Origin of the sequence: Aquitalea sp. LB_tupeE (genome assembly GCF_013391415.1) — a bacterium.
GTDB lineage: Bacteria > Pseudomonadota > Gammaproteobacteria > Burkholderiales > Chromobacteriaceae > Aquitalea.
Window position 1 is genome coordinate 173,014 of sequence record NZ_JACAXB010000018.1, and the last position, 114,686, is coordinate 287,699.

Here is a 114,686-nt window from a genome sequence, read left to right on the forward strand (position 1 = left end):
GGATTAAACCTGGTTTTCCTGCTGAATGTGTAGGCAGTTTGCAACGCCTGTATCATGCCAATATTGTAATTTAGCTACAGCAATCATGTGAAACTGGCTTGATAACCGTCAACAAAATGGCGGGCGGGTTCAACCGCAATGCCACACCCGGGATGGCAAAGTCCGGTGGCGTGATACAGCAATGCGTTCAGCATAGCGGGATGTTGCACAGGAGCAAGGGTGCGCCGCAGCTTAGAACAGCAAAAACGCGGCCCCGTTTCCGGCAGGCCGCGTGTTGTGGATGGCGTGAAGCTTATTGCTGCTGGCGGGCAGGTTGATCACCCAGAAAGAACAGAGCCAGCGAGCTGGTGATCAGGAAGGCCGAATATTCCCAGCCGCCACCCTGATTGGTGAACATCCAGCCATTGGCGCCATGCACCAGTACGATGGTTCCGGCCAGCAGCGGCACCAGTGACAGCGCAACCCAGCGTGCTTTCAGTCCCAGGATCAGCAGCAGGCCACCACCGATTTCAGCGGCCATCGACAGATAGCCGACAAAGCCGGGCAGGCCGAGGCTGGAAAAGAACTGGGCGGTACCGGCCGGGCCGAAGACAAACAGCTTGGTAGCACCATGTGCCAGATACATCAGGCCCAGGGATACGCGCAGAATCAGGGCGGAAAGTGAGGGAGAGGTGGTGTTCATGGCAAGACTCCTGTAGCGGTTAAGGCCCGGTTGTGAGTGGGCGGTGGCAGTGGGTGTATTTGACCATGCACTTATTGCTAGATAAATATGCTATAAATGAAGAAATTGTTTACCAATTGGAAATTATATGGACCGATTCTCGGAAATTCGTGCCTTTGTGACTGTGGCAGAGCAGGGCAGTTTTGCCGCCGCGGCCGACAGGCTGGACCTGTCGCGTGCCATGGTGACCAAGCTGGTGTCGGCACTGGAAACCCGGCTGGGGGTGCGGCTGATGCATCGTACTACCCGGCGCCTGTCGCTGACCGAGGCGGGAGAAACCTATCTGGCGCAAGGCGGTGCCCTGCTGGCCGAACTGGAGGACCTGGACGCGCTGCTGTCGCAAGGGGCCAGCAAGGCCAGCGGGCGTTTGCGGGTGACGGCGCCGGTTTCTTTCGGCATGCGCTTTCTGGGACGGGCGATTGCCGGTTTTCAGCGTCTGCACCCGCAGGTGGAGGTGGAGTTGTCGCTGAACGACCGCAAGGTAGATCTGGTAGATGAAGGTTTTGATCTGGCAATCCGGGTGTCCAATCTGGACGACTCCAGCCTGATTGCCCGGCCGCTGGCCAAGGTGCGGGACCGCTTGTGCGCATCGCCGGACTATCTGTTACGCCATGGTTTGCCACAACACCCGGATGAGCTGGCCCAGCATGACTGCCTGATCTACACCCTTATCAATCAGCCTAATGTGTGGGAATACCAGGCACCGGATGGTGCGGTGGGCAGGGTGCGTATCAAGGGCAGCCTGCGCGCCAATAACGGCGATATTCTTACCGATGCCGCAGTGCATGGCATGGGAATTATCCGTCAGCCGGAATTCCTGTTACAGCAGGCGCTGGCTGCTGGACAACTGCAAACCATTCTGGACGACTACCGCTGGTCCTGCCTGGATGTGTCCGCCGTGTACCCGGTGCGTCGCCATGTGCCGGGCAAGGTCCGGGTGTTTGTTGATTATCTGGTCGATTTTTTTGCCCAGCAAAAAAACAGCCCGTCGTATGACGGGCCATAAGCTGACTGAAAGGTCGAACGAGGTACAATATTAATCAGTGTTTGGCGGGTGCTGCATCCGGCTCTGGCAGCACTTCACCATTCAGCACGCGCTGCATGCGGTCGGTATCCAGCGCCTTTTCCCACTTGGCTACCACCACGGTGGCCACGCCATTGCCGATCAGGTTGGTGATGGCGCGCGCTTCGGACATGAAACGGTCCACACCAATCAGCAGCGCCAGGCCTTCTACCGGCAGCTTGCCGCCCAGCGTGGCCAGCGTGGCGGCCAGGGTGATGAAACCGCCGCCAGTCACCGCTGCCGCACCCTTGGAGGTAAGCAGCAATACGCCGATGATGCCCAGCTCTTCACCCAGGCTCAGCTGTACATTGGTGGCTTGGGCAATGAAGATGGCTGCCATGGTCAGGTAGATGGAAGTACCGTCCAGATTAAAAGAGTAACCCGTCGGAATCACCATGCCCACTACCGGTTTGGCGCAGCCCAGGTGTTCCATCTTCTTCATCATGCCAGGCAAGGCAGATTCGGACGAAGACGTACCCAGTACCAGCACGATTTCCTCCTTGATGAAGGCCAGGAATTTTAAAATGCTGAAACCGTTGAAGCGGGCGATGGCCCCCAGCACGATGAAGACGAAGGCAAAGCAGGTGAGATAAACGCAGGCCATCAAAAAGCCCAGTTGCTTGAGCGAACCCACACCGTATTTGCCGATGGTGAAGGCCATGGCACCAAACGCGCCAATCGGAGCCAGCTTCATCAGCATGTTGATCACGCCGAACAGGGCATGGGAAAACTCGTCCAGCATGGAAATGACGGTTTTGCCGCTGCTGCCCATGCGAGTGAGTGCCAGGCCCAGCAATACCGAGAACAGCAGTACCTGCAGGATTTCACCGGTAGCAAATGCGCCCACCACGGTATCCGGGATGATGTGCAGCATGAAGTCCACGGTGTTCATGTCCTTGGCACCGGCAGCAAATTTGGCCACCGATTTGGCATCCAGCGTGTGTGGGTCCACATTCAGGCCGGCACCCGGCTGCAGCAGGTTCACCACCACCAGGCCAATCACCAGTGCCAGCGTGGTCACGACTTCAAAGTAAAACAGCGCCTTGATGCCAACACGACCCACTTCCTTCATGTCGCCCATCTTGGCAATGCCCACCACCACGGTGGAGAAAATGATGGGGGCGATCATCATCTTGATCAGCTTGATGAAGGCGTCTCCCAGCGGTTTCATCTTGGCGGCGGCTTCCGGATAGAAAGCCCCCATCAGTACGCCGATGGAGATGGCAACCAGCACCTGGAAATACAGGCGCGAGTAGAGCGGAGTTTTGGCTTGCATGTCTGGTCTCTTGTTCTCGGATATTCAGAGGTTGAGCGTTGTTCCGGATCCTGATGGATCCTGTTGTTGCACACATCCTAGCAAGCGATCGGTTTTTGGCTAATTGCTGTTATCCCTAAGCCCGGCCAGAAAATACCGATTTGACGCGGAGGTATTTGAACTTTCAGAAAATTCTTGGCCATTTATTGGTCTTTTACCGTCCTTTGTACCAGCTTTATCCCATTGTGCATTTCCCTGGCTGAGCAAAAAATTTCACCTTTACTCAGCATCTGCTCGCCGATGTGCGGGTGGTACAGCATGCCTCCTCAGGTGCAAGCAGCTTGGTGCTGATGTTTTCGGTGGACGATCAAGTCCGCAGACCGTTAAAGGATGATTTCATGGTAAAGGCCGACACGATTCCTGCCGAAGTGCGCGAGCGTATCCATCGCGTTGCCTCCGAGTTACACGCCAAAACTGGATATCAGTCATTGCCCGCGCTGGACGAAGTCCGCAAATGCGCCAATGTCGATATGAATGTGGCCAGTCTGGTGCTCAAGGAGTGGCGCAAGATTCAGCCGGTCAGCCCCGCTCCACTCGGGAGCAAGTTGCCTGCCCCGGTCGAAGAAGCTGGCCTGACTGCGATAGATGCTGTCTGGCAGCATGCCCAGCAATTTGCCAATCAGCATTTACGCGCTGCCCAGGCTGGTTGGCAAACCGAGCGTGAAGAGCTGGATGCGCTGCGTGCCGAGCTGGCCGAGGCTTTCGAACGGCAGGCTGCCGAACTGGAAGCCACCAGTCAGCAGCTGAGCATGGTGCTGGCACTCAATGCCCGCCAGCAACAGGAGCTGGAGCGTACGGCACCACGCCTGGATGAGTCCGCCAGTCGCTTGGGTGAAACAGAAACGCGCCTGGTGACTGTGGAGCGTGAACTGGGTGAAACCCATGAAAAGCTGGCGCAGTCCTACGACGATGTACGCGCGTTGCGCCAGCAGTGTGACGAGTTGCGCAGGGAGTGTGATGGCTTGCGCAAGCAACAGGCGGAATTACAAGAAGAGCTTAGGGTGCAGCGCTCGGACAAGGAGAGTGCCCATCGTGCCGTCGCCAGTCTGCGTCAGCAATTGCAAGCTGCAGGTGGTGGAAATCCGGCGGGTCCCGCCAGTGCGCCAGAAGCCATGCAGGACACCAAAGAGACCAGCGAACTCGAAGCGGCAGCCTACGGCCAGTCAGTGAGCAGTCGTCTGGCTACGTCTTCCCGTGCTGCTGATCTGATTGTCCGTTCGCGCTGATAACAAGACTGGTGCCTGGCTATGGCCCCCCTGTTTTGCTAGCACTCAATGAAGCTGGTCAATGAAACTGGCGGATGTAGGACGCCACGCCGCCCAGTAGCATTTCGATGGAAATAGCCGTCAGCACCAGGCCCATCAAGCGTTCAAGGGCAGTAATGGCCTGTTCCCCCAGCAGCTTTTGCAAGCGCCCTGAAAACAGGAACACCACGGTAGTCACTAGCATGCAGATGGTCAGCGCGCCTATCCATTCCAGCATGCGTGCCGGTTCGCGGGTGGACATCAGTAATACCGTGGCCATGGCTGAAGGGCCGGCAATCAACGGAATGGCAATCGGCACGATGAAGGGCTCGCCGTGCATCTTGTCGCTGCCAAACACACTGCCGCCTTCGCTGGGGAAAATCATTTTCAGCGCAATCAGGAACAGGATCACTCCGCCTGCCACCTGCATCGACTGATCAGTCAGGTGCATCACGTCCAGAAAATTCCGCCCGAAAAACATGAAAGTCAGCAGTACCAGAAAAGCGATCAGACATTCGCGGTACACCACTTTCTTGCGTCGCTCCGGTTTGACCTGCTTGAGCGCGGAAATGAACAGCGGAATATTGCCCAGCGGATCGGTAATCAGGATCAGCAAGACCGTGGCGGAAATAAAAGAAGTTTGCATGGTGGTGTCGACGTGTTGGTCAGTGGAGCAGTCTGTCGGTGGCAGATTTTATTTTAGTTGCTGCCTGCGAAGAGACACGGGCAGTAAAGCAAACAAGCCCGGCATGGCCGGGCTTGTGGTAAACGGCTGATGCAGCTTATTCGGTGTTTGCATCATCCGCGCGCTCGCCATCCACCGCCGGTTTCTCGCGACGGGCGCTGCCTGCAACCATCGGAATGGCAAACAGGCGGCAGGGCAGGGAGCCGTTGAACAGCGGGGTGCGGCGCTTGACCGACAGGTGGATCAGGTCGGACAGGCGCAGGTCGCCAGTAAAGAAGTGCGCGGTCCAGCCAGCAAAGTGGGCCTTCAGCCAGTCACCCAGCTGCGGGTACAGCTCGGCCAGCGCGTCTTGCTCGTCCATCCGTACGCCATAAGGCGGGTTGGTGACAATGAAGCCGCTATCGGCAAACGGGCGTGCTTCCAGCACGTCTTGCGCTTGCAGTTCGATGGCATCGGCCAGACCGGCGCGTTGCAGGTTGGCACGGGCTACCGGCAGCATGTTGCGCGCGCGGTCGCTGCCTTTGATCGCCAGATCGCGAACCGGCAGTTCGGCGGCACGGGCTTCGCTCAGCAGGGCTTCCCAGGACAGCGCGTCAAATTCGCGCAGGCGCTGGAAGCCAAAGCGGCGGTTGCGGCCCGGTGCGCGCTTGAGGGCGATGTCGGCGGCTTCCACCAGGAAGGTGCCACTGCCGCACATCGGGTCCAGCAAGGGCTGGCTGCCATCGTAACCGGCAATCAGCAGAATGCCGGCCGCCAGGTTTTCCCGTAGCGGAGCCTCGCCGGTTTCTTCGCGCCAGCCGCGCTTGAACAGCGGCTCGCCACTGGTATCCAGATAAATGGTGGCATGCTCGCGGGTGAGGAAGGTGTGAATGCGCATGTCCGGCGTGCGGGTGTCCACATTGGGACGACCGGCATTGGCCTGACGGAAGCGGTCGCACACGGCGTCTTTCACCTTGAGCGAGACAAAATCCAGGCTGCGCAGCTGTGCGCCGATGGCGTCGGTTTTTACCTTGATGCTGCGCGATACATCGAACCAGCGCGGCCAGTCGATCTGCATGGCCAGCTGGTAGATGTCGCTTTCCTGCTGATAACCGCCTTCGGCCAGCTTCAACAGCACGCGGCTGGCGGTGCGACTGTGCAGGTTGGCCTTCATCATGATATCGGCGTCGCCACGGAAGGCCACACCGCCATCCACCTTGCTGACATCGTTGGCACCCAGTGCGTTCAGCTCGGCCACCAGCGTCATTTCCAGTCCGCGCGGGCAGGGGGCGAACAAGGCCAGTTGCTTGTCGCGCAGGCCGGTCAGCGCATACACCGCTTGGGCAGCCAGCTTGTCGTTCCATGCCGGTTTGTCGGTACTTCTGGAAGGGCGGCTATCGTGCTGGCGCGGGTCGCGCTCCATGCGGTGTTTGTTGTCGAAGGGCTTGAGGCTGGCCGGGGAGTTGCCGCGCTCGCGCGGTTCCCAGCTGCGTTCATGACGGGCATCGCGACGTGGGCTGTCCTCGCGCTGGAAGCGCTCACGCGGCGCACTGTCTTCGCGGCGATCTGCCGGTTTGGAGAACAGCTTGCGCGGTGCGTTTTCCTGCGCGGGTTCGTCGCGACGGAAACGGTTCTCCCGTTCGACGGTCGGTGCCGGCAGGATTTCCGGGTCGTAATAGCTGGCTGCGTCATGGCGTTCGGCACGGCGGAAACGGTTATCACGCGGCGCGCTGTCTTCCCGGCGTTCGGCCGGTTTGGAGAACAGCTTGCGCGGTGCGTTTTCCTGCGCCGGCTCGTCGCGGCGGAAGCGGTTTTCCCGTTCAGTCGTCGGTGCCGGCAGGATTTCCGGATCGTAGTGACGGGCGGCATCATTGCGCTCGAAACGGCGCGGAGCCTGTTTGCGCGGCTGCTCGTCACGGCGGAAGTGCTTATCACGTGGCGCATGCTCTTCACGGCGCTCGGCCGGCTTGGAGAACAGCTTGCGCGGGCCTTGCTCTGCCGCCGGAATGGTCGGTGTGGCGGCAGGGGTGTCGCGTTCCACATGACGCGGTACATGGGGCTTGTGCTCGATCTTGCGATCCGGCTGGCTGTTCAGCGGTTTGCGGCCGGACGGGCCACGGTCGCGCTGATAGCTGCGCTCGCCATCCGGGCGGCGTGATTCATGCAGCTCGCCACGGCTATCGGCCGGATGCAGGCTGCGCGGAGCCGAGGCATCACGTTCACGCGGCGGGTAGGGCTTGCGTTCACGGTCGTCACGGTTGAACGGTTTGCGCTCGCCGTCACGCGCATCGAAACGGCGCGACTCGCCATCACGCGGCGGGTAGGGCTTGCGTTCGCGGTCGTCACGGTTGAACGGTTTGCGCTCACCATCACGCGCATCGAAGCGGCGCGGCTCGCCATCACGCGGCGGGTAGGGTTTGCGTTCACGGTCGTCACGGTTGAACGGTTTGCGCTCGCCGTCACGCGCATCGAAGCGGCGCGGCTCGCCATCGCGGGGTGGGTAGGGCTTGCGCTCGCGGTCGTCGCGATTGAACGGTTTGCGTTCGCCATCACGCGCATCGAAACGGCGCGGCTCGCCATCACGTGGCGGGTAGGGCTTGCGCTCGCGGTCGTCGCGGTTGAATGGCTTGCGCTCGCCGTCACGCGCATCGAAACGGCGCTGCTCTCCCTGGCGTGGCGGCTGGCCTGCTGCCGGACGGCGCGAGGAGTAAGGATCGCGCGGGCCGTCGGCCGACGGTGCTTTCTTCTGGATGATGGGACCCTTGGCCGTGCCATCGGCGGGTGCGGCGGCAGGCTGCGCGGGGGATGTGTCGCTGCTGCTGACATCGCGGCGCAGATTGGCGCGCTGGCGTGAACGGAAAGTGGCCATGGGTACATCCTTCAAATAAGCAAGCTTTAAGCAATCTTCCATTTTACCTTATTTAAAGGCGCACTGCTTGGTGCTGCTCCGCCTTTCAGGTAGCATGTCCGGTTCCCTTTTGTTTTAGCGCGGCTTTGCCATGTTGCAGGATTCATTTGCCACCCGTCTGGTGGCCTGGCAGGAACATCACGGCCGGCACGATCTGCCCTGGCAGGTGAGCGACCCGTACCGGGTATGGCTGTCCGAAATCATGTTGCAGCAAACGCAGGTGACTGCGGTGCTGGGTTATTACGCCCGCTTTTTGCAGCATTTTCCTGACGTGGCCAGCCTGGCGGCAGCGTCTGTGGATGAGGTGCTGGCCTTGTGGAGCGGCCTTGGCTATTACAGCCGGGCGCGCAATCTGCACAAGGCTGCCCGCATGGTGATGGATGAGTTTGGCGGGCAGTTTCCTGCGCAGCGCGAGGCCATTCAGCGCCTGCCTGGTGTCGGGCGCTCTACCGCCGCCGCGATCGCTGCCTTCGCCTTTGGCCAGCGCGAAACCATTCTGGACGGTAATGTCAAACGCGTGTTGACGCGTTGCTTTGGCATCAGCGGTTTTCCTGGCGAGAAGGCAGTGGAAAACCGGCTGTGGACGCTGGCAGAATCCTTGCTGCCAGCAGATGGCGCACAGATGACGGCCTACACCCAGGGTTTGATGGATCTGGGCGCTACCGTGTGCGGCCGCAAGCCGGCCTGCACCGTGTGCCCGATGGTGGATGGCTGCGTGGCGGCACAGCAGGGGCGTACTCATGAGCTGCCCACCCCCCGTCCCAAGAAAGCTGTGCCCACCCGTCACACCGTCATGTTGCTGGCGCAGCATGGCGACAAGGTGTGGCTGGAGCGCAGGCCGCCGACTGGCATCTGGGGTGGCTTGTTATCCCTGCCTGAATTTGCCGACTCCATGGAGGTGGAAAGCTGGTTGGCCGAGCAAGGCAGTGGTGATGTGCTGCCATCCTGGCCGGAGCTGGAGCATGTGTTTACCCATTTTCGCTTGATCATCACCCCGGTGCCGGTGCGGCTGGATACGCTGGCTGGCTCCCGGGTACAGGACTCCGCCGGCCAGTGGCTGCCATTGGCGCAGGCACTGGAGGCCGGACTGCCCGCCCCGGTCAAGCGCTTGTTGCAGCGGTTGACCGCCTGAGTGCGGCGTATTGGTTTTCATTTTTCGTGCAGTTTTGCTGCCCAGGTGTGAAATATGGTTTCCGTAGTGCGTTCGATGGCCGATACCCTGGCCGATGCAGCCGACCCGAAACGGTGGCTGGAACAGATGTCCGCAGCCCTGCCCGAGGCCGAAGCCAGCTTGCTGGCGCGTGCTTTTGACGCGGCGCGCGAGCTGTATCGCGGCAAGGGCCTGGTGAGTACCGGCGAGGATCTGTTCAGCCATGCGGTGTCCGCGGCGGCCATTGTGGCCGACCTTAACCTGCTGACTGACGCCATTGTCGCCACCCTGCTGTTTGCCGTGCCGGATCACAAGCCCGACTGGCAGGGCTGGATGACCGAGAATTTCGGCCAGACTGTCACCGTGCTGGTGGATGGCGTGGGCGGTGTGCGCCGCATTACCGAGCTGGCGCGCATCGACAAGCTGGAAACGCCGGAAGAACGTGCCCGCCAGGCGGAAACCATGCGCAAGATGCTGCTGGCCATGGTGGCGGATATCCGTGTGGTGCTGATCAAGCTGGCATGGCGCACCCAGACCATGCATTACCTACCCCATGTGCATGACGAAGCGGTACGGCGTGCCATTGCTACCGAAACGCTGGACCTGTTTGCGCCGCTGGCCAACCGCCTGGGCGTGTGGCAAATCAAGTGGGAGCTGGAAGACCTGGGCTTCCGCCACACCGAACCGGATAGCTACAAGAAAATTGCCAGGCTGCTGGACGAGCGCCGGCTGGAACGCATCGACTACATCGACCGGGTGCTGGACACTCTGCGCAGCGAGCTCAAGGCAGCCGGCGTCAAGGCCGAAGTAGCCGGGCGGCCCAAGCACATCTTCTCCATCTGGAAGAAGATGAAAAAGAAAAAGCTCGACTTTACCGAGCTGTACGACATCCGCGCCGTGCGCATCCTGGTAGAAAAACTGCCGGACTGCTACACCGCGCTGGGCATCATCCACGGCATGTGGCAGCCGATTCCCGGCGAATTCGACGACTACATTTCTCACCCCAAGGCCAATAATTACCGCAGCCTGCACACGGCGGTGATCGGCCCGGAGGACAAGGCGCTGGAAGTGCAGATCCGCACTTTTGAAATGCACGAGCATGCCGAGTTCGGCGTAGCCGCGCACTGGCGCTACAAAGAGGGTGGCAAGGGCGATGCGCAGTACGAAGAAAAGATTTCCTGGCTGCGCCAACTGCTGGACTGGCGCGAAGAAATGTCCGACCGCGAAGGGCTGGCCGAAGCCTTCAAGACCGAACTGTTCTCCGACACCATCTATGTACTGACCCCGCAGGGCCGGGTACTGGCGCTGCCGCATGGCGCCACGCCCATCGACTTTGCCTATGCCATTCATACCGGCTTGGGCAACCGTTGCCGGGGTGCCAAGGTGGAAGGGCAGATCGTGCCCTTGTCCACCCCGCTGCAAAACGGCCAGCGGGTGGAAGTGCTGACCGCCAAGGAGGGCGGGCCGTCGGTCAACTGGCTGCACGATGGCTGGGTCAAGAGCCACCGCGCCATCTCCAAGATTCGCCAGTACATCCGCATGCAGAATGCGGACACGGTGCGCGAAACCGGCAAACAATTGTTTGAGCGCGAGCTGGCCCGTCACCCGCATCAACAACCCAATCTCACCCTGCTGGCGGAAAAACTGGGTTACGCCAAACTGGAAGAGGTGTACGGCGCGATGGGCCATGGCGAGCTGAGCACCCGTTCGGTCGCCAATGCCATTGCCAGTTTTGCCCCGCCGCCGCCGCCGGATGTAGAGCCGGAAAGCATCATCCGCGCCAGCAAGGGCGGCCATGACGCGGGCGGCATCCTGATCGAAGGGGTGGACAACCTGATGACGGTGCTGGCCAAGTGCTGCAAACCGGCACCGCCGGATGCCGTGGTGGGCTTTGTCACCAAGGGGCGTGGTATTTCGATTCACCGCACCAATTGCCTCACGCTCAAGCGCCTGTCTGCCGATGTACCGGAACGGCTGATTGCCGCGGGCTGGGGCGATCAAAAAAGCAGCGTATTCCCGATTGATATCGAGGTGGTATCGCTGGATCGTGCTGGTTTGCTGCGCGATATTTCCGATGTGCTGTCCCGTGAAAAACTCAACCTGATTGCGGTGCATACGCTGTCGCGCGATATGCGTGCCAAGATGCGCTTCACCGTGGAAGTGCGCCAGGTGCAGGACATCAGCCGCGTGCTGGCGCGCATGATGGAACTGCCGGGCGTCACCGACGCGCGCCGGGTGTAAGCCCAGGCCATGCGCGAGCCGTTTTGCGGCGCCAAGGCTGCGCTGTTTTATCAGGACAGCCTGCTGGTGTATCTGCGGGATGACAAACCGGGGCTGCCCTTTGCCGCCTGCTGGGATTTTCCCGGCGGCGGGCGGGAAGGGCAGGAAAGCCGGTTTGCCTGCCTGCAACGCGAAACGCGGGAAGAATTCGGCATCCTGTTACAGCCTGCACAAATCGTCTGGCAGCGCAGCTATCCCAGCTGGCATCAGCCCGGCTCGCAAAGCGTGTTCATGGTGGGCAGGCTGGCAACCGCCCAGGCTGCGGCCATCCGCTTTGGCGACGAGGGCCAGTGCTGGCGCTGGATGAAACCCGGGGACTATCTGGCACAAAGCGCAGCGGTTCCTTACCTGCAACAACGCTTGCAGGACTATCTGGACGAACAACGGTCCTGAGGCAGCAGCCACACGACTGCCGCCGTTGGTGCCACACGTCGTCGCATTGCCGATTGCTTTCAGTTGAAGATATTTCCATAATCGCTCCTCTGAATCTGCCGGCCACAGCCAGGCATGCAGATGACAACCAAGCAGGAATCCCATGTCAGAACTCATTACTGCCGCGCGTCGCGCCCTGTCCATGATGGACCTCACCTCGCTTAACGATGATGATACCGAAGCACGTATCGTCGCCCTGTGCCAGCAAGCTGCCAGCAGTGCCGGTACGGTAGCGGCAGTGTGTGTCTACCCCCGTTTTGTTGCACTGGCGCGCCGTACCCTGGATGAGCTGGGCCTGCAACAAGTCAAGGTGGCTACTGTCAGCAACTTCCCGGCCGGTGGCGACGACATCGCGCTGGCTGTCGCCGAAACCGCAGCGGCCATCGCCGACGGTGCCGACGAAGTAGATGTGGTGTTTCCGTATCGTGCTTTGCTGGCAGGTAATGCCGACGTCGGTGCGGAACTGGTGGCCGCCTGCAAAGAAGCCTGCGGTGACAAGCTGCTCAAGGTCATCATCGAATCCGGTGAACTGAAGGAGGCGCGGCTGATCCGCGAGGCCAGCCTTATTGCCATCGAGGCAGGGGCTGACTTCATCAAGACTTCCACCGGCAAGGTAGCGGTGAATGCCACACTGGACGCCGCAGGCATCATGCTGGCGGCCATCCGTTCCACTGGCGCGCAGTGTGGCTTCAAGGCGGCGGGCGGTGTACGCACGGCTGCCGAAGCCGCCGAATATATCGACCTGGCCGAGCACCTGCTGGGCGAGCACTGGGTGAACCCGGAACATTTCCGCTTTGGTGCCTCCAGCCTGCTGGCCAATCTGCAGGCAGAAATCAGCGGCGGGGCAGCTACTGCCGGTGGCGCTTACTGAGCCACCCCACCGCAATCAGCTGCATGCAGGCCGAAGCCCGTCTTCGGCCTTGTCTATTGGCAGGGCGGTCGGCCTTGCCCACCCAGCAGGAGAAACCCATGTTTTTACCTCAGGAAGTCATCCGCAAGAAGCGCGACGGCCAGACACTGTCGGGCGAGGAAATCCGCCAGTTCGTGGCGGGCATCACCGATGACAGCGTAGCCGACAGCCAGATAGCCGCCCTCGCCATGGCCGTGTATTTCCAGGGGATGGAGCTGGCCGAGAACGTTGAACTGGCCATGGCCATGCGTGATTCGGGGCGCTGTTTGCGCTGGGACGACCTGCACCTGCCAGGACCGGTGCTGGACAAGCACTCCACCGGTGGGGTGGGCGATGTGGTGTCGTTGATGCTGGGGCCGTTGATTGCCGCCTGTGGCGGCTTTGTGCCGATGATTTCCGGCCGTGGCCTGGGCCATACCGGCGGCACGCTGGACAAGCTGTCGGCCATTCCCGGTTACAACCCGTTCCCCACGCCGGAACGCCTGCGTCAGGTGGTACGCGAGGTCGGCGTGGCCATCATCGGTCAAACCAGCGACCTGGCTCCGGCCGACCGGCGCTTTTACGCCACGCGTGACATCACCGCCACGGTGGAATCCATCGCGCTGATCACGGCATCCATCCTGTCCAAGAAACTGGCCGCCGGGCTGGATGTGCTGGTGATGGACGTCAAGGCCGGCAGCGGGGCCTTCATGCCCACCATGGCACAGTCCATCGCACTGGCTGAACGCATTGTCCATGTCGGTAATGGTGCCGGAGTACGCACCCGCGCTCTCATCACCGACATGAGCCAGCCGCTGGCCAGCACTGCCGGTAACAGCCTGGAAACCGTGGAAGCCATCCGCTACCTGCGTGGTGAGGCCGCCAACCCGCGCCTGCATGCCGTCACCATGGCGCTGTGTAGCGAAATGCTGCTGGCCAGCGGCCTGGCCAAGGATCTGACAGACGCCGGACAGCGGCTGCAAACCGCACTGGACTCCGGCCGTGCTGCCGAAATCTTCGGTCGCATGGTATCGGCACTGGGTGGCCCGGCCGACCTGCTGGAGCAGCCGGAACGCCATCTGGCCGCAGCACCCGTGCTACGCCCGGTCTATGCTGAGCATGGCGGTTTTGTCACGGCCATGGATACCCGCGCACTGGGCATGGCCGTTTGTGCCTTGGGTGGTGGTCGTCGCCAGGCCAGCGATCAGCTGGACTACCGTGTGGGCCTGAGTGATTTTGTCGAACTGGGTGCGGAACTGATGCCGGATACCCCCTTGTTGTTCATCCATGCAGCCGATGCCGACAGTGCCGACGAAGCGGAACGCCGCGTGCGCCAAGCCATGCATATCGCGCCACAAGCGCCCGCAGCACTGCCGCTGGTGTATAAGACCATCCGCCTGCCGGAACAGGAGCCATTGCAATGAAACGCGCCATCATTCTGATACTGGATTCGCTGGGCATAGGGGCGGCAGCCGATGCACCACTGTTCGGCGATGCAGGAAGCAACACCCTGGGCCATATCGCCATGGAAGCCGCTGCCGGCCGTGCCGACAAAGGACGCAGCGGCCCCTTGCAACTGCCCAACCTGTCCCGCATGGGACTGGGCCATGCCTGCCAGCTGTCCTCCGGTTATTTCCCGGAGGGCATGGAGCAGGCTGCGCCAATCGCTGCCTACGGTTACGGCCGCGAACTGTCCAGCGGCAAGGACACCCCGTCCGGTCATTGGGAAATCGCTGGTGTGCCGGTACTGTTCGACTGGGGTTATTTCACCGACAAGGACAACAGTTTTCCTGCTGCCTTGCTGGAGGAGATTGTCAGCAAGGCCGGTTTGCCGGGTTTTCTCGGCAATTGCCATGCGTCGGGCACGGAAATTCTCGACCGTCTGGGCGAGGAACACATGCGTACCGGCAAGCCCATTTTCTATACTTCGGCCGATTCGGTATTCCAGATCGCCTGCCATGAAGAAACCTTCGGGCTGGAGCGCTTGTACCAGCTGTGCCAGATCACCCGTGCAGCGCTGGAGCCTTACAATATCGGCCGCGTGATTGCCCGTCCGTTTCTGGGAGAGGGCAAGGGTGGCTTTGTCCGCACCGGCAACCGCAAGGACCTGGCACTGCCGCCGCCGGCAGCCACCGTGCTGCAAAAGCTGGCTGACGCTGGCGGGCAGGTGGTATCCATTGGCAAGATCGCCGATATCTACGCCCATGTCGGCATTACCGAACAGCACAAGGCCACCGGTTTCGACCAGATCTGGGATGCCACGCTGGCGGCCATGCGCAACACGCAACAGCGCGCCATCATCATGGCCAATTTCGTCGATTTCGACTCCAGCTACGGCCATCGGCGCGATATTGCCGGTTACGCCCGGGCGCTGGAGGAGTTTGACCGGCGCCTGCCCGAGGTGATGGCTGCCATGCAGCCGGACGACATCCTGATTTTATCGGCCGACCACGGCTGCGACCCCACCTGGTCCGGCACGGATCACACGCGCGAGCATATTCCGGTGCTGTGTTATGGCCATGGCGTGCCCGCCGGTTCCATTGGCGCGCGCGCTACCTTTGCCGACATCGGCCAGAGCGTGGCCAGCCATCTTGGCCTGCCTGCCATGGATTACGGGTCTTCCTTTCTGAACTGAGCACGCCACACAAGGAGAAGCACAATGGCTACCCCGCACATCAATGCCCAGAAGGGCGATTTTGCCGAAACCGTGCTGATGCCCGGCGACCCGCTGCGCGCCAGAATGATCGCCGAAACCTTTTTGCAGGATGCCCGCGAAGTTACCAGCGTGCGCAATATGCTGGGCTACACCGGCAGCTACCAGGGCAAGCGCCTGTCGGTGATGGCGCACGGCATGGGCATCCCCTCTGCCAGCATCTACACCACCGAGCTGATCCAGCACTACGGGGTGAAAAACATCATTCGCGTCGGCTCCTGCGGTGCGGTGACGGCCAAAACCCAGTTGCGCGAGTTGTACATCGCCATGGGCGCCTGTACCGACAGCAAGGTCAACCGCATGCGTTTCAACAATCATGACTTTGCCGCCATTGCCGATTACACCCTGCTGCGTACCGCCATGGACGCCGCCCAGCGCCTGGGGCGTAGCGTGAATGTGGGCAATGTCTTCTCTGCCGACCTGTTCTATGGCGTGGAACCCACCATGCTCGAGGTGCTGGAGCGGATGAATGTGCAAGTGATCGAAATGGAGCTGGCGGGTATTTACAGCGCGGCCGCGCAGTACGGTGCGCGTGCGCTGGGCATTCTGACAGTGTCCGACATCATCCCTACCGGCGAGGCCACCAGTGCTGAAGAGCGGCAAACCACCTTCCGCGAGATGATGGAGCTGGCACTGGAAACAGCAATCCGCTTATAGCCTGTGCTGCTATGCAGCAGTCTGTTTCCGCTAAAACGCACTCAGCTGTTGTTGACCCGTGACTGCAAAGCAGGTTTTCTGAATGCAAATCAGGATGGCAAGCTGGTTTTCTTCATTTTTTATTGTTTAATATCAGTGGTTTGTTTGTGTGTTGTACTTGCCGCACTTTTTTTAGTGCACTGCACAAAAAATACTTGCCAAACCTGGGGGTGGTCCTGATAATGAAACCTGCATCAGGACGTGGCATGCAATGTGTGCGTTTTGGTGTTGTCTCCTCCATCCTCCTTCTTTTAGGTGGAACTTGGCGCAATCAACATGGATTGCGCTTTTTTTTTGTCCCGGTCACAGCCCGTTCGCGAGAACAAGCATGTCTGGCCCGCGAGGACGATTTTTTGCTGCTTTGTGGCAAAAAAGACCGTATTCCAGCCCGGTTTCAGCATTGTCATTTGCTTTGTTACACAATGGTTTGACAGTGGGAAGGGCACTGCATTAGAATCCGTAACTTTCAAGAATTACGATGGAAGAGTTCCATGAAGACCTTTTCTGCCAAGCCGCATGAGGTTAAGCGCGAGTGGTTCGTGGTCGACGCCGAAGACAAGGTGCTGGGTCGCCTCGCCGCCGAAATCGCTCACCGCCTGCGTGGCAAGCACAAGCCGGAATACACTCCGCACGTTGATACCGGTGACTACATTGTTGTAGTCAACGTTGACAAACTGCGTGTTACTGGTACCAAAGCGCTGGACAAAAAGTACTACCGTCACTCCGGTTACCCGGGCGGTATCTACGAACGCAACTTCACCGAACTGCAAAGCCAGTTCCCGGAACGCGTTCTGGAAAAAGCCGTTAAAGGCATGCTGCCGAAGGGTCCGCTGGGCTACGCCATGATCAAGAAGCTCAAGGTGTACGCTGGTACCGAACATCCGCACACTGCCCAGCAGCCCAAAGTGCTGGAATTTCGTTTTTAAGGCATAGAGAATGAACGGTAAATACTACTACGGCACCGGCCGTCGCAAGAGCTCCGTAGCTCGCGTGTTCATGCAAAAGGGTAGCGGCCAGATCATCGTTAACGGCAAGCCGGTTGACGAATACTTCTCCCGCGAAACCGGTCGCATGGTTATCCGCCAGCCGCTGGTTCTGACCGAAAACCTCGAATCCTTCGACATTAAGGTTAATGTTGTTGGTGGTGGTGAAACTGGTCAGGCAGGTGCTATCCGTCACGGTATCACCCGCGCTCTGATCGACTTCGACGCAGTTCTGAAGCCGGCTCTGTCCGCTGCAGGCTACGTAACCCGCGATGCGCGTGAAGTTGAACGTAAAAAAGTCGGCCTGCGCAAAGCTCGCCGTGCCAAGCAGTTCTCCAAGCGTTAATCGCCTGGTCTGCTTATGCAAAAGCCGCCTTCGGGCGGCTTTTTCTTTTGCTCTTTGTCGTCTCTTCCGCCGCTTTGCTTCTTGCTTGTCGCTGCCATCTTGCTTACCCAAGTTGAAACAGTACCGCTGGTACTTGCTTGCGATTGCTATTTCTTTGCCTGAAATAATACCCTATTCATATTAATGTCTTTAAGCTGTCATTTAAATTGATTAGTTTACAAAGAAAATGGCAGCAAGTTTAACGGGTTTACCCTTGTGAATAGTCGGTGTATGGTGGCCCCCTTTTGTCCGTGAGCCCACACTGCTTGGTGGGCGGGTGGTCGCCAGCTCAGGTCGCCACCAAGAAGCAGATCAACAGGAAATCCAGATGTCTTTGAAGCAACGCCTGCTCGCCTTTGTCGCGCTACTGTTAGTAATTGTCATCACCCTTTTGGCAATACTGTCTTACCAACGCATGCGGGCAGAGATCATCGTCGGCGTGCAGCATGAGCTGGACGCCGCCATGCTGGGAAATCGCAGCGCCCTGGCCAACTGGCTTGGGCAGCGCAAGGACGCCGTAGAAGCCACCGCCACATCGCTGCTTGAGACCGGTGACATCCTCCCCCAATTGCAAGAAGGCAAGACAGCAGGCCGGTTCGACCAGGTTTTTGCCGGTTATGCCGACAAACGCATGATTTACCAGCTGGCTGGTAAGCACGCGCCGGAAGGTTACGACCCCACCTCCCGTCCTTGGTATAAGCAGGCAGCCAGTGCCGGTAGCAGCATCGTGACCGAGCCCTATGTGTTTGCCAGCACCAAAAAGCTGGGTGTCACCGTGGCCCATCCATTGTTGCGCAACCAACAACTGCAGGGCGTGGTGGGCGGCGATATTTCGCTGGAAGGCATCATCAGTCTGGTGCAGGGCATCAAGCTGCGTGGCGACGGTTACGCTTTCCTGGCTACGCGTAATGGCAAGATAGTGGCGCACCCGGCGGCCGACAGTACGCTCAAGCCGATCGCCGAGGTGATGCCTGGTCTGGATGCGACGCTGTTGCAGCAGGCCGATGCCGGCAGCAAGCTGGAAGAGCTGCAAATCGGTGGCCGCTCGGTTTATCTGCAACTGTCACCAGTCCCCGGTTCTGACTGGGTGCTGGGCAGTGTGGTGGACAAGGATGCCATCCTGGCACCGTTGCAGGGCTTGCTGATTACGCTGGTGGTGGCCGGTGTGTTGTGCGGTGTGCTTGCCATTGCCCTGGCACAGCTGGTACTCACCCGCCTGCTGCGCGGCCTGATGCGTTTGCGTGATGCCTTGCTGGAAATCTCCAGCGGCCATGCCGATCTCACCCACCAGCTACATGTCGGGCAGCAGGATGAAATCGGCCAGACCGCAGAAGCCTTCAACCGCTTTGTGGCCAGTCTGCGCCGCATGTTCATTGATGTGCGCGAGCATGCGATTGCGCTCAATGGCGAACTGGACAGTCTGCAACAGGTCACCCACACCGTGGCGCGCCAGTCGGAGCGGCAGTCCGAGGTGTCCAGCGCCGCCGCTGCCACTATCGAGCAGATCACGGTCAGTATCAATCACATCGCCGACAATGCAGCGATGGCGGAACAGGCTGCCAGTGAAACCGGTACCACCTCGGCCCATTCGGCCCAGGCCGTCAGTCGTCTGGCCGACGATATTGCCAGTATCGCCGAGGAAGTCGGCCAGTTGGGAACAGCACTCAATGCACTGGGTGAACGTTCCGGGCAGATGAATACCATTATTGGTGTAATCCGCGACATTGCCGACCAAACCAATTTGCTGGCACTCAATGCCGCCATCGAGGCGGCACGGGCGGGCGAGGCTGGCCGCGGCTTTGCCGTGGTGGCCGATGAAGTACGCAAGCTGGCCGAGCGTACCGCCAAGGCGACGGTGGAAATCGGCCAGCTGATTGACGCCACGCATGGCGACATTCATACCGCACTGGGCGACATGGCAGATACCCAGCGTTCGGTGGCCAGTGGTGTGGCGGCATCGCGCACGGTGGCCGAGGACATGTCCGGCATCCAGGGGCGGATTGCCGAGGTTGTGGCCGGCATTCACGACATTGCCGATTCAACGCGTGAGCAGTCGGTGGCCACCACGGAAATGGCACGCGCCTCCGAGCAGGCCAACCGGGCTACCATCGAAACCGATCAGGCAGTACAAGGTGCCATGCAAACCGTCAGCCAGCTGCACAAGCTGTCGGCTGATTTGCAAGCCATGGTGGCCCAGTTCCGGCTGTAAGCCAGCGGCCTGTGTGACGCAGGCCAGATCACGGTTGCATCGTATCGGCCTAGTCCTTAGACTGTCGCTTTTGCGACGTTTATTTACACAAGGAAGTACAGCATGATCAAGGTGGGCATCGTCGGCGGTACCGGTTACACCGGTGTCGAACTGTTGCGTCTTCTGGCCGGGCATCCCGGTGCCGAGGTGGTGGCCGTTACCTCGCGCAAGGAAGCAGGCATGAAAGTGGCCGAGATGTTCCCCAGCCTGCGCGGTCGCGTGGATGTGGCATTTTCGACGCCGGATGAAACCCCGCTGGAACAGTGCGATGTGGTGTTTTTTGCCACTCCGCACGGCGTGGCCATGGCCCAGGCGCGTGAACTGCTGGCTGCCGGTGTAAAGGTGATCGACCTGGCGGCGGACTTCCGTCTGAAAGACCCAGCCGTATTCCAGCAATGGTATGCCATGGAGCACAGCTGCACCGACCTGCTGGCCGAAGCGGTATACGGCTTGCCGGAAGTAAACCGCGATGCCATCCGCGCAGCGCGTCTGGTCGGCATGGCCGGTTGCTATCCCACTTCGGTCCAGTTGGGCCTGTTGCCGCTGCTGGAAGGTGGCAAACAGTTGATCGACACCCAGACGCTGATTGCCGACTGCAAATCCGGTGTGTCCGGTGCCGGTCGCAAGGCAGAAGTCGGCGCGCTGCTGGCCGAAGCCGGTGACAACTTCAAGGCCTATGCCGTGAAGGGCCATCGTCATTCGCCGGAAATCGAGCAGGGCTTGTCCGCCATTCATGGCGGCCCGGTCAAGCTGACCTTCGTGCCGCACCTGACCCCGATGATTCGCGGCATCCATTCCACCATCTATGCCCGCATCAAGCCCGAGGCGCTGGATACCGACTTCCAGGCCCTGTTCGAGCAGCGCTATGCCGGTGAATATTTCGTTGACGTGCTGCCAGCCGGAAGTCACCCGGAAACGCGCAGCGTGCGTGGTTCCAACACGGTGCGCATTGCCGTGCATCGCCCGGGTAACGGCGATCTGCTGATCATCCTGGTGGTGGAAGACAATCTGGTGAAAGGCGCGTCCGGTCAGGCGGTGCAAACCATGAACCTGATGTTCGGCCAGCCGGAAAACGCCGGTCTGGACATTGTTCCGCTGCTGCCGTGATGCAGGAATGATTGAATATTGGCCATTCGCCCTGATATCCGACTAAAATAGTAGGTGAATGGCCGTCAGGCCGAAATCGATTTGCGAGGTGAACCATGTCCGAGACTACCGAAATGCCGTCCCCGATCAACTTTACCGACAGCGCCTGCAACAAGGTGCTGGACCTGATCGCGGAAGAGGGCAATCCTGATCTGAAACTGCGCGTGTTCGTGACTGGTGGTGGCTGCTCTGGCTTCCAGTACGGTTTTACATTTGACGAAATCGCCAATGAGGACGATACCGCTATAGAGAGAGACGGTGTCACTTTCCTGGTTGACCCGATGAGCTATCAGTATCTGGTAGGCGCGGAAATCGACTATCAGGAAAGCCTGGAAGGCTCCCAGTTTGTCATTCGCAACCCGAATGCCACCACCACCTGCGGTTGTGGTTCTTCCTTCTCGGTGTAAACCGGCGGGACGACAAACAGGAGTAGAATGAAAACCCGGACTCAGTCCGGGTTTTTTTGTATCGGGGGAAACAAGATGAACAAACTGCCACCACTGGTATTGCCCAAGGTTGAATTCAACCGTGAATTCAGTTTCAGCGATGCTGATTTTGAACGCATCCGCAAGCTGATCTACAAGGAAGCGGGCATTTCGCTGAACCCGTCCAAGAAAGACATGGTGTACGGCCGTCTGGTACGGCGCATCCGCGAGCTGAAGCTGGCGACCTTTGCGGCTTATGTGGATTATCTGGAGTCGGTGTCCGGCAAACGGGAGTTCGAGCAGTTTGTCAACGCCCTCACCACCAACCTCACCTTCTTTTTCCGCGAAGAGCATCATTTCCCGATTCTGGCGGATCACCTGAAGCAAAGAGCGGCAGCGGGTGCCACAGAGCTGTCCATCTGGTGCGCGGCCTCCTCCACCGGTGAGGAGCCTTACTCGCTGGCCATTACCGCGCTGGAGGCTTTCCCCCTGTCCAGCAAGCCGTCCATCAGCATCATGGCGACCGATCTGGATACCAGCGTGCTGGAAACCGGGCGCAAGGGCATTTATCCGGAAGACAAAATTGCCCGCCTGCCTCCCGGTCATGCGCACAAGTATTTCGACAAATTGCCGGATGGTACCTATCAGGCCAAGGCGGTGTTGCGCAATATGATCACCTTCCAGCGCCTGAACCTGATCGAAAACAACTGGGCGCTGCGCAAGCAGTTTGATGCCATTTTCTGCCGCAACGTGATGATTTATTTCGATCGCGACACCCAGTTTGCCGTACTGAAAAAATTCGCCCCGCTGCTGAAACCGGATGGCCTGCTGTTTGTGGGCCACTCGGAAAACTTCTATTTTGCCTCGGACTACTTCCAGCTGCGTGGCAAGACGGTGTATCAGCACGCGCCGAAAAAGTAGCGTTTCCCCCATTGAGCCCTGCTGCGCTGCGGCGTAGTATCCGGGGTCTCAATCGGCTGAGCCGGACGGGCAAGCATGACTTGCCCGTTGTCACGTCTGCTGGAGTCAACATGAAGGTAGTTGTGCTGGGATCGGGTGTGGTGGGGGTGTCCACCGCCTGGTTTCTGGCCCGTGCAGGGCATGAAGTGGAGGTGCTGGACCGTGCCAGCGGTCCGGCGCGAGAAACCAGCTTTGCCAATGGCGGGCAAATCTCCGTCAGTCAGTCCGAACCGTGGGCCAATCCGTCTGCGCCCTGGCAAATCCTGCAGTGGCTATTGCGCGACGACGCACCGTTATTGTTCCGTCTGCGGCTGGACCCGGCCCAGTGGCGCTGGTGCTGGCAGTTTCTGCTGGAATGCCGTGGCAGCCGTGCCGAACGCAATATGCGCCAGATGCTGGCACTGGGCCGCTATAGCCGCGATACCCTGCAGCTGCTGCGTGCCGAGCTGAATCTGGATTACCAGCAGCAGACGCGCGGCATCGTGTCCCTGTTTCATACTCAGCGCCAGCTGGACGAAGCTGCCCACATCGCCGCGCAAATGCGTGAGCTGGGCATCGACAAGCACATCATCAGCCGTGAAGAATTGGCGCGCATCGAACCGGCACTGGCCGGGATCGCCCCCACACTGGCTGGAGCCAGCTACTGTCCGTCGGATGAATCGGGCGATGTGCATCTGTATACCTGCGCCATGGCCGAGCATGCGGCGCGTGCCGGGGTGGCGTTCCGCTTCAATACCCGCATCAATGCGCTGGAAGCCGAAGGCGGGCGTATCACTGGGGTGTCGGTCAATCTGCCGGAAGGCAATTACCGCCGCGTAACTGCCGATGCCTACGTGCTGGCGTTGGGCAGTTATTCCCCCTTGCTGGCCGCGCCACTGGGGCTGCGCCTGCCCATCTACCCGTGGAAGGGTTACTCCGCCACCTTGCCGCTGCGCGATCCTGCTACGGCTCCGCTGGCCAGCATTACCGATGAAGCCTACAAAGTGGTGATTTCCCGTCTGGGCAAGCGGCTGCGTATTGCCGGCACGGCGGAGCTGGCCGGTTATTCCAGCAGCCTGAATGCGGTGCGCTGTCAGGCCTTGATCAAGCGTGGTCAGGCCCTGATGCCGGAGGTGGCCGACTGGGACGCCGCCGAGTTCTGGAGCGGCCTGCGTCCGGCCACGCCGGGCAATGTGCCGCTGATTGGTCGCAGCCCGTATTCCAATCTTTACTTCAATACCGGACACGGCACGCTGGGCTGGACGGAAGGCGCTGGCAGCGGCAGGGCGCTGGCGGAAATCATCAGTGGCCGCACGCCGCCGATTGATTTTGCCTTTCAGGGCATTTGATCCGACGCAGCGAGCCTGCTGGCGGCAATGCTAAAATGCCGGACTGGATTATCTTATTCTCTAACTGGAGTCGGACCATGCGTATCGGAACCCCGCAAAGCGCCACTGCGCTGCGTGTCATGCTGCTGGGCAGTGGTGAACTGGGCAAGGAAGTTGTCATTGCATTGCAGCGCCTGGGGGTGGAAACCATCGCGGTGGACCGCTACGCCGGCGCTCCGGCCATGCAGGTGGCCCACAGCAGCCATGTCATCAATATGTCGGATGCCGCCGCGCTGCGTGCGCTGGTGGAGCAGGTGCGCCCGCATCTGATCGTGCCGGAAATCGAAGCCATTGCCACCGAAGAGCTGCTGCGCATCGAGGCGGACGGCCTGGCCGAGATCATTCCGACCGCCCGCGCCACTAACCTCACCATGAACCGCGAAGGCATTCGTTGCCTGGCGGCAGACGAACTGGGCCTGCCTACTTCGCCGTTTGCCTTTGCCTCATCACTGGATGAATTGCAACAAGCCATCGATGGCGGCATCGGCTACCCCTGCCTGGTCAAGCCGGTGATGTCGTCCAGCGGCAAAGGCCAGTCGCTGCTGCGTGGGCCGGCTGATGTGGCCAAAGCCTGGGAATATGCCGTCAGTGCCGGTCGCGTGGACAAGGGCCGGGTGATTGTCGAAGGTTTCATCGACTTCGATTACGAAATCACCCAGCTCACCGTGCGTGCCAGCGATGGCCAGGGCGGTATTGCCACTCATTTTTGCGATCCCATCGGCCATCTGCAAAAGAACGGCGACTACGTGGAGAGCTGGCAGCCGCAGCCGATGAGCGAACTGGCACTGCTGCGCGCCCGTGAAATGGCCAAGGCGGTGACCGATGCGCTGGGCGGGCGTGGCCTGTTCGGGGTGGAGCTGTTCGTCAAGGGCGATCAGGTATGGTTCTCCGAAGTCAGCCCGCGTCCGCACGATACCGGGCTGGTGACGCTGGCCACCCAGCGCTTCTCCGAGTTCGAACTGCACGCGCGCGCCATTCTCGGCTTGCCGGTGGATGCCAGCCTGCGCAGCGCCGGTGCCTCGGCCGTGATTTACGGTGACATGGAAGAGCAGGGCATTGCCTTTGAAGGCGTGGCCGAAGCACTGGCGGTGCCGGGGGCGGATCTACGCCTGTTTGGCAAGCCGGAAAGCTTTGTCCGCCGCCGCATGGGTGTGGCCGTGGCCCAGGCCGATGATGTGGCCACCGCGCGTGAGCGTGCCTTGCTGGCCGCCTCGCTGGTCAAGCCGGTAAAGGACTGAGCCATGCAGGAAATGACGCCATACGAGCTGATGGGTGGCGAAGGCGTGGTGCGCTGGCTCACCAACCGCTTCTACGACATCATGGACAGCGACCCTTCGGTCAAGGTGCTGCGCGAGATGCATCCGGCTGATTTGGCCGGTTCGCGCGAAAAGCTGTTCATGTTCCTGTCCGGCTGGCTGGGCGGGCCGGGCTTGTACATGGAAAAGTTTGGTCATCCGCGCCTGCGCATGCGCCACATGCCGTTTGCCGTGGATGGGGAAATGCGCGACCAGTGGATGCAGTGCATGACCCAGGCCGTGAACGAACTGCTGGTGGAAGACTGGCTCAAGGCCAAGCTGCTGGAAGCCTTCTATAACACCGCGGACTTCATGCGTAATCAGGAAGAATGATCGCAGTCTGATGTGCTGAAACCGGAAACCCTCTGCATGGTGCAAGCTGGCAGAGGGTTTTTGTTTATCTGCTTTCCGGTAAGGGCGGAATGGAATAAGTGCCGGTGACATGCGCTACCGGCTCATCGCTGCCAGCGGAGTACAGCAGCACTTCGCCCACGGCCAGGCGTTTTCCCAGCTTGAGGATGCGGCCTTCGGCAATCACATCTTCCTGCGGCGGCTTGCGCAGGAAATTGATATTCAGGCTGGTGGTCACTGCCAGTTCCACCTTGCCTATCATGCCCAGTACCACGGCGTAGAGCGTGGCATCGGCCAGTGCCATCAGGGCCGGGCCGGCAATGGTGCCACCGGGGCGGATCAGGTCGGGGTTGAAGTGCATGCGCATGCGGGCCGTGCCATGGGCCATGTCCTCGGTACGCATGCCGAACAGTTTGACCAGCGGCAGCTCGCTGTCGATCAAGGCCTGGAAGTCTGCAACGCTGATCTGGCTCATGAAGTTTCTCTGGAAAAAGGCAGAGACACATGCTGCATGACCGTTACGTTAACGTCAATTTGCTGACATCATCCATGACCTGATGGCGGCCAGGACAATCTGTGGTGCAGTTCTCAGCGCGGGCGGTGTCCGCGTTCGATCAGCACGCCAACGCGGCGCACGCCGGGCAAAATACCCAGCTTGGTGACGGAAACCTGTACCCAGGGCGCACCAAAGTCTTCACGAATTACCTTGGCAATATATTCGGCCAGTGCTTCGAGCAGCAGGAAGTGCTGTTCCGACAGCGCTTTGCGCAGCCGTTCCACCACCACGCCGTAGTGAATGGTGTCGCCGATATTGTCGGTGTGACAGGGCACTTCACTGGGAATGCCGATTTCCAGGTCGATTTCGATGGTTTGCGGATTTTTCCGCTCCCACTCATAAACACCGATAATGGTGTCGGCGCGTACTTCGCGCAGGAAAATGATGTCCATTGCTATGCCGGGAGTTGGGCTTTGTCGCCCGATACCGTAAAATCCGAAGCCTTCTATTCTAATGGATACACCATGACCACGACAGCATTTGCCTTCATTGTTGCGGCCTACCTGCTGGGCTCGCTGTCTTTTGCCGTGATCGTGAGCAAGGCCATGGGCATGGCCGACCCGCGCAGCTACGGCTCGGGCAACCCCGGTGCCACCAATGTATTGCGTACCGGCAAGAAGCTGGCCGCGGTACTGACCTTGCTGGGCGATGGCGCCAAGGGCTGGGTGGCGGTGGCACTGACGGCCTGGCTCGGCCCGCAATATGGGCTGGGTGAGCAGGCTATTGCCATGTCGGCATTGGCGGTGCTGATCGGCCACATGTGGCCGGTATTCTTCGGCTTCAAGGGCGGCAAGGGCGTGGCTACCGCAGTGGGCGTGCTGTTCGGTTTCAATATCTGGCTGGCACTGGCTGCCATTGCTACCTGGCTGTTCATGGCTTTTGTGGTGAAGATTTCCTCGCTGTCCGCCATCGTGGCCTGCGTGATGGTGCCAGTGTATGCCTATTTCATCACCGGCCCGTCTTCGCCTTATTTTGGCACTTGCATCATCATTGCCATCCTGGTGATTCATCGTCACAAGTCCAACCTGATCAAGCTGTTGACCGGGCAGGAAGGTAAGATTGGTGAAAAAGCTGGCAGCGGCGATAAATAGTCTTGAAGCTGACCGGTATTTGCCATGCAAAAAGCCCGCGCAAGCGGGCTTTTGCTTGTTGCGGATGATGGCAGGCTAGCCGTCCGACAGTACTTTCACATGGGCGGTGACGCTGCGTGCCAGCGAAGACAAATCATAGCCGCCTTCCAGTACCGACACGATGCGGCCATCAGCATACTGGTCGGCAATCTGCATCAGATGGCGAGTGACCCACTCGTAGTCGGCTTCCACCAGCCCCAGCGATCCCATGTCATCCTCGCGATGGGCATCAAAACCCGCAGAAATAAAGATCATCTGCGGTTTGAAGTCGTGCAGGCTGGGCAGCCAGACGTTTTCCACCACTTCGCGGAATTCCCGTCCGGTGCTGCCCGCCTTCAGCGGTACGTTCACCATATTCGCCCCAGCCGGGTTGTCACCACAGTAAGGGTAGAAGGGGTGCTGGAAGATGGACACCATCATCACGCGCGGGTCGTCACGGAAGATGTCTTCGGTGCCGTTGCCGTGATGCACGTCGAAGTCGATCACCGCAATCCGCTCGAACTTGTAGGTGGACAGCGCATGGGCAATGCCGACAGCGATATTGTTGAAGAAGCAGAAACCCATTGCCTTGTCGTGCTCGGCATGGTGGCCGGGTGGACGAATGGCACAGAAGGCATTGGGCGCCTTGTCCTCGCACACCAGTTCCACCGCCTTGATTACCGCACCTGCGGCGCGACGTGCGGCAGGCAGGGTACCCGGCGCCATGGCGGTGTCCGGGTCCATGCGGAAGGTGCCAACCGACGGCGCACAGGCTTCGATGTATTCCACATAGCGTGGTGGGTGCACCCGAGCCAGTTGCTGCTCGGTGACTTCCGGTGCTTCCACCTCATGCAGGCTGTCGTAAATCTGTGCGGCCATCAGTTGATCCTTGATGGCTATCAGGCGTTCCGGGCATTCCGGGTGGCCTACCCCCATATTGTGCTGCAGGCAGACAGAATGGGTGATATAGGCAGTGAGTCCGTTTCTCTGTAGACGGTTTTTTAGCCAAGTTAACACGAGCGTTTCCTTGTTGCGTACGATTGTTTGCGTACAATGGACGCGAGTTTTATCTTTATGTATTTTCGATAAATACTGCGCGCAACCGGGTCCAAATGCAATCACTCAGCCTTGCCTATCGTCAACTGAACACGCTTATCCTGGGGAAGTCTCGCGCCGTCCGGCTGGCGCTGACCTGCCTGATCGCCCGGGGCCATCTACTGATCGAGGATGTGCCCGGCGTGGGGAAAACCACGCTTGCCCATGGTCTGGCGGCGGTGTTGGGCCTGCATTATCAGCGGGTGCAATTCACCAGCGACTTGCTGCCTGCCGACATTCTCGGGGTCAATATCTACCAGCGAGATAGCGGCAGTTTCCGCTTTCATCAGGGGCCGGTGTTCAGTCAGCTGTTATTGGCCGATGAAATCAATCGCGCCTCGCCCAAGGTGCAATCCGCCTTGCTGGAAGCCATGGAAGAACGCCAGGTTTCGATTGATGGCGACAGTCACCCGCTGCCCCAACCGTTTTTTGTGATTGCCACCCAGAACCCGTCCGAGCAGCTGGGGACGTTCCCGCTGCCGGAATCGCAGCTGGACCGTTTCTTGATGCGGATTTCTCTTGGCTATCCCGCTGCCGATGCCGAGCGGGCGCTGTTGCTGGGACAAGACCGGCGTAGCCTGCTGGCAGACATGACGCCTTGCTTGCAGGGCGATGGCCTGCTGCAACTGCAAGAGAAGGCTGCCGCGCTGACCGTTACCCCCGATCTGGCTGATTATGTGCTGGCGTTGTTGCAGGCCACCCGGCAAGAAGGCAGTTTCCTGACTGGACTGAGCCCGCGTGCCGGTCTGGCCTTGCTATCGGCAGCCCGGGCATGGGCCATGCTGGAAGGCCGTGACCACGTATTGCCGGAAGATGTGAAAGCCATTTTCCCGGCCGTGGCTGGCCATCGTCTGGGTTTGGCCGGGGATGCCACGGCCAGCCTCACCGCCTTGCTCGACCATGTTGCCATTCCGTAAGCGCCTGCGTGGCTGGTGGTGGCGACGTCTGCCACCGGAGACGGTCTGCAAGCTGAGGCAGCGGCGCATCTATCTGCTACCCACCCGTTTTGGTGTGCTGTTATTACTGGTGGCCGCCGCAGTGTGGGTGGGCGCGCTTAATTACGCAGTCAGCCTGGCTTATGGACTGGCGTTCTGGATCATCAGCCTGGTATTGCTTGCCGTGTTGATGGCTTTCCGGCAACTGGCCGGTCTGCAATTGCAGGTAGAAGCCGGGGAAAATACTTTTCTCGGCCAGGTGGCCAACTGCCGTCTGTTGCTGATCAACCCAGCGGGTGTGGAACGACAGATCCATCTTCGGGCAGAAGAGGGTGATAGCACCGTACACTGCCAGCTGCCTGCTGGTGGCCAGCAGTCGGTCAGCATTCCGCTGCTGCTCAATCGCCGTGGACCGCATGCCTATCCGGTGATGCAAATATGGAGTACAGCACCTCTTGGCCTGATTCGAGCCTTTTCCTGGTGGCGTCCGGACGCCACTGTGCTGGCCTATCCACACCCCTTGCCCGACCGTGTCCGTCATGCCGATGGCTTGCAAGCAGGCAAAGGACGTAGCGGGGGAGAGGATGAGGAGGATTTCTCCCATCTGGCTGAATATCAGGTTGGGGATACGCCACGCCAAATTGCCTGGAGCTTGCTCGCGCGGCGCGATGTGCTGGCGAGCAAACGCTTTGTCAGCCAGCCGCGCGGTACTGCCGTGCACGAACTGGCCTGGCAGGATTATCCGGCGGCACTGGATGGGGAAACCCGGCTGTCGCGTTTGTGCTGGCGCTTGTTGCAGTGCGAGAAGGCTGGCCAGCGTTATCGGGTGCGTTTGCCCGATACGGTGATCGAACCGCAGGCAGGTCAACGGGAACGGGCGCTGGCCGCACTGGCCAACTGCTCACTGCCATCATGAAACATTCTTTGCTCCGTCCCGCAGAAATGGCGGTGCTACTGGCCGTAGCGCTGGTCATCGTCCCTTTGTTGTTCTATCTGCCGTTGTGGTTACCGGCCCTGGTCGAACTCATGCTGTTGCTGCGAGCATGCCTGCTGCTGCGCCAGTCCCGCCTGCCGGGTTTGGCTGTGCTTCTGCCCTTGCTGGCGTTGGCAGCGGCTGGTGTATGGCTGAATCTGAATACCTTGATTGGCCGGGAAGGTGGGGCAGCATTGTTGATCCTGCTATTGGGCTTCAAGGTTTTTGAGTCCCGCCAGCAGCGTGACTGGCAGGTCGTCCTGGCGCTGGGTTTCTTCCTGAGCGCCATGCCCTTGTTATTCGATCAGAGCCCCTGGTCGGCACTGTGGCTGGTCATCAGCTTGCTCGCCTTGACCTGGGCCATGTTGCGATTGGCCGGGGACATTCCATCAGGCAGTGCCCGCACAGCAGTTCAAGCCTTGTTGCTGTCCTTGCCGCTGATGCTGGTGTTGTTTGTGGTGATGCCACGCTTGCCAGGCCCCTTGTGGAGCATGCCACACGATACCCATACCGCGCAGACCGGGCTGTCCGACAGCATGGAGCCAGGCAGTATCAGCCAGTTGGTTCAACGCGAAGATGCTGCATTCTCCGTGGTGTTTTCCGGCCAGGCACCCTCTGTCAGCCAGATGTATTGGCGCATCATGATCCTGGACGATTTTGATGGCCGTCGCTGGCAGAACGTACATGGCTTGCAGCAAGAGACCGCACAATTGCAAGGTGGTCAGCTAATTCGTTACCGGCTCACCGGCAAGCCAACCCGCTCCCGCCTTCCCTTGCTGGAGTACCCTTTGCAAGCACCTGGAGGAAGTGGGCTGGAGCCGGGCCGCTTATTCCGCCTGGCTAGTGATAGCGATGATATGGTGCGGGTCGATGCTTCCAGTCTGCTCGGCAGTCATTACCGCCAGTCTCTGAGCTTGAGCGATCAGGATTTCTATCGACGCCTGCCTCCGGGCAATCCGGCCAGTCGGCAGTTGGCCATGCAGTGGCGCATGCAAAGTCAGGGCGATGCCGGTTTTGTGCGTGAGGCGCTGCTGCATTTCCGCCTGAACGGTTATCGCTATACCTTGACACCGCCCTTGCTGGAAGGGGACAACACGACAGATGCCTTTCTGTTTTCCACCCGCCAGGGGTTCTGCGAGCATTACGCCTCGGCCTTTGCATTCCTGGCGCGGGCCGCGGGCATCCCGGCCCGGGTCGTTACCGGTTATCAGGGGGCGCTGTACAACCCGCTTGGCCGGTTCTGGCAAGTCCGCTCCTCCGATGCCCATGCCTGGGTCGAAGTATGGTTGCAGGAAACGGGCGAATGGCTGCGGGTGGATCCGACAGCTGCTGTCGCGCCTCAGCGCGTCAGCGATGGTGTCAGTCAAACCATTCCTGCATTGCAGCCTGCCATGCCCTTGATGGGCAGCCGCATCCCCGGTTGGTTGCTGCCTCTGCAACAAAGCTGGCAGGCAGCCGGTTTTGCCTGGCAGCAGTGGGTGGTCGGTTATGATGCAGCCCGGCAGCTGAATCTGTACCGCTTGCTGGGACTTGGCGAGTCAGTGGATGCCGTCGCCGTTTTACGGGCATTGTTGCTGGGGGGAGGGCTGGCACTGTTGCCATTGCTATGGTGGTGGCGCAAGCGACCCGCGACGGCACCATTGCAAGCGGGCCGCAACTTGTTGGTCGCTGCATTGCAATGCCATGGCATCACCATTCAACCCAGTGACGGGCCGCTGGACATGCTGAACAAGGCTGCTCATCTGCCAAAGGACGTGCGCGTCCTGCTCAAGCAATTGCTCAAGGAGTATGCTGCCATGCGTTATCGGCATGCTGAATTACCGGCCAAGCAAGTGCAGGCCTGGCTTAGGCAAGTGCGCAGTTTTGCGCAGCAGGCTCGCAAGAAAAGGCAGCGCAGCTAAGTGGACCTGCCGGATTTCCGGGGGGCTGCGGCTGCGTTTACCGGATGACTCTTGTGATCTGTCTTGTCGCAGTCAAACAAAAACCCCGCCGTACCGAGCGGGGTCATGCTGCTGTTGGCAGGGTAGGTAAAGCGCGATGCTTACAGGACAAAATCGCGTGAAATACCTTTGCGGCGAAGAATGCGACGCAGTTGCTCCAGCCCTTCTATCTGAATCTGACGCACGCGTTCCCGGGTCAGGTTAAGCGCAGCAGCCAACTCTTCCAGTGTGCAGATTTCATGGCCGTTCAGGCCATAGCGACGCTCGATCACCATGCACTGCTTGTCATTGAGTTGCGCCAGCCATTCCTTGACGAAGAGTTCCAATTGATTGTTATGCAACTGGATTTCTGGCTCTTCATGTTGTTCATCAGGGATGGACTCACCAATGGACAGCATCGGGTCAATGTCGAGCGGGGCATCCAGAGAGGCCATGCGCTCGTTCAGGTTCATCACCTTGCGTACATCTTCCACCGGCTTGCCGACATGCTGGGCAATTTCTTCCAGAGTCGGCTCACGTCCCATCTGGCTTTCCAGCTGACGGGAAGCACGCAGGTAAACGTTGAGCTCCTTGATGACATGAACGGGCAGACGGATGGTTCGCGACTGGTTCATGATGGCCCGTTCAATGCTTTGACGGATCCACCAAGTTGCATAGGTTGAGAAACGGAAGCCGCGTTCCGGGTCAAACTTTTCCAGCGCATGCATCAGCCCGATATTGCCTTCCTCAATGAGGTCGAGCAGGGCAAGTCCGCGGTTGATGTAGTGTTTGGCAATATTGACCACCAGGCGCAGGTTGTGCTCAATCATTTTCTGACGGGCATCAAAATCGCCAGCAACCACACGGCGCGCCAGCTCCAGCTCCTGGGCAGGTGTCAGCAAGGCATTGTTTCCGATGTCATTAAGGTAAATCTGGGTGACATCGGCCACTTCCTCGGTCACGCTCTGACGCTCGGCGGCCTCTTCGGTTTCTGCTTCTGCAGCAACGTCTTCGGCAACTTCTTCTTCAAGAACTTCCTCTTCTTCGAGGATATCGCTGTCTTGGTTCATTATTTCCCCCCGCTACGGTGGATCCTGGCAGAGGGAAATACCTCTGTTCAGGATTTGTTGTCTAGGTACTGCATCGGATCAACCGGTTTCCCGAAACGGCGGATCTCAAAATGCAGTTTTACCTGATCGGCATCAGTATTACCCATTTCGGCAATTTTTTGCCCTTTCCTGACAGATTGGCCCTCCTTGACCATCAACTGACTGTTATGAGCGTATGCAGACAGAAAGGTCTTGTTGTGCTTGATGATGATGAGCTTTCCGTAGCCTCTCAAGCCATTTCCGCTATAAACGACCTTGCCATCGCCTGCTGCTATGACACTTTGACCTGCACGACCACTGATATCGACACCCTTATTGCTTTCGGAATAGCCGCGAATCACTTTTCCTTCGGTCGGCCAGCCCCAGGCGACATTATCTTCACTGATTGTTGCCTGAGATTTTTCTTCAATTTTGTTCTTATTTTCCGATATTGCAGCTGAACTACTACTGTCCTTTTTGTCGGATGGTCCGTTCGTGACCGTTGTTGCAGCTACTTTCGATGGCATTGTCTTTTTATTACCACTGCCTTCGCTCTGTTGCGCCAGTGTTTTGGCAGTTTCATCCGAGTACGGCAGTTTCAGTGCTTTCGGATAGTTTTTGCTGCCAGCCGCTGAGTTGCCACTTTCAATGGTGGCTTGTTCAGGTTTTTGTTGTTCTGCAGCCGCTACCGTCGTTTGTTGTTTTATGACGGCTTGGGGGGCGGCTTCATCGTTGGTCGGTGGCTTAAGGCGCAGCACCTGACCTACCTTGATATTGTTGTCTGGCAGGTTGTTCCATGCCGCAACATCTTTGTATTTCAAACCATTATTCAGCGAAATGCGAAACAGGTTCTCTCCGGCTTGAACAACATGTGTCTTTTCTGCCGAATCATTGTTCAACTTTCTGGCTGTCAGTCCGCCGCCACTCTTGTAGGGCGTTGCTACGGCAGTGTCTGCTGCAACCGGTGCCTGGGGCTTGCTGGCTGTGCTTGTTATCGCTGCCGCCACTGGTGCTGGGCGCGCCGACTCAACCGGTGCTGCCTGTTGCGCCATGCTGCTGCAACCTACCAGAACAACGGAGGTTAACGATGCGGTCAGCCAATGCTTTGAATGCTGTTTATGCATGCCTATGGATTTTATATGTCAGTTAATTGAGGTTTGTAAACATTTACACTTGGTATGTGTTGTGTTTTTGCAAGGGTTAGTTACGACCGGGCAAGAGTGGTACGAATTTGACCGGGTCCAGTCTGGTCTTTTGCAAACCTTGCGTAGTCTTTTCCAGCAGCCACAAATACTGTTCGGCTTCACCGACAGGCATGATCAGCCGGCCACCTTCTGCCATTTGCTCGACCAGTGCTTCCGGAATGTTACGGGCAGCCGCGGTCATGATGATACCTTCGAACGGGGCGGCTTCCGGCAGTCCGAAATGTCCATCACCATGCACCAGCCGGGCGTGAACCAGTTTAGCCGCACGCAGATTCTGTCTTGCTTTGTCCAGCAGGGCCGAGAGTCGTTCAATTGAATACACTTCAGCCCCGGTCTTGAGCAAGACTGCAGTTTGATAGCCGCAGCCGGTGCCGATTTCCAGTACTTTGCCAGGCTTGCGGCCAGCGAGTAGCACTTCAGTCATGCGTGCTACGGTAAGGGGCTGCGAAATGGTCTGGCCATGACCGATAGGGAGAGATACATCGTCATAGGCACGTGTGGCCAATGCCTGATCGACAAACAGGTGGCGCGGGACTTCAGCCATTGCGCTCAATACCCGTTCGTCCTGAATACCGGACTGTCGCAGGCGCTCAACCATGCGTTTGCGGGTTCGGTCAGATAGCATGCCATAGGCTTGGCTGTCTTGTGTCACGGATGAAGCCATGTATTGATTCCGTCCATTTGGCCAAATGCAGTTAGATCAAGCATCAGCGGGGTCAGCGAGGCATGCTTGCCTGCAATGGCCGCAAAGTCGGTGCCTGGTCCGGCATCTTGTGCTGCTCCCACCGGGCCTACCCAGTATATCGTTTCCCCACGGGGATTCTTGGCTTTGATAACAGGTTCTGCATGATGCCGACGTCCCAGGCGGGTGATTTGCAGCGCTTGCAGCTCGTCGGCGGGGATATCCGGGACATTTACATTCAGCAAGACCGGTTTGTTCAGTGGTTGTTGTCGATGGCGTTCCAGCAATTGTTCCACCACCAGCGCCGCGGTATCGAAGTGTTTGCCGCTGTAACCGGCCAGTGAAACGGCGATGGAGGGAATGCCCAGCAAGAAGCCCTCGCTCGCGGCCGCTACGGTGCCGGAGTAAATGGTGTCATCACCCATGTTCGGACCATGATTGATACCGCTGAAAATCATGTCCGGGCGGAAATCCAGCAGGCCGGTCACCGCCAGGTGAATGCAGTCAGTTGGGGTTCCATTGACATAATAAAAGCCGTTCGCGGCCTGTCGAACGGTCAGGGGGCGGTCCAGTGTGAGTGAATTGCTGGCACCGCTGCGGTCGCGTTCGGGGGCGACCACCACGACTTCGCCATGGCGTGCCAGCGTTTCCACCAGTACCCGGATGCCGGGTGAGAAATAACCGTCGTCATTGCTGATGAGGAACTTCATGCTCTGCTTCCGGATTGGACGCATGATTGTATCGCTGCGAAGGAGTGCTGGGAAACCATTGCAGTATATTCAGCCAAAGAAAAACCCGCCGAAGCGGGTTGGTTTGATCAGGCATAGTAGCGTTGGCTGAATTCCAGCATGCGTTCGATGGGAATGCGTGCTGCATCCATTTGTTCCGTCGTGAGGTAGTCAATGCGCAAGCCCTCTCCTTGTTGGGCGCGTTTGACTGCCTCGATGGTATTCATCTTCATGTAAGGACAGGAGTTGCACTGGCAACCTGCGTAGATGGGGGCTTGGCGCAAGTCAAGGTCGGGGCGGGCCAGACCCATGTTGTACAGGATACCGTCTTCGGTGGCGACAAAGATGACTGCTTTGCTATCGCCCTTGAAGGCTTTGACCCAGTTCAGCATGCCGGAGGTGGAGCCAACGTAATCGGCTTTTTTCAGGACCGGCAACGGGCTTTCCGGGTGAGCAATCAGGTATTTTTCACCCGTTGCGGCGGCAAACGCTTCATCCAGTGCGGCTTCGTTGAACTTGTCGTGTACTTCACATACTGCCGACCACAGCGGCATGTCGTAGCCGTATTGGTCGTTCAGGTAGCCGCCCATGTTGCGGTCCGGCGAGAAAATGACTTTTTTGCCTTCGGCATACAGGTGGGCAATGATGTCGTCCACATTGCGGCTGGTGACAATCCAGTCCGACAGTGCCTTGTGTTCTGCGCTGGAGTTGATGTAGGACACATGGACATGATCCGGGTGGCTTTCACGCCATGCCTTGAGTGCAGTGACATCGGTCTGGGTGACCAGCGAACAGGTGGAGCCTGCATCCGGCAGGATGACTTCGGCCTGCGGATTGAGGATTTTGGCGGTTTCTGCCATGAAACGGACACCGGCAAACACAATGATGTCGGCGTTGGCTTCCTTGGCATACAGCGACAGTTCCAGGCTATCGCCCACCTTGTCAGCCATTTGCTGGATTTCCGGCTGGGTGTAGTAGTGGGCAAGGGTGACGACGCGCTTCGTCATGATGGCTGACTCCTGCCCGCCCTGCTTCAGGAGACAGGCGAGCTGAATTGATATGTTGCGATGCAGTTCCCGTGGACTGCTGAACCGCCAAGGGTAGCAATATTGCAGTGCGATTACCACCGCCAGCTTGTGTGTGATGCGCGGATGGAGGTGGTCTTTGCTATAAAATTCATCTGAGGTGCGCTTGCCCGAGGTCAACATGAGCTGGCCAGGTCTGCGGCAGCATGTTGCTGTCATCAAGTTGGCTTGCACTGACGAATTTACCTTGTTGCTGTCTTGCGAGTGCTCGTTTGTCCTTATTGTGCGTTGCACAATACTATCGCAACATACAGGTATCAAGCTGGATTTGCCTGTTGCAAGTCCATGTATTCAAAAAGATCTGGCGAGGAAATTAGCTGCCACCTGGCAGCGCGTCGCGCTGGATGACTGCTGGCATTAACCCTACTGGAACCGCTTCCATGAAGCCTCACTACCTGACTCCGCTGTTTTCACCGCGCACTGTTGCTGTTGTTGGTGCCAGCGATACGCCTGGCTCTATTGGCCAGGCGGTGTTTGCCAATCTGTTGGCGGGCAATTTTCAAGGCAAGCTGTTTCCAGTCAATCTGAACCACAAGGTAGTGGGGGGCATTCCTGCGGTTCCCTCGGTGCGCCTGATCGAACCGGCGGTTGACATGGCCGTGATCTGTACGGCCATTCGCACTTTGCCGGCCATCATCAAGGATTGTGGCAAGAAGGGCATCAAGGCTGTGCTGCTGGCCAAAGAGTTTTCCGATAGTGAGCAACTGGAGCGGGAAATCCTGAATGAGTCGGTGTCCATTGCACGCCACTATGGCATCCGTGTGCTGGGGCCGAATGTTTTGGGTCTGATGCGGCCGGTAGCTGGTTTCAACGCCACCAACTACACCAGTAAGGTACGTCCGGGCAACATGGCGCTGGTGTCGCAGTCTTCGGCCTTGTGTACGGCCATGCTGGACTGGGCGGACAGCAAGGGAATCGGTTTTTCCAGCGTAATTTCCGTGGGCGAGGCGCTGGATGTCGATTTCGGCGAAATTCTGGATTACCTGGTGGCGGATAACTTCACCCAGGGTATTTTGTTGCATGTTCACCACATCCATCATGCGCGCCGCTTCATGAGTGCGCTGCGTGCGGCCGCACGTACCAAGCCGGTGGTGGTGATCAAGTCGGGCCGCTATCAGGACGATGTGACCGGTGTCACGCATTCCAGCAATCTGATTGAGAGCGGTGATGTTTTCGATGCCGCGCTGTCACGCGCCGGTGTGCTGCGGGTGTCTTCGATCGCCCAGCTGTTTACTGCGGCCAAGGTGCTGGCGGCCAACTTCCGTGTGGGTGGCAAACGTCTGGCCATTGTCACCAACGGCATCGGCCCTGGCGTGCTGGCGGCCGACAGTGCTTATACCAATGGTGTGGAGCTAGCCAAGCTGAGCGATACCACCATGGACCTGCTCAATAACGCCTTGCCGCGCAACTGGTCGCATGGCAACCCCATCGACTTGATCGGTGATGCCAGCCCTGTCCGTTTTCGTACTGCGGTCAAAGCCTGTATTGATGACCCTAATGTCGATGGCGTGCTGGTGGTGTTCACTCCGCAAGCCGGTACCGACCACCTGACCACGGCGCAGTTGATGATTGGCTTGCAGCGTGAATCCAGCAAGCCGATGTTCCTGTCCTGGCTGGGGGATGCCAAAGTATCGGAAAGCCGCGACCTGTTTTCCAAAGCCAAGTGCGCGCATTTCCGTGCGCCGGAATATGGCATTGAAGTCTTTCGTAACCTGGCTTCCTATCATTACAACCAGCAATTGCTGTTGCAGACCCCTGGTCCGCTGGAAGGCAAGCGCGAAGCGCCAGACCTGCTGCGTGCCCGTGCCGTGATTGCAGGTGCCATGGCCGAAGGCCGCACCATTTTGTCCGAGCGTGAATCCAAGGAAGTGCTGGCGGCTTTCCGTATCCCGGTCAACCCCACCTTGCTGGCGCGCAGCGAGGATGAGGCGGTGGTGCTGGCCGAGCAAATCCACTACCCGGTGGTGCTGAAGATTGACTCGCCGGACATCATCTACAAATCGGACGTGGGTGGTGTGGAGTTGAACATCAGTAATGAAGCCACCTTGCGTGCCGCCTTCCGCAGCATTCTGGAGCGTGCCCACCAGGCCATGCCGGAAGCACGGATTGATGGCATTTCGGTACAGCCCATGCGTAAACGCCGTTTTGCGCGCGAGGTGATGGTGGGCGTAACGCACGACAGTTCTTTCGGCCCGGTGATTACCTTTGGTGCTGGTGGCATTGCGGTAGAAGTGATGCATGACCGCGCACTGTCCTTGCCGCCGCTGAACCAGTACCTGGTGGGCAGCATGATACGCAAGACCCGTATCGGCCAGTTGCTGGGTGCCTTCAAGAACCTGCCGGCTGTGGACATGGACGAGCTGGTGGATGTGCTGCTGCACGTCTCCGAAATGGTGTGCGAGCTGCCGGAACTGCGCGAGATGGACATCAACCCCTTGGTGGCGGACGAGAAGGGCGTTATTGCGCTGGATGCACGCATCATCGTCGAGCCTTTGAAGCCGGATGTGAAGCGTTATGGCCACATGGCCATCATGCCTTACCCCACGCATATGGTGCGCAGTGCCACGCTGAACGATGGTATGAAGGTCACCATTCGCCCGGTAAGGCCTGAAGATGCCGAAATGCAGCAGGAGTTTGTCCGCACGCTGTCGGACGAAAGCCGCTACAACCGCTATATGTCCAGTATCAAGCAGCTGTCGCAAACCATGCTGGTGCGCTTTACCCAACTGGATTACGACCGCGAAATGGCACTGGCCATGACGTGCGAGACCGAGAACGGTGAAGAGCAGCAAGCCGTGGCCCGCTTCATTACCGATCCGGATAACGAAGGCTGCGAATTCGCGCTGGAAGTGGCCGACAAATGGCAGGGCAAGGGCATTGGCTACATCCTGATGAATGCCTTGTTCGATGCCGCCCGTGAGCAAGGGCTCACCGTGATGCGTGGTGAAGTGCTGGCCGGTAACAAGGGCATGCTCAAGCTGATGCACAAGCTGGGCTTTACCGTGGAAACCCATCCGGAAGACCGGGCGCTGACCATCGTCACCAAGATTCTGTAATGTGCCACACCGCCTGTTGTTGGCAAATTGCAGGTCGTTGTGTGGTTTTTTTCGTCAAAGCAGGGGGCTCAGGCTGACCGATATCGGGCAGCCGGGCTGGCAGGCGTATTAAGCGCTTGCAAGATAAGGGAAAAGTGCCATAGAATCGTGGGCTTTTCTACGATACCGTTTTTATCTAAGGACAATCGACAATGGTAGTGATTCGTCTGGCACGTGGCGGCGCCAAGAACCGTCCGTTCTACAACATCGTGGTGACCGATTCCCGTAACCGTCGTGACGGTCGCTTCATCGAGCGCGTTGGCTTCTACAACCCGGTAGCTAACGAGAAGGAAGAGCGCGTGCGCCTGACTTCCGATCGTCTGAACTACTGGATCGGCGTTGGTGCTCAGGTTACCGACGCTGTAGCCAAGCTGCTGAAAGAGCAGAAGGTTGCTGCCTAATCGTTCGTTGACTCAACTCGCGGACTAAGGCGCATGCGCAAGGAAGATCTCGTCTTGATGGGGTTTGTGCGTGGCGCCTTCGGTATCAAGGGCTGGATCAAGGTCCAGGCCGATACCGAATACGCTGACGGTCTGTTTGACTACCCGGTCTGGTGGCTGGGCAAGGATGACAGCTGGAAGCCGTACACATTTGAAAACGGGGCGGTGCAGCCCAAGGGCTTGTCCGTCAAGCTGCAGGGTATTGAAGATCGCGACGCGGCGGAAGCCCTGCGCGGCCTGCAAATAGCCGTTCCCCGTAGTGAATTGCCGGAAGCTGGTATGGATGAATATTACTGGTCCGATCTGATCGGCCTGTCTGTCATCAACCAGCAAGGTGTGGTGCTTGGCAAGGTGACCGAATTGATGGAAACCGGTGCCAACGATGTATTGGTGGTAGAAGGTGAATACGGCCAGCGGCTGATTCCCTTCGTTGGCCAGTTCGTACTGGATGTCAGTCTGGCCGAGGCCCGCATTTCAGTCGACTGGGGCCTGGATTACTGATGCATATCGATGCCATCACGCTGTTTCCGGAAATGTTCGATGCCATCGCCCGCTTTGGTGTAAGCCAGCGGGCGCTTGATCTGGGCATTTGGGATTTCCAGAAATGGAATCCACGCGATTTCACCCATGACAACTACCGCCGTGTGGACGATCGTCCTTATGGTGGAGGGCCTGGCATGCTGATGCTGATTGAACCGCTGGAGGCCGCCATCACGGCAGCCAAGGCGCGTCAGCAGGCAGCAGGTGTCGAAGAGAGCCATGTTATCTACCTGTCCCCGCAAGGGCGCGCTTTGACGCACGAAAAAGCGGTTGAGCTGTCCCGTCGTCCCGGTCTGATTGTGCTGTGCGGACGTTACGAAGGGGTGGACGAGCGCTTGATCGAGCGGCAGGTAGACGAGGAAGTTTCCATTGGCGACTACGTGTTGTCCGGTGGCGAGCTACCGGCCATGGTGCTGATGGATGCAGTCATCCGGCTGCTTCCTGGTGTTCTCAACGATGCCCAGTCTGCTTATGAAGACTCATTTGTGAACGGACTCCTTGATTGTCCGCACTATACCCGACCCGAAGACTATCAGGGCATGCGGGTGCCGGATGTACTCATGTCCGGAAATCATGCACTGATTGCTAAATGGCGGCTCAAGCAGGCGCTGGGAAGAACGTGGCAACGTCGACCAGAGCTGTTGCAGGGCCGCACTTTGACAAAACAGGAATCTCGGCTGCTGGCAGAGTACCAGCAGGAACAAGATATCCGTAAAAAACCGGAGTAACACATGGATCTGATCCAGAAACTCGAGCAAGAAGAAATCGCCCGCCTGGGCAAAACCATCCCGGAATTCGCTCCTGGCGATACCGTTGTGGTGAATGTCAAGGTAAAGGAAGGTAACCGCGAACGTCTGCAGGCCTACGAAGGCGTTGTTATCGCCAAGCGTAACCGTGGCCTGAACAGCTCTTTCATCGTGCGCAAGATGTCCGCCGGTGAAGGTGTTGAGCGTACTTTCCAGACCTACTCCCCGCTGGTGGCTTCCGTTGAAGTGAAGCGCCGTGGTGACGTACGTCGCGCCAAGCTGTACTACCTGCGTGGTCGTACCGGCAAGTCCGCACGTATCAAGGAAAAACTGCCGGCTCGCAAGCAAGGCTGATCCTGATACCGTCAGGTATGATGAAAGCGCAAGGTTTATACCTTGCGCTTTTTTTATGTCTTCGGCCAGGAAAGACATCATGAGCACGGAAAGCATAGACCGGTTTCTGGATCATCTGTGGCTGACGGATGGCTTGTCTGCCAATACCCTGGCAGCGTATCGTCGCGATCTGGCCAAGCTGCACAAGCAGCTGCAAAGCCAGGATGGCGCATTAGAATCGGCCAGCCATACCCAACTGCAGCAGGCCTTGTTGGCCGGCGTGGAGCGCGAGAAACCTGCAACGCGAGCCAGGCAGTTGTCTTGTCTGCGGCGTTATTATCAGTATCTGCTGACGACAGGCCAGCGGACTGACGACCCCAGCCTGCATCTTGATAATCCGAGGCTGGGGCAGCGCCTACCCAAAACGCTGTCAGAAGGGCAGGTCGAGCTATTGTTGCAGGCACCCGACGTCGAAACACCGCTTGGCATGCGCGACCGGACCATGTTCGAAGTGCTGTACGCAACCGGCTTGCGCGTGTCCGAACTGGTGGGGCTGACACTGCAGCAACTGGACATGGTGACGGGCCTGATCATCACTCGTGGCAAGGGTAACAAGGAGCGCATGGTGCCCTTGGGAGAAATTGCCCTGGAATGGCTGGAGCGCTACTTCAGGGAAGCCCGTGTGCTGCTGTTGGGTGGGGCACAGTGCGACGCCGTATTTGTCACCCAGCGCAAGGCTGGGATGAGCCGGCAGATGGCCTGGCATCTGATAGCCAGTTATGCCCGTGCGCAAGGTTTGCCTCCTGTGGGCCCGCATATGCTGCGCCACGCCTTTGCCACCCACCTGGTGAATCATGGAGCCGACCTGCGTGTTGTGCAGTTGTTACTGGGGCATTCAGACATATCCACCACACAAATCTATACCCATGTTGCCCGCGAACGACTCAAGCAGCTGCATGCCCAGCATCATCCACGTGGCTGAGTGATGATGTCCTTGTCCGGTACAAAAAAACGCCCGCAATAGCGGGCGGTTTTGTGAGGAGATTTGACTAGCATGCTCAGGCGGGCTCTGCGGCCAGTGCTTCGGTGTCGAATTGCAGCTCAACCACATCCTGATCGTTGATGTCCACCGTCACTTCCCCGCCATGGGCCAGGCGGCCAAACAGCAGCTCGTCTGCCAGTGCCTTGCGGATGGTGTCCTGAATCAGCCGTGCCATCGGACGCGCACCCATCAGCGGGTCGAAACCACGCTTGGCAAGGAAACTGCGCAAGGCATCGGTAAAGTGGATTTCCACTTTCTTATCGCCAAGCTGATGCTCAAGCTGCATCAGGAACTTGTCCACAACCTGCATGATGATCTGCTCATCCAGCATCTTGAAGGAAATGGTGGCATCCAGCCGGTTGCGGAATTCCGGGCTGAACAGGCGCTTGATGTCCGCCATTTCATCCCCTGTTTCCTTGGACTGGGTAAAGCCCAGCGTCGGCTTGGACATGGCCTCGGCTCCGGCATTGGTGGTCATGATGATCACCACATTGCGGAAGTCGGCTTTGCGCCCGTTGTTGTCCGTCAGGGTGCCATGATCCATCACCTGCAACAGTACGTTGTAGATGTCAGGATGCGCTTTCTCGATTTCGTCCAGCAGCAGCACTGCATAAGGATGCTTGTTGATGGCTTCGGTCATCTGGCCACCCTGTTCGAAACCGACATAGCCCGGAGGCGCGCCAATCAACCGGCTTACCGCATGACGTTCCATGTACTCCGACATGTCAAAGCGGATCAGCTCCACGCCCAGCACATAGGCTAGTTGTTTGGCTACTTCGGTCTTGCCCACGCCGGTGGGGCCGGAGAACAGGAACGAGCCGATGGGCTTGTGCGGATTGCCCAGTCCAGAGCGCGTCATCTTGATGGCGGTGGCCAGGCTTTCAATGGCCTTGTCCTGACCAAATACCACGTTCTTGAGGTCACGCTCCAGATTCTTCAGTACGTTCTTGTCGTCGCTGGAGACAGTCTTGGGCGGAATGCGGGCAATCTTGGCGACGATTTCTTCAATCTCGGCCTTGTTAATCACCTTCTTCTGCTTGGATTTGGGCAGAATCTTCTGTGCGGCACCTGCTTCGTCAATTACGTCGATTGCCTTGTCCGGCAGGTGACGGTCGTTGATATAGCGGGCAGACAATTCCGCAGCGGTAGACAGGGCGGACTGGGTATATTTCACGCCGTGATGTGCCTCGAAGCGCGATTTCAGTCCCTTGAGGATTTCAATGGTCTGCTCCACGGTGGGTTCAGCCACGTCAATCTTCTGGAAGCGCCGTGACAGGGCATTATCTTTCTCGAAAATGCCACGGTACTCGTTGTAGGTGGTGGCACCAATGCAACGCAGGCTGCCGTTGGACAAAGCAGGTTTGAGCAGGTTGGATGCATCCAGCGTGCCGCCAGAGGCAGCACCAGCACCAATCAACGTGTGAATTTCGTCAATGAACAGAATGGCGTGTTCATCTTCGGTCAGCTGCTTGATGACTGCCTTGAGGCGCTGTTCGAAGTCTCCGCGATACTTGGTGCCAGCCAGCAGTGCACCCATGTCCAGCGCGTAGACAGTAGCCTTGGAGAGCACGTCCGGCACTTCATTGTTGACGATGCGGCGCGCCAGGCCTTCCGCGATGGCTGTTTTGCCCACCCCTGCCTCGCCCACCAGCAAAGGGTTATTCTTACGGCGGCGGCACAGAATTTGCACGGTGCGTTCCAGCTCGTGCTCACGGCCAATCAACGGATCGATTTTGCCGTCGCGGGCCTGCTGGTTCAGGTTCAGCGTGTAGTTTTCCAGTGCGCCGCCCGGCCCATTGCTTTGCTCCTCACCATCGGATTCGTTGTGCTGTTCGCGCGATTCCGGCGGCTGTTGCGGAGAGCGTTGCTTGGTGATGCCATGCGAAATGAAGTTGACCACATCCAGGCGGGAGATACCTTGCTGATGCAGGTAATACACTGCATGCGAATCTTTTTCGCCGAAGATGGCCACCAGAATGTTGGCGCCGGTGACTTCCTTTTTGCCGGAAGACTGAACGTGCAGGATGGCGCGCTGGATAACGCGCTGGAACCCCAGTGTGGGCTGGGTTTCCACCTCGGTTTCCCCCGGAACGGTAGGGGTGTGTTCGTCAATGAAATCGCCCAGCTGCTTTTTCAGCTGGTCGAGATTGGCCCCGCAGGCCCTCAAGACATCGGCGGCGGAGGGGTTGTCGATCATGGCAAGCAGCAAGTGCTCCACGCTGATGAACTCGTGGCGCTTGCGCCTGGCGTCCATGAACGCCATATGCAGGCTTACTTCAAGCTCCTGGGCAATCATCAGTTTTCCTCCATAACGCACTGAAGCGGATGCTGGTGTGCTTTGGCAAATTGCAACACCTGTTCAACCTTGGTGGCAGCCACGTCTTTGGTATAAACGCCACACACGCCGTGACCTTGCGTATGGACTTGTAACATGACTTGGGTCGCTTTTTCCCGATTCATGTGGAACAACTGTTGCAACACTTCCACCACAAATTCCATTGGGGTGAAATCATCGTTCAATAACAATACCTTATACATGGGGGGAGGGGTGGTCCTCACCCGAGACGCCTCTTTTACGACGTCTTCGCTGAACTGCGTTGGCATGTCGACTTTCAGTTAAACCGCGGTTTACTTCAATTTTGGTTCCCCCTGGCTTTTTTTCAAGGGGAGCGTGCGAATTCCTTCAGGGGCTTGACGCTATCACAATGGTTGCGTAGAAATGCTGTCAGGTGCTTGGCTTAGCTGTTTGGCATTGGCGGATTGACCGGCAATGGGCAGCAAGCTTTAAGTTGTTCGGCCTCACCAGCCATCGTCAATCAAGGAAGTAACATGTCAATTGGTACCGTTAAGTGGTTCAACGACGCTAAAGGCTTTGGCTTTATTACCCCGGATGAGGGTGGTGAAGACCTGTTTGCCCATTTCTCCGCCATCAACATGCAAGGCTTCAAGACCCTGAAAGAGGGTCAACGTGTAAGCTTTGACATTGTTAGCGGCCCGAAAGGCAAGCAAGCGTCGAACATCCAGGCTGCCTGATCAGGCAGAGGATGCGCCAGGATTGCCAGGTACGCTGACCTGACCGGTCAACGTCCCGACAGCTTCAAACAAAACCCCGCCAATCGGCGGGTTTTGTTTTTCATGCCCTGGTGCGCGCGCAGGCGCTGTTGCTGGTGTCAGGTTGCCACTGTGCCCAGAGTGCCAGCAAGGTGATGCTGCCAACCAGAGACAGGCACAACCAGGGCAAGGCTGGCAGTTGCCACTGGCGTGATGCATCCAGTAGCCAGCCACCACCGATATAGCCCAGAGCGCCTCCCACCGCCAGGCCTAAGCGGCTGCAGCCCAGGTAGCTGGCACGGGCGTGTGGACGTGCGAGGCTGGCGACATAGGTTTCCCGTGCCGGTTCCATGATGATGGAGCCGATAAAAAACAGGCCCAGTACACAAAATGCGGCCAGTGGATGCGTCACATTGCTCATGATGGCCAGGCTCAGGCTCATCAGGCCAAGTCCGATCAGCATGCGCTGCTCCCGGCGCAGATGGCGCTCTCCCCAGCGTGCCAGCGGGTAGAGCAGGCTGAGGGACAGGCAGGTTTCCAGCGTATACATCCAGCCGACGGCCTGGTAGCTGCCGGTGAGCTGCTTGATGGTGACAGGAACCAGCAGCATGACTTGCACGGCCAGCATGTAATAGCCGCTCAAGCTCAGTACAAAGCGCATATAGCTGCGATCTTGCAGCACCACGCGCATGGACTGCCAGGGTGATGTCGCCCCGGTGGCCACACGGTAGGGCGGGAGCAGCAGAGCATTGACCAAGGCCGCCACAACAAAAATGGCGGTGCCCGCCAGTCCTACCCAGCGGAAATCAAACTGTAACAGCCAGCTGCCCAGCAAGGCTGCGGCAACTGCCCCTGCACTGTCCTGCATCATCAGCAGGGCATAGAAATGCGGGCGATGGCGGGCCAGTACCAGCTTGGCCACCAGTGCGGTGCGTGGTGGGTCGAACAGTGTGCCGCCCAGGCCGGAAAGCAGGCAGGACAGGTAAAGTAGCCAGGGAGCATGTGCGATGGCCATGCAGGCGAAGCCCGCAGCCCGCAGCAGCATGCCGGTGACGATCAGCGGCTTGGCGCCAAAGCGGTCGGCCAGCGAGCCGCCAAACAAGCCCAGACCCTGCTGCATGAACTGGCGCAATGCCAGCGCCAGCCCGACCGTGCCGGCACTCCAGCCTAACTGGTCGACAAAGTGCAGGCTGATCAGCGGGAATACCATGAAAAAACCGAATATCACCAGCAGGTTGTCCAGCAGGATGAATGCTTTGCCCAGTTGGCGAGCTCGTTGCGCGGATGCCATGTCATCTCCCATTCGAACAGCATTCTAGGGAGGCATCCTGCTATTATGTAAGTCTATTTCTACGCATATTTCATATTGGTTTTCATTATGTCTGTTGCTTTGTCTGACCTTGAGTTGCTACTGGATGTGGCAGAACTGGGCAGCTTCAGCCAAGCGGCGGCCAAACGGGGCTGGTCTCAGCCGCAGGTCAGCCAGCGCATTGGTTTGCTGGAGCAGCACTGGGGTGTCACCCTGTTTACCCGCCATCGGCGTGGTGCCGTGGCCACTAATGCCTGCGAGGCATTTCTGGAGTCTGCCCGTCAGTCACTGACGGTGTACCAGCAAGGTCTGGATGCCATGCAGGGTACGCCGGCGGTGCGACGTATCCGCTTGTCCTGTTTGCCATCGCTGACATCACCGGTGTTTGGTCCCTTGCTGATGAAACTGGCGGATGCACCGATGGAAATCCGCTGTAGTACCGATCATTCCCAGCAAATCATGCAGGACTTGCTGACCGGGCAGGTTGAAGTGGGTTTTGTGCTGAAATGCCCGGCCATGGCCGGCATCCAGATGGAGTTGCTGTGGCGCTCCCCCATTGTTCCGGTGGTGGCAGCCAGCCATCCATTGGCGGGTGGTGCCGGGCCGCTGGCACTGGCTGATATTGCCCGGCATCGCATTGCACCGCAGTTCTGGGGCGATGAGTGCGAGAGCCTGATCCAGCAGATTCGTATGTTGCGACAACTGCCCAGTCCGATTCACGCAGTACAACCGGCATCCGCCGCACGCGAGTTGGTACTGCGTCATGGTTTTGTGTCCTTTATGCCGGAGTTGTCGATCAAGGCTGATTTGCTGGATGGCACGCTGGTCCGCTTGTGTGTGCCTGAGCTGCCTGCCTGGCATTGGGAGGTGATGATGGCCTGGCGGGCTGGCAAGCGTGTGGATGCAGCCAAGGCTCAGGTGCTGGATGCGGCGCGTGCCCTGGTGGCCGGCTGAAACGCACAAGGCCCGCTGAAGCGGGCCTTGCCGGGGGATGAGGTGGCGAGGGTTTACATGCGCGCAATCATGGCATCACCGAATTGTGAGCAGGACACTTCGGTGGCGCCATCCATCAGGCGGGCAAAGTCGTAGGTGACCTGCTTGTCGGCAATGGCTGCTTCCATGGACCGGATCACTAGATCCGCCGCTTCCACCCAGCCCAGATGGCGCAGCATCATTTCCGCTGACAGAATCAGCGAGCCGGGGTTGACCTTGTCCAGCCCGGCATACTTGGGCGCGGTGCCGTGGGTGGCTTCAAAACAGGCGTAGTGGTCGGAAATATTGGCCCCCGGCGCAATGCCGATGCCGCCAACCTGAGCGGCCAGGGCATCCGAGATGTAGTCGCCGTTGAGATTGGTGGTGGCAATCACATCGTATTCGGCTGGACGCAGCAGGATTTGTTGCAGGAAGGCGTCGGCAATGGCGTCCTTGATGATGATTTCACGGCCGGTATTGGGGTTGTTGAATGTGCACCATGGGCCACCAGCAATCGGCTCGGCACCAAATTCTTTGCGGGCCAGTGCATAGGCGGTATCACGGAAGTTGCCTTCAGTAAATTTCATGATATTGCCCTTGTGGACAATGGTGAGGCTGCTGCGGTCATTGTCTATGGTGTATTGCAGCGCTGCGCGCACCAGGCGTTCCGTTCCTTCTACCGAAATCGGTTTGATGCCGATGCCGGAGCTGTCCGGGAAGCGGATTTTCTTCACGCCCATTTCGTTTTGCAAAAAGGCGATCACCTTTTTTACCGCATCCGAACCGGCCTGCCATTCAATCCCGGCATAAATGTCTTCGGTGTTTTCGCGGAAGATCACCATATTGACCAGTTCCGGGTGTTTTAGCGGGGATGGCACGCCCTGGAAATACTGTACTGGGCGCACGCACTGGTACAAGTCCAGTTCCTGGCGCAGGGCGACATTGAGAGAGCGGATGCCGCCGCCAACCGGCGTGGTCATCGGCCCTTTGATGGAGACCGAATATTCTTTCAGCGCATCGAAGGTTTCCTTGGGCAGCCATTCGTCCGGGCCATACAGGCGGGTGGATTTTTCCCCGGCATACACTTCCATCCAGTGAATCTTGCGCTTTTTGCCATATGCTTTGTCGACTGCGGCATCAATCACCTTGATCATCACCGGGGTAATATCCACGCCAATCCCATCACCTTCGATAAACGGAATGATGGGATTGGCCGGCACTGGCTGACCCGGAATGATTTTCTGTCCTTCAGGTGGAACCTTGATATGGGACACGTTCATTGTTGTTCTCTCCTTGTCACAGGGTAGGGACTGTCGGGTGCAGCAGCACTTTCCATTCACTCAGCCTAGACCTTGGCGCGGCTGTTGCTGAGAAAGATCAGACAAATTTATTGGCCGATTGTTGACGCATGGCGGCATGACAATAAAAAAGCGCCAGGAGGAATCCTGGCGCTGGTGTGGTGCTACCGACCGTGAAGGCCGGTAAACGGACTTAGGCGTGAACGCTCTTCAGTGCGGCGTTGAAGGTGCTGCTGGGGCACATCACGGCCTGGCACTTGGCAGCATCGGGCAGGTAGTAGCCGCCGATATCTGCCGGTTTGCCTTGTACGGCTTTCAGTTCGGCAATGATTTGCGCTTCTTGCTCGGCCAGTTGCTTGGCCAGCGGGGCAAACTGGGCTTGCAGCTCCAGGTCTTCGGTCTGGTTGGCCAGTGCTTCGGCCCAGTAGCTGGCCAGGTAGAACTGGCTGCCACGGTTGTCCAGTTCGCCAGTGCGGCGCGACGGCGACTTGTCGTTGTCCAGCAGCTTGCCGGTGGCGGCATCCAGCGTCTTGGCCAGGATCTTGGCCTTGTTGTTGCCGGTCTTGATGCCCAGTTCTTCCAGCGAAACGGCCAGGGCGAGGAACTCACCCAGCGAATCCCAGCGCAGGTGGTTTTCTTCCAGCAGCTGCTGTACGTGTTTCGGCGCCGAACCACCAGCACCGGTTTCGTACATGCCGCCACCAGCCATCAGCGGCACGATGGACAGCATCTTGGCCGAGGTGCCCAGTTCCATGATGGGGAACAGGTCGGTCAGGTAGTCGCGCAGGATGTTGCCGGTGACCGAGATGGTGTCCAGACCGCGTGCTACGCGTTCCAGGGTGAAACGCATGGCGCGGACTTGCGACATGATGTGGATTTCCAGACCACTGGTGTCGTAATCCTTCAGGTAGGTTTCTACCTTCTTGATCAGTTCCTTTTCGTGCGGACGGTACGGGTCCAGCCAGAACACTGCCGGCATGCCGGAGTTGCGGGCGCGGGTCACGGCCAGCTTCACCCAGTCGCGGATAGGCGCATCCTTCACCTGGCACATACGCCAGATGTCGCCGGCTTCCACGTTCTGGCTCAGCAGGACTTCGCCGGTGGCCAGGTCAACGATGTTGGCCACGCCGTCTTCAGCGATTTCAAAGGTCTTGTCGTGCGAACCGTATTCTTCTGCCTTTTGCGCCATCAGGCCCACGTTGGGCACGGTGCCCATGGTGCGCGGGTCGAAGTTGCCGTGCCATTTGCAGAAGTTGATCATCTCCTGATAGATACGGGCAAAGGTGGATTCCGGCATCACGGCCTTGCAGTCGGCCGGCTTGCCATCGGCACCCCACATTTTGCCACCGCCACGGATCATGGCCGGCATGGAGGCATCGACAATCACGTCGTTAGGCGAGTGGAAGTTGGTGATGCCCTTGGCGGAGTCCACCATGGCCAGACGCGGACGATGTTCCTGGCAGGCGTGCAGGTCGCGGATGATTTCTTCGCGCTTGGTGGCCGGCAGGGTCTCGATCTTTTCGTACAGATTGGCCATGCCGTTGTTCACGTTCACGCCCAGCTCTTCGAACAGCTTGCCGTGTTTCTCGAAGGCGTCCTTGTAGTAAATCTTGACGCAGTGACCGAACACGATGGGGTGGGACACCTTCATCATGGTGGCTTTCACGTGCAGCGAGAACAGGATGCCGGATTCACGGCAGTCTTCCATTTCGCGCTCGTAGAATTCGCACAGTGCCTTCTTGCTCATGAACATGGAGTCGATGATTTCACCGGCCTGCAGGGCAAGCTTGGGCTTGAGCACGATGGTCTTGCCGCTCTTGGTGGTCAGCTCCATCTTCACGTCACGGGCCTTGTCCAGGGTCATGGACTTTTCACCATGGTAGAAGTCGCCATGGTGCATGTGGGAAACATGGGTTTGCGACCACTGTTTCCACTCGCCCATGGAGTGCGGGTGCTTCTTGGCGTAATTCTTGACTGCCAGCGGGGCGCGGCGGTCGGAGTTGCCTTCACGCAGCACCGGGTTCACGGCCGAACCCAGACACTTGGCGTAGCGGGCCTTGAGCGCATGGTCGGCATCGGTGGTGGGGAGTTCCGGGTAGTCCGGCAGGGCATAGCCCTTGGATTGCAGTTCCTTGATGCAGGCAATCAGCTGCGAAACCGAAGCACTGATGTTCGGCAGCTTGATGATATTGGTGTCCGGGTTCTGGGTCAGCTTGCCCAGTTCGCTCAGCGTATCCGGTACTTTTTGCTCGTCGGTCAGGTATTCGGGGAATTCGGCCAGTACACGGGCGGCGACGGAGATGTCGGCAGTTTCAATATTGATGCCGGCGCTGCCGGTAAAGGTACGGATGACTGGCAGGAAGGCGCTGGTAGCCAGCGCAGGTGCTTCGTCGGTCAGGGTGTAGATGATGGTCGGCTGTTCCGAAGGCATTGCTCTATCTCCAATGATTATTTTGACGTCAGAACGACTGCGCGAGGCGGCTTTCGCACACCGGGGGATGTTCCGCTAGGCGCGTGTAAAGATACTGCATGAAGCAGCCGTGCTACCAGCTGGTCCTTGGGCGACCTGAGGGCGGCGGCATGGTCTTCAACTTGCGGCTGTCTTTTCGGAAGTGAATTATACCCCTCAAATGTTCGCACTGTTTGTAAGTATCCGAACTTTGCCCTTGCAACTGGGTAAACGCGTGTTCGAATGTGAATTTTACGCACCGGTGCTGTGAGTTGCAGTCCACAGCATAGTTCCATGTTCCGGTTTTTGCTGTCTTGCTTTGTCGCCATGACTGGGCTAAGGACGGCAGAAGGATGGTGAGCTGAACACTGGCATGACCAGCGCTGGCGCTACTTGGTATCATCCTGGCCTTATCTTCACTTTTTGCATGGTCCAGCCACAATGCCTGCACTTTTTCTGTTCAACAAACCATACGGTGTCATTTGTCAGTTTTCCCGGCACGAATTGCATCCGACGCTGAAGGATCATATTTCCACGCCGGGCATTTACCCGGCTGGCCGTCTGGATACCGATAGTGAAGGCTTGCTGTTGCTGACAGGAGAGGGCGCTTTGCAACATCGCATCAGCGACCCGCGCTGGAAACTGCCCAAAACCTACTGGGTGCAAGTGGAAGGCCGGGCCAGCGAAGAACAGCTGGCCGCGCTGCGCGCCGGGGTGGATCTGGGCGATTTTGTAACCCGTCCGGCCCAAGTGCGCCAGATCGACCCGCCAGCCCTGTGGGAGCGCAAGCCGCCGGTGCGTTTTCGCAAGACCGTACCGGACTGCTGGTTGGAGATCATCATCAGTGAAGGCAAGAACCGTCAGGTGCGCCGCATGACGGCCAAGGTGGGGCTGCCTACCTTGCGACTGGTGCGCGCGGCCATCGGCCCATGGCAGCTGGGTGACATGCAGCCGGGCGAGTTACGCAGCATCGAGGTGAATCTTGAAGATTTGCCCGCACTGTCCCATGCTGAGCGTCTGAGCAAGCCGACGCCCTTGGCCCAGGGGAAGGCGGGGTCGGGTGCCGGGCAGACCCGAGCGCAACCATCCTTCCGTTTTGCCCGCAAGAACAAGTCCTGATCGTTGTCGTTGGGGCGGCGGGCTGGATGCGCGACAGCGATGAGGCCCCATCATGCAGATTCCCGAGTACTACAACCCGGTTGCCCGCGATATCGCCCAGGCCCTTGTCGCCGGCTTCAACAAGCACTACCGCTTGTTTCGCGCCTGCAGCAAGCAGGCCAAGTTGTTATTCGAGCGCGCGGATTGGCAGGGGGTGCAGCAGGCCATTCGCGACCGCATCCAGTTTTACGATGAACGGGTGGATGAAACGGTTGGCCGGCTGCATCACGAGTTTCATGCCGATTTGCTGGATGATGAAATCTGGCAGCAGGCCAAGCTGTACTTTATCGGCCTGCTGACCAATCACAAGCAGCCAGAACTGGCCGAGACCTTTTTCAACTCGGTGTTCACCCGCATGCTGCACCGGGATTACTTCAACAACGATTTCATTTTTATCCGACCGGCCATTTCCACTGAATATATCGAGTCTGATCCGCCTTGCTATCGGAGCTACTATCCGGCGGCAGATGGTTTACGCCAGGTGCTGCGGCAGATGGTGCGTGATTTTGCCTGGCAGTTGCCGTTTGCTTGCTTGAGCCGGGATCTGGCCCGTGTGCTGGGGGCGGTCAAGCGTCACTTTTCTGCCCTGTGGCCGGTGCCTGAAGCCAATCTGCAAATCCAGGTATTGTCCTCGGCCTTTTATCGCAACAAGGCGGCTTATATTTTCGGCAAGGTGATCAATGGTGGCGTGAGTTATCCGTTTGCCGTGCCGGTTTTGCGTGATGAAAACAGCAAACTGTATCTGGACACCGTGCTGCTGGAGCCCTGGCGCATTGGTGTGCTGTTTTCTTTCAGCCGGGCCTATTTCCTGGTGGATATGGAAGTGCCGTCGGCCTATGTGCAGTTTCTGCGCAGCATGCTGCCCAGCAAGACCAAGGCCGAGCTTTACACCATGCTGGGCTTGCAAAAACAGGGTAAGAACACCTTTTATCGCGATTTCATGCAGCATCTGCAGCACTCCAACGACCAGTTTGTGATTGCACCGGGAATTCGTGGCCTGGTGATGCTGGTGTTTACCCTGCCGTCCTACCCTTATGTGTTCAAACTGATCAAAGATGTTTTTGGCGGCCCGAAGGAGATGGACCGCGATACGGTCAAGCGCAAATACCGACTGGTGAAGCGGCATGACCGGGTAGGGCGCATGGCTGATACGCTGGAGTTTTCCAATGTGGCTTTTCCACGCAGCCGTTTTACGGTGGAATTATTGAACGAGCTGCGCAGTCAGGCAGCATCAATGATGGAAGAAACCGGTGATAGCATTGTCATTCGTCATCTGTATATCGAGCGGCGCATGAAGCCGTTGAATATCTATCTGATGCAATGCGACGAGGTGGAAAAGGAAAGGGTGATTCGCGACTATGGCATGGCTATCCGGGAGTTGGCATCGGCGAATATTTTCCCCGGAGACATGTTGTTCAAGAATTTTGGGGTGACCCGTTACGGGCGGGTGATTTTTTATGATTACGATGAAATCGAATACATGACGGACTGCCATTTCCGCCGCATACCGCCCGCGCCCAACCCGGAAATGGAATTGTCCGGTGAGGTGTGGTACCCGGTTGGTCGCCATGATGTGTTTCCAGAGGAGTTTGCCACCTTTTTGCTGGGCGATCTGCAGATTCGCAAGACTTTCCTCAAGTATCACCGTGACCTGCTGGACCCGCTGTTCTGGCAGCAGTGTCAGCAGCGTATTAATGAGGGAGTGATCGAGGACTTCTTTCCATACCCGGTGGAAATGCGTTTCGGCCATCTGCCAAGTGATGCGTGAGGCCTTGATCAGCAAGGGGAAGCCTGAGGCTTCCCCTTTTTTGTGATGACACTGCTTGGCGGAGGAGCGCGAACTGTCGTTTGAGTGATTTAGTGCGAGAAATAGGCAAGCGGGCCAGCCGAGGTGAGACCGATACAGAAGGACATGCCTGGTACATAACCTTTGGAGGGTGTGCAGGCATTGAGCAATTCAAACAATGCCCGAGTTTCATGGAATTGCTGCCGCAAGTCATGGCTGTTATTGAGCCACAGGCGTATTGCCCTGGCTTGCGGGTGCTGGCTGTGTAGTGCGATTGTCCCGTCTGGATTGTTGGTCAGGCAGATTGCGGGTGGCAGATTGATGCTGCGGTCTTTCATTTCCTGCATGGCTTGCTGGCCAAAAATGCCCAGTAAGGTTTTGGCTTGTAGCAGGAGATTCTCGGCCAGGTCCGGGCTGTGCGACGGGAAAGCAGGCCGTTCTGGCCGGATGGCTGGGCATATGGTTTCGGTAAGTGGCATGGGATCGCTCCGGTAAAAGTGTGTACCTTGATGGTAGAAGTACTTGAGCGCCTGGGAGTCTGATGATCTCCTAGGAAAATTCACTTTTACGGGCTGTCAGTTCCATGCCGCTTGCCCGGTGCTGGGTCAGGCCCAAAAACAAACAGGGAGACTTTGGTCTCCCTGTTTGCTGTTCAGGCACCAGGCCTGGCGGTTTACTGTTGGCTGCACACGTGATCTTCAAAATAAGCAATCGGACCCGCACTGGTCAGGCCGATATGGAAGCAGGATGATTCGGGGAAGGTTTCACCTGCGTATTCAGTAGCGCGGACAATTTCAAACAGAACTTCCACTTCTTTGAACAGGCTGGAAACTTTGGCATTGCCGTCAAGCCAGGTGAGGATGTCGTCGGCCTGTGGGTGATTGTTTTCCAGTGTGAGACTGCAACCTGGACAGCTGACCAGGCTGATGGCCGGGGGCATGCTGATCTGGCGTGCAGCCAGTTCTTCTTCTGCCAGCGTGGCAAAACGTGTCAACTGCTTGGAGGCTCTATCGCGAATGGCTTGTAGGGAAATGCTGCCATCTTCTCCGGCGTGACCAAACAGATGAATCAATCCCGGATTACTGGCAGTGCTCTGCGACGACATGATTAATGCTCCTGTTCTCTGGTTGTCATGATTTTTTCATCATAGAAGACGGCAAGAAATTTGCTGAATCATTTCAGCACTTTTTTCACTTTATAGAGAAAGTCGAGTGCCTGGCGCGGTGTCAGTTCGTCAGGATCGAGTTCTTCCAGCATTTCCAGTGCAGGATTCGGCACGGCTTCCGCTTCGATCTGCGTGGCTGGCGGGGCGGAGAACAGGTCGGGTTGCACGCGTGCGGCAGACTGGTTTTCCAGTTCGGCCAGATAGCGTCTGGCCTCGCGAATCACCTTGGGTGGCACCCCAGCCAACTGGGCCACTGCCAGTCCGTAACTCTGGCTGGCAGGGCCTTCGTCCACATGGTGCATGAACACGATGCGGTCCTTGTGTTCGATAGCGGACAGGTGGACGTTAGCCACGGCCGGGTATTGTTCGGCCAACGTGGTCAGCTCGAAATAGTGGGTGGCAAACAGGGTGTAGGCACGGCTTTTTTCGATCAGTGCCTTGGCAATGGCCCAGGCCAGCGCCAGGCCGTCGAAGGTGGAAGTACCCCGGCCCACTTCGTCCATCAGCACCAGTGACTGGGAGGTGGCGTTGTTTAATATATTCGCCGTTTCGGTCATTTCCACCATGAAGGTGGATCGGCCGCCGGCCAGGTCGTCCGAAGCGCCGATACGGGTGAAAATGCGGTCGATCTGGCCGATGACGGCACGGTTTGCCGGTACGAAGCTGCCGACATGGGCCAGCAGGGTGATCAGCGCGTTCTGCCGCATATAAGTGGATTTACCGCCCATATTGGGGCCGGTGATCAGCAGCAGTTTGCGGCTGTCGCTCAGGCGGGTGTCGTTGGCGATGAAACGTTCCACCTCGGCTTCTACCACCGGGTGACGGCCTTCGCTGATTTCCAGTCGGGTTTCGCCGACGAATTCCGGCTCGACATAGTTGTTGCTGCTGGCGCGTTCGGCAAAGGCAGCCAGCACGTCCAGCCCGGCCACGGCCTGGGCGATCAGCTTGAGGTCGGGAATGTACGGTGCCAGTTGATCCAGCAGTTGTTCGTACAGCTGTTTTTCCAGTGCGAGCGAGCGGTCCTGTGCCGATAGCGCCTTGTCTTCGAATTCCTTCAGTTCCGGCGTGATGTAGCGCTCGGCATTTTTCAGGGTCTGGCGACGGCGATAATCGTCCGGAACCTTGTCGCCCTGGGCGCGGGAAACTTCGATATAGAAGCCGTGCACGCGGTTGAATTCCACCTTGAGGGTGGTGATGCCGGTGCGTTCTTTTTCGCGTGCTTCCAGGGCCAGCAGGAAGTCGCCGCAATCGGTCTGGATGGCGCGCAGCTCGTCCAGGTCGGCATTCAGACCGTGATTGATCACCCCGCCGTCACGCAGGAAAGTGGCCGGTTCGGGCAGGATGGCGGCAGTCAGCAGTTGTTCGACCGGAGACTCGTCCGGCAGCACGCGCGAGAGTTCTCCCAGCAGCGGCGCATCCAGGCTGGCGGCCAGTTGCTTGGCACCGGTCAGGGCCTTGAGCGAGTCGCGCAGGGCGGCCAGGTCGCGCGGACGTGCACTGCGCAGCGCAATGCGCGCGGTGATGCGTTCGATGTCGGCTACTTCGCGCAACTGGGCATGGATGTCCTGATGCACCGGCAGCAAGGCGCGTACCGATTCCAGACGGCGTTGCAGCTTGCCGTGCTGGCGGATGGGGTGATGCAGCCAGTGGCGCAGCAGGCGGCTGCCCATGCTGGTGGCGCAGGTGTCCAGCAAGGACGCCAGTGTGGGCGAGGGTTCACCGCGTATGGTTTCGGTCAGTTCCAGATTACGCCGGGTGGCGGCATCCATGCGTATCAGTTCGCCCGCGTCTTCCACCGCCAGCTGGGCGATGTGGGCCGGGTTCACGCTCTGGGTGGATTTGACGTATTCCAGCAGCGCGCCAGCCGCGCCTACCGCCACCGGCAGGGTGTCGGCACCAAAGCCGGCCAGATCATGCGTACCAAAGTGGCGGGTGAGCGCCAGTTGGGCGGAGTCGTGGTCAAACTGCCAGGGCGGCAGTTTTTTGCGCGGGCAGGTCACCTGCTCAAGGATGTTCAGGCCACTGTCGTCCGGGAATACCAGCTCGGCCGGCTTCAGCCGTTCCATTTCGCTGGCGAATTCTTCCACGCTGGTTTGCATGATCTTGAATTCACCACTGGCCATGGACAGCCAGGCCAGGCCCAGCGTGCCCTTGTGCATGTTTACCGCCAGCACCAGGTTGTCACGCTTGTCGTCCAGCAAGGCGGCATCAGTAAGGGTGCCGGGGGTGACGATACGTACCACCTTGCGTTCCACCGGGCCTTTGGCCAGCGCCGGGTCGCCAATCTGCTCGGCAATGGCGACTGATTCGCCCATTTTGACCAGTCGCGCCAGATACCCTTCTGCGGCGTGATAAGGCACCCCGGCCATCTTGATGGGGGTGCCAGCGCTGCTGCCACGGGTGGTGAGGGTGATGTCCAGCAGGCGCGCCGCCTTTTCCGCATCCTCGTAAAACAGCTCGTAGAAGTCGCCCATGCGGTAGAACAGCAGCTTGTCGGCATGCTGACTTTTCAGGGCAAAGTATTGGGCCATCATTGGAGTGTGCTGGGGCGTGCTCATGCGCGTGGTGCTCTTGTCGGTGCCGTGGTGCAGATGACAACGCCCCACCAAGGCGGGGCGCTGACGCAAAACGCGGATTCTACCGTAGCGGGCTCCGGGTGTCAGGCTGGTATCGCCGCTACGGCATGCGGTGAGGACCTGTTGCATTCATGGCCTGTACTGATTGGCAAGCTGTTTGATCAAGCCATCTGTGCATTGACCGGAACAAAGTGATGAAAGTATGATCTTTATCAAACTTTCAGAAATTACTGAAAATTGAGGAAGTCATGAACACCACCCCTCTTGTCCAGTCCTTTGTTGCGCATTTCGGTGAAATGGGCAGCCGCTGGGGCATTAATCGCACCGTCGGTCAGATTTATGCCCTGCTGTTTGTTTCCGAAAAGCCGCTCAATGCCGATGAAATTGCCGAAAGCCTGAGCTTCTCCCGTTCCAATGTCAGCATGGGGCTGAAAGAGCTGGAGTCGTGGCGGCTGGTGAAGCTGCAGCATTACCCCGGCGACCGGCGCGAATACTTTTCCACCCCGGACGATGTCTGGGCCATCTTCAAGACCCTGGCCGAGGAACGCAAAAAGCGCGAGGTGGAACCCACCCTCACCATGTTGCGCGGGGCGATGATGGAGAAACCGGCCAGCGATGCCGAACGCCATGCACAACAGCGCATGAGCGAGATGTACCAGTTGGTGGAGCTGGTCACCACCTGGTTTTCCGACATCCAGCACATGGATGTGGAAACCCTGCAGCGGCTGATGAAGCTGGGCTCGCAGGTGCAGAAAGTACTGCAATTCACCCAGTCGCTGAGCAAGCTGACCGGGCGAGACACCGATAGGGAGTAGCCGTCATGGAACTGGATGCCCTGGCACTGGCACGTGCCCAGTTTGCCGCCAATATCAGCTTTCATATCCTGTTTCCCAGCATCAATATCGCGCTGGCCTGGGTGTTGCTGTTTTTCAAGCTGCGCTATCTGCGTACCGGCAGGCAAGCGTGGATGGATGCTTACGGTTTCTGGGTGAAGATTTTTGCGCTGTCCTTTGCCCTGGGGGTAGTGAGCGGTGTCACCATGAGCTTTCAGTTCGGTACCAACTGGCCGGGCTATATGCAAACAGTGGGCAATATTGCCGGGCCTTTGCTGGCTTATGAAATCCTGACGGCGTTTTTCCTGGAGGCAGGCTTTCTCGGCATCATGCTGTTTGGTCGCAGCCGGGTATCGGAGCGGGTACATACGCTGGCAACCTTGCTGGTGGCGTTTGGCAACAGCCTGTCGGCGTTCTGGATCATCGCACTCAATTCGTGGATGCAAACCCCGGCCGGTTTCGTGATGCAGGGTGGGCGGGCGCATGTCACCAGCTGGTTGCAGGTGATTTTCAACCCGTCCATGCCCTACCGGTTGACGCATATGTTGCTGGCCTCCGGTCTGACCGTGGCCTTTCTGGTGGCCGGGCTGTCGGCTTATCGCTTGCTGAAAGCCGACCGCAGCGCTGGTAATGCCGTGGCACTCAAGACTGGTGTCTGGCTGGCGGCGCTATTGATTCCGCTGCAAATCCTGGCGGGGGACGCGCATGGCCTGAATACCATGGCGCACCAGCCGGCCAAGCTGGCCGCTATCGAAGGGGTGTGGCACACCGAGCGTGGCGCGCCCTTGCTGCTGTTTGCCCTGCCCAATGCCGATACCCAAAGCAATGACTACGCGCTGGGCATTCCGCGCCTCGCCAGCCTGATCATCAAGCACGACCCTGATGGCGAAATCCGCGGCCTGAACGAATTTGCCGAGCATCCGCCGGTGGCCAAGGTGTTCTGGAGTTTTCGCGTGATGGTGGGGGTAGGGGTGCTGATGCTGCTGGCGTCCTGGCTCACCGCCTGGCAGTTGCGTCGCCGGGATGCTGCCGGACTGGACCGTCGCCTGCTGTACGTGCTGGTGGGCATGACCTTTGCCGGCTGGGTGGCCACGCTGGCTGGCTGGTATGTGACGGAAATCGGCCGCCAGCCCTGGCTGGTGACGGGTGTACTCACCACCGCACAGGCGGCCGGGGCGGCAACCGGCAGCATGGTGGCCGGTTCGCTGCTGACTTATCTCGCCTTGTATGCCGGCCTGCTGCTGGCCTACATCTCGGTGCTGTTTCATCTGGCCAGCAAAGCCGCAGGACAGGCTGACACTGCCGTGGAGTTGAAGGAGGTGCAAGCATGAACGCTGCGTACTGGTTGCCGGTGATCTTCGCCGGACTGATGGGGCTGGCCATGCTGGTGTATGTGGTGCTGGATGGCTTTGATCTGGGCGTGGGCCTGTTGTTGCCACTGGCGGACGATGCCGGGAAGGACCGCATGGTGGCCAGCATCGGCCCGTTCTGGGATGCCAACGAAACCTGGCTGGTACTGGGGGCGGGGCTGTTGTTGGTGGCCTTCCCCATGGCGCACGGTGTGGTGTTTGGTGCCTTGTACATTCCGGTACTGCTGATGCTGGTGGGACTGATCCTGCGCGGGGTGGCCTTTGATTTTCGCGTCAAGGCGCGCGACCCGCACCGCCCATGGTGGAATGCCATCTTTGCCTTCGGTTCCTCGCTGGCTTCGCTGGCGCAAGGCGTGATGCTGGGCCGCTATCTGACCGGTTTTGCCGACGGCTTGCTGCCCTGGCTGTTTGCCTTGCTGGTGGGGGCGGGGCTGACTGCGGCCTATGCCTTGCTAGGGGCCTGCTGGCTGATCATGAAGACGGAAGGTGCCTTGCAAAAGCAGGCGCTTGGCTGGGCGCGGCGCAGTGTGCCGGGCGCGGGCCTGGCCGTGCTGCTGGTGTCCATCGTGACGCCGCTGGCCAATCCGGCCATCGCCGGCAAGTGGTTTGCCCTGCCGCAGCTGTTCTTGCTGCTGCCCTTGCCGCTGGGGACGCTGGCGCTGTTCGTGGTGCAATGGCTGGCCCTGCCTCGGCTGGCCCGGCGTCAGGCAGCCGGCAACGACAGCTACTGCTGGCTGCCGTTTGCCACCACCGTGGGCATGGTGCTGCTGGCTTTCTGGGGGCTGGCCTATAGCGTGTTCCCGCAGGTGATACCGGGCCGCATGGATATCTGGCAGGCCGCCAGCGACCCTGAAGCCTTGTGGATCATGCTGTGGGGCGCGCTGCTGGTGCTGCCCTGCATCATCGGCTATACCGCCTTTGCCTACCGGGTGTTCTGGGGCAAGACCGGTACTTTGCGTTATCAGTGATTGTGGATGGTTCCGGCCCGGCCTGTCGCATGCAGGTCGGGTTTTGTCATGTCCGGGTCACATACAGGCCAGATAATTGCAGCCTTTTGCCGGTGTAATGGACAATGCGGCCGGCCTTGGCCGCCGTTGACGAAATAGCCGCAAATCAGCACTGGCGCAGCGCCTGCCTGGCGTTACGATAGGCATATCTGTTGTTCCTGCACACACTACCGGATGGAGAACCACATGTCGCAGCAGCATACCTCACCCTGGCCCTATCCCCGGCTGGTCGCCCATCGTGGCGGCGGCGTCATGGCTCCGGAAAACACGCTGGCCGGTTTCCGTGCCGGTGTAGCATATGGTTACCGTGCCGCCGAGTGCGATGTGAAGCTGTCCGCCGACAATGTGTGCTTTCTGCTGCACGACGATACAGTGGATCGCACCACGAATGGCCATGGTCTGGCCGCCGAGCTGAGCATGGCGCAGCTGTCGCAGCTGGATGCCGGTGGCTGGAGGGGTGCGCAGTTTGCCGGCGAGGCGCTGCCCGGCTTTGCCAATGTGGCGGCCTATTGCCGGGCGCAGGGCATGTTGCTGAATGTGGAAATCAAACCCTGTCCGGGACGTGATGCCGAAACCGGCCGTCTGGTGGCGCAAGAAGCTGCACGACTGTGGGCCGGTGCGGCCGTGCCGCCGCTATTGTCATCGTTCAGTGTGGATGCCCTGCGCGCCGCACAGCTGGCCGAGCCGGATTTGCCACGCGCCTGGCTGGTGGAGGAGATTCCGGCGGATTGGCAGGCCACCTTGCAGTTACTGGGCTGCATTGCCTTGCATTGCGACCATGCCACGCTGACACCGCAGCTGGCCGCCGCCATCAAGGCCGCCGGTTACCAGTTGCTGTGCTACACGGTGAACGATGTGGCGCGGGCGCGCGAAATCATGGCCTGGGGTGTGGATAGCGTCTGCACCGACCGGCTGGATGTGCTGCAGCCTGCCCAATGGCTGACGGAGTAAGGCCGGATGAACGCCGCACTGGTGGAATGGCTGGGCCTGTTGGCCGGTTGCCTGACAACCCTGTCTTTCTTGCCGCAGGTGTGGCTGGTATGGCGCAAGAAATCGGCTGGGGATATTTCGCTGGGCATGTATCTGCTGATGTGCAGCGGCGTGGCCTTGTGGCTGAGTTATGGTGTGCTGATTCACTCGCGCCCGGTGGTGCTGGCCAATGGCCTGACCCTGCTGCTGAGCATGGCAGTGCTGCTGATGAAGCTGGTGTTTGATGCACGCCGCCAGCCGCAAGCTGACAGGCCGGGCGGCTAGAAGCTGGTCATCTGCTGGGCTTCTTCGCGGCTGAAATACTTGCGGAAGATTTTCAGCAGCGTGCCATCGCGCCGCATATCGTTGATCAGCTCACGCCAGCGCTCCTGCTGTTCCGGCGAGATGGTTTTTTTCGACATGATCAGGCCGTGGGGCGTGTGCTGATCATTGGTTTCCACCATACGTACCAGCCTGGCCACCTGGTATTTTTCCAGGTCGGAATAATCAAATGGCTCGATGATGATGGCCTGGGTGCGGTCCTGACGCAGGTTCTGATACAGCGTTTCGTAATCGTAACTGCCCACCAGCCGCCCTTGTTGGTCCAGCTTGTCCACCAGTTGGTTGATGGTGTCGCTGTAGCGGAAGCTCAGGATGCCACCCAGCTTCATCTCATTGCGGGCGGAAAAATCCGCCAGTGACTGCACCCCGCTGTCCTTGCGCACGATCAGGCTGTATTTGTCGGCAAAATACCAGGCAAAGGCTGCGTAGCGTTCGCGTTGCTCATTGGTGATGCCGGACAGGCTGAAATCCAGGCTGCCCACTTCCAGCAGTTTCCATATGCGTGAGCGCGGCAACAGGCTGACGTCCATCTTGCAGCCGCTACGGCGGATCAGTTCATCTGCCACGTCTTTATCTATTCCGCTGCGCGTGCTGGCGTTATACAGCAAACCATGTTCATGCAAGGCCAGGGTGTAGCTGCGTTTGCAATCCGGGCCTGCAGCCAGTGCCAGCAACGGCACGCAGCACAAGGCGGCAAGGTACAGGCGCGTAAGCAACTGGGGCATGGTGCTTCTCCTTGTGAATGATAAGAGCATAGCAGATGGCAAACGCTGCCTTGCCACACTTGCTGAACTACTTGGTGATAAAAATTTGCAGGCATATAATTAGTGAGCTAATTAAATTCGGGAAATATCATGCCACAGTCTCATCAAGAACTTGCCGAGTTGCTGGGTGCTGTTCCCAAAGCGTGGCGCGCCTTGCTGGACCAGCGCCTGCGTCCTTATGGCTTCTCCCAGGCCACCTGGCAGGTATTGCTCAAATTGGGGCGTGTCGGCGAGCCCTTGCTGCAAAACGAACTGGCCGCCCGGGTGGGTATTGAACCGGCCTCGCTAGTGAGGTTGCTGGATGTGTTACAGGCTGACGGCTGGGTGACCCGACAGCAGGATGAACAGGACCGGCGCGCCAAACGGGTGTTGTTGACCGCCAAGGCCAGCCAGGTTTCCGGCGAGTTGCTGCAAGTTGCCGATGCATTGAAGGCCGAACTGCTGGGCGGGCTGGATGAGGCCGAGCTGCAAACCTGTATCAAGGTGCTGGCACAAATCCGCCATGCTGCCGAACAGGCACAGGAGCCAGGCGCTTGAGCCAGCGTGTGCTGGTGACTGTGGCGGTGATGGCGGCCACGGTGATGCAGGTACTGGACACCACCATTGTCAATGTGGCGCTGCCGCAGATGCAGGGCGAACTGGGTGCGACGTCAGACCAGATCAGCTGGGTGCTGACCAGTTATCTGGTGGCCAGCGCCATTTGCATGCCGTTGACCGGTTATCTGACTGACAAACTGGGGCGGCGACGCTATCTGTTGTTATCCATCAGCGGCTTTGTGCTGGCCTCCATGCTGTGCGGCGTGGCGCTGAATCTGGGCCAGCTGGTGGTGTTCCGCCTGTTGCAAGGCGTGTTCGGCGCTGCGCTGGTGCCCTTGTCGCAGGCCATCATGGTGGACAACTACCCGCGCGAACAACGCGGCAAGGCCATGGCCATCTGGGGCATGGGGGTGATGGTGGGGCCGATTGCCGGGCCCACGCTGGGCGGCTGGCTGACCGATATGTTCGACTGGCGCTGGACCTTCTTCATCAACCTGCCGGTCGGGCTGCTGTCCTTGCTGCTGGCACGGCAAGTGCCGGATACGCCCAAGCGCGAGCGCGACATCGACTGGCTGGGCCTGATGCTGATTTCACTAGCCATTGGTGGCATCCAGTATGTGCTGGACCGTGGGAATGGCGACGACTGGTTTTCCAGCACCGGCATCGTGGTGGCCAGCGTGCTGGCGACGCTGGGCGCAGTAGGCTTCATCTGGCGCGGCCTGTCCGGCAACGCCCATCCCCTGTTCGACCTGCACATGTTCCAGGACCGCAATTTTGTGGCTGCCAGCATTGTGATTGCCGCGCTGGGCCTGTCCATGTACGGGGCGATGGTGATTCAGCCCATCATGCTGGAAGGGCTGTTTCACTATCCCACGCTGGATACCGGCCTGATCATGGCGCCGCGCGGCATTGCCAGCCTGGTGAGCATGATGATAGTGGGCAAGCTGATTGGCCGGGTGGACTCCCGCTACCTGATTGGCAGCGGGCTGCTGATTGGTGCCTGCGGCACCTGGGTGTGTACCCATTACAATCTGGAAACCAGCCCTTTCTGGTTTGCCTGGCCGGTGCTGTTGCAGGGCTTCGGGCTGGGCATGATCTATGTGCCGCTGTCCGCCATGGCCATGTCCACCTTGCCTGCCCGGCTGTCGGCCGAGGCTGCCGGGTTGTTCAGCCTGCTGCGCACCATGGGCTCCTCGGTGGGGATTGCCATTGTCAGTACTGCCTATTCGCGTGGCGAGCAGTCGGCCTGGAATGCCTTGAGCGGCTTTTTCAATGCCGATAATCCCTGGCTGCAGGATTATCTGGCGCGCATGGGCAGGACGGTGGTGGATGGCAGCACTGCCACCCAGCTGGCGGCGGAGTTGCAGCGTCAGGCGCTGATGGTGTCCATCGTCGATGTGTACTGGCTGATTACCTACAGCTTTCTGGCCATGCTGCCCTTGCTGTTGCTGCTCCGGCCGCGCAAGGCTGCGCCGGGCACTGAGACAGCCGTCGACGTGGTGATGCATGAATAGCCGGCGGCGAGCAGGCAATAAAAAACGGCAACCCACGGGTTGCCGTTTTTTATTGCCTGCACAGAGGCGATTACTTGTTCAGGTGCGGCGCGATGGTCGCCAGCAGCTGGGCCAGCACCTTGGGGTTGGCGGCCACGATGTCGCCGGATTCCATCCACTCCTGCTCGCCAGTCAGGTCGGTGACAATGCCACCAGCTTCCTGCACGATCAGGCTGCCCGCAGCGATGTCCCACGGCTTCAGGTTCATTTCCCAGAAACCGTCCACGCGGCCGCAAGCCACATTGCACAGGTCGAGCGAGGCTGCGCCTTCGCGACGTACGCCGGCAGTCTTGCCCAGTACATCCTTGAGCATGCCCAGGTACTGGTCGATATAGCTTTGGTCGGATACCGGGAAACCGGTGGCGATCACGCATTCATTCATCATGAAGCGCTTGGAAACACGGATACGGCGGTCGTTGAGGAAGGCGCCAACACCGCGCGAGGCGGTAAACAGATCGTTACGGCTAGGGTCGTACACCACCGCTTGCTGCACCTGGCCTTTGTGCGCCAGTGCGATGGAGATGGCGTATTGCTGATGACCATGCAGGAAGTTGGTGGTGCCGTCGATGGGGTCGATGATCCACTCGTATTCGGAGGAGCCCACGCCTTTGGCTCCGGACTCTTCTGCTAGAATGGCGTGCTTGGGATACGCCTCGAGAATCATGTCCACGATGGCCTGTTCGGCAGCGCGGTCCACGTCGGTCACAAAGTCATTGTGCTTTTTCTTCTCTACACGAATGGTATCGAGGTTAAGCGACGCACGCTGGATTACACTGCCAGCACGGCGGGCGGCTTTAACCGCGATATTGAGCATCGGATGCATTGACGGCCTCTAGAACGGATAGCAGATGTCAGCCAATATGGCTCGACATCTGTCAGTAACAATCTGGGTTAAGGAACAAAAAAAGCCGGCGCGAGCGCGCGGGCTTTTTGATATACCCGCCATTTTAATGTGAAACTGCTGATGAATAAACCCCAAGTACCTGATTTTCTGCAAAACATTCGCATCGTGTTGGCTAGACCCAACCATCCGGGCAATATCGGTTCGGCGGCGCGCGCGATGAAAACCATGGGGCTGACCCGGCTGTATCTGGTTGAACCCAAAGTGTTTCCCAGCGACGAAGCCAATGCGCTGGCGTCCGGTGCGGTGGATGTGCTGGAGCGTGCCACCGTGGTGACAAGCCTTGCCGAAGCGCTCAGCGATGTCACCGTGGCCTGTGCACTCACCAGCCGCCGCCGCGAGCTGACCACGCCACTGTCCACTCCACGCGAAACCACGCCGGAACTGGTCGCCCGTGCGCGCGATGGCGAACAGGTGGCGTTGGTGTTCGGCAATGAAACCTTCGGCCTGTCGATTGAGGAAGTGGAGCAGTGCAACCGGCTGGTCACCATTCCGGGCAACCCGGATTACTTCTCGCTCAACCTGGCCATGGCGGTGCAGGTGATGACCTACGAGCTGTTCAGCCATACCGGCGTTGATGTGGAATACCTGCGGCCGGAAAGCGAAACCGCCAGCCTGGGCGAGGTGGAAGGCTTCTGCCAGCATCTGGACCAGACCATGGATGCCATCGGCTACTACCGCCGCCGTAACAGCGAGCGACTGATGCGCCGCATGCGCGCGCTGTTCAACCGTTCCGGCATGCTGCGCGACGAGGTGGACATCCTGCGTGGCCTGATGAAGCAGATCCAGCGCGTGGCAGACGGCCATGAGCACGGCGGCGAATCCTGATCGCGGTTTTTATCTGCCTTACACGCAGCCTGCGCTGCGTGATCTGGCGTTTTTGCTGACCGCCCCTGCTCCCTGGGATAGCGGCTGCAATCTTTCGCCACAACGCCTGCTGGGCCCGGATGGCCCGGCCTTGCTGGCGGCACTGGAGCAAGACCCGGCACCGCTCTATGCCTGGCTGGCAGACCAGCCCTGTCGCCGTCTGGGCCACTATGCCGAGCGCTTGCTGGCTTTCTGGTTTCACCTCGCGCCCCATATCGAGCTGGTGGCTGCCAATTTGCCGCTACGGGACGCCAGTGGCCGCACCATTGGCGAATTTGATTTCCTGATCCGGCTGGATGGCGAACCACTACACGTGGAGACTGCCAGCAAATTCTATCTGCAATTGGGCAGCGGCCCGGACAGCCTGGTTGGACCCAGCTTGCGCGATGCCTGGCTGCTGAAGGCGGGTAAATTGCAGGCGCAGTTGCAGCTGTCCCGCCACCCCCTGGCCCGGCGCGTGTTGCCGCCAGACTTTGTGGCCTGCGCCAGTCAGGCCAGGCTGGCCGGCTGGTTCTTCTATTTCCGACCAACCCGTCCCGTGCCACCCCTGAGCCCGGATCATCTGCAAGGCTGGATCAGCCCGTTATTGCAGCCCTGGCCCTGTAGCAGCCCGGCAGCGCGCTGGTTGTGGCTGCCGCGTTTGAGCTGGCTGGCTCCGGCCCGTGTGGCCGAAGCCGAAGTGCGTGAACAGCACAGCCTGCGCCAGGAATTGCGCCAGGCCGTGGTGCCGCAACTGGTGGCCGAACTGTTGCCGCTGGGCGATGGCTACTGGGAGGAGGTGGCGCGTGGTTTCGTTGTGCCGCCAGGCTGGCCCGAAGCAACGCGCCTGCAAGCATTGATGGCCACGCTGCCAGGGAGTCTGGCCACATGAAACACTTGCTGTTGTTGTATGCCAGCCAGACCGGCCGCACCTTGCAGCTGGTTGACGCCGTGCGCGCCAGCGTAGCGCAACTGGCCGATGACCTGCAGTTCAACTGCCTGCCAGCCGAAGAAGCTACGCTGGGTGATTTGCTGGCAACAGATGGCATCGTGCTGGCAACGCCGGAGAATTTTGGCTATATGGCAGGCAAGATGAAAGATTTCTTTGACCGTACCTTCTATCCTGCACAGGGCCGTACCGAGGGGTTGGCCTGCCTCTTGCTGGTGTCCGCCGGTAACGATGGCATGGGGGCTGTGCACGCCATGCGGCGCATCATCGCCGGCTATGGCTGGGACGAAGTGCTACCCGCCATGGTGGTACGCGGCGAGCCGGACGCCGCGCAGCTGGCTGAAGTGGCGGAACGAGCCGAGCAACTGGTGGCGGGGATGTTGATCGGGTGCTGGTAATACCTTGCCCGGAAGAGTTAGTGCTTGCGGAGAATGGCGCGCCTGCCCGGATGGGCAGAAGATACAAGAAGGGCGGTAAGGCGCATTGCGCCCACCGCCCGGATGGCTGTTACCGTGGTGCCTGTCGGCTTACACGCCGTTGGCGTGGGTACAACCGGAGATCAGGTCCTTGAGTGCATCGGCCTTGATCAGCTGGATGTGCTTGTGGTCCACGCTCAGCCAGCCTTGCTGCTGGAACTTGGACAGCGTACGACTGACGGTTTCCAGTTTCAGGCCGAGGAAGCTGCCGATTTCCTCGCGGCTCATGCGCAGGATGAAATCGTTGGCGGCAAAACCGCGGGTGGACAGACGCTGTGACAGGTTCAGCAGGAAGGCAGCCAGACGTTCTTCTGCCTTCATGTTGCCCAGGAGCAGCATGACGTTCTGGTCACGCACGATTTCGCGGCTCATCAGCCGGAAAAAGTGGTGTTGCAGGCTGGGAATGTCGCGCCCCAGGCTTTCCATGCGGTTGAAGGGCAGTTCGCAGACTTCGCTGTCTTCCAAGGCAATGGCGTCGCAGCCATGGACATTGGATGAAATGCCATCCAGGCCCATGAGTTCGCCGGACATCAAAAAGCCGGTGACTTGTTCACGACCATCCTGGCTGGCGACACTGGTCTTGAAAAAACCGGTGCGCACGGCAAACAGCGACTTGAAGGCTTCGCCACTGCGGAACAGGTATTCACCGCGCTTGAGGCGGCGGCTTTGACGGATAACGGCATCCAGCTGTGTCATTTCGTCGCGGTTCAGCCCAATGGGCAGGCAAAGTTCGCGCAGACTGCAGTTGGAGCAGGAAACCTTCAGAGCGTGCAGAGTGTGTTGGTGTTGGTCTGACATCGCGTGTTTTGTACAACCCTGTAAAGAAGCTTGACCCTTGTCAAAGCGGAATTCACACGTTTTCCGCAAATTTACCAGTCCACCTGACGTTTGACTATCAATACCCGACGACATGCACACCACCCATCCGTTTTCGCCTACCCACTGTGAGTTCGACCGAGCGTTGATCGAACGTCTTGATGGTTCCGGCCCAAGATACACTTCTTACCCCACCGCCGACCGGTTTACCCCGGCATTTGGTGAGAAGGACTATAAACACTGGCTGAAGCAACGCCACCTGGGCATGCATCAAAATGCCATCTCATTGTACGTTCACATCCCGTTCTGTAACACGGTTTGTTATTACTGCGGCTGCAACAAGATCATCACCAAGGACAAGAGCCGCGCCGACCGCTATCTGGATTACCTGGAAAAGGAAATCAAGCTGGTTGCCGCCTCGCTTGGCTGTCGGGAAAAGCTGATCCAGCTGCACTTTGGTGGCGGCACCCCGACCTTTCTGTCGGATGAGCAACTGGACCGTCTGATGACCATGTTGCGTGCCCACTTCGAATTTTTGCCGGAGGGAGAATATTCCATCGAGATCGACCCGCGCAAGGTGGGTCGTGAAACCGTGCATCATCTGGCGCGACTGGGCTTCAACCGCATGAGTGTGGGCATCCAGGATTTCGACCCGCAAGTGCAACAGGCGGTGAACCGGGTGCAAAGCGAGGCAGAAACGCTGGAAGTGATTGAGGCTGCGCGCGAAGCCGGCTTCAAGTCGGTCAGCGTGGACCTGATCTACGGTTTGCCGTTGCAAACCCGCGAGTCGCTCAAACGCACGCTGGACAAGGTGATTGCCATTGGCCCGGACCGTCTGGCGCTGTACAACTATGCCCACCTGCCTACCGTGTTCATGCCGCAACGGCGCATCAACGAGGCAGACTTGCCTGCTGCCAGCACCAAGCTGGACATTCTGCAGGACGCGGTAAAAAGCCTGGCCGATGCAGGCTATGTATTCATTGGCATGGACCACTTTGCCAAGCCGGAAGATGACCTGGCCATTGCCCTGCGCCAGGCGCGCCTGCAGCGCAATTTCCAGGGCTATTCCACACATGCCGACTGCGACATGATCGGCCTTGGCGTGTCTTCCATCGGCAAGGTCGGCCCCTGTTACAGCCAGAACGAGAAAGACCTGGACAGCTATTACGCCGCGCTGGACGAAGGTCGGCTGCCGGTAATGCGCGGCATGGTGCTGGATAGGGATGACATCCTGCGCCGTGGCATCATCCAGGCGCTGATGTGCCGCTTCTCGCTGTCGGTGGAGGCAATTGAACAGGTGCACGGCATCAATTTCGCCGAATACTTTGCTGCCGAGCTGCCAGCTATTCGCGAATACCACAAACTGGGCCTGCTGACCTTTGACGGCGACTTCCTGATGGTAGAGCCCAAGGGGCGTTTCCTGATCCGCAATATCGCTATGTTGTTCGACCGCCATTTGCGCGAACGCGAAACCAAGGCACGTTATTCCAAGACCATCTGATGATTTTGTTCAGACTGTTTAAAGGGTTATCCCTTGAATAAACAGTAAAAAAGGCCCGCATTGCGCGGGCTTTTTTATTGAAAAAGTGATGGTTTTTTACAACACATCCGGTGTGGTTTTTCCGGCACTTACTGGATCGGTATCGGCTGACAGCGGTTTTGGGCTGCGATGCAGGCGAATGATGGCCTCGCCGGTAGGGCTGGCAATCACATCGCGCAGCGTATAACTGTCCAGGGTGCTGAAAAATGCCTGCATGCCGACATCCAGCACGGCCTTGAGCTGGCAGTCCTGGCGCAGTGCGCAAGGCGGTTCGGCGCAGTCAATCAGCGGCACATTGCCTTCCAGCGTACGGATGATGCCGCCCAGGCGGTAATGCTCGGGCGGCTGGGCCAGCGCCAGTCCGCCACCCTTGCCACGACTGTTGTTCAGCCAGCCTTGCACACCCATGAAATGCACCACTTTCACCAGGTGATTGCGCGATACGTCAAAGCGTTCGGCAATTTCGCTGATGGTGACCGGTTGCTCCCGGTCGCGGTGCGTCAGGTACATCAGCACGCGCAGGCCAAGGTCGGTAAAGCGGTTCAGTTGCATGGTAGTAAAGTGGGCAGGGAAAGTGCCGCGCAGCATACTCCTCAGCGCAGTCGCTCACAATGCGCGGCGGCAAACAAAGCGGATTTAGCCTGTGGTCATGGCATTGGAGCCAAACACTTCCATATGAATGCGCGTGGCGGCTACCCCGGCCTCGCGCAGCTGGCGGTGTTGTTGCTGCATGAAGCCTACCGGGCCGCACAGGTAGTAGTCGGCATCAGCCAGCAGGGCATGGGCACGGATGGCATCGGCATCGATACGGCCTTGCTGATGGAAGTCCACACCCAGGGTGTCGCTTGCTGCCGGGGTTTCATAAAACACGCGTTGTTGCAGCTGGGGATGCTGCTGTGCCAGCGTGCCAACTTCCTGCTTCATGGCGTGCACCGCCCCGTGGCGAGCAGCGTGCAAGTAGCGGATGGGGCGGGACGGACCACTGGCCACCAGATGTTGCAGCATGGACAGCAGCGGTGTCTGGCCCACGCCAGCGCTGATCAGTACCACCGGGGTGTCCCGCTCCTGATGCAGCACGAAATCACCAAAGGGCGGCGATACCTGCAAGATATCGCCTTCGGCCAGTTCGGCATGCAACTGGCCGGACACCTTGCCGGCTGGCGCATTATCCCGCTCGTCCTCACGCTTCACCGAAATACGCAGCCAGTCCTTACCGGGCGCATCGGACAGGCTGTACTGGCGCGGCTGGCTCAAGCCCCATTCCGGGATGAAACGCTGCACCGAAATGTATTGGCCCGGTTGGAAGGCTGGCAGGCTGCCACCGTCCGCGGCTTGCAGATAAAACGAGGTGATCTCGGCACTTTCCACTTGCTTCTTCACCACGCGGAACGGCCGCCAGCCGCTCCAGCCACCGGGCTGGGTGGCGGCACGCTGGTACAGGCTGTTTTCCAGCTGGATCAGCAGGTCTGCCAGTTGCTGATAGGCGGCGGCCCAGGCTTCCAGCAGGCTGTCCGGAGCGGCTTCTTCACCCAGCACCTCGCGGATGGAGGCCAGCAGATGTTTGCCCACAATCGGGTAGTGTTCGGCCCGGATGCCCAGGCTGGCGTGCTTGTGCGCCACCCGCTCCAGCACCGGCAGCAATACTTCAGGCGCGTCAATGTGCTCGGCATAGGCGGCGACCGCCATGGCCAGCGCCTGCTGTTGCTGGCCAGCATGTTGGTGTCCCTGATTGAAGATGTTTTTCAGCTCTGGATTGTGCTGGAACATGCGTTGGTAGAAGTGGCTGGTCAGCAGTACGCCATGTTGTTTCAGGATGGGGGCGGTGGCTTTGACTTGCTGGCGGATGGACGCGCTTAGCATGGATTTTCCTTTAGATGTGTGTGAAATGCATTTTTAAGATGACCGGCTATCGGCACAGGCAGCGTGTAGCATAGCATTAAAATGTATCAAAAATACATTTTATAAGTGACTAAATTGAATAAAATTCAGCACCAGATAAAGTCCATGGGCATATAAATTGGTTTTGCAGTGCAAGAGTAATGTCCCTATAACCAAAGCTGTCATCATCCGCGCAGCTATTGTGCTGCGTGCTCCTGCAAGGAGTCGTGCATGTTCCGTCATACCGCCCGCTGGATGCAGCATCTGAGCTACCCCATCCGCTTTGCCATCATCGGTACGGTGTTTGCCATTGCCCTGGTTTACCTCACTTATGGCCTGTACCGCAGCAATCAGGACAATGTGGATTTTTCCAGCAAGGAACGAGTGGGCGTGCAGTATGTGAAGCCCGCCATGGCCTTGTTGTTGGCGCTGGAGCAAGAGCAGGCACAGCACGCCAGCCAGGCGGCAGGCACTGCACTGGGCGGCGCGGTGCAGCAGCAATGGCAGGCCATGCAACAAACCCATACCGCACTGAACCCGGTCCTGGGGGTGGACAAGGAATGGTCTGAACTGGACGCTGCCTGGAAAAAGTTGCAGTCCGCACCGCAGGCCGACAATTTCCAGGCCATCAGCAGTAGCCTGCGCGCCTTGATCAGCCAGGCCAGCGATCAGTCCAACCTGACGCTGGACCCGGATATCGACACCTACTATCTGATGGACGGTCTCATCACCCACTGGCCGGACTGGCTCAGCCAAAGCATAGAGGCCAACAGCATGTTGCTGGCCGCCAAGGGGCAGCCTCTGGCGGGGCCGGCGCGCGACGCTTTGCTGATGTTGTTGCCGCAACTGCGCAATAACGTGGCCGACCTGACGCAGAACCTAAACAAGGCCGCTGCGTACAACCCGGCGCTCCGAGCCAGCCTGGCGGGCAGCGATGGCAAGCTGCTGGCGCAGGCCGAGCAAAACAACAGCCTGTTCCGCAAGGCCATTGATGGCCAGACATTGGCAATGGGCAGCCTGGCAGCCGACACGCTGAATGTGGCAGCAGCCTTCCAGCAAAGCGCGCTGACCCAGCTGGACACGCTGCTGGATGCCCGCATTCGGCGCATTCAGTGGCAACGTGATATTTATCTCGGCTGCGCCTTGTTGGCCTTCCTGTTGTCCATCTACCTGTTCATTGCCTTGTATCTGTCCATCACCGCGCAACTGGGAGGGGAGCCCTTCTATGTACAGGAAGTGGTGGAGCAGATTGCCACCGGCAGGCTGGATACCAGCATTGCAATCAACAGCCAGGACAATTCCAGTTTGCTGGCAGCCATCCGGCAAATGCGCAACCAATTGCGCGATACCGTCAGCCAGTTGGTACAAACCTCGCAGCAACTGGATGGCGCGGCCCGGGATGTGGCCGAAGGGGCCAGCCAGGTAGCCCACAGCAGCGACCGCCAGTCCGAAGCCGCGTCCAGCATGGCGGCTGCGGTCGAGCAACTGAGCACCAGCTTGTCGGTCAGTGCCGAGCGTTCGGTTGAAGCCCACCAACTGTCGCGGGCGGCGGTGCAGGAGTCCACCGCAGGAACCGAGGTGATTCGGGGTGCGGGTTCCAGCATGCAAAGCATTGTGCGTGAGATCACGACGGTGTCCGGCACTATCCAGACACTGAGCCAACAGTCCGAATCGATTGTCAGCATTGTGGATGTGATTCGCGATGTCGCCGACCAGACCAATCTGTTGGCGCTGAATGCGGCGATTGAAGCCGCCCGCGCTGGCGAGCAGGGGCGCGGCTTTGCTGTGGTGGCCGATGAAGTGCGCAAGCTGGCGGAACGCACTGCGCAGTCCACCACTGAAATCGGCGGCATCGTGCAGCAAATCCAGCTGACGGCGCGTCAGGCGGCGGGCAATATGAGCACCGGCATGCAAACGGTGGAAGCCGGGCAACAACATGCCCAGCATGCCGGGACGGCCATCGTCACCATCCAGCAGCAGATCGATCAGGTACAGCAGGTGGTGGCGGAAATCCAGACGGCGCTGAACGAGCAAAGCCATACCAGCCAGGTGCTGGCGCGCAATGTGGAGCAGGTGGCACAAATGTCGGAAGAAAACAGCCGGGCGATGAAGGGAACGGCAGAAACGGTGGGGCAGTTGAAGGGCTTGTCCGAGCAGCTCAGTACGCTGGCGGCGCGTTTTACCGTGTAGTCAGGCGAAAAGGTAGGAGTAACAAGGCAAAGGCCGCTGGGAAGCGGCCTTTGGCATGGTGGGGTGGCTGTAAAAACTGCCGGGGGAATCGTCCTCACTGCTGGACGCAACGTGCTGTGCTACCTGGGCGTGATCTATATCTATCCAGTCCAGATCGTCCAGTTCGGCCCAGATGGCCTGACGTGCATGCTGGCGCTGGCCGGATTGGCTGCGCTGATGCGCGCCGCCCTTTTTCAGCAAGGGCGAGCAGGCGTAGGGATTACGCGGCTTCAAGGTGTGCATTTTCTTCTCCATCAAGATGGCGACGTTGCTGCCATCCGATTATTGACAAACCCCTCTCGGTTTCTGCAAGGAAAGCGAGGCCCCCCTTCTTCAATTGGCCGGGTAAGGGCGGGGGATAGGGCATAGACCGGAAGGCTGCGGAATCAGTCACTTCATCGAAAGGCCCGGCTTTGCCGGGTCCGATAAAGTCGTACCAAATCACTTTGTTGGCAGCCAGAATGGCCACTGCATGGCATTGTAGAAAGTGCGGCGGCACAGTCAAGCGCCGCATGACCTTGTCAGCTCATCAATGAGTGGCAGGCGCGCTGGCAGTCGGCCAGGGAAAATCCGCCGTACCCATCAGCTGCACCGGCTGCGTGCCCGCGGTAAAGTAAGCCGCTTGCGAACGCGGCAGCGGATGACGGCCACGAATGGCATCGGCCAGCTTCTCCGCCATCATGATGACCGGCGCATTGAGGTTGCCGGTGGTAACGCGCGGCATGATGGAGGCATCCACCACGCGCAAGCCCTCCACGCCATGTACCAGGCCGTCCTTGTCCACCACCGCCATGTCGTCGTAGCCCATCTTGCAGGTACAGGACGGGTGCAGTGCGGTTTCGGCATGTTCGCGCACAAAGGCGTCGATTTCGGCATCGCTCTGAATCTTCATCCCTGGCTTGATTTCCTCGCCACGGAATTCATCAAACGCTTGCTGGGCGATGATTTCCCGCGTCAGCCGCACGCCGGCACGGAACTCCTGCCAGTCCACTGCATGCGCCATGTAATTGAACTGCAGTAGCGGTTTGACGCGCGGGTCGCGGCTGGCCAGCCGTACAAAGCCTGTGCTGGGCGAGCGCATGGAGCCGACATGGCACTGGAAGCCGTGCGCCTTCACCGGATTGCTGCCGTCGTAATTCATGGCCAGCGGAATAAAGTGGTATTGCAGATTGGGCCAGGCAAACTCGGTGCTGCTGCGGATGAAACCACCGGCCTCGAAATGGTTGGTGGCCCCCAGGCCGGTGCCGTTCAGATACCACTCCACGCCGATGGGCGGCTTGTTCCACCATTGCAGCGCCGGGTAGATCGATACCGGCTTGGTGCAGTGGTATTGCAGATACATTTCCAGATGGTCCTGCAGGTTCTCGCCCACGCCGGGCAGGTGTACCACGCTGCTGATGCCATGCTGCTTCAGCTGGTCGGCATGGCCCACGCCGGAACGTTGCAATAGCTGCGGGCTGGCAATGGCGCCGTTGCAGACGATGACTTCGCGCCGTGCTTCGGCCTGTTGCAGGCTGCCGCCTTGCAGATAGCTCACGCCCACCGCACGGTTGCCGGCAAAGCGGATCTGGTCGGCCAGCGCCCGGGTTTTCACCGTGAGGTTGGCACGGGTGCGCGCCTGATCCAGATAGGCCAGCGAGGTACTGCAGCGGCGGCCGGATGGCGTGGTGGTGCGGTCCATCGGCCCGAAGCCTTCCTGCCGGTAGCCGTTGAGGTCGTCGGTACGCGGGTAACCGGCCTGTTCGCCTGCTGCAATAAAAGCCTGATACAGCGGGTTGTTGTCCGGCCGTGGCGTGGTGACATGCAAGGGGCCAGTGGCACCGTGAAAGTCATTCGCCCCTTTGTCGTAGCTTTCCGCCTTGCGGAAGTAGGGCAGACAGTCCAGATAGCTCCAGTTGTCCAGCCCCTTGTTTTCCGCCCAGCCGTCAAAATCCAGCGCATTGCCGCGGATGTACACCATGCCGTTGATCAAGGACGAACCACCCAGCCCCATGCCCCGGCCCTGGGTCATGATGCGGTTGCCCATATGCGGCTCCGGCAGCGTGGTATAGGCCCAGTTATAGGTGGTGCCTTGCAGCGGGTAGGCCAGCGCCGCCGGCATCTGGGTGCGCCAGTCCAGCCGCCAGTCCGGCCCGCCGGCTTCCAGCAGCAGCACGCTGACATCGGCATCTTCGGTGAGGCGGGCAGCCAGCACACAACCGGCAGAACCGGCCCCGACGATGATGTAATCGAACTGTTGCGACATGGGTGCTCCTTGCAACGGATGGTTCAGACAAGACAAGGGCAGGCCGTGAGGTCTGCCGCTATCGTTTGAATGACAGGGTGAGCCACTTGGGGCGGCTGACAAGCGCTCAGCGTCTCTGCTGAAACGCTGCAACAGGGCTTCTGTTGGCCGTGCTCGCTCAAGCGTAAGGACTGGCCACGCCGGTCAACTCCACATACACGCTCTTGCGCTGGGTGTAGCAGTCGATGGCGGTGAGGCTGTTTTCATAGCCCAGGCCGGATTCCTTATAACCCCCAAACGGCATTTCAATCGGCGTGATGTTGTAGTTGTTGATCCAGCACACCCCGGCTTGCAGCTTGGCCACCACGCGGTGCGCGCGCGCCAGATCGCGGGTGAATACCCCCGCCGCCAGGCCCAGTCGGCTGGCATTGGCACGCTGGATGACTTCGGCTTCGTCGTCGAATACCAGCACCGACATCACCGGGCCAAAAATTTCCTCGCTGACAATGCGCATGTCGTCACGGCACTGGTCGAAAATGGTGGGGGCAATGAACCAGCCGGCTTCGCAACCGGGCACGATCACGCGCTGGCCACCGGCGGCCAGTACTGCGCCTTCGCTCTGGCCGAGGTCGATGTACTTGAGCACGCTTTGCGCATGGCTGGGCGATACCTGTGCGCCTACCTGGGTGTCCGGGTGCATCGGGTCGCCAATCTTCAACAGCGCGGTGCGTTCTTTAAGACGCTGCATGAAGGCGGCGTGAATGCTGCGCGCCACGAACACGCGGGTGCCGTTGGTGCAGATTTCGCCCTGGGTGTAGAAGTTGGCCAGCATGGCGGCGGACACTGCCTGTTCGATGTCGGCATCGTCAAAGATGATCAGTGGCGACTTGCCACCCAGCTCCATGGTGACGCGCTTGAGCGTGCCGGCGGCGTCTTTCATGATGGCCTTGCCGGTATCCACCGAGCCGGTAATCGACACCTTGGCTACCCGTTCGTCGGCAATCAGCTGGCGCGCCACGGACGAGCTGCCCTGAATCACGTTGAACACGCCATCCGGCACACCCGCTTCGCTATAGATTTCCGCCAGCAGGGCGGCGCTCATCGGCGTCATGCCCGATGGCTTGTAGATCATCGCATTGCCACAGGCCAGCGCCGGGGCGGATTTCCAGCAGGCAATCTGGATGGGGTAGTTCCACGCGCCAATGCCCAGGCACACGCCCAAGGGCTCACGCCGGGTATAGGCAAACGCACCTTTCAGCGGGAAATGCTCGCCGTGAATGCCGGCAGCCATGCCGGCAAAATATTCGATGCAATCCGCGCCGGACAGTACATCCACCGCTTCCGCTTCCTGAATCGGCTTGCCGTTGTCGCGCACCTCCAGCTCGGCCAGCTCGCGATTGCGCGCCCGTAAAATGCCCACCGCCTTGTTCATGATGCGGCCGCGCTCGGCACCGGTCATCTCGCTCCACACCGCAAAACCGGCTTCGGCGCTCTTGACCGCCAGTTCGGCCTCGGCCGCGCCTGCCTGCTGCACCTTGCACAGCAGTTCGCCATTGGCCGGGTTGAAGTTGTCGGCCAGCGGCAGGGCCGGATTATCGATATAGCGACCGCCGATATAGCTTTTCAGGATGCCATCTTGCACGTTGTCTTCCTTGTATTCTGGGTGGGGCCATTGCCCATGATGCCGCTTATTGAGCCACGACGGCAGATGTCTTGCGTGTCAAAAGCCGACATGGGGGCCAATTGTGGCGACATGGGCTTGGCCGGGAACTGGCCGGGCTGATGATGAATGGATAGGGCGAGCGCGGTCAATGCGCGCTGCCTGCCCCGCACTGAGTACGGTTATCGGGAACGTCTGGCAGCCGGTTTGGCGCGTGGCTGCTCCGCTGCCTCTGCCCGCCACGCCTGTTTCTCTGTTCGCTTGGCCAATTGTTGATGGCAAGCCGCCGCCAGGCGGAGCAGCTCGCCATTGCGGCTGGCACTGCCGTCCTTGCAGGCAATGTGCTGCGCCAGTGCCTGCAAGGACGTGGCGCTGCTGTTGAGTGCCACCAGACGGCCATGGGCATGGCGGCGCGGGTGGGTGGCGGTGTAGTTGAGTGTCAGCAGCCAGTGGCTGTGCTGCCAGTCGCTGCCGTGTTCCAGCACGGCTTGCAGCACCGCATGGCTGATTTGTTGTCCGGCCTCGGCGGCCATGGCCAGCGCCTGTTCCCAGCGCGGGGCATCAGGTGGCAGTTGCTGAAGGGCGGGCAGCACCTGTTGTTGCAGCCAGTGTTGCAGTTGGCGGGCGGCAGGGCGTTTGCTCTGTTGCAATGCCCGTTGCAAGGCGGGTGCTGGCCAGCCGCGTTGCGGCAGGGCGAAGGTGCAGCCGGCGTAATCGGCCAGTTGCTGTTGCAGCTGGTGGCGCAGGCGGGGCGGCGAGAGGGCGAGGATGTCGTCCGCCAGCAGGCAGCAGTGGCTGTGGTGCAGCAGCACCCGGACGGGTTTGCCTTGGTAGTACAGCGTCAGGGGCGGGGCCTGGGGGATGTTGGGGGCGGGATGCGTCATGGTGCTGCCCTCCGTTGAACAATGAAGGCTGCCACACAGGCAAGCGCGGGTGGCAGGCCAAAGCGGGGTTGGCGAACCGGAAGCTCCACGACACCGGCAGACCGTATAGGTCTCCCCACCTGGCCTGCCATTGAAGAGGGTGCAGACGCAAGCAGAAAAAGCCGCTTTGACACGGCTTTCCCGTAGAGCTACAGGTCGCCAAACCTGGCTGCGTGTGAACACGCAACGGGACAAGGCTAATCAGCACCATCGGTGACAGCAAGACTAGAGGGGAGTGGAAACACTGGCAAGAGGTGCAGGTAAGGGGCTGGCATCCGCTCACGCGGATGATGATTTACATGCCGCTTCCGCGCGGCAAACGGGAAAGAGGGCTTGCCTGGCCAAGCCCTCCTTCACCTCCAAGGCCACCCCAGCAAGCATGACCTGCGGCTACCCTCCGGGGCCTGACACTGCTGCGGCACGGCTGGAACTCGCGATTGGCTAATGTCCAATCGCTCAAACAGCCAGCCGCTTAAAACCGCAGCAGCGCCACCCGTCGGCATGCTTGACGGGGCCCAGTGGGTGCATCGGTACGGTGGTTTCTGATGGTTTCGTGCAGCGTCCATTTCTGCGCACTTTCCCCCAAGGTCGCTCTGCCTGTCTCTCATTAAAACCTTTACGAACCGTAAGCAGTCCCGTCAGCGCGAGCCGACGCAGACGTTCTGCCCAAGGTTTTAAGCGGCTGCATGTTTGAGCACCGTGACGGTAGCACGGTGCGAGTTCAGCCGCGCCTTGGGCAGGATGGCTGGGGCGGGAATTCGACGCGCTGCGGGTCGCCTTTTCTTTGGGTACTTTCTTTTGGCGAAGCAAAAGTAAAGTACCTCGACGGCGGGGCGAGACCCGCGAAGTTGTATTTGCCTTTGATTTTTAAGGGCCGCTGTTGATACACAAAGGGCAAGCATCCGCTCATGCGGATGATGATTTACATGCCGCTTCCGCGCGGCAAACGGGAAAGAGGGCTTGCCTGGCCAAGCCCTCCTTCACCTCCAAGGCCACCCCAGCAAGCATGACCTGCGGCTACCCTCCGGGGCCTGACACTGCTGCGGCATGGCTGGAACTCGCGATTGGCTAATGTCCAATCGCTCAAACAGCCAGCCGCTTAAAACCGCAGCAGCGCCACCCGTCGGCATGCTTGACGGGGCCGGTGGGCGCGTTGGTGCGGTGCTTGTCGATAAGAACACTTGTTGGGGCGGGAGGCCTCTCCTGCTTGAGGTGCTGATGTCGGGCAGTACCACGCAAGGGAACGAGATCCACGCGGTGCTTGTACAACTGCCTGCTAATGCAGTAGCAATTCCGGCAAGGATATACGTTTGCTTTCGTCTTCTTGCCATACCACCTGATTATCCACCGCATACAGCCAGCACTTGGCACCGGGGTCGGCCAGGCAGATCGACAATGTCTTGCGCATGGCATCGCTATCATTGGCGATCCAGCGCCAGCCGCCGCGCTGATTGATGACAAAGGCCTTGGGCGTGGCAGCTTTCAGATAGACAGGATAACGGGCGCGGCCTTTGTCACCGATGTAGGGGATGGCCTGGGTATCGTCGATAGAGGCGTAAGCAGAGGGGGCCGGCACCTTGTCGCGGTGTTGCAAGGGGCTGCTTGGCGTAGATGCGGCCACCGCCGCCGTATCAGTCATCCGCCCTGCCAGGGCGGTAGCCAAACCATCCAGCAGTACGCTTTCCCAATTGGTAGCCAGGATATTCGGCGCAAAAGTTCTTTTGGACACTACCTCCACCCGGGTTTGGCTGGTCTTGCTCTGGGACGGCTCGGGGGACACGAATATCGCCACATTCTCGCCATAGCTGAGGGCACTCATGCCACGCTGCGCCAGCGCCATGCCTTGCTGTTTGTCACCGTTGACATAATCCAGACCACTGGCGCGAACCACTCCCGGCAGCACAGCCCACACCTGTTCGGTTGATGCAGCATACACGCGGGCAGTTCCTGAGCCTTTGGCAGCAATCGAGGTGGCCATGGTGGAGCAGCCACTCAGCAGCGCAATACAGGCAAACAGCAGACTAATCCACAAGCATCTCGACATCATGTGCAGGCTTTCAAGGAGGGGCTGGCAGTGTGCCAGCAGCAAGGGCGGCCGCGAATGTGACCATGTATCCATGCCAAAATAATATCACATCATCATTTTAGCTATGGGTGCCAGTGCAAAGTCTGTATGGCCGGGGTGGGTTCCGTGATTTGGCATTGCTGTTGGATTTCTTTGCCAGTCTATTAGCCGGACTTCGTACCCTCGGCATGCTTGGCAGGGCCTGTGGGCGGCGTTGGTTAAGTGGGAAATGCCGGAAGATGTGACTCCATAGGGCAGACATCGACATTCCCGTCCGGCTGAAATCCGACAAACAGTCGCTGTGCTGTTTTCAGGGTTGAAGAATGGTGATGCGGACGTCCGGGAACCACAGCGTGCTCCAACGGGCTGTTTTCTCACTGCTGTCCAGTTGCCTGGGCGAGACGGATACTGGTGTGCCAAGTGCTTCGGTCTCATGCAGGGCCGCACAATTCACCGTGCCATACAGACGGCTGCCGTCCTGATACAACACACCAACCAGCACTCCGCAGCGGGTGCAAAACAGGAAGTCGGCCAGCTGGCTGCCGTGCCGGTATTTCCCCATGCCGGCGGTGTCGCGTACAGCTATTTGCAAGCGGCCATGCGGGTCGGAGAGATAGGACGCACCGTGTTTGCGGCAGAAGTCGCAATCACATGTACGTGGGTTGTAGTCGGCAAGTGGCCGGCTCAATTCCAGATGGAGGTGGATGTTGCCGCAATGGCATGCGCCGCTTAGTTGAACCATGGTTTCCTCCGCTCAATACGTTCTGTCGGCTTCATTGTTTGTTCATCAAGGTGCGCATGTATTCATTCACATCACGCAAGTCTTGCACCGTCCACGCATGAGGGGCAAGTTTGATGCCATTTTCCCGGAGAGTTCTGGGAATCCGATCGCCATTGGGGCGCAGGATGATGGAGGAGACAATCAAGCCGGGATAATTGGCCAGGCGCTGCTGAAAGGCCTTTGCTGTCAGATCCGGGGTGGGCGGTGTGCTTTTGTGGGCTAATGGCCCGTTGCCTTTGGCGTTTTCGCCATGGCAGATGGCACATCGGTTTTGGTACAGGTTTTTGCCATTGCGGATGTCGGCATACGCGGACGAGGCCAGCAAAACCAGCATGGCTGCGACTGCCGTCAGGTATTGGCCGGCTTGCATTGCGCAGTCCTTTCCTGGTGTTCTGCCAGTTTGCATGTGGGGGGCGCACCATCAGGGGGTGGCATCTTGTAACAGCAGGAAGGTTTTTCTGTGGAGGGCGTCGCGTTCTTCCACCTCGGCATTCTGCATCAGGGTAGAGGAACGCAGAATGGGGCCAACCACGGCAAATAGCCGTTCAGGGTTGGGGCCGAACAGGTAGAAAAAGCCTTCGTTGCCATCCAGATGAAATTCGGTTTCGCCCAGTTCTCCCACCCGGGCGCGTTGCATCGCCCGTTGCAGTTTCTTTTCCAGCCGGTGAATTTGCGTGCTGTCTTCGGGATAAAAATCAAACTTTACCGTGATAGCCAGTGACGGGCTGGCGGTGTGCGGTGTTGCGGCTTGGGCTGTGCCTGCATGGAGCAGGGCTGTCATCAGCAGGGCGCGCCATCGTTGTTTCAATAGGTTTGCCATAAAGTCCGCATGAACAAATGCAATGTCGGGCAGCGTCACCTCAGATGAGGCGCTACGCTGGCGAGGTGGTCATTTTAGCACTTTGTCATGATGGATGTGCCTGCGCGCAGTTGTTGCCGGAAAGCGGCGACGGTATTCGGTCTGCGAGCAGGGCACCGAATAACCGCCATCCTTCCCTTGTTGCTTTCATCGGACGCGTCAGCCTGTCTGGTTTGGGCGGTCGCTGCTGTGCCGACTCGACTGCAAGGCCGGCGATTTTTTAGCGCAGCACCACCGTGCGGTTGTCGTTGAGGAACACCCGGCGTTCCAGGTGGTAGCGCACCGCGCGGGCCAGCGCCTGGCATTCCATGTCGCGGCCGGTGGCTTGCAGGTCTTCCGGGGTGTAGGCGTGGTCTACCCGGTCCACCACCTGTTCGATGATGGGGCCTTCGTCCAGGTCGTCGGTTATGTAGTGGGCGGTGGCGCCAATCAGTTTTACGCCGCGTTCGTGTGCTTGCAGATAGGGGCGGGCACCCTTGAAACCCGGCAGGAAGGAGTGGTGGATGTTGATGGCGCGGCCGGACAGGCGGGCGCAGGTGGCGCTGGTGAGCACCTGCATGTAGCGCGCCAGAATCACCAGCTCCGATCCGGTTTCCTCGATCAGCGCCAACAGCGCGGATTCCTGCTCGGCCTTGTTGGCCGGGTCCAGCGGCAGGTGGTGGAAGGGCAGGCCGTAGGCTTCGGCAATCGGGGCCAGGTCGCGGTGGTTGGACACCACGGCGGTGACGGTCATGTCCAGATCGCCCATTTTCTGGCGGTACAGCAAGTCATTCAGACAGTGGTCCAACTTGGACACCATGATCATCACCCGCGCTTGTTCGCGCCGGTCCTGCAATTGCCAGCGCAGGTCCTGGTAGTGACTGCGCATGTCCTGCATGCCCTGGTTCAGCCGCGCCGGGTCAAAGATTTCGGTTTGCGGATGGAACACGCAGCGCACGAAAAAACGCTGGCTGACGGCATCGTCAAACACCGCCAGTTCGTCGATATAACAGCCCTGGGATTCCAGCAGGGCGGAGAAACGGGCCACCTGACCGGAGGCGCTGTGACAGGTGAAGCTGAGGATGTAGGACGGTGCGGTGGCTTTCATGAGCGGGTCTTTCCTTGTCGTGTGGCAGGCGTGTTGCCTGTCCTGTGTGCGCTAACCCTAAGGCTTGGCTTGCGCGCGGGCTGGCTTCAATGCGTCCGCTTTGCGTCCATTTCAGACATGTGACGCAGTGTCGTGTCTGGGCAAGTGCTTGTCCTTTTCAGCCAAACGGGACAGAGGCGAGGTCGGGAGAATGGGCCTTGTCCGAATACATCCACCCCGCTGGAGCCGCAGATGGCAAACCGATACTCCCTGTGGAGCCTGATCAAGAACGGGCTCAAGCATCATGAAAGCTGGCAGCCGGCCTGGAAGAGCCCGCAGCCAAAGAAAAACTACGACGTGATCATTGTCGGTGGTGGCGGCCACGGCCTGGCCACGGCCTACTACCTGGCCAAGGAGCATGGCATCAAGAATGTGGCCGTGCTGGAGAAGGGCTATCTGGGCGGCGGCAATACCGCACGCAACACCACCATCATCCGTTCCAATTATCTGTGGGATGAAGCAGCGCACTTGTACGAACACGGCCTGAAATTGTGGGAAGGCCTGTCGCAGGACCTCAACTTCAACGTGATGTTCAGCCAGCGTGGCGTGATGAACGTGGGCCACACCCTGCAGGACATGCGCGACATCGAACGCCGCGCCAATGCCAACCTGCTCAACGGCGTGGATGCCGTGGTGATGACCCCGCAGGAAATCAAGGACATGGTGCCGCTGATCGACATCAGCCACCGCACCCGCTACCCCATCATGGGGGCCAGCTTCCAGCCGCGTGGCGGCGTGGCGCGGCACGATGCCGTGGCCTGGGGCTTTGCCCGTGGTGCTTCGGAGCTGGGCGTGGACATCATCGAGCAATGCGAAGTCACCGGCCTGATCATCGAAGGCGGCCGCATCAAGGGGGTGAATACCAGCCGTGGGGACATCATGGCCGACCGTGTGGGCTGTGTGGCGGCGGGTAATTCTTCGGTGCTGGCCAAGATGGCCGGGCTGCGCCTGCCGCTGGAAAGCCACCCGCTGCAGGCTTTCGTGTCGGAATCCATGAAGCCCTGTATTGATACCGTGGTGATGTCCAACGCCGTGCATGGCTATGTCAGCCAGTCCGACAAGGGCGAGCTGGTGATTGGTGCCGGTATCGACAGCTATCTGGGCTATGGCCAGCGCGGCAGCCCGCATGTGATCGAGCATACCGCCGCCGCCATCATCGAGATGTTCCCGTCCTTCTCCCGCGTGCGGATGAACCGCCAGTGGGGCGGCATTGTGGATGTCTCGCCGGATGCCTGCCCCATCATCAGCAAAACCCGCATCAAGGGCCTGTATTTCAACTGTGGCTGGGGCACTGGCGGCTTCAAGGCCACCCCGGGATCGGGCAATGTGTTTGCCCACACCATCGCCCATGACGATCCGCACCCGCTGAACCGCGCGTTCTCGCTGGACCGTTTTGCCACCGGACATCTGATCGACGAGCACGGCGCAGCCGCCGTGGCTCACTAGGGAGAGGCTTATGTTGGTGATTACCTGCCCGTACTGCCAAGAGGCAAGGGAAGAAGAAGAGTTCAGCTATGCCGGTGAAGCCTATATCGCCCGCCCGGCAGTGCCGGAAGAAGTGGACGACGCCACCTGGGGCGACTACGTGTTCCACCGCAAGAACCCGCGTGGCTGGCACTGGGAGCAATGGCAGCACGTGGCCGGCTGTCGCAAGGTGTTTGCGGTAAAGCGCCACACCGTCAGCTATGAAATTGCCGGCTCGTGGACGCTGGCCGACGGCAAGGCACTGTATCTGGAGGAACAAGCATGAGCGGCTATCGCATCCATCGCCCCGGCGAGCGCATCAATCGCCAGAAGCCGCTGAGCTTCATCTTCGACAATGTGCAGTACAAGGCTTTTTCCGGTGACACCCTGGCCTCGGCCCTGCTGGCCAACGGCGTGCGCCTGATTGGCCGCAGCTTCAAGTATGGCCGTCCGCGTGGCATCGTCGGCTTTGGTGCCGAAGAACCCAATGCGCTGATCCAGCTGGAAACCGGCGCACATACCGTGCCCGACCTCAAGGCCACGCAAGTGGAGCTGTACCAGGGCCTGCTGGCCGGCAGCACTACTGGCTACCCCTCGCTGGATTTCGACCTCAAGGGCCTGTTGGGCAAGTTTGGCCGCTTCATGCCGCCGGGCTTTTACTACAAGACCTTCATGGAGCCGGTGAAAGCCTGGCCCTTCTACGAAAAATTCATCCGCAAGGCTGCCGGTTATGGCCGCGCCCCGGTTGAAGCCGACCCGGAAAGCTACGACCACCTGCATCATCATATCGATGTGCTGGTGGTGGGCGGCGGTGCCGCTGGCCTGTGGGCTGCCACGCTGGCCGGCCGCGCCGGTCTGAAAACCCTGCTGGTGGACGAGCAGGCCGAAATGGGCGGCTGGCTGCTCACTGAACGCCGCAGCCGCATCGACGGCCTGTCCGGCATGGACTGGGTAGGCCAGCGCCTGGCCGAACTGGCCAGCCTGCCGAATGTCACCGTACTACCGCGCACCACCGCCTTTGCCTTGCACGACCTCAACCTGGTGCAGGCCGTAGAGCTGCTGCAAGACCACCTGCCGCTGACCGAGCGCAATGCCGCGCTGCCGCGCCAGCGTCTGCATAAGATTCGTGCCCATCAGGTGATTCTGGCCAGTGGCGCCATCGAACGCCCGCTGGTGTTCGGTTACAACGACGTGCCCGGTGTGATGACCGCCGCCGCTGGTCACAGCTACCTCAACCGCTACGGCGTGGCCGTGGGCCGCGAAGTGCTGGTGCAAACCCAGAACGATGCCGCTTACGAAGCCGCGTTGGACCTGGCACTGTCCGGGGTGAAAGTAACGCTGGCCGATGCCCGTCAGGGCGGGGCGGCAGCATGGCGTCAGCAAGCACTGAAAAATGCCGGTGCCGAGCTGCTGCTGGGCCACGGTATTGCCAAGGTGCTGGGCGACAAGAGCGTGACCGGTGCACAGCTGGTGAAGCTGGATGGTCGTAATAATCAGGTCATCGGCTCCGGCCCGCGCCTGAGCGTGGACACCGTGCTGTCCTCCGGTGGCCTCACCTCCACCGTGCATCTGTTCTGCCACAACGGTGGCCGTCCGGTGTGGAATCAGCAGCAGCTGTCCTTTGTCTGCCCGGACGAAGGCCGTGAAAACATTGCCTGCGTCGGTGCCATCACCGGTCGCTGGGAACTGTCCGACGCACTGAGCCAGACCCACGCCGCTGTGGCCGCCCTGTTGCTGGGCCATGGTCGCGGCAGCAGTGGCAAGGCCCCGGCGGTGGCCCATGAAGAAGTGGCTGCACCGCGTGCCATCTTCCGCCTGCCGGATGGCAAGCCGGAAGGCCATGGAGCCAAGGCCTTTGTCGACTACCAGAATGATGTGGCGGCGGCGGACATCCATACCGCCATTCGTGAAAACTACCGCTCCATCGAACACGTCAAGCGCTATACCGCGCTGGGCTTTGGTACGGATCAGGGCAAGCTGTCCAATATCAACGGCTTTGCCATTGCCGCCGAAGCGCTGGGCAAACCCATCGCCGAAGTGGGCACCACCACCTACCGTCCGTCCTACACCCCGGTGACTTTTGGTGCACTGGCCGGGCCGCACGTGGGTGAAACCTTCGACCCGCGCCGCTACACCGCCATCCATGCCAGCCATGATGCGCGCAAGGCCGAGTACGAAGTGGTGGGCCAGTGGCTGCGTCCGTGGTACTTCCCCAAGGCGGGTGAAGACCTGCACGCTGCGGTGAACCGCGAATGCCTGGCCACCCGTAACAGCGTGGGCGTGATGGATGCTTCCACCCTGGGCAAGATCGACGTCAAGGGCCCGGATGCGCGTGAATTCCTCAACCGTATCTACAGTAATGCCTGGAGCAAGCTGGACCCCGGCAAGTGCCGCTACGGCCTGATGCTGGACGAAAACGGCATGGTGATGGACGACGGTGTGACCGCCTGCCTGGCAGACGACCACTTCCACATGACCACCACCACCGGCGGTGCGGCGCGGGTATACAGCTGGCTGGAACGCTGGCACCAGACCGAATGGCCGGAGCTGAAAGTACGCTTCACCACCACCACCGACCACTGGGCCACCGTGGCCGTGGTCGGGCCGAACAGCCGCAAGGTGCTGCAAAAGCTGTGCACGGACATCGACTTCGACAAGGAAGCCTTCAAGTTCATGGATGGCCGCACCGGCACCGTGGCTGGCTTGCCGGCTCGGGTGTTCCGCATCAGCTTCTCTGGCGAACTGGCCTACGAAATCAACGTGGATGCCAACTACGGCCGCTATATGTGGGAAGAAGTGATGAAGGCGGGTGCCGAGTTTGACATCACCCCCTACGGCACTGAAACCATGCACGTGTTGCGTGCTGAAAAGGGCTTCATCATTGTGGGTCAGGATACCGACGGCTCGATGAGCCCGAACGATCTGGCCATGAGCTGGGCCGTGGGCATGAAGAAGCCGTTCAGCTTCCTCGGCAAACGTTCGCTGCTGCGTTCGCACACCGCTGGTGATGGCCGCAAGCAACTGGTGGGCCTGCTGCCGCTGGACCCGAAAGTGGTGCTGGCCGAAGGCGCGCAGATTCTCAGCAATACCGATGACACGGTGCCGGCCGCCATGCAGGGCCACGTGACTTCCAGTTATCACAGTGCCTTCCTTGGCCGTTCCATTGCCATGGCCGTGCTCAAGGATGGCAGCAAGCGTGAGGGCGACACGGTGTTCGTCTGGGCGCATGGCAAGAGTGTGCCGGCGCAGGTGGTGTCGTCAGTATTCGTGGACAAGGAAGGGGTGCGTCAACATGCCTAAGCAAGGTTTCCAACCATTCATGGAGTCGCCGCTCCATCACTTCAAGCTGGATGCCGAGGCGCAACCGCGCCGTACCGATGGCCGCATCTGGTGTAACGAACTGCCGCACCTGGGCTATGCCGTACTGCGTGGCGATACCGCCGAAGCCGGTTTTGCCCAGCTGGTGGAGCAAGTCACCGGCCTGGCCCTGCCGCTGAAGGCCGGTGCAGTCAGCCAGGGCCCGCAAGGCGTGCTGATGTGGACCTCGCCGGATGAATGGCTGCTGGTGAGCCATCGCCAGCGTCTGGCCGACTGGACGGCGCAGCTGGATGCCGGTTTTGCCGAGCACAAGCTGTTTGCCCAGACGGTGGATTCCAGCGGCGGCCTGACCCTGGCCTGGCTGGGTGGCACCGAGCACCTCACCGTGTTGCGCCACCTGGGGGTGTACGACTTTGAATCCATCCCGCTGGGCCACATGGTGAGCACTGTGCTGGGCAAGGCCACGGTACAGGTGATTCGCCTGGATACCGACGGCGTGTTCGTGGTGTTCCGCCGCAGCTTTGCCGACTACGTGTGGCGTCTGCTGCGCCGTGCCGCCCAGCCCTACGGCTTTGCCGTGTGCCAGCTGGAAGCGCGTAGCGATCACCCGCTGTTTGCCCAGTTGGCAGCGCCCAGACCCAGTCTGATTCTTGCCTGAAACCGCAGCGCGGCCCTGTCATTGGCAGGGCCGTTTTTTATTGTCGTCCGTGCCCCCATCCCGCTGCCATCCGGCCCCATCCTTGTATTCCAGTCAGGAAATTCCAGTCAGGCCTCTTTGCCTGGCCACTGTGGCCACCGTGTTTGTTCTGCGCCGACCGGCTGGTCGGTATGTGGCAAATACCTGTCGCAAGCGCTGAACAGTAGCCGCCAAGTCTCCGGCACCATGCAAGCAATGGCAGACAGACTCGGCCATCTTGCTCAGGAGAGAAGCATGCACCTCAACTTCCCATTGATGTCGATCCGGCTTGATCGGGAGCCCGCATGACGGATCGCGCCGAGCAGCAAGTGTTGTTCAAGGTCATTCTGGCCGCCTCGGTTGGCAATTTCGTCGAGTGGTTCGATTTTGCCGTTTATGGTTTTCTGGCCACCCTCATTGCCCTGCATTTCTTTCCGGGCAGTGACGCGGACATCAGCTTGCTGAAAACCTTTGCCGTATTCGCGGTGGCGTTTGCCTTCCGGCCGCTGGGCGGGGTGGTGTTCGGCATGCTGGGCGACCGTATCGGCCGCAAGCGCACGCTGGCCATCACCATCTTGCTGATGGCCGGTGCCACTACCTTGATCGGTCTGCTGCCGGACTACGCTCGCATCGGCCTGACCGCGCCACTGCTGCTGACGCTGGCGCGCTGTGTGCAGGGTTTTTCTGCCGGTGGTGAGTATGCCGGTGCCTGTGCTTATGTGATGGAGCATGCGCCCAGTCATCACCGTGCGCGCTATGGCAGCTTCCTGCCGGTATCCACTTTTTCTGCCTTTGCTTGCGCTGCCGTGCTGGTGTACGGGCTCAACCAGTGGCTGAGCCCGCAGGCGCTGGCCGACTGGGGCTGGCGGCTGCCTTTCCTGATTGCCGCACCGCTGGGGCTGGTGGGTTGGTATCTGCGTAACCGTCTGGCGGAAACCCCGGCTTTCAGGGTGCTGGAGCAGCGTCAGCAGACTGAACACGCGCCGCTGCGTCAGGCGTTTTCCAGCCATGGCCGACCGATTGTCTGGCTGTCGGCTTTTATTTCGGTGACGGCGCTGTCGTTTTACACCTTCACCACTTACCTGAGCACCTATTTGCAGCAAGTGGCTGGCATGAGCCGTGGCAATGCCCTGCTGGTGTCGGTGTTGTCCTTGTTGTTTGCCGCCGTGCTGTGTCCGCTGGCCGGGCGCTACTCCGACCGGGTAGGGCGGCGGCGCAGCATGGCCACGGTGTGCGTGCTGATTGTGCTGCTGATTTTTCCATCGTTCTGGCTGGCGCAAAGCGGCCAGCTGTGGCTGGCGGTGCTGGGCGGCATGTTGCAGGCCTTGCCGGCGGTATTGTCCGGCGTGGTGACAGCCCCCTTGCTGTCGGAAAGCTTCCCTACCCGTATCCGTTATACCGCGGGTGCCATCAGCTACAACCTGGCTTACACCATCTTTGGCGGCACTGCGCCCTTGATGGCGACCTGGCTGATTGATGTCTCCGGCAGCCATCTGGCACCGGCGCTGTATTTGTTGCTGATTGCCCTGTTTGCGCTGGCAGGTGGCTTGCGCCTGCCGGAAACCGTTCATGTGCGGCTGGCCGAAGTGTCCTGAGCCGCTGGTTGTTCCACCTTTTTCTGTTGGGAGTATGTTTATGACGACACTGCATCAGGACGCGCTGGTGATTGACGGGCTGATCATTGCCAAATGGAGCCGTGAGGTATTTGACGACATGCGCCGTGGCGGCCTGTCGGCGGCCAACTGTACCGTGTCGGTATGGGAAGGCTTTCAGGACACCGTGGCCAATATCGCGGACATGAAAAAGCAGATTCGCGACTACAGCGACATCCTTACCCTGGTACGCACCACGGAAGACGTGCGCCGCGCCAAGGCCGAGGGCAAGACCGGCATCATCCTGGGTTTCCAGAACGCCCACGCTTTTGAAGACAATCTGGGTTATATCGAAGCTTTTGCCGACATGGGCGTGCGCGTGGTGCAGCTGTGCTACAACACGCAAAACCTGGTGGGCACCGGCTGCTACGAGCGCGACGGCGGCCTGTCCGGCTTTGGCCGCGAAGTGATTAACGAGATGAACCGCGTGGGCATCATGGTGGATCTGTCCCATGTGGGCGGCAATACCTCGCGCGAGGCCATTCTGGAATCGAAAAAGCCGGTGTGCTACTCGCACTGCCTGCCCTCCGGCCTGAAAGAACACCCGCGCAACAAGAGCGATGAAGAGCTGCGCTTTATTGCCGACCATGGCGGCTTCATCGGCGTCACCATGTTTCCGCCCTTCCTCAAGCGCGGCATCGAGGCCACGGTGGACGACTATGTCGAGGCCATGGACTACATCATCAACCTGGTGGGTGAGGACTGCGTGGGCTATGGCACCGACTTCACCCAGGGCTATGACAAGGGCTTCTTTGACTGGATCACCCACGACAAGGGCCGCCACCGCCGCCTGACCAACTTTGGCACCATCCTGAATCCGGAAGGCATCCGCACCATCGGCGAAACGCCCAATCTGACCGCGGCCATGGAAAAAGCCGGCTGGTCCGAGGGCAAGATCCGCAAGGTGCTGGGTGAAAACTGGCTCCGTGTATTTGCAGATGTCTGGGGGTGTTGAGCCTTGAGCGGAGTGCCATCACTCCGCTTTTTTTATTCTTTTGCCACATTATTCCCGGCCCGTTCCGGGCTACCGCTTACAACAAGAAAGCCGGGCTGCAAGGTGCAGACCCGGTTGCCGTGCTGTAACAGCCGCAGTGCTGTAACAGAAGTCAGCGGGTCAGTGGGCGTTTTGCCTGAATCGTCGCTGCTCTGTGAAGTTCATCCTTGATTCAACCTGTCTATCTTTGGAGAACGCAATGCTGAAACGCCAATTTCTTGCCCTGCTGCTGGCCGGTGTGGCCCTGCCATTCTGTAGCCATGCAGCTGACAAGCCCACCATCAAGATCGGCTATGTAGAAGGCTGGTCGGATAGTGTGGCCACCACCAATGTGGCGGCCAACATCATCCGCAACAAGCTGGGTTACCCGGTGGAAATCGTTCCGGTGGCCGCCGGCATCATGTGGCAAGGGGTGGCGCGTGGCGACCTGGATGCCACGCTGTCGGCCTGGCTGCCCACCACCCACGAGGCGTATTACAGCCAGTTCAAGGACAAGGTAGTGGATGTGGCGGTGAACTACCCCGGTGCAAAGATCGGCCTGATCGTGCCTGACTATGTGGCGGCCCATTCCATTGCCGATCTTAACGCCAACAAAGCCGCCTTCCAGGGCCGTATTGTCGGTATCGATGCCGGTGCCGGCGTGATGAAGAAAACGGAAGAAGCCATCAAGAAATACCAGCTGGACTATACCTTGCTGCCCAGCTCCGGTACCGGCATGGCGGCCGAGCTGGCCCGTTCCATCAACAGCAAGAAATCCATTGCCGTCACCGGCTGGATTCCGCACTGGATGTTTGCCAAATGGAAACTGCGCTTCCTGGACGACCCGCAGAAGGTGTATGGCGATGCCGAGCATGTGGATAGCGTGATCAACCCCGGCCTCACCGCCAAGGCACCGGAAGTGGTGGCCTTCTTCAAGAAATTCCGCTGGAAGCCGGAGGAAATCGGCAAGGTGATGCTGGATGTGGAGAACGGTGCCAAACCGGCCGCCGCGGCGGATAGCTGGGTGAAGGCCAATGCAGCCAAAGTGAACGAGTGGACGCACTGATGCCGGTGTGAATGGCAGCAGCCCGCCGCCTTGTTGCAGGCAGTGGGCTGTTTGCTGCGGTATGGCCAGGCGCTACTGGCGCTCGCCGTTGCCAGCGCTGTCTGCCAGTGCCGTGACGCGGCTGGCGGGTGTCAGCAGCAGGCTGTTCTGATGGGGCGACGAAGCGGGTTCGGACTGTGCAAGATGCTGGTGCAGCCAGTTTTCCAGCAAGGGCCAGATTTCGTTCTTGGCATTTTTCGACAATAACAGCCGTTCATGGCTGTAATCCTCCACAAAGCCTTGCGCTTGGCTGCACAGCACATAGCGCTTGTCCGGGCTGCCAAAGCTTTCCAGCATGCGCTGGCAACCATCCGGTGGCGAAATGAAGTCATCTCCGCCTGCGGCCAGTGCCAGTACCGGCAACTGCTGCCTGTCCAGTGCAGCCAGGTAGTCAAAACCATCCTTGCCCTGCATGTGGCCTTGCAGATTCCACTGACACCATTGCCGCAACAGACGGCTGCTTTCCGCTTCGGTGGCCAGTGGCATCCAGTGGCTGGCAATGTCGCGGCGCAAGGGCAGCAGCCAGGAAATCAGCCGGATTTTTTGCTGCATGCTCCAGCTGCGCTGCCGGCTGGTGGACTGGGCACCCAGCATCAGCAAGCCGGCCAGCCGTGCATCCGCCGGGGCTTGTCTGGCCAGCCACATGGCGGCAATCACCGCACCGGCCGAATGACCCAGCCAGAAGGGACGCAAGGGCCCGCAGTTTTCTTCCACCGCACGCAACACGGCCGGGACATCCTGACGAGCTAGGGTTTCGAAATCAAAACTGCGACGGGGTTTGTCGCTGTGGCCATGGCCGCGCCAGTCAAACAGCCAGCATTGCCAGCCACGGGCGGCCAGATGGCTGGCCAGCGGTGCGCAACTGCGTTGGTTGGAAAATGTGCCGTGGGCCAGGATCAGCGGCGGGCTGCCCCGGTCGCCCATGCGGCTGAGGAACAGGCGGGTACCGTCGTCGGTAAGCGTATGCATGGTCAAGAACCTGTCGGAAGAGGTGGAGGGGAGGCATCACCGGCAGGCCCGGTGACATGACCGTTGAATATGCCCGGATTGCGATCAGGCTTGGACTGACCGAAAGTTGGACAGCCTCGCATGCCACTGCGTTGTCTGTTGCCGACTACCTTGTCGGTATGGGGCAAATACCTGTCGCAAGCGCTGAACAGCGTCAGCATGCCCTCCGGCACCATGCAAGGCAATGGCGGACAGACTCGCCCATCTTGCTCAGGAGAGTGGCATGCAACCTCAACTTCCCATCGACGTGGATGCCGACACCGGTGTCTGGAGTACCAACGGCTTGCCCATGCTGTATGTGCCGCGGCATTTTTTCATCAACAACCATCTGGCCATCGAGGCAGCACTGGGTCGTCGCGTGTATGCCGATTCGCTGTACGAAGCCGGATATCGCTCCGCTCACTTCTGGTGTGGCAGCGAAGCGCAAACCCACGGCCTGAAGGGCATGGCAGTGTTTGAACACTACCTGTCCCGTCTGTCGCAGCGCGGCTGGGGCCAGTTCAGCTTTATCGAGGCCGACGCAGTCACCGGCAATGCCAGCATCCGCCTGGACAACTCCTGTTTTGTGCTGGCCCAGGGTGTGGCCGGTGCGCCACAGAGCGAACACATGGCCTGCTATCTGTTTGCCGGCTGGTTTGCCGGTGCCATGGACTGGGTTGGCGAAAACCTGGGCCATGACTACCGCACCGTCAGCCGCGAAAGCCAGTGTGCCGGCCTGGGTGCCGACTACTGCATTTTCACCGTTCATCCCTTGTAAGCCGGGAGTCGTCCCATGCGCTATCCGCACCTGTTTGCGCCCATTACCCTGAACAAGCTGACGCTGCGCAACCGCGTGGTGAGCACCGCGCATGCCGAGGTGTATGCCGAACCGGGCGGCCTGCCCGGCGACCGTTACATCCGCTATTACGAAGAAAAGGCCAAGGGCGGCCTGGGCCTGGCCATTTGTGGCGGCTCCAGCCCGGTGTCCATCGACAGCCCGCAAAGCTGGTGGAAGTCGGTAAACCTGGCTACCGATGCCATCATCGACCCGCTGGCGCGGCTGGCCGAGGCCATGCACCGCCACGGCGCCAAGATCATGATCCAGGCCACCCACATGGGCCGCCGTTCCAGCTATTACGGCGAGCACTGGCCGCATCTGGTCAGCCCGTCCGGCATTCGCGAGCCGGTACACCGTGGCAATGCCAAGGTGATCGAGCAGCATGAAATCCGCCGCATCATTGCCGACTTTGCCCAGGCTGCGCGCCGGGTGAAGGCCGCCGGCATGGATGGCATCGAGATTTCGGCCGCTCACCAGCATCTGATCGACCAGTTCTGGAGCCCGCGCACCAACTTCCGCACCGACGAATGGGGCGGCAGCTTTGAAAACCGCCTGCGCTTTGGCGTGGAAGTGCTCAATGCGGTGCGGGCCGAAGTAGGCCCGGATTTCTGCGTCGGCCTGCGCATGTGCGGCGACGAATTCCATGAAGACGGCCTCAGCCACGACATGCTGAAGGACATTGCCGCGGCGATGTCTGAAACCGGCCTGATCGACTATCTGTCGGTGGTGGGTTCCGGGGCGGATACCCATAACACCCTGGCCAACTGCATGCCGCCGATGGCCTTGCCGCCGGAGCCGTTTGTGCACCTGGCTGCCGGTATCAAGTCGGTGTCCAAGGTGCCGGTGATGCACGCGCAAAGCATTCGCGACCCGGTGCAGGCCGAACGCATTCTGGCCAGCGGCATGGTGGACATGGTGGGCATGACCCGCGCCCACATTGCCGACCCGCATCTGGTGATCAAGATCCGTGATGGCAAGGAAGACCAGATCCGCCAGTGCGTGGGTGCCAACTACTGCATCGACCGCCAGTATCACGGTCAGGACGTGCTGTGCATCCAGAATGCCGCCACCAGCCGCGAAGCCACCATGCCGCACGACATTGCCAAGGCCGACAAGCTGCGCAAGGTGGTGGTGGTGGGTGCTGGCCCGGCCGGTCTGGAAGCCGCCCGCGTGGCACGCGAGCGCGGCCATGAAGTGGTGCTGTTCGAGAAACAGCCGCAGGTAGGCGGGCAGATCGTACTCGCTGCCAAGGCCCCGCAACGCGAGCAGATGGCCGGCATCGTCCGCTGGCTGGACATGGAAACCCAGCGTCTGGGGGTGGATCGCCGTCTGGGTGTGGCCGCCGACAAGGCGATGATTCTGGCGGAAAAGCCGGACATCGTGGTGCTGGCCACCGGCGGTATTCCCTATACCAGCCAAGTGCCGGACTGGGGGGTGGAAGAGGGCGTGGCGGTCAGCAGCTGGGACATCCTGTCCGGCAAGGTGGAACCGGGCAAGAACGTGCTGGTGTATGACGCCGTCAGCACCCAGGCCGGTTTCGGCGTGGCCGACTTCCTGTCCAGCCGTGGCAGCACGGTGGAAATCGTCACCCCGGACGTCAAAGTGGGCGACGACACCGGCGGCACCACATTCCCGATTTTCTACCGTCGCCTGTACGCACAGGGCATCATCCCCACCCCCAATTTCTGGCTGGACAAGGTGTATGCCGAAGGCGACAAGAAAATCGCCGTATTGCGCAACGAATACACCGAGGCGCTGGAAGAACGGGCGGTGGATCAGGTGGTGATTGAAAACGGCATCCTGCCCAATGACAGCCTGTACTGGGACATGAAGGAGCTATCGAAGAACCAGGGCCAGACCGACGTCCACACCCTGTTTGCCTCACAGCCGCAGCCTTCCCTGTCGCAGCCGCTGGCGGCGGGTGAATTCCTGCTGTTCCGCGTGGGTGACTGCATTTCCATGCACAACATCCACGGTGCCATCTACGACGCCCTGCGTCTGGTGAAGGATTTCTGACATGAGCTTCTCCCTTGCCCATGCCCTGACCGGACTGTTCTGGCTGGGTGCTCTCCTGCTGCTGGGCGGCCTGGCCAGACGTGCCAGCCTGTGGCAGCAGGGGCGCAGCGCCAGCGTGTCCTGGCTTGGCCTTCTGGCCATGCCCAAGCGCTATTTTGTCGACATCCACCATGTGGTGGCGCGCGAGCCCGCCGTGGCCCGTGCCCACGTGGCTGCCGCCGGTGGCGGCGTGGCCATTCTGCTGCTGTCGGCGCTCAACTACGGCCTGATGCTGTACCAGGGCTGGCTGGACGTACTGCTGGTGCTGATGGCCGCCGTGATGCTGCTGGGGGCGCGCATGATGCAGGCACGCCGTCTGCAAGCGCCGCCGCGCCTGTCGCAAGGCCGCTGGCAGGTATTGCCCGCCCGTCTGCGCCTGTTTGCGCTGGGCAGTCTGCTGGCCGCTGCCCTGCTGTTTGCCGGTCCGCAAATGGGCATGGCCGGGCAGTTGATTGCCGTGGTGGCATTGCTGATGCTGGCGCTGGGCGGTGCCGAACTGGCACTGGGCATTGGCCTGGGCTGGCCGATGAAACATGCGGTGGCCGGTTTGCTGCATCTGGCCTTCCACCCGCGTGCCGAACGCTTTGCCGCTAAATCCTCCGACCTCAAACCGCTGAACCTCGCCGCAGGCGAGCTGGGCGTGGCCAAGGTGGAGGACTTTGCCTGGAACCGCCTGCTGTCCTTTGACGCCTGCGTGCAGTGCGGCAAGTGCGAGGCCGCCTGTCCGGCCTATGCCGCCGGGCAGCCGCTCAACCCGAAAAAGCTGATCCAGGACATGGTGGCAGCGCAAAGCCGTGGCACCGACCCGGCCTATGCCGGCAACCCGCATCCGGGCCGCGAGGCCGCCGTGCTGGTGAAGCCGGGCGAGGACATCGTCGGTAGCGTGCTGGCGGCGAAGACGCTGTGGTCCTGTACCACCTGCCGGGCCTGCGTGGAAAACTGCCCGATGCTGATCGAGCATGTGGACACCGTGGTCAACCTGCGCCGTCACGTCACTCTCAGCCGTGGCGAAGTGCCGGGCAAGGGCAGCGAGGCGCTGGCCAATCTGCGCAATACCGATACGGTGGGCGGCTACCCGCTGGCGGTGCGTTACCACTGGGCGATTGATCTGGACCTGCCGGTGTTGCAGCCGGGCGAAAAAACCGAATGGCTGCTGCTGGCCGGTGAAGGCGCGTTCGACATGCGTTACCAGCGTGCGCTGCGCGCCCTGGTGAAAGTGCTGAAAGCCGCCGGGGTGAAAGTGGCCGTGCTGGGCGCAGCCGAGCGCGACTGCGGCGACGTGGCACGCCGTCTGGGCGACGAAGCCGGTTTCCAGCGGCTGGCCCAGGCCAATATCGCCACGCTGGCGCAATACCGCTTTGACCGCATCGTCACGCCGGACCCGCATGTATTCCACTGCCTGGCCAATGAATACCCGGCCTTCGGTGGCCAGTTCGAGGTATGGCACCACAGCAAGCTGCTGGAACACCTGCTGGCGCGCCGTGCCATTCCGCTGAAGGCCGATGCCACGCCGCTGCCGCCGCTCACCTTCCACGACCCCTGCTATCTGGGCCGTTACAACGATGGCTTCAATGCGCCGCGCAATGTGCTGAAGGGCATTGGCATCAAAGTGGTCGATATGCAGCGCTCCGGGCGGGATGCCCGCTGCTGTGGCTGGGGTGGTGGTGCGGCCTTTACCGATATACCCGGTCAGCGTCGCATTCCCGACATGCGCATGGACGACATCCGCGAAACCGGCACTGGCCGGGTAGCGGTGGCCTGCCCCAATTGCACGGCCATGCTGGAAGGCGTGGTGGGTGAGCGGGCAGACGTGATCGAACTGGCCGAACTGGTGGCCGAACGCCTGGCCTGAGGCGAGCCGGGGCAGAAGCACAGACTTCGCCCCGTCCGCTGCTGCTTACAAGGAGAAAGTGATGGATTTTTCTACCCAGGCCATTCCGCGCATCGACCCGCGTCGCCCGTGGGTGCTGGGGCCCAGCGGCCTCAAGCGCATTGTGCTGGGCGATGACAGCGGCAGCCGCGATGCTGCCATGCTGGCCCACGGCCCGGCCCACAAGCCGCTGCGCAGCACCGGGCCGTTCAGCCAGCGCCTGCTGGTGGTGGCCCATGCCGAACGCGGCCAGCTGGATGATGCCGCACGCGAAGCCATTGCCGCCGCCGCCATTCTGGCAGGCAAGGACGGCGAAGTACTGGCCTTGCTGTATGGCATGGAAGACGCCGCGCCGGAAGCGCTGGCCGAACTGGCCGTGGACCGCGCGCTGACCGTGGCCGACCCCGGCTACGCACCGGAACAGAAACTGGCTTTGCTGCAACAACTGTTGCAGCAGGAAAGCCCGCATACCGTGCTGTTTGCCGACCGTGGCGAGGACGCCGACCTGGGCCGCCGCTTTGTCTGCCGAGCCCGGCTGTCGGTGGTGACTGACGTAGTGGAAATCGCCGCCGATGGCGTGCGCCGCCGTCAGCCCGGTGCCGGTTTCAGTGTGCGTGAGCGCGGACAGGTGCTGTTGCTGGCGCGCGGTGTGGCCGAGGCCAAGCTGCCGTTTGTCGGCAAGGGCGAACGCTGGCAAACCGCAATGCTGCCCGCAGTGCGCGAACAAGTGCAGGACCTGGGCAGTGTCGCCAGCCCGGCTTCGCAACTGGCACTGGAAGAGGCCGACCTGATTGTGTCTGCCGGTAACGGCGTCAGCAATGTGCCGGGCTTCCTCAAGCTGGCTGAGGCATTGGGTGCTGCGGTGGGGGCCTCCCGTGTGGCGGTGGACGATGGCCGCTTCAGCCGCGACAAGCAGGTGGGTGCTACCGGCAAGACCGTACAGGCCAGTGCCTATATCGCGCTGGGTATTTCCGGTGCGGTACAGCATCTGCAAGGCATCAAGTCCTGCCGCCATGTGATTGCTGTGAACCTGGATGCGGCTGCTCCGATGATCAAGCGCGCCGACCTCAGCATCATCGACGACTGCCAGTCCTTCATCAGTGCGTTTGAACAACTGGTGCGGCGCGAGCGTAAGGAGAAGCAGCAATGAAAATAGCCGTATTGATTGCCCCCGCCGTCCACCCGGTGAGCGGCCGTCCCTGTGCCGGTGAGGCCGATCTGGCTGCGCTGGCGCTGGCGCAGCGCCTGCCGGGTCAGGTAGAGGTCTGGTATGCCGGTGCCGCCGACGATGCTGCGCTGGCCGATTATCTGGCACGTGGTGCGGACAATATCCACAGTCTGAGCCTGCGCCCGGACAGCGATGTGCTCGCCGCCCTGGGCTCGGCCTTGCAGGGGTTCGACATGGTGCTGTGTGGTGCCCGTTCCGGTGGCGGTGACGGCTCCGGCCTGCTGCCTTACCAGCTGGCCGAGCAACTGGGCGCGGCCTTGTTGCCGGATGTGCTGGACTTGTCCAAATCCGACCGGCAATGGCGGGCGCTACAGGCCTTGCCCAAGGGCGTGCGCCGCACCTTGCAGGCCAGCCTGCCGCTGGTGGCCAGCGTCAACCCGCGTGCCGCCACGGCACCGGGCTGGAGTTACGCGCGTCTGCAACAGGGCAAGATTCAGCGCAAAGCCGCCACTGGCGCGGCTTTGGCCCCGGTGGTGCTGGAGCCTGCCCGCCGCGCGCGCGCGCTGGTGGCGGCCAGCAAGGTGAGTGGTCATGCCCGCATGCAGGGTGCCATTGCCGGGGGCGATGCCAAGGCTGCCGGGGTGGTCGTAAAACAGGGCGATTCTGTCGAAAAAGCGCAAGTTGTGCTGGATTACCTCAGGCAACATCAGCTCGTCGATTTCTGACAACAACCCCGCAGCATCCGACCAGCACCCCACCCACCGGCTAGCAGGATGCCTGAGCAAAAACTTGTTTTGGAGATGCGTGAAATGCAAGAAAGCGCCATTCGCTTCCAGCCGGTACAAAAACTGCGTGAGCTGGTTGCCCGCCGTCAGCCGGGGTATAGCCTGGAGGCCCCGTTTTACAATTCGCAGGAAGTGTTTGAGGCCGACATCAAGTACATCTTCCAGCGGCACTGGATTTACGTGGCCGTGGCGTCGGAAATTCCCGAGCCGGGCGACTATGTCACCGTGGAAATCGGCAAGGAACCCATCCTGATCCTGCGTGACGACGACATGCAGATCAAGGCTTTCCACAATGTCTGCCGCCATCGTGGTTCGCGCCTGTGTGCCGATGAAAAAGGCTCGGTGGGCAATCTGGTCTGTCCTTATCACCAGTGGACCTATAACCTGGCCGGCAAGCTGATTTTTGCCGACCACATGCCGGAAGGTTTCGACCTGTCGCATCACAGCCTGAAGCCGGTGCATCTGAAGAATCTGGAAGGCCTGCTGTTTGTCTGTCTGGCCGACGAGCCGCCGGCTGACATCGACGTGATGCTGGAGCAAATGGGCCCTTATATCGCCCCGCACCAGATTGAAAACACCAAGGTGGCCGCCCAGATCGACATCATCGAGGCGGGCAACTGGAAGCTGACGATGGAAAACAACCGCGAGTGCTACCACTGCACTGGCAACCATCCCGAGCTGACCATTTCGCTGTATGCCTACAGCTACGGTTTTGCCCCCAAGGCCGAACTGGCGGCGGGCCTGGCCAATTACGAAAACATCGTCAAGGACAGCCATGCGCGCTGGGAGGCCTGTGGCCTGCCGTCGGCGGAAATCGAAAAGCTGTCCGACGTGTCCGGCTTCCGCACCATGCGCATGCCGCTGGACCGCAAGGGCCAGTCGCAGACCATGGACACCGGCTCGGCCTGCAAGAAGCTGCTGGGCGACATCAAGGATGCCGACTCTGGCGGCCTGTCCTTCTGGACGCAGCCCAACTCCTGGCACCATTTCATGGCCGACCACATCGTCACCTTCACCGTACTGCCGCTGACTCCGGACACCACGCTGGTGCGTACCAAGTGGCTGGTGCACAAGGATGCGGTGGAAGGCGTGGATTACGACGTGGCCAACCTTACCCGTGTGTGGAATGCCACCAACGGCCAGGACCGCCATCTGGTGGAAGAGTCGCAAGTGGGCGTCAGCAGCACCGCCTACCGTCCCGGCCCGTATTCGCCCTATACCGAAGAGCTGGTGGAGAAATTCACCAACTGGTATATCGGCCGCCTGGGGGCAGGGCTGGAACAGGGTTGAGCCGGTTTTCCGCGCCGTAAAGCGTCGTAAACGGCAGGCTGCCAGGCGCGGCCTGCCACTCTTAGAGCCGCTAACAAAACCGCGTAGAGAACCCGGGGCTCGGGGGGTTTGTTATCGGGTCTTACAGCAACAGCCCGCCAACGGGCGATCAGCCAGTCAGCAAAGGAATCGCCATGAGCAGCGTCAACACCCATCCGGATACCCACCCGCAAGCCGCCGACCTGCCGTGGTGGCAGCCGGGCGAAGACAGCACGCTGCAATGCGTGCAGGTGCGTGAGGAAACCCACGACGTCAAAACCTTTGTGTTCCGTGCCGAACCGCCGCGCCGCTTTCATTACCAGCCCGGCCAGTTCATCACGCTGGAACTGGACATCAACGGGGAGAGCGTCAACCGTTGCTACACCCTGTCCTCCAGCCCCACCCGGCCAGACCGCGTCAGCATCACCGTCAAGCGTATACCCGGTGGCGTGGTATCCGGCTGGCTGCATGACACGCTGCGTCCCGGCATGCAGTTGAACGTGCTGGGGCCGTCCGGCGAATTCACCTATGTGCGTCATGCCAGCACCCCGTATCTGTTCTTGTCCGCCGGTAGCGGTATCACGCCGCTGATGTCGATGAGCCGTGCACTGACCGACCTGGCCAGTGGTGCGGACATCATGTTTGTCCACAGCGCACGCTCGCCGCGCGACATCATTTTCCGCAAGGAACTGGCCCAGCTTGCCAGCAGCCACGCCACCTTCAGCCAGGCGATTGTCTGCGAAAACCGTCAGGGTGAGCCGGAGTGGCCTGGCTTTACCGGCCGACTGGACGCGGCGCGCCTGCTGCACATGGTGCCGGATTTGATGGCGCGCCAGGTGTTTTGCTGTGGCCCGGCACCGTATATGGCTTCGGTACGGCAGATGCTGCAGGACTGCGGCTTTGACATGCAGCACTACCACGAAGAGAGCTTCAATTTTGCCGAGCTGGCGGCCTCAGCGCCGGATGAGGCGGTGGATAAAATCTCGGCCAGCTGCGAGGGCGGTGGTTTTAATGTGCACTTTGCCAAGATGGGCGATGACTTGTCGGTGGCACCGGGCCAGACCGTGCTGGCCGCCGCGCTGGCCAAGGGCATGCGCCTGCCCGCATCCTGCACCCGTGGTGTGTGCGGTACCTGCAAGACCAGATTGCTGGAAGGCAAGGTGGACATGCAGCACGAAGGCGGCATCCGCCAGCGCGAGGTGGACCAGGGTTTCTTCCTGCCCTGCTGTAGCAAGCCGCTGAGCGATCTGGTGGTAGACCGCTGATTGCCTGCGCGCTGATTTCCCCTGGGCCTGCTTCCCCCCCCGGAGCAGGCCTTGTCGTGTGGCTCCCTTGATGCCTGCTTGCTCGTTTGGGCACAGGCATTTTTCTTGCTTTATACCTATTAGCTAGTGAAATTTGCTGCCCTTATGCCATTGGTGCGCTGCATCAGGAAAATCCACTACAGGCAGCGATTTTTCTTGGCGAAGTATTGCTGTTTTTTTACGACAGGGTCAGAAGGGCAGCTTGTAGCGGCCAGATGGCGCTAAGCAGCTGATTTTGCTGTACAGGGGTGAAGAATTGTCATTTCTCGACCTGATGTCGTTTGCAGGCAGATCAGCGTCGGAATGCGGTTATTTTAAATACCACTAACTCCCTATCGTAATCCTTGATTTACATTAAACATTCTTCGAAATCGTTGGCGGTGGAAGTGGTGGCGGTGCTTGCCGGATCAGTCAGCAGATCCGGCGAAATACCGGCACAGCTGGCGGGCAACGGCCATGGGGAATACCACACTGCGGTGGCCCGACGGGCAAAAGGGTTCTGGTTTTGGTCACCGGTAAACGCCAGCCAGCAATGGCAGGCAGCAATGTTAAAAGGCCCGGAACAGGCACGAAGTATCCGGCAAGACCATATCCCGACCGGCAGCAGGACTGCCGTGCCGGACACGATGGCAAACCGACTGGCGTACAAGATTTCAGCACTGCCGGACAGCGGTGAATGAAGCAGGCGCAAGTCAGGCCCAGCGTGTGATCGCTACGAAGGAGAAGAGACAATGCAGTCGGCCAAGATAGTGGTGAAGAACCTCTACAAGGTGTTTGGGGGCAAGTCCTCAGACGTCATGCGCATGCTGAAATCCGGCGCGCACAAGGATGAAATCTTCAAGCAGACCGGCAGTGTGGTCGGCGTGAACGATGTGTCGTTTTCTGTGCAGGAAGGGGAAATCTTCGTGCTGATGGGCTTGTCCGGTTCCGGCAAGTCCACCCTGATCCGCCTGATCAACCGCCTGATGGACCCGACTGACGGCCAGATCATTCTGGATGGCCAGGACATCACCAAGTTCAATTACAAGCAACTGGTGGATTTGCGCCGCCGCGACATGAGCATGGTGTTCCAGAGCTTTGCCCTGATGCCGCACCGCTCGGTGCTGGATAACGCGGCATTCGGCCTGGAAATTGCCGGGGTGGACCGCAAGAGCCGCGAAGCCCGTGGCATGGAAGTGCTGGAGCAAGTTGGCCTGGCACCGTTTGCCCACAAATACCCGCACGAACTGTCCGGCGGCATGCAGCAGCGTGTTGGCCTGGTGCGGGCGCTGGCGGTCAATCCTTCGCTGATGCTGATGGACGAGGCCTTCTCGGCGCTGGACCCGCTCAAGCGTTCCGAAATGCAGGACATCCTGCTCAAACTGCAGCGCGAACAGCGCCGCACCATCTTCTTCGTATCGCACGACCTGGAAGAGGCCCTGCGTATCGGCACCCGCATCGCCATCATGGAAGGTGGCCGCCTGGTGCAGGTGGGCACGCCGCAGGAAATCATCGAAAACCCGGCCGACGACTACGTGCGCAACTTCTTCAAGAGCGTGGATACCTCGCGCTACCTGCAAGCCAAGGACCTGATCGAGGTGAACCACGCACCGCATGCCGGTCGCCCCGGCCTGCATGTCCCGCCGTCCTGCAGCCTGCCGGATGTATTGCAGCAGCTGTTGGGTCAGACCGAACCCTTGCAGGTACGCGACGATCAGGGCCAGTGCCTGGGCCTGATCACGCCCAGCAGCGTGCTGAGCAAGATTTCCCAGCACCGCCTGCAAAGCACCGCCACCCACTGAACCGGACAACAGGCCTTCCGTTCCATCTGCCGGCCGCCGCGCCGGGATGGTGCGTGAGCCGCACCGAAGGAGTACGCCGTCATGGCTGAAATCAGCACGCAAGACATGTTGCCGATTGGCGACTGGGTCAACAAGATCATTCATTTCATGCTGGACCATAACGCCGGGGCCTTTGACGCCATCGGCAACACCATCGACTGGTTTGCCACCATGGTGGAATTCCTGTTGCTGGGGATTCCGCCGCTGGTGATGGGCGCGATTTTTGCTTCTATAGGGCTCTGGCGACTGGGCTGGAAGTTTGCCCTGTTTGTCTGTGCCGCACTGGGCCTGATCTGGGCGACCGGTTTCTGGGGGCAAACCATCGCCACCCTGGCGCTCACCCTGTCCGCTACCTGTGTCAGCCTGCTGCTGGGCGTGCCGGTGGGTATCTGGTGTGCGCGCAACAAGCTGGTGGGCATGCTGGTGCGCCCGGTGCTGGACTTCATGCAAACCATGCCGGCTTTTGTTTACCTGATTCCGGCTGCCATGTTCTTCGGCCTGGGACGGGTGCCGGGGATTCTGGCCACCGTGGTGTTTGCCGTACCGCCGGCAGTGCGCCTGACCAGCCTGGGCATCCGCATGGTGAACAAGGAGCAAGTGGAAGCCGGCCATGCATTTGGCTGTACTTCCTGGCAGCTGTTGTTCAAGGTGCAACTGCCCATCGCACTGCCTTCCATCATGGCCGGGGTCAACCAGACCATCATGATGGCGCTGTCTATGGTGATCATTGCCTCCATGGTGGGGGCGGGTGGTCTGGGTAACGATGTACTGGCCAGTATCCAGCGGCTGGATGTAGGCCTGGGTTTTGAAAGTGGCCTGGCGGTGGTGTTGCTCGCCATCATCCTGGACCGCATTACCGAGAGTTTTGGCCACACGCCCACCACGCGTGCGGCAGAGCAGGGCAGTTAGACCCTGCAGCAGCAAACAGGCCGGATGGCAAGCACCATCCGGCCGATGCAAGACAACACAAGACCATTCAACACACATCACATACCGAGGTCACCATGGGTCCGCAACAAATCGCTTCGTTGTCGCATATTGGTTTCCTGCTGCTGGACAAGTTTTCCATGATTGCGTTTTCCAACGCCGTGGAACCGCTGCGCATGGCCAATTACCTGTCGCGCAAAAAACTCTACCGCTGGAGCCTGCTGTCGGCTGATGGTCAGCCGGTAGCCGCCAGTAACGGGCTGGAACTCTCCCCCATCACCTCCCCGGAAGCCCCGCAGCAATACGACATGCTGATTGTCTGTGGTGGCTGGCAAGTGCGTGATGCGGTGGATGACAAGGTGTTGTCCATCATCCGTCGCTTTGCTGCGCAGGGCGTGCCGCTGGGTGCCATCTGTACCGGTACCTTCGCGCTGGCCAAGGCCGGGGTGCTCAATGGCTACCGCTGTGCCATCCACTGGGAAAACCTGCTGTCCATCAGCGAGGAATTCCCCAAGACCAAGTTCACCTCCGACCTGTTCGTGCTGGACCGCGACCGCTTTACCTGTAGTGGCGGCACTGCGCCGCTGGACTTCATGTGTCACCTGATCCGCCACAAGGGCGGCAAGAGCCTGGCGGCGGATGTGTCCGAGCAGTTCATCGTCGACCGCCTGCGCGACAATGGCGACCGCCAGCACATCCCGCTGCTGGCCCGTATCGGCACCGGCCACGAAACACTGGTGGATGCCGCGCTGTCGATGGAAAGCAATATCGAAAACCCGCGCTCGCTGGAAAACCTGGCCGACGAACTGGGCGTGTCGCTGCGCCATCTGGAGCGGCTGTTCAAGCGCTATCTCAACACCACCCCGGCCCAGTATTACCTGGACTTGCGCCTGCGCCGCGCGCGCGAATTGCTGCTGCAAACCAATATGAGCGTGATGGAAGTCACCGTGGCCTGTGGTTTCCTGTCCTCATCGCATTTTTCCAAGTCCTACCGTGGCCTGTTCGGCTATCCGCCCAGCCGCGAACGTCAGCAGTATCTGGTTGATTCTGCAGTCATTGCCTGAGTTGCCGGGCGGCAAAACCGGCAGCCGGCCAGTGCTGTTACTCCTTGCAGCACTGGCCTTTTTTCCACGGCGCATTCGCGCAAGTCGGGGTCGTGCTGGCGCAAGTAGCCCTTGCTGCGCATGGCAATCTTGACCCTGTGCAAGACCTTGGTTTTCCACCTGTTCTCCGCAGCCAACCCATGGCGTTGGCGCGGCAATCCTGTCACCGGGTTGATCAAAACATTTATACGGGAGTGGTGTAATGAAAATTCGCAAGCTGATGCTGGGTTCGGTATTGCTGGCTGCCTGTGGCAGCGCGCTGGCCAATGACCCGGCGCAATGCCGCAATGTCCGTTTCGCCGATGTAGGCTGGACCGACATCGCCGCCACCACCGGCATGGCCAGCGTGGTACTGGAAGGCCTGGGCTACAAGCCCTCCACCACCATCGCCTCGGTGCCCATCACCTTTTCCGGCATCAAGAGCAAGCAGATCGACGTGTTCCTGGGTTACTGGAACCCGTCCATGACCCCGGTGATCGAGCCTTTCGTCAAGGCAGGGCAGATCAAGGTACTGGATACCCCCAACCTGGTGGGTGCCAAGTACACGCTGGCAGTACCGGACTATGTGGCTGCCGGTGGCCTGAAGGATTTCAAGGACATTGCCAAGTTCAAGGACAAGCTGGACGGCAAGATCTACGGCATCGAGCCGGGTAATGACGGCAATCTGCTGATTGACGGCATGATCAAGAAAAACCAGTTCAACCTGGCGGGTTTCAAGATGGTGGAATCCAGCGAAGCCGGCATGCTGGCCGAGGTGGAACGCTCCATCCGCCAGAAAAAGTGGATTGTGTTCCTGGGCTGGGAACCGCACCCGATGAACGTGAAATACAAGATGGCCTACCTGACCGGCGGCGACGATGTGTTCGGCCCCAACCTGGGTGAAGCCAAGGTGTTCACCGCCATCAGCCCGGATTACGAAACCCGCTGTCCGAATGTGGGCAAGCTGCTGCATAACCTGCACTTCACCACCACCATCGAAAACCGCGTGATGGGCCCGATCATGGACAAGGTGAAGCCGGAAACCGCCGCACGTGATTACCTGAAGAAGAACCCGGACATCCTGAAAACCTGGCTGGCCGGTGTCACCACGCTGGATGGCAAGCCTGGCCTGGCTGCAGTGAACAAGGCGCTGGGTCACTGATTTTATCGGTAGCGCACCTTTGAAAGCCCCGGCTCTGGTCGGGGCTTTTTGCTGGGGAGGCTTGCGTACAGCGCACTAGACTGCGTCGGCTTGCGCTGACGGGACCGTGCCAGCTCCGACAGGTGTTCTGGATCAGAGAACCACCGCACCGACGCGCCCAATCGGCCCCGTCAAGCATGCCGACGGGTGACCGGGGCGAGGTGTTAAGCGCCTGCCCTGTTTGAGCGATTTGACGTTAGAAAATCGCGAGTTCAGGCGCGCCTCGCCCCGGACGGGCCCTGTCGGGCAGCCGCAGGCCATGCTTGTGGGGTGGCCTTGGAGGTGAAGGAGGGCTTGGCCAGGCAAGCCCTCTTTCCCGTTCGCCGCGCGGAAGCGGCAACACAAAACATCATCCGCGCAGCGGATTCAAACTCCTTATCTGCACCACATGCCAGTGTTTCCGTGTCCCTCCACCCTTGCCGCTGCCAACAACGCTGATTAGCCTTACCCGGTTGCGCCACCAGGCGCAATCAGGTTTGGCGACCTGTATATCTAGTTGGTGAAATTGGAGATCAGCCCCATGACACAAAACTCACCATCAGCCATTCCCCCACCCCTTACCCTGTACTACCTCGGCAAACCCATCCGCCTGCACATCCACCCCCACACCTGCTGCCTGCACGGCGACGACATCCTCCAGCTGTTTGGCCCACGCTTGCGCCATCGCCTGCAACACATCCTCCAACAACATCCCTGCTGTAAACACCCACCACACGACAGCCCGGTACACTACTGGCCGGAAAACACCCTGCAACAGGCGCTGCGCCAAATCCATCGCCCGGCAACACAACGGCTGCGCCACTGGCTGAACCGCCAAATCCTCCCCGCCTTGCAGCAACGCCCAAGCGACGCCCCACGCCACGACCAGGCTCTGGCCATGGCTGCGGAGGCCGGGCAGCAGATCAGCCATGCGGTATTACGTGCGGTACTGGAACAGGGGCAAGGCTGGCAGCATGGCCATTGGCTGCTGACGCTGCGCTTCACCCCCAATCACGCCAGCCGCCATGCCCATGGCCGACTGGTGGCGCTCAACAGTCAGGCCACGCCCTTGCAGGCATTGGCCCAGCACATTGCCGCCCCGGCTGGTTTGCCCAGCAGCAATGCCGAGCTGCTGCGGCTGGCGGAGGCTTGCCATCAGCTATTGGCCAGACGGATGAACAAACAGGCGTGGCGGGTGGAGGCGGCGGAGGGTAGGGGAGCAACGCCAAACTGAAACCGGGCTTCCGCAGGCCATGCTTGTTGGTGGCCTTGGAGGTGAAGGAGGGCTTGGCCAGGCAAGCCCTCTTTCCCGTCTGCCGCGCGGAAGCGGCATGTAAATCATCATCCGCGTGAGCGGATGCTTGCCCTTTGTGTATCAATAGCGGCCCTTAAAAATCAAAGGCAAATACAACTTCGCGGGTCTCGCCCCGCCGTCGAGGTACTTTCTTTTGCTTCGCCAAAAAGAAAGTACCCAAAGAAAAGGCGACCGGCAGCGCGTCGAATTCCCGCCCCAGCCATGCCGCTCAGGGCGCGGCCGGAACTTGCGGCGCGCTATCGTCGCGCCGCTGCGGACAGCCGACCGCTTAAGACCCTGAGCGGTACGTCTGCGTCGGCTCGCGCTGACGGGACTGGGCCAGCTCCGACAGAGGTTTTAATTAGAAAAAGAGAGAGACTGGCTTGTGTGAAATGTCTGCCAAATGGACGCTACCCGATACCATTAAAAGTCACCGCACCAATGCGCCCATGGGCCCCGTCAAGCATGCCGACGGGTGACCGGGGCGAGGTTTTAAGCGCCTGCAATGTCTGAGCGATTTGACGTTAGCCAATCGCGAGTTCAGGCGCGCCTCGACCCGGTCGGGTCCCGGAGGGGAGCTGCAGGCCATGTTTGTGGGGTGGCCTTGGAGGTGAAGGAGGGATTGGCCAGACAAGCCCTCCTTCCCGTCCGCCGCGCGGAAGCGGCATATAAATCATCATCCGCGTGAGCGGATGTCAGTGCTGCCTGTTCTGTACATAAAACCCCATGATTACACAGGTTTTTTTATCCGCCAGCCTGACTGGAAACAGACGTTATCCACCGCAAAGCTGTCGCATTTGTTCAAGTTGCCCACCCGCCACTCCCTTATCTTGGGGTGGGCCGCCAGCCATGGTTGGCGCAGGCTCCCCCCGGAGTGGGGCGCGCTCCGATGCAGTGGCAGTGAGGAGACAACAATGACGGGTAACCGCGGCGTAGTTTATGTAGGGCCAGGCAAGGTAGAAGTACAGTCCATTCCCTTTCCCGAACTGGTATCCCCCCAGGGCCGCAAGCTGGGCCATGGGGTCATTCTGAAAGTACTCAGCACCAATATCTGTGGCTCGGACCAGCACATGGTACGTGGCCGTACCACCGCGCCTTCCGGCCTGGTGCTGGGGCATGAAATCACCGGCGAGGTGATCGAGCTGGGCAGCGACGTGGAAACCCTGCAGAAGGGCGACATCGTGTCGGTGCCGTTCAATGTGGCGTGCGGCCGTTGCCGCTGCTGCAAGGAACAGCACACCGGCGTGTGCCTGTCGGTAAACCCGTCCCGCGCTGGCGGGGCTTATGGCTATGTCGACATGGGCGGCTGGGTGGGCGGGCAGGCGGAATACGTGATGGTGCCTTATGCCGACTTCAACCTGCTGAAATTCCCCGACCGCGATCAGGCCATGGCCAAGATACGCGATCTCACCTGCCTGTCCGATATTTTGCCTACCGGCTATCACGGTGCGGTATCGGCGGGTGTCGGCCCCGGCAGTACGGTGTATGTGGCTGGCGCAGGCCCGGTGGGACTGGCCGCGGCGGCATCGGCCCGCTTGCTGGGTGCAGCGGTGGTGATAGTGGGGGATGTGAACCCGGCGCGGCTGGTGCATGCGCGGGCGGTAGGTTTTGAAACTGCCGACCTGTCGCTGGACGCCACGCTGGCCGAGCAGATAGCCGCCATTCTGGGCGTGCCGGAAGTGGACTGCGCCATCGACGCGGTCGGCTTCGAGGCGCGTGGCCACGGCCATGCCGGTTCGCAACAGGAAGCCCCGGCCACGGTGCTCAATTCGCTGATGGAAGTCACCCGTGAAGCAGGGCGTATCGGCATTCCTGGCCTGTATGTGACTGATGACCCGGGTGCCAAGGACGAGGCAGCGCGCAAAGGCAGCCTGTCGGTACGGCTGGGGCTGGGCTGGGCCAAGTCACACGCCTTCTTTACCGGCCAGACCCCGGTGATGAAGTACAACCGTGCGCTGATGCAGGCCATTTTGTGGGACCGCATCAATATTGCCGAGGTGGTGGGGGTGGAGCTGATTACGCTGGATCAGGCCCCGCAGGGCTATGCGGCTTTCGATGGCGGTGCGCCGAAGAAATTCGTCATCGACCCGCATCTGCAACTGCTGCGCGCAGCCTGACACTGAGCTCACCATCAAGTAGTACATGCCCGACTGGCAGCACACGCCAATTGGGCATTGCAGTGTGCTGCCAGACGGCGCAATCTTGCCGTCTGGCAGTCAAACAGCATGTTTTCAAGCAAGGCTCACGCGCAGGACCGCAAGCATGAACACACAACAACAAGAGACACTCCAGCAACTGCTGCAGCAATACCGGGACCTGCCCGGCGGCCTGCTGCCGCTGCTGCACGCCGTACAGGATGCACTGGGCCATATTCCGGCGGATGCCATCCCGACCATTGCCCGTGCCATGAACCAGAGTCAGGCCGAGGTGCATGGCGTCATCGGCTTCTATCACGATTTCCGTACCTCCCCGCCTGCCGCGCACAGCCTGCGCCTGTGCCGCGCCGAAGCCTGCCAGAGCATGGGCTCCGAGGCGCTGGCCGCTCAGCTGCGCACGCAACTGGGGGTGGACGACCACGGCCATACCGCTGATGGCCAGCTGGAATTGCGCCCGGTCTACTGCCTGGGTGCCTGTGCCTGTGCGCCGGCCTTGCAGCTGGATGGCCAGTTGCACGCGCGCGTTACGCCGGAAAAACTCAGCGCCCTGCTGGCATCCTGTAGCAAGGAGGCGAAATGCTGACCCTGTATATCCCGATGGATTCGGTAGCTTGCGCCGTGGGCGCGGATGCCGTGGCGGCAGCGTTTGCCGCCGAAGCGGAGCGCCGCAAGCTGGACATCACTATCGTGCGCACCAGTTCGCGCGGCCTGTTTTGGCTGGAGCCGCTGGTAGAGGTGGACACCCCGCAAGGCCGTGCCGGTTATCGCGAAGTCAGCCCGGATCAAGTCGCCAGCCTGTTGGATGTGGACCTGGCCGCCAATGGCGACCACTTGTTGTCAGTCGGTCTGGTGGAAGAGTTGCCCTATCTGAAAACCCAGCAGCGCCTGCTGTTTGCCCGCGCCGGCATTACCAGCCCGCTGTCGCTGGAACATTATCTGGCCCATGGCGGTTATCAGGGGCTGGAGCACGCGGCGCGGCTGAGCCACGACGAAATCGTGGCCGAGGTACTGGAATCCGGCCTGCGTGGCCGTGGCGGTGCGGCCTTCCCGGCGGGCATCAAGTGGCGCACCGTGCGTCAGGCCCAAGCCGAGCAGAAATACGTGGTATGCAATGCCGACGAGGGCGATTCCGGCAGTTTTGCCGACCGCATGCTGATGGAAGGCGACCCCTTCCTGCTGATTGAAGGCATGACCATTGCCGGGCTGGCGGTGGGGGCCAGCCGTGGCTATATCTATGTGCGCTCGGAATACGCCCCGGCCATTGCCGTGCTGCGTCAGGCGATAGACATTGCCCGCGCCCATGGCTATCTGGGCGCGGATGTGGCCCACGGCGGCCATGAATTCGAGATTGAAGTGCGGGAAGGTGCCGGGGCGTATATCTGCGGCGAGGAAACCTCGCTGCTGGAATCTGTAGAAGGCCGCCGTGGCACGGTGCGCGCCAAGCCGCCGCTACCGGCCTTGCACGGCCTGTTCGGCCAGCCCACCCTGGTGCACAACGTGCTGTCG

Annotated in this window: 102 protein-coding genes (1 of these 102 running past the window's edge); 67 read left to right on the top strand and 35 right to left on the bottom strand. The window is 59.9% G+C overall.

Going from position 1 to position 114,686, the window contains the following annotated elements; genetic code table 11:
* Positions 1–292 precede the first annotated feature (292 nt).
* Positions 293–682, bottom strand: a complete 390-nt coding sequence (locus tag HWX34_RS10220) for a DoxX family protein (RefSeq protein ID WP_178972144.1) — start codon at positions 680–682, stop codon at positions 293–295.
* A 127-nt stretch (positions 683–809) separates the two neighbouring features.
* On the opposite strand from HWX34_RS10220, the gene HWX34_RS10225 reads away from it, so the two are divergent.
* Positions 810–1,727, top strand: coding sequence for a LysR family transcriptional regulator (locus HWX34_RS10225; protein WP_178972145.1), 918 nt, complete (start codon positions 810–812; stop codon positions 1,725–1,727).
* A 34-nt stretch (positions 1,728–1,761) separates the two neighbouring features.
* On the opposite strand, the gene HWX34_RS10230 is transcribed toward HWX34_RS10225, so the two are convergent.
* Complete coding sequence (locus HWX34_RS10230) at positions 1,762–3,060, bottom strand: dicarboxylate/amino acid:cation symporter (protein WP_178972146.1); 1,299 nt, start codon at positions 3,058–3,060, stop codon at positions 1,762–1,764.
* A gap of 377 nt (positions 3,061–3,437) precedes the next feature.
* Here HWX34_RS10230 and HWX34_RS10235 point away from each other — a divergent pair, with 377 nt between their 5' ends.
* On the top strand, positions 3,438–4,325 hold the full coding sequence (locus HWX34_RS10235) for a DNA-binding protein (RefSeq protein WP_178972147.1): 888 nt from the start codon (positions 3,438–3,440) through the stop codon (positions 4,323–4,325).
* A gap of 58 nt (positions 4,326–4,383) precedes the next feature.
* Here the strand turns inward: HWX34_RS10235 and HWX34_RS10240 are convergent, their stop codons facing one another.
* Together HWX34_RS10240 and HWX34_RS21580 are read right to left on the bottom strand one after the other, a co-directional pair.
* On the bottom strand, positions 4,384–4,989 hold the full coding sequence (locus HWX34_RS10240; protein WP_045846629.1) for a MarC family protein: 606 nt from the start codon (positions 4,987–4,989) through the stop codon (positions 4,384–4,386).
* A 136-nt stretch (positions 4,990–5,125) separates the two neighbouring features.
* Entirely contained in the window at positions 5,126–7,876 is a 2,751-nt protein-coding gene (locus HWX34_RS21580) for a THUMP domain-containing protein (protein WP_178972148.1), read from the bottom strand.
* Positions 7,877–8,006: 130 nt separating this feature from the next.
* Between HWX34_RS21580 and mutY the strand changes: the two genes are divergently transcribed.
* The 16 genes from mutY (at position 8,007) to HWX34_RS10325 (ending at position 25,217) form a co-directional block, all read left to right on the top strand.
* Positions 8,007–9,047, top strand: coding sequence for an A/G-specific adenine glycosylase (gene mutY / locus HWX34_RS10250; RefSeq protein WP_178972149.1), 1,041 nt, complete (start codon positions 8,007–8,009; stop codon positions 9,045–9,047).
* A 54-nt stretch (positions 9,048–9,101) separates the two neighbouring features.
* Complete coding sequence (locus tag HWX34_RS10255) at positions 9,102–11,306, top strand: bifunctional (p)ppGpp synthetase/guanosine-3',5'-bis(diphosphate) 3'-pyrophosphohydrolase (protein WP_178972150.1); 2,205 nt, start codon at positions 9,102–9,104, stop codon at positions 11,304–11,306.
* Positions 11,307–11,315: 9 nt separating this feature from the next.
* Entirely contained in the window at positions 11,316–11,738 is a 423-nt protein-coding gene (locus tag HWX34_RS10260; RefSeq protein ID WP_178972151.1) for an NUDIX hydrolase, read from the top strand.
* Between the two features lie 142 nt (positions 11,739–11,880).
* Positions 11,881–12,648: a deoxyribose-phosphate aldolase gene (deoC, locus tag HWX34_RS10265; RefSeq protein WP_178972152.1), complete on the top strand. Its 768-nt coding sequence runs from the start codon at positions 11,881–11,883 to the stop codon at positions 12,646–12,648.
* 98 nt (positions 12,649–12,746) lie between these two features.
* Positions 12,747–14,090, top strand: coding sequence for a thymidine phosphorylase (deoA, locus tag HWX34_RS10270; RefSeq protein WP_178972153.1), 1,344 nt, complete (start codon positions 12,747–12,749; stop codon positions 14,088–14,090).
* Positions 14,087–15,301, top strand: coding sequence for a phosphopentomutase (locus HWX34_RS10275; protein ID WP_178972154.1), 1,215 nt, complete (start codon positions 14,087–14,089; stop codon positions 15,299–15,301). Before deoA ends, HWX34_RS10275 begins: the two co-directional genes overlap by 4 nt.
* A gap of 24 nt (positions 15,302–15,325) precedes the next feature.
* A complete protein-coding gene (gene deoD / locus HWX34_RS10280) occupies positions 15,326–16,036 on the top strand; it encodes a purine-nucleoside phosphorylase (RefSeq protein WP_178972155.1) in 711 nt (236 codons plus the stop codon).
* 530 nt (positions 16,037–16,566) lie between these two features.
* Positions 16,567–17,001, top strand: coding sequence for a 50S ribosomal protein L13 (rplM, locus tag HWX34_RS10285; protein WP_178972156.1), 435 nt, complete (start codon positions 16,567–16,569; stop codon positions 16,999–17,001).
* A gap of 10 nt (positions 17,002–17,011) precedes the next feature.
* Entirely contained in the window at positions 17,012–17,404 is a 393-nt protein-coding gene (gene rpsI, locus HWX34_RS10290) for a 30S ribosomal protein S9 (protein ID WP_089085867.1), read from the top strand.
* 367 nt (positions 17,405–17,771) lie between these two features.
* Complete coding sequence (locus tag HWX34_RS10295; protein ID WP_178972157.1) at positions 17,772–19,652, top strand: methyl-accepting chemotaxis protein; 1,881 nt, start codon at positions 17,772–17,774, stop codon at positions 19,650–19,652.
* Between the two features lie 102 nt (positions 19,653–19,754).
* Positions 19,755–20,798, top strand: a complete 1,044-nt coding sequence (gene argC, locus HWX34_RS10300; protein WP_178972158.1) for an N-acetyl-gamma-glutamyl-phosphate reductase — start codon at positions 19,755–19,757, stop codon at positions 20,796–20,798.
* 95 nt (positions 20,799–20,893) lie between these two features.
* Positions 20,894–21,244 (top strand): iron-sulfur cluster insertion protein ErpA, encoded by a 351-nt coding sequence (gene erpA, locus HWX34_RS10305; RefSeq protein ID WP_045846617.1) that lies wholly within the window; start codon positions 20,894–20,896, stop codon positions 21,242–21,244.
* A gap of 75 nt (positions 21,245–21,319) precedes the next feature.
* Positions 21,320–22,183: a CheR family methyltransferase gene (locus HWX34_RS10310; RefSeq protein ID WP_178972159.1), complete on the top strand. Its 864-nt coding sequence runs from the start codon at positions 21,320–21,322 to the stop codon at positions 22,181–22,183.
* 110 nt (positions 22,184–22,293) lie between these two features.
* Positions 22,294–23,550 carry a D-amino acid dehydrogenase gene (locus HWX34_RS10315; RefSeq protein ID WP_178972160.1) on the top strand — a complete coding sequence of 419 codons (1,257 nt, stop codon included), beginning with the start codon at positions 22,294–22,296 and terminating at the stop codon, positions 23,548–23,550.
* Between the two features lie 77 nt (positions 23,551–23,627).
* Positions 23,628–24,827: a formate-dependent phosphoribosylglycinamide formyltransferase gene (purT, locus tag HWX34_RS10320; protein ID WP_178972161.1), complete on the top strand. Its 1,200-nt coding sequence runs from the start codon at positions 23,628–23,630 to the stop codon at positions 24,825–24,827.
* Between the two features lie 3 nt (positions 24,828–24,830).
* A complete protein-coding gene (locus HWX34_RS10325) occupies positions 24,831–25,217 on the top strand; it encodes a group II truncated hemoglobin (RefSeq protein ID WP_178972162.1) in 387 nt (128 codons plus the stop codon).
* 64 nt (positions 25,218–25,281) lie between these two features.
* Here HWX34_RS10325 and HWX34_RS10330 read toward each other — a convergent pair whose 3' ends face one another.
* Both HWX34_RS10330 and HWX34_RS10335 read right to left on the bottom strand, forming a co-directional pair.
* Positions 25,282–25,710, bottom strand: a complete 429-nt coding sequence (locus tag HWX34_RS10330) for a PaaI family thioesterase (RefSeq protein ID WP_178972163.1) — start codon at positions 25,708–25,710, stop codon at positions 25,282–25,284.
* A 113-nt stretch (positions 25,711–25,823) separates the two neighbouring features.
* Complete coding sequence (locus HWX34_RS10335) at positions 25,824–26,183, bottom strand: dihydroneopterin aldolase (protein ID WP_045846611.1); 360 nt, start codon at positions 26,181–26,183, stop codon at positions 25,824–25,826.
* A gap of 72 nt (positions 26,184–26,255) precedes the next feature.
* Between HWX34_RS10335 and plsY the strand changes: the two genes are divergently transcribed.
* Positions 26,256–26,882, top strand: coding sequence for a glycerol-3-phosphate 1-O-acyltransferase PlsY (gene plsY / locus HWX34_RS10340; protein ID WP_178972164.1), 627 nt, complete (start codon positions 26,256–26,258; stop codon positions 26,880–26,882).
* A 75-nt stretch (positions 26,883–26,957) separates the two neighbouring features.
* Here the strand turns inward: plsY and HWX34_RS10345 are convergent, their stop codons facing one another.
* Positions 26,958–27,917, bottom strand: a complete 960-nt coding sequence (locus HWX34_RS10345; protein WP_178972165.1) for a histone deacetylase family protein — start codon at positions 27,915–27,917, stop codon at positions 26,958–26,960.
* A gap of 95 nt (positions 27,918–28,012) precedes the next feature.
* On the opposite strand from HWX34_RS10345, the gene HWX34_RS10350 reads away from it, so the two are divergent.
* From HWX34_RS10350 to HWX34_RS10360, 3 genes are read left to right on the top strand one after another with little or no spacing between them, the layout of a single operon-like run.
* A complete protein-coding gene (locus HWX34_RS10350; protein ID WP_178972166.1) occupies positions 28,013–28,912 on the top strand; it encodes a MoxR family ATPase in 900 nt (299 codons plus the stop codon).
* Positions 28,896–29,846, top strand: a complete 951-nt coding sequence (locus tag HWX34_RS10355) for a DUF58 domain-containing protein (RefSeq protein WP_255496666.1) — start codon at positions 28,896–28,898, stop codon at positions 29,844–29,846. The genes HWX34_RS10350 and HWX34_RS10355 overlap by 17 nt, the downstream gene beginning before the upstream one ends.
* An 8-nt stretch (positions 29,847–29,854) precedes the next feature.
* A complete protein-coding gene (locus tag HWX34_RS10360; protein ID WP_255496667.1) occupies positions 29,855–31,804 on the top strand; it encodes a DUF3488 and transglutaminase-like domain-containing protein in 1,950 nt (649 codons plus the stop codon).
* A gap of 140 nt (positions 31,805–31,944) precedes the next feature.
* On the opposite strand, the gene rpoS is transcribed toward HWX34_RS10360, so the two are convergent.
* From rpoS to nadA, 5 genes are all read right to left on the bottom strand, one after another.
* On the bottom strand, positions 31,945–32,892 hold the full coding sequence (gene rpoS, locus HWX34_RS10365) for an RNA polymerase sigma factor RpoS (protein WP_045846606.1): 948 nt from the start codon (positions 32,890–32,892) through the stop codon (positions 31,945–31,947).
* A gap of 47 nt (positions 32,893–32,939) precedes the next feature.
* Complete coding sequence (locus HWX34_RS10370; RefSeq protein WP_178972168.1) at positions 32,940–33,962, bottom strand: peptidoglycan DD-metalloendopeptidase family protein; 1,023 nt, start codon at positions 33,960–33,962, stop codon at positions 32,940–32,942.
* Positions 33,963–34,110: 148 nt separating this feature from the next.
* Positions 34,111–34,779, bottom strand: a complete 669-nt coding sequence (locus tag HWX34_RS10375) for a protein-L-isoaspartate(D-aspartate) O-methyltransferase (RefSeq protein ID WP_178972169.1) — start codon at positions 34,777–34,779, stop codon at positions 34,111–34,113.
* Complete coding sequence (surE, locus tag HWX34_RS10380) at positions 34,764–35,507, bottom strand: 5'/3'-nucleotidase SurE (protein WP_178972170.1); 744 nt, start codon at positions 35,505–35,507, stop codon at positions 34,764–34,766. Before surE ends, HWX34_RS10375 begins: the two co-directional genes overlap by 16 nt.
* Positions 35,508–35,614: 107 nt before the next feature.
* Positions 35,615–36,532 (bottom strand): quinolinate synthase NadA, encoded by a 918-nt coding sequence (nadA, locus tag HWX34_RS10385; RefSeq protein WP_178972171.1) that lies wholly within the window; start codon positions 36,530–36,532, stop codon positions 35,615–35,617.
* A 458-nt stretch (positions 36,533–36,990) separates the two neighbouring features.
* Between nadA and HWX34_RS10390 the strand changes: the two genes are divergently transcribed.
* The 6 genes from HWX34_RS10390 (at position 36,991) to xerD (ending at position 42,746) form a co-directional block, all read left to right on the top strand.
* Positions 36,991–39,666, top strand: coding sequence for a bifunctional acetate--CoA ligase family protein/GNAT family N-acetyltransferase (locus HWX34_RS10390; protein ID WP_178972172.1), 2,676 nt, complete (start codon positions 36,991–36,993; stop codon positions 39,664–39,666).
* 191 nt (positions 39,667–39,857) lie between these two features.
* On the top strand, positions 39,858–40,106 hold the full coding sequence (rpsP, locus tag HWX34_RS10395) for a 30S ribosomal protein S16 (RefSeq protein ID WP_045846601.1): 249 nt from the start codon (positions 39,858–39,860) through the stop codon (positions 40,104–40,106).
* 57 nt (positions 40,107–40,163) lie between these two features.
* Complete coding sequence (gene rimM / locus HWX34_RS10400; RefSeq protein ID WP_218645140.1) at positions 40,164–40,646, top strand: ribosome maturation factor RimM; 483 nt, start codon at positions 40,164–40,166, stop codon at positions 40,644–40,646.
* Positions 40,646–41,413: a tRNA (guanosine(37)-N1)-methyltransferase TrmD gene (gene trmD / locus HWX34_RS10405; protein ID WP_062789100.1), complete on the top strand. Its 768-nt coding sequence runs from the start codon at positions 40,646–40,648 to the stop codon at positions 41,411–41,413. The genes rimM and trmD overlap by 1 nt, the downstream gene beginning before the upstream one ends.
* A gap of 3 nt (positions 41,414–41,416) precedes the next feature.
* Positions 41,417–41,785: a 50S ribosomal protein L19 gene (gene rplS, locus HWX34_RS10410; RefSeq protein WP_045846598.1), complete on the top strand. Its 369-nt coding sequence runs from the start codon at positions 41,417–41,419 to the stop codon at positions 41,783–41,785.
* Between the two features lie 79 nt (positions 41,786–41,864).
* Positions 41,865–42,746 carry a site-specific tyrosine recombinase XerD gene (gene xerD / locus HWX34_RS10415; RefSeq protein ID WP_178972174.1) on the top strand — a complete coding sequence of 294 codons (882 nt, stop codon included), beginning with the start codon at positions 41,865–41,867 and terminating at the stop codon, positions 42,744–42,746.
* A gap of 76 nt (positions 42,747–42,822) precedes the next feature.
* Here xerD and clpA read toward each other — a convergent pair whose 3' ends face one another.
* Positions 42,823–45,102 carry an ATP-dependent Clp protease ATP-binding subunit ClpA gene (gene clpA, locus HWX34_RS10420; protein ID WP_178972175.1) on the bottom strand — a complete coding sequence of 760 codons (2,280 nt, stop codon included), beginning with the start codon at positions 45,100–45,102 and terminating at the stop codon, positions 42,823–42,825.
* The gene (gene clpS / locus HWX34_RS10425; RefSeq protein WP_178972176.1) at positions 45,102–45,410 is read right to left on the bottom strand and encodes an ATP-dependent Clp protease adapter ClpS; all 309 of its coding nucleotides are present in this window, start codon (positions 45,408–45,410) and stop codon (positions 45,102–45,104) included. Before clpS ends, clpA begins: the two co-directional genes overlap by 1 nt.
* Before the next feature lie 225 nt (positions 45,411–45,635).
* Between clpS and HWX34_RS10430 the strand changes: the two genes are divergently transcribed.
* Entirely contained in the window at positions 45,636–45,839 is a 204-nt protein-coding gene (locus HWX34_RS10430) for a cold-shock protein (RefSeq protein ID WP_045846595.1), read from the top strand.
* A gap of 100 nt (positions 45,840–45,939) precedes the next feature.
* Here HWX34_RS10430 and mdtH read toward each other — a convergent pair whose 3' ends face one another.
* Positions 45,940–47,148 (bottom strand): multidrug efflux MFS transporter MdtH, encoded by a 1,209-nt coding sequence (gene mdtH / locus HWX34_RS10435; protein ID WP_178972177.1) that lies wholly within the window; start codon positions 47,146–47,148, stop codon positions 45,940–45,942.
* Between the two features lie 87 nt (positions 47,149–47,235).
* On the opposite strand from mdtH, the gene HWX34_RS10440 reads away from it, so the two are divergent.
* A complete protein-coding gene (locus tag HWX34_RS10440) occupies positions 47,236–48,120 on the top strand; it encodes a LysR family transcriptional regulator (protein ID WP_178972178.1) in 885 nt (294 codons plus the stop codon).
* Between the two features lie 53 nt (positions 48,121–48,173).
* Here the strand turns inward: HWX34_RS10440 and icd are convergent, their stop codons facing one another.
* Both icd and HWX34_RS10450 read right to left on the bottom strand, forming a co-directional pair.
* Positions 48,174–49,418, bottom strand: coding sequence for an NADP-dependent isocitrate dehydrogenase (gene icd / locus HWX34_RS10445; RefSeq protein ID WP_178972179.1), 1,245 nt, complete (start codon positions 49,416–49,418; stop codon positions 48,174–48,176).
* A gap of 211 nt (positions 49,419–49,629) precedes the next feature.
* Complete coding sequence (locus tag HWX34_RS10450) at positions 49,630–51,867, bottom strand: NADP-dependent isocitrate dehydrogenase (protein WP_178972180.1); 2,238 nt, start codon at positions 51,865–51,867, stop codon at positions 49,630–49,632.
* A gap of 459 nt (positions 51,868–52,326) precedes the next feature.
* Between HWX34_RS10450 and HWX34_RS10455 the strand changes: the two genes are divergently transcribed.
* A complete protein-coding gene (locus HWX34_RS10455; RefSeq protein ID WP_178972181.1) occupies positions 52,327–53,004 on the top strand; it encodes a pseudouridine synthase in 678 nt (225 codons plus the stop codon).
* 52 nt (positions 53,005–53,056) lie between these two features.
* Positions 53,057–54,811, top strand: a complete 1,755-nt coding sequence (gene aceK, locus HWX34_RS10460) for a bifunctional isocitrate dehydrogenase kinase/phosphatase (RefSeq protein WP_178972182.1) — start codon at positions 53,057–53,059, stop codon at positions 54,809–54,811.
* An 89-nt stretch (positions 54,812–54,900) separates the two neighbouring features.
* Here the strand turns inward: aceK and HWX34_RS10465 are convergent, their stop codons facing one another.
* The 3 genes from HWX34_RS10465 to mutS form a co-directional block, all read right to left on the bottom strand.
* Entirely contained in the window at positions 54,901–55,308 is a 408-nt protein-coding gene (locus tag HWX34_RS10465; protein ID WP_178972183.1) for a hypothetical protein, read from the bottom strand.
* A gap of 194 nt (positions 55,309–55,502) precedes the next feature.
* On the bottom strand, positions 55,503–55,934 hold the full coding sequence (locus HWX34_RS10470) for a hypothetical protein (protein ID WP_178972184.1): 432 nt from the start codon (positions 55,932–55,934) through the stop codon (positions 55,503–55,505).
* 68 nt (positions 55,935–56,002) lie between these two features.
* Positions 56,003–58,552, bottom strand: coding sequence for a DNA mismatch repair protein MutS (mutS, locus tag HWX34_RS10475; RefSeq protein WP_178972254.1), 2,550 nt, complete (start codon positions 58,550–58,552; stop codon positions 56,003–56,005).
* A 266-nt stretch (positions 58,553–58,818) separates the two neighbouring features.
* Here mutS and HWX34_RS10480 point away from each other — a divergent pair, with 266 nt between their 5' ends.
* The 5 genes from HWX34_RS10480 to HWX34_RS10500 all read left to right on the top strand — a co-directional run bounded on the left by HWX34_RS10480 (position 58,819) and on the right by HWX34_RS10500 (position 63,034).
* Positions 58,819–59,385, top strand: coding sequence for a GbsR/MarR family transcriptional regulator (locus HWX34_RS10480; RefSeq protein ID WP_178972185.1), 567 nt, complete (start codon positions 58,819–58,821; stop codon positions 59,383–59,385).
* Between the two features lie 5 nt (positions 59,386–59,390).
* A complete protein-coding gene (locus HWX34_RS10485; RefSeq protein WP_178972186.1) occupies positions 59,391–60,734 on the top strand; it encodes a cytochrome ubiquinol oxidase subunit I in 1,344 nt (447 codons plus the stop codon).
* On the top strand, positions 60,731–61,741 hold the full coding sequence (locus tag HWX34_RS10490) for a cytochrome d ubiquinol oxidase subunit II (RefSeq protein WP_178972187.1): 1,011 nt from the start codon (positions 60,731–60,733) through the stop codon (positions 61,739–61,741). The genes HWX34_RS10485 and HWX34_RS10490 overlap by 4 nt, the downstream gene beginning before the upstream one ends.
* A gap of 225 nt (positions 61,742–61,966) precedes the next feature.
* Positions 61,967–62,731 carry a glycerophosphodiester phosphodiesterase gene (ugpQ, locus tag HWX34_RS10495; protein ID WP_178972188.1) on the top strand — a complete coding sequence of 255 codons (765 nt, stop codon included), beginning with the start codon at positions 61,967–61,969 and terminating at the stop codon, positions 62,729–62,731.
* 6 nt (positions 62,732–62,737) lie between these two features.
* Positions 62,738–63,034 (top strand): SemiSWEET family sugar transporter, encoded by a 297-nt coding sequence (locus HWX34_RS10500; protein ID WP_178972189.1) that lies wholly within the window; start codon positions 62,738–62,740, stop codon positions 63,032–63,034.
* On the opposite strand, the gene HWX34_RS10505 is transcribed toward HWX34_RS10500, so the two are convergent.
* Positions 63,031–63,816, bottom strand: coding sequence for an ABC transporter substrate-binding protein (locus HWX34_RS10505; protein WP_178972190.1), 786 nt, complete (start codon positions 63,814–63,816; stop codon positions 63,031–63,033). The two genes, HWX34_RS10500 and HWX34_RS10505, sit on opposite strands and share 4 nt — an antisense overlap.
* Before the next feature lie 129 nt (positions 63,817–63,945).
* Here HWX34_RS10505 and HWX34_RS10510 point away from each other — a divergent pair, with 129 nt between their 5' ends.
* Both HWX34_RS10510 and HWX34_RS10515 read left to right on the top strand, forming a co-directional pair.
* Entirely contained in the window at positions 63,946–64,392 is a 447-nt protein-coding gene (locus HWX34_RS10510; RefSeq protein WP_178972191.1) for a MarR family winged helix-turn-helix transcriptional regulator, read from the top strand.
* Positions 64,389–65,906 (top strand): DHA2 family efflux MFS transporter permease subunit, encoded by a 1,518-nt coding sequence (locus HWX34_RS10515; protein ID WP_218645133.1) that lies wholly within the window; start codon positions 64,389–64,391, stop codon positions 65,904–65,906. Before HWX34_RS10510 ends, HWX34_RS10515 begins: the two co-directional genes overlap by 4 nt.
* A gap of 70 nt (positions 65,907–65,976) precedes the next feature.
* On the opposite strand, the gene HWX34_RS10520 is transcribed toward HWX34_RS10515, so the two are convergent.
* On the bottom strand, positions 65,977–66,768 hold the full coding sequence (locus tag HWX34_RS10520; RefSeq protein ID WP_159874977.1) for an inositol monophosphatase family protein: 792 nt from the start codon (positions 66,766–66,768) through the stop codon (positions 65,977–65,979).
* Between the two features lie 141 nt (positions 66,769–66,909).
* Here HWX34_RS10520 and HWX34_RS10525 point away from each other — a divergent pair, with 141 nt between their 5' ends.
* From HWX34_RS10525 to HWX34_RS10535, 3 genes are read left to right on the top strand one after another with little or no spacing between them, the layout of a single operon-like run.
* The gene (locus HWX34_RS10525) at positions 66,910–67,674 is read left to right on the top strand and encodes an RNA methyltransferase (RefSeq protein WP_178972192.1); all 765 of its coding nucleotides are present in this window, start codon (positions 66,910–66,912) and stop codon (positions 67,672–67,674) included.
* Complete coding sequence (locus tag HWX34_RS10530) at positions 67,652–68,584, top strand: DUF1853 family protein (RefSeq protein ID WP_178972193.1); 933 nt, start codon at positions 67,652–67,654, stop codon at positions 68,582–68,584. The genes HWX34_RS10525 and HWX34_RS10530 overlap by 23 nt, the downstream gene beginning before the upstream one ends.
* The gene (locus HWX34_RS10535; RefSeq protein ID WP_178972194.1) at positions 68,581–69,039 is read left to right on the top strand and encodes a flavodoxin family protein; all 459 of its coding nucleotides are present in this window, start codon (positions 68,581–68,583) and stop codon (positions 69,037–69,039) included. The genes HWX34_RS10530 and HWX34_RS10535 overlap by 4 nt, the downstream gene beginning before the upstream one ends.
* A 129-nt stretch (positions 69,040–69,168) precedes the next feature.
* Here HWX34_RS10535 and fnr read toward each other — a convergent pair whose 3' ends face one another.
* Positions 69,169–69,915, bottom strand: coding sequence for a fumarate/nitrate reduction transcriptional regulator Fnr (fnr, locus tag HWX34_RS10540; protein WP_045846577.1), 747 nt, complete (start codon positions 69,913–69,915; stop codon positions 69,169–69,171).
* 112 nt (positions 69,916–70,027) lie between these two features.
* Between fnr and hemN the strand changes: the two genes are divergently transcribed.
* Positions 70,028–71,434 (top strand): oxygen-independent coproporphyrinogen III oxidase, encoded by a 1,407-nt coding sequence (hemN, locus tag HWX34_RS10545; protein WP_178972195.1) that lies wholly within the window; start codon positions 70,028–70,030, stop codon positions 71,432–71,434.
* A 96-nt stretch (positions 71,435–71,530) separates the two neighbouring features.
* Here hemN and HWX34_RS10550 read toward each other — a convergent pair whose 3' ends face one another.
* Positions 71,531–72,061, bottom strand: coding sequence for an Rrf2 family transcriptional regulator (locus HWX34_RS10550; protein ID WP_255496668.1), 531 nt, complete (start codon positions 72,059–72,061; stop codon positions 71,531–71,533).
* Between the two features lie 48 nt (positions 72,062–72,109).
* Positions 72,110–73,333, bottom strand: a complete 1,224-nt coding sequence (gene hmpA / locus HWX34_RS10555) for an NO-inducible flavohemoprotein (RefSeq protein WP_178972196.1) — start codon at positions 73,331–73,333, stop codon at positions 72,110–72,112.
* Between the two features lie 249 nt (positions 73,334–73,582).
* On the opposite strand from hmpA, the gene HWX34_RS10560 reads away from it, so the two are divergent.
* On the top strand, positions 73,583–75,541 hold the full coding sequence (locus HWX34_RS10560; protein ID WP_178972197.1) for a methyl-accepting chemotaxis protein: 1,959 nt from the start codon (positions 73,583–73,585) through the stop codon (positions 75,539–75,541).
* On the opposite strand, the gene HWX34_RS10565 is transcribed toward HWX34_RS10560, so the two are convergent.
* The 9 genes from HWX34_RS10565 to purU form a co-directional block, all read right to left on the bottom strand.
* On the bottom strand, positions 75,542–75,823 hold the full coding sequence (locus HWX34_RS10565) for a hypothetical protein (protein ID WP_178972025.1): 282 nt from the start codon (positions 75,821–75,823) through the stop codon (positions 75,542–75,544).
* A gap of 286 nt (positions 75,824–76,109) precedes the next feature.
* Positions 76,110–77,825, bottom strand: coding sequence for a choline dehydrogenase (betA, locus tag HWX34_RS10570; RefSeq protein WP_178972198.1), 1,716 nt, complete (start codon positions 77,823–77,825; stop codon positions 76,110–76,112).
* 157 nt (positions 77,826–77,982) lie between these two features.
* Positions 77,983–79,446, bottom strand: a complete 1,464-nt coding sequence (gene betB / locus HWX34_RS10575) for a betaine-aldehyde dehydrogenase (RefSeq protein WP_178972199.1) — start codon at positions 79,444–79,446, stop codon at positions 77,983–77,985.
* A 200-nt stretch (positions 79,447–79,646) separates the two neighbouring features.
* Positions 79,647–80,348, bottom strand: a complete 702-nt coding sequence (locus HWX34_RS10580; RefSeq protein ID WP_178972200.1) for a hypothetical protein — start codon at positions 80,346–80,348, stop codon at positions 79,647–79,649.
* 1,315 nt (positions 80,349–81,663) lie between these two features.
* Positions 81,664–82,434 (bottom strand): hypothetical protein, encoded by a 771-nt coding sequence (locus HWX34_RS10585; protein WP_178972201.1) that lies wholly within the window; start codon positions 82,432–82,434, stop codon positions 81,664–81,666.
* A 328-nt stretch (positions 82,435–82,762) separates the two neighbouring features.
* Positions 82,763–83,194: a GFA family protein gene (locus HWX34_RS10590; RefSeq protein WP_178972202.1), complete on the bottom strand. Its 432-nt coding sequence runs from the start codon at positions 83,192–83,194 to the stop codon at positions 82,763–82,765.
* A gap of 31 nt (positions 83,195–83,225) precedes the next feature.
* A complete protein-coding gene (locus HWX34_RS10595; protein ID WP_218645134.1) occupies positions 83,226–83,567 on the bottom strand; it encodes a cytochrome c in 342 nt (113 codons plus the stop codon).
* A gap of 87 nt (positions 83,568–83,654) precedes the next feature.
* Complete coding sequence (locus HWX34_RS10600) at positions 83,655–84,041, bottom strand: hypothetical protein (RefSeq protein WP_218645135.1); 387 nt, start codon at positions 84,039–84,041, stop codon at positions 83,655–83,657.
* A 271-nt stretch (positions 84,042–84,312) separates the two neighbouring features.
* Complete coding sequence (purU, locus tag HWX34_RS10605; RefSeq protein WP_178972204.1) at positions 84,313–85,179, bottom strand: formyltetrahydrofolate deformylase; 867 nt, start codon at positions 85,177–85,179, stop codon at positions 84,313–84,315.
* 231 nt (positions 85,180–85,410) lie between these two features.
* Between purU and HWX34_RS10610 the strand changes: the two genes are divergently transcribed.
* The 7 genes from HWX34_RS10610 to HWX34_RS10640 all read left to right on the top strand — a co-directional run bounded on the left by HWX34_RS10610 (position 85,411) and on the right by HWX34_RS10640 (position 94,367).
* Positions 85,411–86,664: a sarcosine oxidase subunit beta family protein gene (locus HWX34_RS10610; protein WP_178972205.1), complete on the top strand. Its 1,254-nt coding sequence runs from the start codon at positions 85,411–85,413 to the stop codon at positions 86,662–86,664.
* A 10-nt stretch (positions 86,665–86,674) separates the two neighbouring features.
* Entirely contained in the window at positions 86,675–86,968 is a 294-nt protein-coding gene (locus tag HWX34_RS10615) for a sarcosine oxidase subunit delta (protein ID WP_045848399.1), read from the top strand.
* Entirely contained in the window at positions 86,965–89,982 is a 3,018-nt protein-coding gene (locus tag HWX34_RS10620; protein WP_178972206.1) for a sarcosine oxidase subunit alpha family protein, read from the top strand. The genes HWX34_RS10615 and HWX34_RS10620 overlap by 4 nt, the downstream gene beginning before the upstream one ends.
* A 19-nt stretch (positions 89,983–90,001) precedes the next feature.
* Positions 90,002–90,658 (top strand): sarcosine oxidase subunit gamma, encoded by a 657-nt coding sequence (locus tag HWX34_RS10625; protein WP_178972207.1) that lies wholly within the window; start codon positions 90,002–90,004, stop codon positions 90,656–90,658.
* A 323-nt stretch (positions 90,659–90,981) separates the two neighbouring features.
* Entirely contained in the window at positions 90,982–92,271 is a 1,290-nt protein-coding gene (locus tag HWX34_RS10630) for an MFS transporter (RefSeq protein ID WP_178972208.1), read from the top strand.
* Between the two features lie 40 nt (positions 92,272–92,311).
* Entirely contained in the window at positions 92,312–93,283 is a 972-nt protein-coding gene (locus HWX34_RS10635) for a dipeptidase (RefSeq protein WP_178972209.1), read from the top strand.
* A 238-nt stretch (positions 93,284–93,521) separates the two neighbouring features.
* Positions 93,522–94,367: a glycine betaine ABC transporter substrate-binding protein gene (locus tag HWX34_RS10640; RefSeq protein ID WP_178972210.1), complete on the top strand. Its 846-nt coding sequence runs from the start codon at positions 93,522–93,524 to the stop codon at positions 94,365–94,367.
* 72 nt (positions 94,368–94,439) lie between these two features.
* On the opposite strand, the gene HWX34_RS10645 is transcribed toward HWX34_RS10640, so the two are convergent.
* Entirely contained in the window at positions 94,440–95,375 is a 936-nt protein-coding gene (locus tag HWX34_RS10645) for an alpha/beta fold hydrolase (RefSeq protein ID WP_178972211.1), read from the bottom strand.
* Between the two features lie 262 nt (positions 95,376–95,637).
* On the opposite strand from HWX34_RS10645, the gene HWX34_RS10650 reads away from it, so the two are divergent.
* The 16 genes from HWX34_RS10650 to HWX34_RS10725 all read left to right on the top strand — a co-directional run.
* Positions 95,638–96,171, top strand: coding sequence for a DUF5943 domain-containing protein (locus HWX34_RS10650; RefSeq protein WP_178972212.1), 534 nt, complete (start codon positions 95,638–95,640; stop codon positions 96,169–96,171).
* 15 nt (positions 96,172–96,186) lie between these two features.
* Positions 96,187–98,247: an NADH:flavin oxidoreductase gene (locus HWX34_RS10655; RefSeq protein WP_110313658.1), complete on the top strand. Its 2,061-nt coding sequence runs from the start codon at positions 96,187–96,189 to the stop codon at positions 98,245–98,247.
* Between the two features lies 1 nt (position 98,248).
* A complete protein-coding gene (locus HWX34_RS10660; RefSeq protein WP_178972213.1) occupies positions 98,249–100,138 on the top strand; it encodes a DUF3483 domain-containing protein in 1,890 nt (629 codons plus the stop codon).
* A 61-nt stretch (positions 100,139–100,199) separates the two neighbouring features.
* Entirely contained in the window at positions 100,200–101,306 is a 1,107-nt protein-coding gene (locus HWX34_RS10665; protein WP_178972214.1) for an electron transfer flavoprotein subunit alpha/FixB family protein, read from the top strand.
* Positions 101,303–102,049, top strand: coding sequence for an electron transfer flavoprotein subunit beta (locus tag HWX34_RS10670; protein WP_178972215.1), 747 nt, complete (start codon positions 101,303–101,305; stop codon positions 102,047–102,049). The genes HWX34_RS10665 and HWX34_RS10670 overlap by 4 nt, the downstream gene beginning before the upstream one ends.
* Before the next feature lie 84 nt (positions 102,050–102,133).
* Positions 102,134–103,399: an SRPBCC family protein gene (locus HWX34_RS10675; protein WP_178972216.1), complete on the top strand. Its 1,266-nt coding sequence runs from the start codon at positions 102,134–102,136 to the stop codon at positions 103,397–103,399.
* A gap of 173 nt (positions 103,400–103,572) precedes the next feature.
* Positions 103,573–104,682, top strand: coding sequence for a hybrid-cluster NAD(P)-dependent oxidoreductase (locus tag HWX34_RS10680; protein WP_178972217.1), 1,110 nt, complete (start codon positions 103,573–103,575; stop codon positions 104,680–104,682).
* 383 nt (positions 104,683–105,065) lie between these two features.
* Positions 105,066–105,401, top strand: a complete 336-nt coding sequence (locus tag HWX34_RS10685; RefSeq protein ID WP_178972218.1) for a hypothetical protein — start codon at positions 105,066–105,068, stop codon at positions 105,399–105,401.
* Between the two features lie 51 nt (positions 105,402–105,452).
* Positions 105,453–106,502 (top strand): glycine betaine/L-proline ABC transporter ATP-binding protein, encoded by a 1,050-nt coding sequence (locus HWX34_RS10690; protein ID WP_178972219.1) that lies wholly within the window; start codon positions 105,453–105,455, stop codon positions 106,500–106,502.
* 81 nt (positions 106,503–106,583) lie between these two features.
* Positions 106,584–107,450, top strand: coding sequence for a proline/glycine betaine ABC transporter permease (locus tag HWX34_RS10695; protein ID WP_255496669.1), 867 nt, complete (start codon positions 106,584–106,586; stop codon positions 107,448–107,450).
* A gap of 95 nt (positions 107,451–107,545) precedes the next feature.
* Positions 107,546–108,532, top strand: coding sequence for a GlxA family transcriptional regulator (locus HWX34_RS10700; RefSeq protein ID WP_159875007.1), 987 nt, complete (start codon positions 107,546–107,548; stop codon positions 108,530–108,532).
* Between the two features lie 241 nt (positions 108,533–108,773).
* Positions 108,774–109,712 (top strand): choline ABC transporter substrate-binding protein, encoded by a 939-nt coding sequence (locus HWX34_RS10705; RefSeq protein WP_045847918.1) that lies wholly within the window; start codon positions 108,774–108,776, stop codon positions 109,710–109,712.
* Between the two features lie 559 nt (positions 109,713–110,271).
* Entirely contained in the window at positions 110,272–110,964 is a 693-nt protein-coding gene (locus HWX34_RS10710) for a hypothetical protein (protein ID WP_178972220.1), read from the top strand.
* A gap of 974 nt (positions 110,965–111,938) precedes the next feature.
* Positions 111,939–113,141: a formaldehyde dehydrogenase, glutathione-independent gene (fdhA, locus tag HWX34_RS10715; protein ID WP_178972221.1), complete on the top strand. Its 1,203-nt coding sequence runs from the start codon at positions 111,939–111,941 to the stop codon at positions 113,139–113,141.
* A 145-nt stretch (positions 113,142–113,286) separates the two neighbouring features.
* A complete protein-coding gene (locus HWX34_RS10720) occupies positions 113,287–113,763 on the top strand; it encodes a formate dehydrogenase subunit gamma (RefSeq protein ID WP_178972222.1) in 477 nt (158 codons plus the stop codon).
* Positions 113,757–114,686, top strand: partial view of an NADH-ubiquinone oxidoreductase-F iron-sulfur binding region domain-containing protein gene (locus HWX34_RS10725; protein WP_178972223.1) — the 5' portion only. It continues 630 nt past the right edge of the window; only the first 930 of its 1,560 coding nucleotides appear in the window; the start codon lies at positions 113,757–113,759; its stop codon lies off the right edge, out of view. Before HWX34_RS10720 ends, HWX34_RS10725 begins: the two co-directional genes overlap by 7 nt.

Bases quoted from the DNA above. Each gene is read 5' to 3' on its own strand.
- HWX34_RS10220 (WP_178972144.1), bottom strand. From the start codon at position 682: ATGAACACCACCTCTCCCTCACTTTCCGCCCTGATTCTGCGCGTATCC.
- HWX34_RS10225 (WP_178972145.1), top strand. From the start codon at position 810: ATGGACCGATTCTCGGAAATTCGTGCCTTTGTGACTGTGGCAGAGCAG.
- HWX34_RS10230 (WP_178972146.1), bottom strand. From the start codon at position 3,060: ATGCAAGCCAAAACTCCGCTCTACTCGCGCCTGTATTTCCAGGTGCTG.
- HWX34_RS10235 (WP_178972147.1), top strand. From the start codon at position 3,438: ATGGTAAAGGCCGACACGATTCCTGCCGAAGTGCGCGAGCGTATCCAT.
- HWX34_RS10240 (WP_045846629.1), bottom strand. From the start codon at position 4,989: ATGCAAACTTCTTTTATTTCCGCCACGGTCTTGCTGATCCTGATTACC.
- HWX34_RS21580 (WP_178972148.1), bottom strand. From the start codon at position 7,876: ATGGCCACTTTCCGTTCACGCCAGCGCGCCAATCTGCGCCGCGATGTC.
- mutY (WP_178972149.1), top strand. From the start codon at position 8,007: ATGTTGCAGGATTCATTTGCCACCCGTCTGGTGGCCTGGCAGGAACAT.
- HWX34_RS10255 (WP_178972150.1), top strand. From the start codon at position 9,102: ATGGTTTCCGTAGTGCGTTCGATGGCCGATACCCTGGCCGATGCAGCC.
- HWX34_RS10260 (WP_178972151.1), top strand. From the start codon at position 11,316: ATGCGCGAGCCGTTTTGCGGCGCCAAGGCTGCGCTGTTTTATCAGGAC.
- deoC (WP_178972152.1), top strand. From the start codon at position 11,881: ATGTCAGAACTCATTACTGCCGCGCGTCGCGCCCTGTCCATGATGGAC.
- deoA (WP_178972153.1), top strand. From the start codon at position 12,747: ATGTTTTTACCTCAGGAAGTCATCCGCAAGAAGCGCGACGGCCAGACA.
- HWX34_RS10275 (WP_178972154.1), top strand. From the start codon at position 14,087: ATGAAACGCGCCATCATTCTGATACTGGATTCGCTGGGCATAGGGGCG.
- deoD (WP_178972155.1), top strand. From the start codon at position 15,326: ATGGCTACCCCGCACATCAATGCCCAGAAGGGCGATTTTGCCGAAACC.
- rplM (WP_178972156.1), top strand. From the start codon at position 16,567: ATGAAGACCTTTTCTGCCAAGCCGCATGAGGTTAAGCGCGAGTGGTTC.
- rpsI (WP_089085867.1), top strand. From the start codon at position 17,012: ATGAACGGTAAATACTACTACGGCACCGGCCGTCGCAAGAGCTCCGTA.
- HWX34_RS10295 (WP_178972157.1), top strand. From the start codon at position 17,772: ATGTCTTTGAAGCAACGCCTGCTCGCCTTTGTCGCGCTACTGTTAGTA.
- argC (WP_178972158.1), top strand. From the start codon at position 19,755: ATGATCAAGGTGGGCATCGTCGGCGGTACCGGTTACACCGGTGTCGAA.
- erpA (WP_045846617.1), top strand. From the start codon at position 20,894: ATGTCCGAGACTACCGAAATGCCGTCCCCGATCAACTTTACCGACAGC.
- HWX34_RS10310 (WP_178972159.1), top strand. From the start codon at position 21,320: ATGAACAAACTGCCACCACTGGTATTGCCCAAGGTTGAATTCAACCGT.
- HWX34_RS10315 (WP_178972160.1), top strand. From the start codon at position 22,294: ATGAAGGTAGTTGTGCTGGGATCGGGTGTGGTGGGGGTGTCCACCGCC.
- purT (WP_178972161.1), top strand. From the start codon at position 23,628: ATGCGTATCGGAACCCCGCAAAGCGCCACTGCGCTGCGTGTCATGCTG.
- HWX34_RS10325 (WP_178972162.1), top strand. From the start codon at position 24,831: ATGCAGGAAATGACGCCATACGAGCTGATGGGTGGCGAAGGCGTGGTG.
- HWX34_RS10330 (WP_178972163.1), bottom strand. From the start codon at position 25,710: ATGAGCCAGATCAGCGTTGCAGACTTCCAGGCCTTGATCGACAGCGAG.
- HWX34_RS10335 (WP_045846611.1), bottom strand. From the start codon at position 26,183: ATGGACATCATTTTCCTGCGCGAAGTACGCGCCGACACCATTATCGGT.
- plsY (WP_178972164.1), top strand. From the start codon at position 26,256: ATGACCACGACAGCATTTGCCTTCATTGTTGCGGCCTACCTGCTGGGC.
- HWX34_RS10350 (WP_178972166.1), top strand. From the start codon at position 28,013: ATGCAATCACTCAGCCTTGCCTATCGTCAACTGAACACGCTTATCCTG.
- HWX34_RS10355 (WP_255496666.1), top strand. From the start codon at position 28,896: ATGTTGCCATTCCGTAAGCGCCTGCGTGGCTGGTGGTGGCGACGTCTG.
- rpoS (WP_045846606.1), bottom strand. From the start codon at position 32,892: ATGAACCAAGACAGCGATATCCTCGAAGAAGAGGAAGTTCTTGAAGAA.
- HWX34_RS10370 (WP_178972168.1), bottom strand. From the start codon at position 33,962: ATGGCGCAACAGGCAGCACCGGTTGAGTCGGCGCGCCCAGCACCAGTG.
- HWX34_RS10375 (WP_178972169.1), bottom strand. From the start codon at position 34,779: ATGGCTTCATCCGTGACACAAGACAGCCAAGCCTATGGCATGCTATCT.
- surE (WP_178972170.1), bottom strand. From the start codon at position 35,507: ATGAAGTTCCTCATCAGCAATGACGACGGTTATTTCTCACCCGGCATC.
- nadA (WP_178972171.1), bottom strand. From the start codon at position 36,532: ATGACGAAGCGCGTCGTCACCCTTGCCCACTACTACACCCAGCCGGAA.
- HWX34_RS10390 (WP_178972172.1), top strand. From the start codon at position 36,991: ATGAAGCCTCACTACCTGACTCCGCTGTTTTCACCGCGCACTGTTGCT.
- rpsP (WP_045846601.1), top strand. From the start codon at position 39,858: ATGGTAGTGATTCGTCTGGCACGTGGCGGCGCCAAGAACCGTCCGTTC.
- rimM (WP_218645140.1), top strand. From the start codon at position 40,164: ATGGGGTTTGTGCGTGGCGCCTTCGGTATCAAGGGCTGGATCAAGGTC.
- trmD (WP_062789100.1), top strand. From the start codon at position 40,646: ATGCATATCGATGCCATCACGCTGTTTCCGGAAATGTTCGATGCCATC.
- rplS (WP_045846598.1), top strand. From the start codon at position 41,417: ATGGATCTGATCCAGAAACTCGAGCAAGAAGAAATCGCCCGCCTGGGC.
- xerD (WP_178972174.1), top strand. From the start codon at position 41,865: ATGAGCACGGAAAGCATAGACCGGTTTCTGGATCATCTGTGGCTGACG.
- clpA (WP_178972175.1), bottom strand. From the start codon at position 45,102: ATGATTGCCCAGGAGCTTGAAGTAAGCCTGCATATGGCGTTCATGGAC.
- clpS (WP_178972176.1), bottom strand. From the start codon at position 45,410: ATGCCAACGCAGTTCAGCGAAGACGTCGTAAAAGAGGCGTCTCGGGTG.
- HWX34_RS10430 (WP_045846595.1), top strand. From the start codon at position 45,636: ATGTCAATTGGTACCGTTAAGTGGTTCAACGACGCTAAAGGCTTTGGC.
- mdtH (WP_178972177.1), bottom strand. From the start codon at position 47,148: ATGGCATCCGCGCAACGAGCTCGCCAACTGGGCAAAGCATTCATCCTG.
- HWX34_RS10440 (WP_178972178.1), top strand. From the start codon at position 47,236: ATGTCTGTTGCTTTGTCTGACCTTGAGTTGCTACTGGATGTGGCAGAA.
- icd (WP_178972179.1), bottom strand. From the start codon at position 49,418: ATGAACGTGTCCCATATCAAGGTTCCACCTGAAGGACAGAAAATCATT.
- HWX34_RS10450 (WP_178972180.1), bottom strand. From the start codon at position 51,867: ATGCCTTCGGAACAGCCGACCATCATCTACACCCTGACCGACGAAGCA.
- HWX34_RS10455 (WP_178972181.1), top strand. From the start codon at position 52,327: ATGCCTGCACTTTTTCTGTTCAACAAACCATACGGTGTCATTTGTCAG.
- aceK (WP_178972182.1), top strand. From the start codon at position 53,057: ATGCAGATTCCCGAGTACTACAACCCGGTTGCCCGCGATATCGCCCAG.
- HWX34_RS10465 (WP_178972183.1), bottom strand. From the start codon at position 55,308: ATGCCACTTACCGAAACCATATGCCCAGCCATCCGGCCAGAACGGCCT.
- HWX34_RS10470 (WP_178972184.1), bottom strand. From the start codon at position 55,934: ATGTCGTCGCAGAGCACTGCCAGTAATCCGGGATTGATTCATCTGTTT.
- mutS (WP_178972254.1), bottom strand. From the start codon at position 58,552: ATGAGCACGCCCCAGCACACTCCAATGATGGCCCAATACTTTGCCCTG.
- HWX34_RS10480 (WP_178972185.1), top strand. From the start codon at position 58,819: ATGAACACCACCCCTCTTGTCCAGTCCTTTGTTGCGCATTTCGGTGAA.
- HWX34_RS10485 (WP_178972186.1), top strand. From the start codon at position 59,391: ATGGAACTGGATGCCCTGGCACTGGCACGTGCCCAGTTTGCCGCCAAT.
- HWX34_RS10490 (WP_178972187.1), top strand. From the start codon at position 60,731: ATGAACGCTGCGTACTGGTTGCCGGTGATCTTCGCCGGACTGATGGGG.
- ugpQ (WP_178972188.1), top strand. From the start codon at position 61,967: ATGTCGCAGCAGCATACCTCACCCTGGCCCTATCCCCGGCTGGTCGCC.
- HWX34_RS10500 (WP_178972189.1), top strand. From the start codon at position 62,738: ATGAACGCCGCACTGGTGGAATGGCTGGGCCTGTTGGCCGGTTGCCTG.
- HWX34_RS10505 (WP_178972190.1), bottom strand. From the start codon at position 63,816: ATGCCCCAGTTGCTTACGCGCCTGTACCTTGCCGCCTTGTGCTGCGTG.
- HWX34_RS10510 (WP_178972191.1), top strand. From the start codon at position 63,946: ATGCCACAGTCTCATCAAGAACTTGCCGAGTTGCTGGGTGCTGTTCCC.
- HWX34_RS10520 (WP_159874977.1), bottom strand. From the start codon at position 66,768: ATGCATCCGATGCTCAATATCGCGGTTAAAGCCGCCCGCCGTGCTGGC.
- HWX34_RS10525 (WP_178972192.1), top strand. From the start codon at position 66,910: ATGAATAAACCCCAAGTACCTGATTTTCTGCAAAACATTCGCATCGTG.
- HWX34_RS10530 (WP_178972193.1), top strand. From the start codon at position 67,652: ATGAGCACGGCGGCGAATCCTGATCGCGGTTTTTATCTGCCTTACACG.
- HWX34_RS10535 (WP_178972194.1), top strand. From the start codon at position 68,581: ATGAAACACTTGCTGTTGTTGTATGCCAGCCAGACCGGCCGCACCTTG.
- fnr (WP_045846577.1), bottom strand. From the start codon at position 69,915: ATGTCAGACCAACACCAACACACTCTGCACGCTCTGAAGGTTTCCTGC.
- hemN (WP_178972195.1), top strand. From the start codon at position 70,028: ATGCACACCACCCATCCGTTTTCGCCTACCCACTGTGAGTTCGACCGA.
- HWX34_RS10550 (WP_255496668.1), bottom strand. From the start codon at position 72,061: ATGCTGCGCGGCACTTTCCCTGCCCACTTTACTACCATGCAACTGAAC.
- hmpA (WP_178972196.1), bottom strand. From the start codon at position 73,333: ATGCTAAGCGCGTCCATCCGCCAGCAAGTCAAAGCCACCGCCCCCATC.
- HWX34_RS10560 (WP_178972197.1), top strand. From the start codon at position 73,583: ATGTTCCGTCATACCGCCCGCTGGATGCAGCATCTGAGCTACCCCATC.
- HWX34_RS10565 (WP_178972025.1), bottom strand. From the start codon at position 75,823: ATGCACACCTTGAAGCCGCGTAATCCCTACGCCTGCTCGCCCTTGCTG.
- betA (WP_178972198.1), bottom strand. From the start codon at position 77,825: ATGTCGCAACAGTTCGATTACATCATCGTCGGGGCCGGTTCTGCCGGT.
- HWX34_RS10580 (WP_178972200.1), bottom strand. From the start codon at position 80,348: ATGACGCATCCCGCCCCCAACATCCCCCAGGCCCCGCCCCTGACGCTG.
- HWX34_RS10585 (WP_178972201.1), bottom strand. From the start codon at position 82,434: ATGATGTCGAGATGCTTGTGGATTAGTCTGCTGTTTGCCTGTATTGCG.
- HWX34_RS10590 (WP_178972202.1), bottom strand. From the start codon at position 83,194: ATGGTTCAACTAAGCGGCGCATGCCATTGCGGCAACATCCACCTCCAT.
- HWX34_RS10595 (WP_218645134.1), bottom strand. From the start codon at position 83,567: ATGCTGGTTTTGCTGGCCTCGTCCGCGTATGCCGACATCCGCAATGGC.
- purU (WP_178972204.1), bottom strand. From the start codon at position 85,179: ATGAAAGCCACCGCACCGTCCTACATCCTCAGCTTCACCTGTCACAGC.
- HWX34_RS10610 (WP_178972205.1), top strand. From the start codon at position 85,411: ATGGCAAACCGATACTCCCTGTGGAGCCTGATCAAGAACGGGCTCAAG.
- HWX34_RS10615 (WP_045848399.1), top strand. From the start codon at position 86,675: ATGTTGGTGATTACCTGCCCGTACTGCCAAGAGGCAAGGGAAGAAGAA.
- HWX34_RS10620 (WP_178972206.1), top strand. From the start codon at position 86,965: ATGAGCGGCTATCGCATCCATCGCCCCGGCGAGCGCATCAATCGCCAG.
- HWX34_RS10625 (WP_178972207.1), top strand. From the start codon at position 90,002: ATGGAGTCGCCGCTCCATCACTTCAAGCTGGATGCCGAGGCGCAACCG.
- HWX34_RS10630 (WP_178972208.1), top strand. From the start codon at position 90,982: ATGACGGATCGCGCCGAGCAGCAAGTGTTGTTCAAGGTCATTCTGGCC.
- HWX34_RS10635 (WP_178972209.1), top strand. From the start codon at position 92,312: ATGACGACACTGCATCAGGACGCGCTGGTGATTGACGGGCTGATCATT.
- HWX34_RS10640 (WP_178972210.1), top strand. From the start codon at position 93,522: ATGCTGAAACGCCAATTTCTTGCCCTGCTGCTGGCCGGTGTGGCCCTG.
- HWX34_RS10645 (WP_178972211.1), bottom strand. From the start codon at position 95,375: ATGCATACGCTTACCGACGACGGTACCCGCCTGTTCCTCAGCCGCATG.
- HWX34_RS10650 (WP_178972212.1), top strand. From the start codon at position 95,638: ATGCAACCTCAACTTCCCATCGACGTGGATGCCGACACCGGTGTCTGG.
- HWX34_RS10655 (WP_110313658.1), top strand. From the start codon at position 96,187: ATGCGCTATCCGCACCTGTTTGCGCCCATTACCCTGAACAAGCTGACG.
- HWX34_RS10660 (WP_178972213.1), top strand. From the start codon at position 98,249: ATGAGCTTCTCCCTTGCCCATGCCCTGACCGGACTGTTCTGGCTGGGT.
- HWX34_RS10665 (WP_178972214.1), top strand. From the start codon at position 100,200: ATGGATTTTTCTACCCAGGCCATTCCGCGCATCGACCCGCGTCGCCCG.
- HWX34_RS10670 (WP_178972215.1), top strand. From the start codon at position 101,303: ATGAAAATAGCCGTATTGATTGCCCCCGCCGTCCACCCGGTGAGCGGC.
- HWX34_RS10675 (WP_178972216.1), top strand. From the start codon at position 102,134: ATGCAAGAAAGCGCCATTCGCTTCCAGCCGGTACAAAAACTGCGTGAG.
- HWX34_RS10680 (WP_178972217.1), top strand. From the start codon at position 103,573: ATGAGCAGCGTCAACACCCATCCGGATACCCACCCGCAAGCCGCCGAC.
- HWX34_RS10690 (WP_178972219.1), top strand. From the start codon at position 105,453: ATGCAGTCGGCCAAGATAGTGGTGAAGAACCTCTACAAGGTGTTTGGG.
- HWX34_RS10695 (WP_255496669.1), top strand. From the start codon at position 106,584: ATGGCTGAAATCAGCACGCAAGACATGTTGCCGATTGGCGACTGGGTC.
- HWX34_RS10700 (WP_159875007.1), top strand. From the start codon at position 107,546: ATGGGTCCGCAACAAATCGCTTCGTTGTCGCATATTGGTTTCCTGCTG.
- HWX34_RS10705 (WP_045847918.1), top strand. From the start codon at position 108,774: ATGAAAATTCGCAAGCTGATGCTGGGTTCGGTATTGCTGGCTGCCTGT.
- HWX34_RS10710 (WP_178972220.1), top strand. From the start codon at position 110,272: ATGACACAAAACTCACCATCAGCCATTCCCCCACCCCTTACCCTGTAC.
- fdhA (WP_178972221.1), top strand. From the start codon at position 111,939: ATGACGGGTAACCGCGGCGTAGTTTATGTAGGGCCAGGCAAGGTAGAA.
- HWX34_RS10720 (WP_178972222.1), top strand. From the start codon at position 113,287: ATGAACACACAACAACAAGAGACACTCCAGCAACTGCTGCAGCAATAC.